The sequence below is a fragment of the Labilibaculum sp. K2S genome (genome assembly GCF_030372765.1).
Classification (GTDB): Bacteria; Bacteroidota; Bacteroidia; order Bacteroidales; family Marinifilaceae; genus Labilibaculum.
In genome coordinates this window covers 1-115,343 of the sequence record NZ_JAUCMW010000013.1, presented here as the reverse complement: position 1 = coordinate 115,343, position 115,343 = coordinate 1, and the positions used below count along the sequence as shown (strand labels likewise).

General features: G+C 36.2%; 100 protein-coding genes and 1 tRNA gene (1 of these 101 running past the window's edge). 34 read left to right on the top strand and 67 right to left on the bottom strand.

The window, feature by feature from the left end:
- Positions 1–2,716 carry the 3' portion of a transcription-repair coupling factor gene (gene mfd, locus QUH73_RS14550; RefSeq protein ID WP_289531166.1) on the top strand. Its footprint begins 635 nt before the window's first position, so the window shows 2,716 of its 3,351 coding nt (coding positions 636–3,351); the start codon falls outside the window, past its left edge; it ends in the stop codon at positions 2,714–2,716.
- A 40-nt stretch (positions 2,717–2,756) separates the two neighbouring features.
- Here the strand turns inward: mfd and QUH73_RS14545 are convergent, their stop codons facing one another.
- Positions 2,757–3,863: a PAS domain S-box protein gene (locus tag QUH73_RS14545; RefSeq protein ID WP_289531165.1), complete on the bottom strand. Its 1,107-nt coding sequence runs from the start codon at positions 3,861–3,863 to the stop codon at positions 2,757–2,759.
- Between the two features lie 205 nt (positions 3,864–4,068).
- Here QUH73_RS14545 and QUH73_RS14540 point away from each other — a divergent pair, with 205 nt between their 5' ends.
- From QUH73_RS14540 to QUH73_RS14520, 5 genes are all read left to right on the top strand, one after another.
- Positions 4,069–4,806, top strand: a complete 738-nt coding sequence (locus tag QUH73_RS14540) for a type III pantothenate kinase (protein ID WP_289531163.1) — start codon at positions 4,069–4,071, stop codon at positions 4,804–4,806.
- 250 nt (positions 4,807–5,056) lie between these two features.
- Complete coding sequence (locus tag QUH73_RS14535) at positions 5,057–6,394, top strand: tetratricopeptide repeat protein (protein WP_289531162.1); 1,338 nt, start codon at positions 5,057–5,059, stop codon at positions 6,392–6,394.
- A 4-nt stretch (positions 6,395–6,398) separates the two neighbouring features.
- Positions 6,399–6,968, top strand: coding sequence for an LPS export ABC transporter periplasmic protein LptC (lptC, locus tag QUH73_RS14530; protein WP_289531160.1), 570 nt, complete (start codon positions 6,399–6,401; stop codon positions 6,966–6,968).
- A 41-nt stretch (positions 6,969–7,009) separates the two neighbouring features.
- Positions 7,010–7,213 (top strand): hypothetical protein, encoded by a 204-nt coding sequence (locus QUH73_RS14525; RefSeq protein ID WP_289531159.1) that lies wholly within the window; start codon positions 7,010–7,012, stop codon positions 7,211–7,213.
- Positions 7,214–8,470 (top strand): hemolysin family protein, encoded by a 1,257-nt coding sequence (locus tag QUH73_RS14520; RefSeq protein WP_289531158.1) that lies wholly within the window; start codon positions 7,214–7,216, stop codon positions 8,468–8,470. It abuts the gene before it with no gap.
- Between the two features lie 48 nt (positions 8,471–8,518).
- Here QUH73_RS14520 and QUH73_RS14515 read toward each other — a convergent pair whose 3' ends face one another.
- On the bottom strand, positions 8,519–8,668 hold the full coding sequence (locus QUH73_RS14515) for a hypothetical protein (protein WP_289531157.1): 150 nt from the start codon (positions 8,666–8,668) through the stop codon (positions 8,519–8,521).
- A 54-nt stretch (positions 8,669–8,722) separates the two neighbouring features.
- Here QUH73_RS14515 and QUH73_RS14510 point away from each other — a divergent pair, with 54 nt between their 5' ends.
- Positions 8,723–10,846 carry a peptidylprolyl isomerase gene (locus QUH73_RS14510; RefSeq protein ID WP_289531156.1) on the top strand — a complete coding sequence of 708 codons (2,124 nt, stop codon included), beginning with the start codon at positions 8,723–8,725 and terminating at the stop codon, positions 10,844–10,846.
- Positions 10,847–10,967: 121 nt separating this feature from the next.
- On the opposite strand, the gene QUH73_RS14505 is transcribed toward QUH73_RS14510, so the two are convergent.
- From QUH73_RS14505 to QUH73_RS14435, 15 genes are read right to left on the bottom strand one after another with little or no spacing between them, the layout of a single operon-like run.
- Positions 10,968–11,414, bottom strand: coding sequence for a GatB/YqeY domain-containing protein (locus QUH73_RS14505; RefSeq protein ID WP_289531155.1), 447 nt, complete (start codon positions 11,412–11,414; stop codon positions 10,968–10,970).
- Between the two features lie 42 nt (positions 11,415–11,456).
- Positions 11,457–12,695, bottom strand: a complete 1,239-nt coding sequence (ftsZ, locus tag QUH73_RS14500; protein WP_289531154.1) for a cell division protein FtsZ — start codon at positions 12,693–12,695, stop codon at positions 11,457–11,459.
- A 45-nt stretch (positions 12,696–12,740) separates the two neighbouring features.
- Positions 12,741–14,051 (bottom strand): cell division protein FtsZ, encoded by a 1,311-nt coding sequence (gene ftsZ / locus QUH73_RS14495; RefSeq protein WP_289531153.1) that lies wholly within the window; start codon positions 14,049–14,051, stop codon positions 12,741–12,743.
- A gap of 33 nt (positions 14,052–14,084) precedes the next feature.
- Positions 14,085–15,347 carry a cell division protein FtsA gene (gene ftsA / locus QUH73_RS14490; protein ID WP_289531152.1) on the bottom strand — a complete coding sequence of 421 codons (1,263 nt, stop codon included), beginning with the start codon at positions 15,345–15,347 and terminating at the stop codon, positions 14,085–14,087.
- The gene (locus QUH73_RS14485; protein WP_289531151.1) at positions 15,340–16,080 is read right to left on the bottom strand and encodes a cell division protein FtsQ/DivIB; all 741 of its coding nucleotides are present in this window, start codon (positions 16,078–16,080) and stop codon (positions 15,340–15,342) included. The genes ftsA and QUH73_RS14485 overlap by 8 nt, the downstream gene beginning before the upstream one ends.
- Positions 16,074–17,447 (bottom strand): UDP-N-acetylmuramate--L-alanine ligase, encoded by a 1,374-nt coding sequence (gene murC, locus QUH73_RS14480; RefSeq protein ID WP_289531150.1) that lies wholly within the window; start codon positions 17,445–17,447, stop codon positions 16,074–16,076. The genes QUH73_RS14485 and murC overlap by 7 nt, the downstream gene beginning before the upstream one ends.
- Positions 17,448–17,450: 3 nt before the next feature.
- Entirely contained in the window at positions 17,451–18,551 is a 1,101-nt protein-coding gene (gene murG / locus QUH73_RS14475) for an undecaprenyldiphospho-muramoylpentapeptide beta-N-acetylglucosaminyltransferase (protein ID WP_289531149.1), read from the bottom strand.
- Positions 18,535–19,722, bottom strand: a complete 1,188-nt coding sequence (locus QUH73_RS14470; protein ID WP_289531148.1) for an FtsW/RodA/SpoVE family cell cycle protein — start codon at positions 19,720–19,722, stop codon at positions 18,535–18,537. Before QUH73_RS14470 ends, murG begins: the two co-directional genes overlap by 17 nt.
- A gap of 9 nt (positions 19,723–19,731) precedes the next feature.
- A complete protein-coding gene (murD, locus tag QUH73_RS14465; protein ID WP_289531147.1) occupies positions 19,732–21,069 on the bottom strand; it encodes a UDP-N-acetylmuramoyl-L-alanine--D-glutamate ligase in 1,338 nt (445 codons plus the stop codon).
- A 6-nt stretch (positions 21,070–21,075) separates the two neighbouring features.
- Entirely contained in the window at positions 21,076–22,329 is a 1,254-nt protein-coding gene (mraY, locus tag QUH73_RS14460; protein WP_289531146.1) for a phospho-N-acetylmuramoyl-pentapeptide-transferase, read from the bottom strand.
- A gap of 2 nt (positions 22,330–22,331) precedes the next feature.
- Positions 22,332–23,789 carry a UDP-N-acetylmuramoyl-L-alanyl-D-glutamate--2,6-diaminopimelate ligase gene (locus QUH73_RS14455; RefSeq protein WP_289531145.1) on the bottom strand — a complete coding sequence of 486 codons (1,458 nt, stop codon included), beginning with the start codon at positions 23,787–23,789 and terminating at the stop codon, positions 22,332–22,334.
- Positions 23,790–23,799: 10 nt separating this feature from the next.
- Positions 23,800–25,917 carry a penicillin-binding protein gene (locus QUH73_RS14450; protein WP_289531144.1) on the bottom strand — a complete coding sequence of 706 codons (2,118 nt, stop codon included), beginning with the start codon at positions 25,915–25,917 and terminating at the stop codon, positions 23,800–23,802.
- On the bottom strand, positions 25,917–26,297 hold the full coding sequence (locus QUH73_RS14445) for an FtsL-like putative cell division protein (RefSeq protein ID WP_289531143.1): 381 nt from the start codon (positions 26,295–26,297) through the stop codon (positions 25,917–25,919). The genes QUH73_RS14450 and QUH73_RS14445 overlap by 1 nt, the downstream gene beginning before the upstream one ends.
- Positions 26,298–26,299: 2 nt before the next feature.
- Positions 26,300–27,205, bottom strand: a complete 906-nt coding sequence (rsmH, locus tag QUH73_RS14440) for a 16S rRNA (cytosine(1402)-N(4))-methyltransferase RsmH (RefSeq protein ID WP_289531142.1) — start codon at positions 27,203–27,205, stop codon at positions 26,300–26,302.
- 56 nt (positions 27,206–27,261) lie between these two features.
- The gene (locus tag QUH73_RS14435; RefSeq protein WP_289531141.1) at positions 27,262–27,723 is read right to left on the bottom strand and encodes a division/cell wall cluster transcriptional repressor MraZ; all 462 of its coding nucleotides are present in this window, start codon (positions 27,721–27,723) and stop codon (positions 27,262–27,264) included.
- Between the two features lie 207 nt (positions 27,724–27,930).
- Between QUH73_RS14435 and QUH73_RS14430 the strand changes: the two genes are divergently transcribed.
- Both QUH73_RS14430 and QUH73_RS14425 read left to right on the top strand, forming a co-directional pair.
- Entirely contained in the window at positions 27,931–28,767 is an 837-nt protein-coding gene (locus QUH73_RS14430; RefSeq protein ID WP_289531140.1) for a 1-acyl-sn-glycerol-3-phosphate acyltransferase, read from the top strand.
- Between the two features lie 148 nt (positions 28,768–28,915).
- Positions 28,916–29,893 (top strand): GNAT family N-acetyltransferase, encoded by a 978-nt coding sequence (locus QUH73_RS14425; protein WP_289531139.1) that lies wholly within the window; start codon positions 28,916–28,918, stop codon positions 29,891–29,893.
- A gap of 103 nt (positions 29,894–29,996) precedes the next feature.
- On the opposite strand, the gene QUH73_RS14420 is transcribed toward QUH73_RS14425, so the two are convergent.
- From QUH73_RS14420 to QUH73_RS14410, 3 genes are all read right to left on the bottom strand, one after another.
- Positions 29,997–31,898 (bottom strand): amidophosphoribosyltransferase, encoded by a 1,902-nt coding sequence (locus QUH73_RS14420; protein WP_289531138.1) that lies wholly within the window; start codon positions 31,896–31,898, stop codon positions 29,997–29,999.
- A gap of 22 nt (positions 31,899–31,920) precedes the next feature.
- Entirely contained in the window at positions 31,921–32,433 is a 513-nt protein-coding gene (locus QUH73_RS14415; protein ID WP_289531137.1) for a hypothetical protein, read from the bottom strand.
- A 74-nt stretch (positions 32,434–32,507) separates the two neighbouring features.
- Complete coding sequence (locus QUH73_RS14410) at positions 32,508–33,341, bottom strand: universal stress protein (RefSeq protein ID WP_289531136.1); 834 nt, start codon at positions 33,339–33,341, stop codon at positions 32,508–32,510.
- 429 nt (positions 33,342–33,770) lie between these two features.
- Between QUH73_RS14410 and miaB the strand changes: the two genes are divergently transcribed.
- The 6 genes from miaB to QUH73_RS14380 all read left to right on the top strand — a co-directional run bounded on the left by miaB (position 33,771) and on the right by QUH73_RS14380 (position 46,500).
- Positions 33,771–35,102, top strand: coding sequence for a tRNA (N6-isopentenyl adenosine(37)-C2)-methylthiotransferase MiaB (gene miaB, locus QUH73_RS14405; RefSeq protein ID WP_289531135.1), 1,332 nt, complete (start codon positions 33,771–33,773; stop codon positions 35,100–35,102).
- Between the two features lie 102 nt (positions 35,103–35,204).
- The gene (locus QUH73_RS14400) at positions 35,205–35,723 is read left to right on the top strand and encodes a GNAT family N-acetyltransferase (protein WP_289531134.1); all 519 of its coding nucleotides are present in this window, start codon (positions 35,205–35,207) and stop codon (positions 35,721–35,723) included.
- Positions 35,724–35,959: 236 nt separating this feature from the next.
- Positions 35,960–39,205 carry a S41 family peptidase gene (locus QUH73_RS14395; protein WP_289531133.1) on the top strand — a complete coding sequence of 1,082 codons (3,246 nt, stop codon included), beginning with the start codon at positions 35,960–35,962 and terminating at the stop codon, positions 39,203–39,205.
- Between the two features lie 464 nt (positions 39,206–39,669).
- Positions 39,670–40,263: a HutD/Ves family protein gene (locus tag QUH73_RS14390; protein ID WP_289531132.1), complete on the top strand. Its 594-nt coding sequence runs from the start codon at positions 39,670–39,672 to the stop codon at positions 40,261–40,263.
- 803 nt (positions 40,264–41,066) lie between these two features.
- Positions 41,067–45,686 carry a T9SS type A sorting domain-containing protein gene (locus tag QUH73_RS14385; protein ID WP_289531131.1) on the top strand — a complete coding sequence of 1,540 codons (4,620 nt, stop codon included), beginning with the start codon at positions 41,067–41,069 and terminating at the stop codon, positions 45,684–45,686.
- A 154-nt stretch (positions 45,687–45,840) separates the two neighbouring features.
- Positions 45,841–46,500 carry a transposase gene (locus QUH73_RS14380; RefSeq protein ID WP_289531130.1) on the top strand — a complete coding sequence of 220 codons (660 nt, stop codon included), beginning with the start codon at positions 45,841–45,843 and terminating at the stop codon, positions 46,498–46,500.
- A 122-nt stretch (positions 46,501–46,622) separates the two neighbouring features.
- On the opposite strand, the gene QUH73_RS14375 is transcribed toward QUH73_RS14380, so the two are convergent.
- The 16 genes from QUH73_RS14375 to QUH73_RS14300 all read right to left on the bottom strand — a co-directional run bounded on the left by QUH73_RS14375 (position 46,623) and on the right by QUH73_RS14300 (position 63,127).
- Positions 46,623–47,621 (bottom strand): electron transfer flavoprotein subunit alpha/FixB family protein, encoded by a 999-nt coding sequence (locus QUH73_RS14375; RefSeq protein ID WP_289531129.1) that lies wholly within the window; start codon positions 47,619–47,621, stop codon positions 46,623–46,625.
- A 141-nt stretch (positions 47,622–47,762) separates the two neighbouring features.
- Positions 47,763–48,548, bottom strand: a complete 786-nt coding sequence (locus tag QUH73_RS14370; protein WP_101309418.1) for an electron transfer flavoprotein subunit beta/FixA family protein — start codon at positions 48,546–48,548, stop codon at positions 47,763–47,765.
- Between the two features lie 121 nt (positions 48,549–48,669).
- Positions 48,670–49,809: an acyl-CoA dehydrogenase gene (locus tag QUH73_RS14365; RefSeq protein ID WP_289531128.1), complete on the bottom strand. Its 1,140-nt coding sequence runs from the start codon at positions 49,807–49,809 to the stop codon at positions 48,670–48,672.
- 235 nt (positions 49,810–50,044) lie between these two features.
- Positions 50,045–51,250 (bottom strand): acetyl-CoA C-acetyltransferase, encoded by a 1,206-nt coding sequence (locus tag QUH73_RS14360; protein ID WP_289531127.1) that lies wholly within the window; start codon positions 51,248–51,250, stop codon positions 50,045–50,047.
- A 2-nt stretch (positions 51,251–51,252) separates the two neighbouring features.
- Positions 51,253–51,915: a 3-oxoacid CoA-transferase subunit B gene (locus tag QUH73_RS14355; protein WP_289531126.1), complete on the bottom strand. Its 663-nt coding sequence runs from the start codon at positions 51,913–51,915 to the stop codon at positions 51,253–51,255.
- 92 nt (positions 51,916–52,007) lie between these two features.
- On the bottom strand, positions 52,008–52,796 hold the full coding sequence (locus QUH73_RS14350; RefSeq protein WP_289531125.1) for an OAM dimerization domain-containing protein: 789 nt from the start codon (positions 52,794–52,796) through the stop codon (positions 52,008–52,010).
- Positions 52,797–52,944: 148 nt separating this feature from the next.
- Positions 52,945–54,498 (bottom strand): lysine 5,6-aminomutase subunit alpha, encoded by a 1,554-nt coding sequence (locus QUH73_RS14345; RefSeq protein ID WP_289531124.1) that lies wholly within the window; start codon positions 54,496–54,498, stop codon positions 52,945–52,947.
- Between the two features lie 81 nt (positions 54,499–54,579).
- A complete protein-coding gene (locus QUH73_RS14340) occupies positions 54,580–55,977 on the bottom strand; it encodes a MutS-related protein (protein ID WP_289531123.1) in 1,398 nt (465 codons plus the stop codon).
- 2 nt (positions 55,978–55,979) lie between these two features.
- Positions 55,980–56,987, bottom strand: coding sequence for a hypothetical protein (locus QUH73_RS14335; protein ID WP_289531122.1), 1,008 nt, complete (start codon positions 56,985–56,987; stop codon positions 55,980–55,982).
- The gene (gene ablA / locus QUH73_RS14330) at positions 56,974–58,236 is read right to left on the bottom strand and encodes a lysine 2,3-aminomutase (protein ID WP_289531121.1); all 1,263 of its coding nucleotides are present in this window, start codon (positions 58,234–58,236) and stop codon (positions 56,974–56,976) included. Before ablA ends, QUH73_RS14335 begins: the two co-directional genes overlap by 14 nt.
- Positions 58,236–59,270 carry a zinc-binding dehydrogenase gene (locus tag QUH73_RS14325; protein WP_289531120.1) on the bottom strand — a complete coding sequence of 345 codons (1,035 nt, stop codon included), beginning with the start codon at positions 59,268–59,270 and terminating at the stop codon, positions 58,236–58,238. The genes ablA and QUH73_RS14325 overlap by 1 nt, the downstream gene beginning before the upstream one ends.
- A 57-nt stretch (positions 59,271–59,327) precedes the next feature.
- Positions 59,328–60,152 (bottom strand): 3-keto-5-aminohexanoate cleavage protein, encoded by an 825-nt coding sequence (locus QUH73_RS14320; protein WP_289531119.1) that lies wholly within the window; start codon positions 60,150–60,152, stop codon positions 59,328–59,330.
- Positions 60,153–60,162: 10 nt separating this feature from the next.
- Positions 60,163–60,546, bottom strand: coding sequence for a hotdog domain-containing protein (locus QUH73_RS14315; RefSeq protein ID WP_101309429.1), 384 nt, complete (start codon positions 60,544–60,546; stop codon positions 60,163–60,165).
- A 13-nt stretch (positions 60,547–60,559) separates the two neighbouring features.
- On the bottom strand, positions 60,560–61,207 hold the full coding sequence (locus QUH73_RS14310; RefSeq protein WP_289531118.1) for a CoA transferase subunit A: 648 nt from the start codon (positions 61,205–61,207) through the stop codon (positions 60,560–60,562).
- Positions 61,208–61,806: 599 nt separating this feature from the next.
- Positions 61,807–62,244, bottom strand: coding sequence for a hypothetical protein (locus QUH73_RS14305; protein ID WP_289531117.1), 438 nt, complete (start codon positions 62,242–62,244; stop codon positions 61,807–61,809).
- Between the two features lie 202 nt (positions 62,245–62,446).
- The gene (locus QUH73_RS14300; RefSeq protein ID WP_289531116.1) at positions 62,447–63,127 is read right to left on the bottom strand and encodes a zinc metallopeptidase; all 681 of its coding nucleotides are present in this window, start codon (positions 63,125–63,127) and stop codon (positions 62,447–62,449) included.
- A gap of 285 nt (positions 63,128–63,412) precedes the next feature.
- Between QUH73_RS14300 and QUH73_RS14295 the strand changes: the two genes are divergently transcribed.
- From QUH73_RS14295 to QUH73_RS14280, 4 genes are all read left to right on the top strand, one after another.
- A complete protein-coding gene (locus QUH73_RS14295) occupies positions 63,413–64,576 on the top strand; it encodes a 1-acyl-sn-glycerol-3-phosphate acyltransferase (protein ID WP_289531115.1) in 1,164 nt (387 codons plus the stop codon).
- Positions 64,577–64,709: 133 nt separating this feature from the next.
- Positions 64,710–64,925, top strand: a complete 216-nt coding sequence (locus tag QUH73_RS14290) for a hypothetical protein (RefSeq protein WP_124993950.1) — start codon at positions 64,710–64,712, stop codon at positions 64,923–64,925.
- 163 nt (positions 64,926–65,088) lie between these two features.
- Entirely contained in the window at positions 65,089–65,283 is a 195-nt protein-coding gene (locus tag QUH73_RS14285) for a hypothetical protein (RefSeq protein WP_289531114.1), read from the top strand.
- Positions 65,284–65,409: 126 nt separating this feature from the next.
- Positions 65,410–65,715, top strand: a complete 306-nt coding sequence (locus QUH73_RS14280) for a hypothetical protein (protein WP_289531113.1) — start codon at positions 65,410–65,412, stop codon at positions 65,713–65,715.
- Positions 65,716–65,772: 57 nt separating this feature from the next.
- Here QUH73_RS14280 and rprY read toward each other — a convergent pair whose 3' ends face one another.
- The 5 genes from rprY to QUH73_RS14255 form a co-directional block, all read right to left on the bottom strand.
- Positions 65,773–66,459, bottom strand: coding sequence for a response regulator transcription factor RprY (gene rprY / locus QUH73_RS14275; protein ID WP_101309436.1), 687 nt, complete (start codon positions 66,457–66,459; stop codon positions 65,773–65,775).
- A 6-nt stretch (positions 66,460–66,465) separates the two neighbouring features.
- Entirely contained in the window at positions 66,466–67,959 is a 1,494-nt protein-coding gene (locus QUH73_RS14270; RefSeq protein ID WP_289531112.1) for a sensor histidine kinase, read from the bottom strand.
- Between the two features lie 408 nt (positions 67,960–68,367).
- Positions 68,368–69,108 (bottom strand): ribonuclease III, encoded by a 741-nt coding sequence (gene rnc / locus QUH73_RS14265; protein ID WP_289531111.1) that lies wholly within the window; start codon positions 69,106–69,108, stop codon positions 68,368–68,370.
- 3 nt (positions 69,109–69,111) lie between these two features.
- Positions 69,112–70,365 (bottom strand): beta-ketoacyl-ACP synthase II, encoded by a 1,254-nt coding sequence (gene fabF / locus QUH73_RS14260; RefSeq protein WP_289531110.1) that lies wholly within the window; start codon positions 70,363–70,365, stop codon positions 69,112–69,114.
- Positions 70,366–70,386: 21 nt separating this feature from the next.
- Positions 70,387–70,623: an acyl carrier protein gene (locus QUH73_RS14255; RefSeq protein ID WP_096429419.1), complete on the bottom strand. Its 237-nt coding sequence runs from the start codon at positions 70,621–70,623 to the stop codon at positions 70,387–70,389.
- Positions 70,624–70,824: 201 nt separating this feature from the next.
- On the opposite strand from QUH73_RS14255, the gene purN reads away from it, so the two are divergent.
- Positions 70,825–71,385, top strand: coding sequence for a phosphoribosylglycinamide formyltransferase (gene purN / locus QUH73_RS14250; RefSeq protein ID WP_289531109.1), 561 nt, complete (start codon positions 70,825–70,827; stop codon positions 71,383–71,385).
- Here purN and QUH73_RS14245 read toward each other — a convergent pair.
- The 4 genes from QUH73_RS14245 to leuS form a co-directional block, all read right to left on the bottom strand.
- Positions 71,377–72,648 carry a M23 family metallopeptidase gene (locus QUH73_RS14245; protein ID WP_289531108.1) on the bottom strand — a complete coding sequence of 424 codons (1,272 nt, stop codon included), beginning with the start codon at positions 72,646–72,648 and terminating at the stop codon, positions 71,377–71,379. The genes purN and QUH73_RS14245 overlap by 9 nt on opposite strands.
- Before the next feature lie 102 nt (positions 72,649–72,750).
- On the bottom strand, positions 72,751–73,620 hold the full coding sequence (locus QUH73_RS14240; protein WP_289531107.1) for a YitT family protein: 870 nt from the start codon (positions 73,618–73,620) through the stop codon (positions 72,751–72,753).
- Between the two features lie 5 nt (positions 73,621–73,625).
- On the bottom strand, positions 73,626–74,486 hold the full coding sequence (locus QUH73_RS14235) for a YitT family protein (RefSeq protein WP_289531106.1): 861 nt from the start codon (positions 74,484–74,486) through the stop codon (positions 73,626–73,628).
- 82 nt (positions 74,487–74,568) lie between these two features.
- Positions 74,569–77,331: a leucine--tRNA ligase gene (gene leuS, locus QUH73_RS14230; RefSeq protein ID WP_289531105.1), complete on the bottom strand. Its 2,763-nt coding sequence runs from the start codon at positions 77,329–77,331 to the stop codon at positions 74,569–74,571.
- Between the two features lie 222 nt (positions 77,332–77,553).
- Between leuS and QUH73_RS14225 the strand changes: the two genes are divergently transcribed.
- Positions 77,554–77,627 (top strand) — tRNA-Arg (locus QUH73_RS14225).
- Positions 77,628–77,859: 232 nt separating this feature from the next.
- Here QUH73_RS14225 and QUH73_RS14220 read toward each other — a convergent pair.
- The 10 genes from QUH73_RS14220 to QUH73_RS14175 all read right to left on the bottom strand — a co-directional run bounded on the left by QUH73_RS14220 (position 77,860) and on the right by QUH73_RS14175 (position 86,220).
- Positions 77,860–78,327, bottom strand: a complete 468-nt coding sequence (locus QUH73_RS14220) for an ExbD/TolR family protein (protein WP_289531104.1) — start codon at positions 78,325–78,327, stop codon at positions 77,860–77,862.
- On the bottom strand, positions 78,327–78,902 hold the full coding sequence (locus tag QUH73_RS14215; protein WP_289531103.1) for an ExbD/TolR family protein: 576 nt from the start codon (positions 78,900–78,902) through the stop codon (positions 78,327–78,329). Before QUH73_RS14215 ends, QUH73_RS14220 begins: the two co-directional genes overlap by 1 nt.
- Before the next feature lie 53 nt (positions 78,903–78,955).
- Complete coding sequence (locus QUH73_RS14210; protein WP_289531102.1) at positions 78,956–79,405, bottom strand: hypothetical protein; 450 nt, start codon at positions 79,403–79,405, stop codon at positions 78,956–78,958.
- A 9-nt stretch (positions 79,406–79,414) separates the two neighbouring features.
- Complete coding sequence (locus QUH73_RS14205) at positions 79,415–80,236, bottom strand: MotA/TolQ/ExbB proton channel family protein (protein ID WP_124993962.1); 822 nt, start codon at positions 80,234–80,236, stop codon at positions 79,415–79,417.
- A 215-nt stretch (positions 80,237–80,451) separates the two neighbouring features.
- Positions 80,452–81,486 carry an asparaginase gene (locus tag QUH73_RS14200; RefSeq protein WP_289531100.1) on the bottom strand — a complete coding sequence of 345 codons (1,035 nt, stop codon included), beginning with the start codon at positions 81,484–81,486 and terminating at the stop codon, positions 80,452–80,454.
- A gap of 15 nt (positions 81,487–81,501) precedes the next feature.
- Complete coding sequence (locus tag QUH73_RS14195; protein ID WP_289531099.1) at positions 81,502–82,269, bottom strand: TatD family hydrolase; 768 nt, start codon at positions 82,267–82,269, stop codon at positions 81,502–81,504.
- Positions 82,270–82,389: 120 nt separating this feature from the next.
- Positions 82,390–83,724 carry an NADP-specific glutamate dehydrogenase gene (gene gdhA / locus QUH73_RS14190; RefSeq protein WP_289531098.1) on the bottom strand — a complete coding sequence of 445 codons (1,335 nt, stop codon included), beginning with the start codon at positions 83,722–83,724 and terminating at the stop codon, positions 82,390–82,392.
- 203 nt (positions 83,725–83,927) lie between these two features.
- Complete coding sequence (gene dprA / locus QUH73_RS14185; RefSeq protein ID WP_289531097.1) at positions 83,928–85,031, bottom strand: DNA-processing protein DprA; 1,104 nt, start codon at positions 85,029–85,031, stop codon at positions 83,928–83,930.
- Between the two features lie 43 nt (positions 85,032–85,074).
- Positions 85,075–85,671: an outer membrane beta-barrel protein gene (locus tag QUH73_RS14180; RefSeq protein WP_289531095.1), complete on the bottom strand. Its 597-nt coding sequence runs from the start codon at positions 85,669–85,671 to the stop codon at positions 85,075–85,077.
- A gap of 84 nt (positions 85,672–85,755) precedes the next feature.
- Positions 85,756–86,220, bottom strand: a complete 465-nt coding sequence (locus QUH73_RS14175) for a hypothetical protein (RefSeq protein ID WP_289531094.1) — start codon at positions 86,218–86,220, stop codon at positions 85,756–85,758.
- Positions 86,221–86,534: 314 nt separating this feature from the next.
- On the opposite strand from QUH73_RS14175, the gene QUH73_RS14170 reads away from it, so the two are divergent.
- From QUH73_RS14170 to QUH73_RS14155, 4 genes are all read left to right on the top strand, one after another.
- Positions 86,535–87,065, top strand: coding sequence for an adenine phosphoribosyltransferase (locus QUH73_RS14170; protein WP_289531093.1), 531 nt, complete (start codon positions 86,535–86,537; stop codon positions 87,063–87,065).
- Between the two features lie 99 nt (positions 87,066–87,164).
- On the top strand, positions 87,165–88,388 hold the full coding sequence (gene aroA / locus QUH73_RS14165) for a 3-phosphoshikimate 1-carboxyvinyltransferase (protein ID WP_289531092.1): 1,224 nt from the start codon (positions 87,165–87,167) through the stop codon (positions 88,386–88,388).
- Positions 88,389–88,821: 433 nt separating this feature from the next.
- Complete coding sequence (locus QUH73_RS14160) at positions 88,822–89,217, top strand: carboxypeptidase-like regulatory domain-containing protein (protein WP_289531091.1); 396 nt, start codon at positions 88,822–88,824, stop codon at positions 89,215–89,217.
- 43 nt (positions 89,218–89,260) lie between these two features.
- Entirely contained in the window at positions 89,261–89,563 is a 303-nt protein-coding gene (locus QUH73_RS14155; RefSeq protein WP_289531090.1) for a hypothetical protein, read from the top strand.
- 393 nt (positions 89,564–89,956) lie between these two features.
- On the opposite strand, the gene deoD is transcribed toward QUH73_RS14155, so the two are convergent.
- Positions 89,957–90,673: a purine-nucleoside phosphorylase gene (deoD, locus tag QUH73_RS14150; RefSeq protein WP_289531089.1), complete on the bottom strand. Its 717-nt coding sequence runs from the start codon at positions 90,671–90,673 to the stop codon at positions 89,957–89,959.
- A 266-nt stretch (positions 90,674–90,939) separates the two neighbouring features.
- Complete coding sequence (locus QUH73_RS14145) at positions 90,940–91,407, bottom strand: nucleoside deaminase (protein ID WP_289531088.1); 468 nt, start codon at positions 91,405–91,407, stop codon at positions 90,940–90,942.
- Between the two features lie 383 nt (positions 91,408–91,790).
- On the opposite strand from QUH73_RS14145, the gene aspS reads away from it, so the two are divergent.
- From aspS to QUH73_RS14130, 3 genes are all read left to right on the top strand, one after another.
- Entirely contained in the window at positions 91,791–93,548 is a 1,758-nt protein-coding gene (aspS, locus tag QUH73_RS14140) for an aspartate--tRNA ligase (RefSeq protein ID WP_289531087.1), read from the top strand.
- Between the two features lie 321 nt (positions 93,549–93,869).
- Entirely contained in the window at positions 93,870–96,026 is a 2,157-nt protein-coding gene (locus tag QUH73_RS14135) for a TonB-dependent receptor (protein WP_289531086.1), read from the top strand.
- Between the two features lie 57 nt (positions 96,027–96,083).
- Positions 96,084–96,761, top strand: coding sequence for a hypothetical protein (locus QUH73_RS14130; RefSeq protein ID WP_289531085.1), 678 nt, complete (start codon positions 96,084–96,086; stop codon positions 96,759–96,761).
- Positions 96,762–96,817: 56 nt separating this feature from the next.
- Here QUH73_RS14130 and QUH73_RS14125 read toward each other — a convergent pair whose 3' ends face one another.
- The 7 genes from QUH73_RS14125 to QUH73_RS14095 all read right to left on the bottom strand — a co-directional run bounded on the left by QUH73_RS14125 (position 96,818) and on the right by QUH73_RS14095 (position 105,301).
- Positions 96,818–97,663, bottom strand: coding sequence for a LytR/AlgR family response regulator transcription factor (locus tag QUH73_RS14125; RefSeq protein ID WP_289531084.1), 846 nt, complete (start codon positions 97,661–97,663; stop codon positions 96,818–96,820).
- Between the two features lie 254 nt (positions 97,664–97,917).
- Positions 97,918–99,705, bottom strand: coding sequence for a translation elongation factor 4 (gene lepA, locus QUH73_RS14120; RefSeq protein ID WP_289531083.1), 1,788 nt, complete (start codon positions 99,703–99,705; stop codon positions 97,918–97,920).
- Positions 99,706–100,035: 330 nt separating this feature from the next.
- Entirely contained in the window at positions 100,036–100,713 is a 678-nt protein-coding gene (locus tag QUH73_RS14115; protein ID WP_289531082.1) for a CPBP family glutamic-type intramembrane protease, read from the bottom strand.
- Positions 100,714–100,963: 250 nt separating this feature from the next.
- A complete protein-coding gene (locus QUH73_RS14110; protein WP_289531081.1) occupies positions 100,964–101,140 on the bottom strand; it encodes a bacteriocin in 177 nt (58 codons plus the stop codon).
- Between the two features lie 215 nt (positions 101,141–101,355).
- Positions 101,356–103,518: a peptidase domain-containing ABC transporter gene (locus tag QUH73_RS14105; protein WP_289531080.1), complete on the bottom strand. Its 2,163-nt coding sequence runs from the start codon at positions 103,516–103,518 to the stop codon at positions 101,356–101,358.
- Between the two features lie 242 nt (positions 103,519–103,760).
- On the bottom strand, positions 103,761–104,903 hold the full coding sequence (locus QUH73_RS14100; RefSeq protein WP_289531079.1) for an HlyD family secretion protein: 1,143 nt from the start codon (positions 104,901–104,903) through the stop codon (positions 103,761–103,763).
- A gap of 62 nt (positions 104,904–104,965) precedes the next feature.
- Complete coding sequence (locus tag QUH73_RS14095) at positions 104,966–105,301, bottom strand: hypothetical protein (protein ID WP_289531078.1); 336 nt, start codon at positions 105,299–105,301, stop codon at positions 104,966–104,968.
- A gap of 275 nt (positions 105,302–105,576) precedes the next feature.
- Here QUH73_RS14095 and QUH73_RS14090 point away from each other — a divergent pair, with 275 nt between their 5' ends.
- The 4 genes from QUH73_RS14090 to QUH73_RS14075 all read left to right on the top strand — a co-directional run bounded on the left by QUH73_RS14090 (position 105,577) and on the right by QUH73_RS14075 (position 110,487).
- The gene (locus QUH73_RS14090; RefSeq protein WP_289531077.1) at positions 105,577–106,524 is read left to right on the top strand and encodes a hypothetical protein; all 948 of its coding nucleotides are present in this window, start codon (positions 105,577–105,579) and stop codon (positions 106,522–106,524) included.
- A 105-nt stretch (positions 106,525–106,629) separates the two neighbouring features.
- Complete coding sequence (locus QUH73_RS14085; RefSeq protein ID WP_289531076.1) at positions 106,630–107,115, top strand: RNA polymerase sigma factor; 486 nt, start codon at positions 106,630–106,632, stop codon at positions 107,113–107,115.
- On the top strand, positions 107,116–107,985 hold the full coding sequence (locus tag QUH73_RS14080) for a FecR family protein (RefSeq protein WP_289531075.1): 870 nt from the start codon (positions 107,116–107,118) through the stop codon (positions 107,983–107,985).
- Complete coding sequence (locus tag QUH73_RS14075) at positions 107,986–110,487, top strand: TonB-dependent receptor (RefSeq protein WP_289531074.1); 2,502 nt, start codon at positions 107,986–107,988, stop codon at positions 110,485–110,487.
- Positions 110,488–110,871: 384 nt separating this feature from the next.
- Here the strand turns inward: QUH73_RS14075 and QUH73_RS14070 are convergent, their stop codons facing one another.
- Positions 110,872–111,234, bottom strand: coding sequence for a hypothetical protein (locus QUH73_RS14070; RefSeq protein WP_289531073.1), 363 nt, complete (start codon positions 111,232–111,234; stop codon positions 110,872–110,874).
- Between the two features lie 171 nt (positions 111,235–111,405).
- Here QUH73_RS14070 and QUH73_RS14065 point away from each other — a divergent pair, with 171 nt between their 5' ends.
- A complete protein-coding gene (locus QUH73_RS14065; protein ID WP_289531072.1) occupies positions 111,406–112,953 on the top strand; it encodes a hypothetical protein in 1,548 nt (515 codons plus the stop codon).
- Between the two features lie 31 nt (positions 112,954–112,984).
- Here QUH73_RS14065 and QUH73_RS14060 read toward each other — a convergent pair whose 3' ends face one another.
- Together QUH73_RS14060 and QUH73_RS14055 are read right to left on the bottom strand one after the other, a co-directional pair.
- Entirely contained in the window at positions 112,985–114,340 is a 1,356-nt protein-coding gene (locus tag QUH73_RS14060; protein WP_289531071.1) for a M23/M56 family metallopeptidase, read from the bottom strand.
- Positions 114,333–114,713, bottom strand: a complete 381-nt coding sequence (locus tag QUH73_RS14055; protein ID WP_289531070.1) for a BlaI/MecI/CopY family transcriptional regulator — start codon at positions 114,711–114,713, stop codon at positions 114,333–114,335. Before QUH73_RS14055 ends, QUH73_RS14060 begins: the two co-directional genes overlap by 8 nt.
- Positions 114,714–114,858: 145 nt before the next feature.
- Between QUH73_RS14055 and QUH73_RS14050 the strand changes: the two genes are divergently transcribed.
- Complete coding sequence (locus QUH73_RS14050) at positions 114,859–115,326, top strand: hypothetical protein (RefSeq protein ID WP_289531069.1); 468 nt, start codon at positions 114,859–114,861, stop codon at positions 115,324–115,326.
- Positions 115,327–115,343 lie beyond the last annotated feature (17 nt).

Here is a 115,343-nt window from a genome sequence, read left to right as displayed (position 1 = left end):
GGAAAATCAACTATCCATAGAAAAACTAAATTCCGTTGATATCATTCCCAACATTCAGGAAAATCTGCTGAAGGATTCCCGGATATCCTTTCTTTCCTTTGTACCCGGTAATGCGATTTTTTGGTGCAGGAATTTACAGTTTTCCTGCGATCGAATTCAATCCATTTATGAAAGTACCATCGAGAAGGTTCCTTTTATGCAAATAGGTGAAGATTCGGTATCTACTAAAGATTACCTGATAAACAGCAAAGAATTTTTGAATCAGTTAAGTGATTTCCCGACATTGGAATTCGGGCAAAAATTCTTTTTTGCAGCTCATGAAGAGATTCAGTTCAATCAAAGTCCGCAACCAGCCTTCAATAAAAACTTCGAATTGCTTGGTCAGCATTTGTTAAATAACAATGCCAAAGCAGAATCGAATTACATTCTTTCCGACAATCCAAAACAGATTGAACGAATCCATACTATTTTTGAAGATCAGGGAATTGAAGTTGAATTTCAGGATGTAAGTCACACACTTCACGAGGGATTTTCGGATAAGGATCTGAGAATATCCATCTTCACCGATCATCAGATCTTCGATCGTTACCACAAATTCCAGCTTAAAAACTCAACGGTTCACAAAGCCAAAGAGGTAGTAACTCTTAAAGAAATTAACCGCCTTCACCCTGGTGATTACATCGTTCATTCCGATCATGGAATTGGTCGTTTCGGAGGTTTGCAGCTAATCGATACAAACGGCAAACCACAAGAAGTAATTCGCCTGGTTTATAAAGACAATGATATTCTATATGTGAGTTTACACTCGCTTCATAAAATTTCAAAATACAAAGGCAAAGACGGGTCTGCGCCTAAAATATACAAGCTGGGAAACGGCACATGGCAAAAGCTAAAGGAAAAAACCAAAGGCAAAGTAAAAGACATTGCCAAGGATTTGATTGCCCTTTATGCCAAACGAAAATCAGAAAAAGGCTTTTCGTTCAGTCCCGACACGTACATGCAGCAAGAATTGGAGGCTTCCTTTATTTATGAAGATACTCCCGATCAGGTGAAAGCAACAATCGCAACCAAAGAAGGCATGGAATCGCCTTATCCAATGGACAGATTGGTATGTGGTGATGTTGGTTTCGGAAAAACCGAAATTGCAATTCGTGCCGCTTTTAAAGCAGTTGCCGATAACAAACAGGTCGCTATTCTGGTTCCGACCACAATCCTGGCCTTTCAGCATTTCAAAACGTTTAACGATCGATTGAAAAATTTTCCCTGCACAGTAGATTATATCAGTCGAATGAGAACCTCGAAAGATCAGAAACAGATTCTTAAAAATTTAAAAGCCGGACAAACTGATATTATAATCGGGACACACCGAATTATTGGAAAAGATGTTGAGTTTAAAGATTTGGGTTTACTCATCATTGATGAAGAGCAGAAATTTGGCGTATCGGTAAAAGAGAAACTGAAACAATTTAAAGTAAATGTTGATACCTTAACATTAACGGCTACACCAATTCCAAGAACATTACAATTTTCATTGCTGGGAGCCAGGGATTTGTCCATCATCAATACCCCGCCTCCAAATCGTTATCCGATTGTAACCGAAATTCATAATTTTAATGAAGACATCATTCGCGAAGCAATTACCTACGAAGTGGAACGAAACGGACAGGTTTTCTTTATTCACAACAGGGTTCAAAACATCAAAGATGTTGAGGTGATGATTCAGCGAACCGTTCCAGGCGTTTCAACCGTGGTTGCTCACGGACAAATGGAAGGCCCTAAGCTGGAGAAAATCATGCTCGACTTTATCCGTGGCGATTTTGATGTTCTGATTGCAACAACCATTATTGAATCTGGATTGGACATTCCGAATGCCAATACCATCATCATTAATAACGGACAGAATTTTGGTTTGAGCGAACTGCACCAGTTAAGAGGCCGCGTTGGCCGGTCGAACAAAAAAGCATTTTGCTACTTGTTAACTCCTCCGCATGATTCCATGACTCAGGAGGCAAGACAAAGATTAACGGCTATTGAAAACTTCTCGGAACTGGGAAGTGGTTTTAATATTGCCATGCAGGATTTGGATATTCGTGGCGCCGGTAATTTGCTGGGTGGCGAACAAAGCGGTTTTATTGCTGATATCGGTTACGAAACCTATCACAAAATTCTGAATGAAGCACTTCTTGAACTAAAAGAGAATGAATTCAAAGATGTTTTTGAAGATGAAAAGAAAGATGAAGGGAAAAATGTTCTTCGATTTATAAGCGAATGCCAAATAGATACCGATTTGGAAATTCTTTTTCCTGAGAAATATGTTGAAAGCATTTCAGAACGAATTCGTTTGTACCGCGAATTGGATAACATTCAGACCGAAGAGGAAATCGGAAAATTTGAATCGCAGTTAAAAGATCGTTTTGGAGACTTACCCGAACCATGTCTTGAACTGTTAAACGTTGTTCGTTTGCGTTGGATTTCTTTAGATTTGGGAATTGAAAAACTCATTCTTAAAAATGGAAAACTGGTTCTGTATTTTATTTCTGATCAGGATTCAGCTTTTTATAAATCAGCACAGTTTAACAAAGTCCTGCAATTTCTGCAAACGCAAGTTGTTCCCTGCAAAATGAAAGAATCAAAACACAGATTAAGTCTTAGTTTCGAGAAAATTAAGAACATTAAAAAAGCCAGCGAAATACTGGCTCTAATTAATGAGATATAATATAATTACTCCGATCGATAAATTGATCGGAGTTTATTTTTTAAGAACACGAATGATCCCGAATGTAGCAAACCACTCCGGTTTCCTCTCCTTTTTCATTTCGAAGTAAATTAGCAATCAGTTTAATGTCCCGCTTTTTCTCATTTATCTCTAAAGCAAAATTCACTTCATGTTTTCCATTCTCCTCAACTGGAATTAAAATATCTTCGGTAAACGATTTTTGTTCCTCGTAAAGAAACAAACTACAGTATGCTTTACCAATAATATTGGTTTCGGAGACACCAAAAATCCGTTCACATGCACGATTCCACGATTTTACCTTTCCCTCAAGGTCGAAAGTCACAACCCCATCAACAAAATTATTAATGATATTCGCTTTTTCAGCTAACAATTGACGATAGGCAAATTCTTGCGTAATATCACGAACAATTAATTGCAAATTTTTCTTCCCATTAAATTCAATTTGAGCTCCGGTTAAACCTACATCAATCAATTCGCCATGTATAGTTTTTAATTTCAGATGAGTATAGGAAATTCCTGTTTCCATAGTCAACGAATTTTCCAATCTCTCTTTAAAAATCGCACTGTATTCTTCCGAAATGAATGACAGTAAGGGTAAACCCATTAAATCCTCAATGTAAGCTGTTTTGAATAGCTTCAATCCCAAACAGTTTAAATATTCAATTAAACCATTTTCATTGATCACAATAATGGCTTCAGGAGAATCGGTAATGAAATTTCGAAAACGCTGTTCGCGCATTTTTTGATCCAAATCAAATTGATGTTTATAAAATGCCAACTCTATTGAAATACCAAGTTCCTTCTTGTCAATTGGTTTCACCAAATATCCATAAGAATGAATATTAATTACTCTCTGAATTGTACTTTCTTCAGTATCACTGGAAAGGAAGATAACCGGAATGTCAAATTTGGTTTTTATTAATTCTGTAGTTTGAATTCCATCCAAACCTCCACCCAAATGAACATCCATCAGAATAATATCCGGCTTTATTGTTTCACACAAACGAATAGCCTCTTTTCCATCTTCTACAATTCCGATAAGATCGTAACCCAGTTCTTTTAAAAACATCCGAAAGATGGTCGATATTAAACTGTCATCTTCTACAATTAAAATTTTTTTCTTCATCAATCTAAAATTGAATGTGTAATCGATTTCAATCTAAAAAAAGGCTAAGCAACCATTTAAACCGTATTTTCTGAATAATTAAACACCATCTAATTTAAAATGATTATAAAAAACCTAAGTGTCACTAGATTAATATGCCTAAAGTTTACTAATTTTATGCGATTTTACAAGACATTTATAATAATTTACCTTCATTCCGGCTCTTTTGAATTTAATCGTAGACATAGGAAACACACAAATAAAGTCAGGCTTCTTTGAAAACAATCAATTAGTTGGACTTGAAAACTCAACATTAGGGGAAACTGAATTCGTTTCCGGCCTTTTATCGAAATGTGAAAATGCACCTAATGTTATTATTTCTTCTGTTAGAAAATATCCTAAAGAATTAATCTCCCAATTAAAATTGGCATGCAAAGTAGTTCTGTTTTTTAATTCCGAAATAGACACGCCACTGGAAAACTTATATGAATCGAAAAGCACACTCGGCTACGATCGATTAGCCGCTTGCGCAGGTGCCCATGGTTTATATAAAGGAAAAGATGTATTGGTAATAGATGCCGGAACCGCTATCACGTTTGATTTTGTTACTGCTAAAGCCCAATATTTAGGTGGCTGTATATCTCCCGGTTTAAAAATGCGGTTTAAAGCTTTACACGAATTTACTCAAAACCTACCCGAACTGTCGAAAAATGAAGATTTCAATTTAATTGGCAAAAACACCAATGATGCAATAGTATCAGGCGTTCAAAATGGTCTGATCTTCGAAATAGATTCATACATTAATAAATTAAAAGCGATACATCCGGAATTACGTGTAGTAATTACCGGAGGAGATGCCCATTTTTTAAATAAATCAATAGATCACAACGTTGCTTATCATCCCGAAATCGTATTGGAAGGTTTAAATAAGATATTGGAATTTAATTTATTGATTCACTCTTAATAAGAAGTATTTTTTGCAGCTTTATATTTTATTTATAGTTTTGCAAAAGGCTCTTAAATATAGATGTTCCAACCAGTTTCGAAGCTTGTACTAATTTTTGGTATGAGTTTTGCAGTTTTAGTTCTGACAAAACTAAAACTTTCGTTATATTTAGACCCTGGTTTATAATAACGAGGTTTTACTGGTAAATTTAAATGTCATTTTTGTTTTTGAAATAAAAAGTAACTTGATTATAAAAAAAAATAGTAATATGAAGACAAGACTTTTAATCGTAACAATTGTTCTTTTGTTTTCGGGTCTGTTTAAAGCGGAAGCACAGACTTTGGAATCAAAATATGGGTTGGATAGTGCTAAAACAATTTTGAACGCATCTCTTTACATCGAGATGGTAAAGCAGGGAAATTACAAAGAAGCACTTACAGGATGGAGATACGTTTATAAAAATGCACCTGCTTACCAAAAATCCACTTATATTAATGGTGTGAAAATAATGGAAGGATTGTATCGCGCTACTAAGAATGACAAATATGTGGACACACTGATGATGGTTTACGATAACCGAATTAAATATTTTGGTAAAGATCGTAAATATTCTACAGGTTGGATTCTTGGACGTAAAGGTGGTGATTTGTTCCAATACCGGGAGAAAGACATTCCTTCGGTAAAAGAAGCTTATGCCCTGATGAAAAAATCCATTGAAATGCAAGGACTGGATGCTGAAGCGAAAGTTATTGCCAACACAATGGAAGCTTCGAAAGTTCTGGTTCAAAACAATCAAATAGAAGCAGAAGAAGTGATCGACAATTACCTTCTTTTTATGGACATGGCTAAGAAGCAAATGGATGCCGAGAGTGACCCAGCTAAAAAGGATAACATCAACAACGCAAGATTGAATGTAGAACAAATTTTCTTTGCTGCCGGAGTTGCTGATTGTGAAACTTTAAGCAATATCTTTACTCCTAAATTTCATGCAAACCATGATGATCTGGTTTTGATCAATAAGATCTTAAGAATGCTAAATCGTCAGGAATGTGAAGACGGAGCTTTGTATGCTGAAGTTGCTGAAAGAAAATACGAATTGGATCCGAATGCTGATGCAGCACACAACCTGGCAAAAATGTTTATCAAGAAAAAAGAATTTGACAAGAGTAAAGAGTACTTGGTTAAGTCTATCGAATTGGAAACAGATGCTGATGTTAAAGCTGACCTTCATTTTAAATTAGCTACAATCCTTTTAATGCAGGGTAAATATAGTGATGCTAAATCTAACGCTTTAAAGGCAGCTGGTTATAGAACTACTTGGGGACAACCTTATTTGTTGATTGGAAAAGCTTATGCAGCCTACAGCAAAAATTACGGATCAAGTCCACTTGAAAAACAATCGGTTTATTGGGTAGCTGTTGATAAATTTGCAAAAGCCAAAGCTTTAGATCCTGATTGTGCAGAAGAAGCCCGTGAATTAATTAATACCTACTCTAAATATTTTCCCCGCAAAGAGGAGGCTTTCTTTGAAGGAATTAAAGAAGGTGATACTTATAAAGTTGGAGATTGGATTAACGAATCAACCAAAGCAAGATTAACAGAATAAAACATTGAAAAATATCAATAATATTATCAAAAGCATTGTGATCCTTTCCGGGATTGCAATGCTTTTGTCTTGTGAGAACAGTATTAAAGAAGTACAAAGTATTACAAACAACGAAAAAGCCCCAGAGCGATCCGGCAAAGATGTTGAATTCATTTTCACCGATTCAACACGAATTAAATATCGTGCATTTGCGGTTGAATTTATTGAGGTAAAAACCGAGGATGCGGAGTATCAGGATTTCCCAAAAGGAGGAAAAATTACTTCCTATGATGACGATGGAACTGTTGCCGGACAAATTGAAGCAAATTATGCCAAGCATTTTACCTCAGATCAATTGTGGGAACTAAGAAATAAAGTTGTTGCTATTAGTGATGACGGGAAAACCATAAATACCGAATTAATGTACTGGGATCAAGGTAAAGGTCTCATTTATTCGGACCAATATGTTAGAATTACCACAGATGATGGTCAGGTTTTGGAAGGAATCGGTTTTTCTTCTGATGATAAAATGAATAAAATTACCCTCAAAAAAGTTACTGGTGAAGTATATTTAAATGATGAAACAGAACAATAAGAATTAAATCGTATTATATTGCATCTAAAATCATTTAACACATGAAACAAAAACTCCCTTTTATTTTAGAAATCATCTGGTTAATCGTAATGATTGTTGGCTTGGTTGCTGCTATAAACAAAACAATTAATTACGGATTTGCTGAAAGTATTATGCTGTATGTTATCGCTGGCATTGCTGGTTTGATGTATGTATGGAGAAGATACATGCGAAAATTACAAGAGAAAAATAAAGCCCGGAAGTAAATGAACGAGCTGATCATCATTTTTATCATGTTGGCCTTATCTGCATTTTTCTCAGGAATGGAAATTGCTTTTATTGTTGCGAACAAGTTGCGAATGGAACTTGACCGAAATAAAAATACGATTTCAGCTAAAGTTCTTTCTATTTTTTCTCAAAACCCAGGATATTATATTAGTACCATGCTCGTTGGCAACAACATTGCCCTTGTAATATATGGTATTCTTATGGCTAAGTTATTGGAACCTTCTATAGCCATATGGATTGATTCAGAATCAATAATATTGGCTGTTCAGACATTTATTTCCACCATATTAATTCTGGTTACAGCAGAGTTTATACCCAAAACCCTTTTTAGGATCAATCCAAACATGGCTTTAAACCTGTTTGCCCTTCCGGTGATGTTTTTTTACATTATATTCTATCCAATAACATCGTTCACCATATTCTTATCAAAGAACATTATCCGAAAAATTTTTAAAACTAATATTACTGAAGAAGAAGAAACACAAGCTTTTGGGAAAGTTGATCTGGATCATCTGGTACAGGAAGGCCATGATGCCCAAACCATATCTGAGGACGATCTGCATGATATAAAAATATTTAGAAATGCACTCGATTTTTCGAAAGTGAAATTGCGCGAATGCATTGTGCCCCGTAATGAAATTGAGGCAATGGAAATTAATGGTGATATTTCATACCTGACGCAACGTTTTATAGAAACCGGATACTCCAGAATTTTAATCTATAAAGACTCAATAGACAATATTGTTGGTTACATACATTCTTCGGTAATTTTTAAAAATCCACAAAGTATAAAGGCTGGCTTAAGCAATATTATTATTGTACCCGAAACAATGCCTGCTCATAAATTACTAAATCTTTTTACACGCGAACATAAAAGTGTTGCCGTAGTGGTTGATGAATTTGGAGGAACAGCGGGGATGGTTACCATTGAAGACATCATGGAAGAGATATTTGGTGAAATTGAAGATGAACATGATGATGTTGATTTGGAAGAACAGAAAATATCAGATACAGAATACATTTTCGCCGGCCGTTTGGAAATAGATTACCTGAATGATAAATATGAACTTAACCTACCTGTATCAGAAGACTTTGAAACCTTAAATGGCTTTCTTATTTTCAATCATGAAAGTATTCCCATGTATAATGAAACGATTCGCATTGAAAATTTCAGTTTTAAAATTTTAGAAGTAAGCAATACCCGTGTTATTAAAATACGCTTAACAATTCTTTAGAATATCCTTCATTCCCGATCTTCTTATCCACATTAAATTCAGCTCTATTTATATCGAAAATAAATATCCGGGCATACCCGAATCCTCAATTGGAAGTAGGATAAGGTCAATATTCTTCACGATAGAAATAACTACTGCCAAGTCTCTTTTTATTTTACTATAAAAGCGAGTAATCCAATTGCAATAAAAAGTGATCATTTCCCATTTTTTTGTATATTCGTAGCCTAATTAAGAATATTTAAATCTTTTTCGATGGCAACATTACAAAAAATAAGAAATCGTGGTGTTTTTATAGGGATCATTATTGGTGGTGCTCTTCTTGCATTTATTGCTGGAGATGCTCTAAAATCAGGTGGTTCGTTATTAGCAAACTCACGAAATGAGATGGCAGAAATTGCAGGGGAATCAGTAAACATTCGTGATTTCCAAAACCGATTCAATCATAGTCTTGAGATTAACAAACTCATGTCCGGACAGAACTCAATTCCATCGGAACAGATTGAGCGTTTAAGAGAGCAAGTTTGGCAACAGATGGTTCAGGAATTTGTAATGAACCGTGAATATGATGAGTTGGGAATTTCTATTTCGTCTGAGGAATTATTTGATATGGTTCAAGGTCGAAATATTGATCCTGCTATTCGTCAGTTATTTCAAAATGAAAACGGATTGGTTGATAAGGATCAGGTAGTTGCAACTCTTAAGAAATTAATTGCAGCTCCTAACGGAACTCCTCAAAAAGCTTACTGGTTAAACATCGAAGAATCAATTATTACGCAAAGAAATCTTGCCAAGTACAATACCTTAGTTCAAAAGGGTCTCTACATGCCAAATGTATTGGTTAAGGACATGGCAACTAAAGGAAGTAAAAAAGTAGATTTCAATTACATAGTGAAAAGTTACAATCTAATTCCTGACAGTACTGTTAATGTAACTGAATCTGAAATCAGAGATTACTATAGCAAGCACGAGGATCTGTTCAAACAAACAGAATCAAGAAAGATTGATTACGTATCATTTGACGTTGTACCTTCTACTGAAGATTACAAAGCAACTGAAAAATGGATTGTTGACTTGAAAGAAGACTTCACAAATGAAAACAATGACGTTCAATTTGTAGAATTGAATGGCGACAGCGATTTTAACACTTACTATTTCAAGCAAGACGAAATCACCAATACTGAACTTAACTCATTCGCGTTCTCTGCAAATAAAGGTGATGTATTTGGCCCTTACTTCGAAAATGAAATGTATAAGATGGCAAAGTTGCATGAAGTAAAAATGCTTCCTGATTCAGTAAAAGCCCGTCACATTCTAATCCGTCCGATTAATGGAGATTACAAAGGTGCTGAAGCAAAAGCTGACAGTTTGAAAGTTTTACTTGCTAAAGGAGCTGACTTTGCTGGTTTAGCAAAAGAAAATTCATCAGATCAAGGTTCTGCCGTTAATGGTGGTGACCTAGGATGGTTTACTCAAGGAAAAATGGTTCAGCCATTCAACGATGCCGCTTTCTCTTCGAAAAAGGATGAAGTAAAAGTTGTTTTAACTCAATTTGGAGCTCATGTTATTCAGGTTACCAATATGAGTAAAGCAGTGAAGAAAGTTCAACTTGCTATTGTTGACCGTAAGGTTGAAGCCAGTCAGAAAACAATTCAGGTGGCTTATGCTAAGGCTCGTACTTTTGCAGGAAACAATCTTAACAAAGATGCATTCGAGAAAGCAATTACTGCTGAAGGTTTGAGTCGTAGAACAGCAAATCTTAAAAGAGAAACTAAATTGATCCCCGGACTGGAAAATTCAAGAGATCTTGTTAGAGCTGCCTACAACACCGATAATATGGAGAGTATTTTATTGAATAATGATAACTCTGCAGTTTTCGAATTTGGGAACAAGTTTGTTGTTGCTATCCTTTCTGATATAAAAGAAGAAGGAATTGCATCTATTCAAGAAAAGGTTTCAGAAATTAAGAGAGCGATCAGAAAAGATAAAAAAGCTGAACTAATTATTGCTGAGATGACAAAGAGCAGTGCAGGATCTCAAAGTTTGCTTTCTGTAGCACAAAAGGAAAACTTAGAAGTTAAAACTGCAACAGGTATCAGCTTCCAATCGTTCCAGATTCCTGGTGCAGGAATTGAGCCTAAAGTAATAAGTACAGCTTCAATGCTCGATAAAGGTGAAATTTCATCTCCTATAAAAGGCAATCAAGGTGTTTACATGCTTGCTATTACTAACGAAAACAGCGATGAAGTTTCTGATGTTACCGTTCAAGCTTTTAAATCAAGATTAGAGCAAGGATATCAATACAGAACAAACTATCAGGCATTTCAGGCATTGAAAGAAAATGCAAATGTTCTTGATAAAAGATACAAGTTTTATTAGAGAGTAAAACTCATTAAAAAGCGGGATGATAAATTATCATCCCGCTTTTTTGTGCATTCAAGTTTACCCATAAAAAAAGAGATGCTGCAAATGCAGCACCTCTTAAATTCCTTATTGAAAGCTAGGATAAAAGCTCTTTAACTTTATCAGCAATGGCTTTACCATCAGCTTTACCGGTTAATTCTTTGGAAGCTAATCCCATTATTTTCCCCATATCTTTCATAGAAGATGCTCCTGTTTTAGTGATAATTCCCTGAACAGCAACGGTCAAATCTTCATCAGACAATTGAGCAGGAAGATAAACCTCTAAGTAACTTAATTCCAGAAGTTCCTTTCCGGCTAAATCTTCACGTCCTCCAGCAGAGAAAGTACTGGCTGAATCTTTACGTTGTTTCACCAACCGCTGAATGATTTTAAGCGCAGAATCATTATCGATATCAGCAGCTCCTGTTTTTGTCATTTCCATGGTAAAGGCTGTTTTTACAGCTCGAAGAGCTTCTAATCTGTCTCTTTCCTTCGCCTTCATGGCAGTTTTTATATCTGAATTAATCTGTTCTAATAAACCCATTGTTCTGTATTTTTTAGTTTTTATAAGATTCTAACAGTAGAACTACTCTTCGTCTAAAGTAAAGCGAATAACCTTACCCGATTGAAATTTCTGGTTGTCTATATTCTTCAGTTTTCGCTTGTAAGCAGGAATATTTTCAATTTCATCAATTTCGGCATCTCTCAAATCGGTCAAAATTAACTTATTTTCCTCCGATTTTTCATTCGCTTCTTCTTCCAAAATATTTTTTATCTGATCGGCAGCACTGGTACGTCCTCTGCCAGCCTGAAAAGATGCAACTTTTGGAATTGCCTTCTCCTCTGGTATTAAGCCGTTGTCGAAACCCGTTGCTATGATTGTAACCGATACCTTGTTTCCCAATGCCAGATCCTGACCTGTTCCCCAAATAATGGTAGCACTATCGCCAACAGCTTCCTGAACGTAGTCGGTTATTTGTCCCACCTCATCCATGGTTACTTCTTCCTGACCGGAACTAATATTTAAGAGAATATTTCGAGCGCCTCTTACATCATTGCTGTTCAACAATGGTGACGTAAGAGCCTCTCGAATGGCAGTAACAGCACGATCCTCACCCTCGGCCGAAGCAGATCCCATTACTGCCACCCCACTGTTTGTCATTACTGTTTTTACATCTTCAAAATCTACATTGATATAACCGTGAAGCGTTATAATTTCTGCAATTCCTTTAGCCGCGGTAGCCAACACATCATCTGCCTTCGAAAAGGCTGTTGACAGCTTTAAATCACCATAAATTTCGCTTAGCTTTTCATTGTTTATCACCAAAAGCGAATCAACATTCTCTTTTAATTTATTGATTCCTTCAATGGCTTGATGCAAGCGCTGGCGTCCTTCAAAACGAAATGGAATCGTAACAATACCCACTGTTAAAATCCCCATTTCTTTGGCTGCTTTCGCGATAACAGGAGCTGCACCTGTACCGGTTCCGCCCCCCATACCAGCAGTTATAAAAACCATTTTGGTATTATCAGCCAGCACCTCAATTATATCTTCTAAATTCTCAATCGCGGATTGCTCACCCCGTTCGGGTTTATTCCCTGCACCACGACCTTCAGTCAATGATTCACCCAACTGAATTTTTACAGGAATTTCACTCGTTTCAAGAGCTTGGGCATCAGTATTGCAAATGACAAAATCCACATCTTTTATGCCTTGCTTATACATATAATTTACAGCGTTACCGCCACCACCACCAACACCAATTACTTTTATAATCGATGATTCAGTTTCCTGTAAACTAAAATCAATTAAATCCTCAGTCATTAATATCTAAAATTATCTCTTTATAATTTCACGTTACATAAAACGCTACATCGAAGAATCATTATTATCAAAAATCTGTGTAAACTTATCTTTAAACCAATTGTCAAGGCTGCCTTTCTTATGTTCCTCTTCTCCTATTTCTTCCTCAACTTCGACAGGTTCCTTGCTTTTAGTTACAGGCGCTTTTTTCTCTTCTGCTACCTCATACTCCTCACTGTCTTCATCCGAGCGTTTTCTCATTAACTCTTCTCTTCGTTGCCTCTCCTCCCGTTTCTTCATTGCAGCAATCTCCTCAGCTTCGGCTGGATTCTCAATAATCAGCTCCAATTTAGGAACTTCATTTTGAACTGATTTCCGAGGTTCTATACTCAATTCAGGAATTGGACTTTCGGAAAACCCGGTAGCAATAATTGTAACGCTTAACTCATCATCCAATCTATCACTATTACCATTTCCCCAGATAATACACACTTCATCGCCCACTACATCGTGAACGTAATCGGTAATCACACTAACCTCCTGCATGGTCACCTCATCTTTACCCGAGATAATATTTAATAAGATATTTCTTGCTCCGCAAATATTATTACTATTCAATAACGGAGATGTAAGCGCCTCCTCAATAGCACGAAGTGCTCTGTCTTCCCCTGAAGCAGAAGCCGATCCCATTACGGCTACACCACTATCCCTCATCACAGTTTCCACATCGGCAAAATCAACATTCACATAACCATGAACAGTAATTATTTCGGCAATACTTTTGGCTGCAATAGATAAAACATCATCAGCCTTTGCAAAAGCATCCGATAGTTTTAAATCACCATACATCATCCTCAACTTTTCGTTATTGATGATTAGAAGTGCATCCACATGTTTTTCCAGATTGGCAATTCCTTCCATCGCCTGCTCAATTCTTCGTTTCCCTTCAAATCGAAATGGGATCGTAACAATACCAACAGTTAAGACTCCTTGTTTTCTGGCTGTTTCTGCAATAATAGGAGCTGCACCTGTACCGGTTCCACCTCCCATGCCGGCAGTCACAAATATCATTTTGGTCTTCTCACTTAAAACTTTATTGATATCATCAATACTTTCAAGTGCAGATTCCCGGCCTCTTTCCGGTTTGTTTCCAGCCCCTCTACCCTCGGTAAGTGATTTACCAAGCTGTACCTTAATCGGCACTTGACTGTTTTCCAAAGCCTGAGAATCAGTATTACATATTACAAAATCGACCCCAGTGATTCCTTCTTTTAACATGTGATTAACAGCGTTACTTCCACCGCCACCCACACCAATCACTTTTATAATCGATTTCTCTTTAGGTTCAAAATCAACCGGTAACAATTCGTCAATCATGATGTCACAAGTATTAGGGTTACAATATTTTATTTACATTTTTAAATCATCAGTATCAAACAAAGCACTAAAAAATTTCTGTAATCCTTTCTTTTTGCCTGTTTTACTTTTGTCTGTGCTCTGATTTGGAGTTTTCTTACCAGGTTTATTCAAACCTTTTAGCATCAATCCGATTCCAGTTGCATAAATTGGCTGATTTAAGGTTTCATCCAAAATAATTTTAGATGATGCTCCGGGATAGCCTATGCGAACATCTATTCCGGTTTGTTTTTGTGTCAGCACATCAAGATTCGTCAGCAATGCGCCTCCACCAGTCAATACGATTCCAGCACCAATTTTATCGTGCAGTCCTGTAATTTCAATTTGGAATTTAACACTGTCTATAATCTCCTCCATTCGGCATTGAATGATATGAGCCAAGGTTTTAAAAGAAATTTCCTTTGGATCCCAACCTCCAACACTTGGTATGGTAACAACTTTTTCTTCATCTACCAAATCAGCAACAGCTTCTCCAAACTGAATTTTTAAGGCTTCGGCTTGTTTTATAAGTACCGAGCAACCTTCCTTTATGTCGCGGGTAACAATATCGCCGCCAAAAGGAATTACTGCTGTATGCCTTAGTATGCCATCAAAATAAACTGTAATATCCGTAGTTCCTCCACCAATATCAACCAAAACGACTCCAGCCTCTTTTTCTTCATCGCTTAATACTGCCAACGAAGAAGCTAAAGGTTCCAAAACCAATTCCTCAATCTCCAATCCAACTTCCTTCACGCATTTCTCAATATTACGTGCAGATGCAGTTCTTCCAATTATAATATTGAAATTCCCATCTAACCTTCGTCCGGCCATTCCTATTGGATTCCGAATGCCTGCCTCCTTGTCAACAACGTAATCCTGCGGAATCACATGCAGTATTTGTTCGCCAACTTCGATTGGAATCCTAAAATTCTCATTTATTATTTCTTCAACATCCAATTTAGTGATTTCACCAATTCCATTTTGAATGTATTTAAACTGTCGGTTCTTTATGCTCCGTATATGTTGTCCCGCAATACCTACATAAACTGTATAAATATCTTTGTTTGTTTTCTCCGTCAATCGATCAACTACCTCACGTATAGCACCAATTGTATCTTCAATACTATGAATCACTCCCCTCTTAACCCCTCTCGATACGGTTTTTTCCATACCGATAATCCGCAACCTTCCATCGGAGTCTACTTCCCCCATTATGGCCACAATTTTAGTTGTGCCAATGTCGATAGCTGCGATGATATTATTCTTACTAGTCATTTAAATTCTTTTTTGTGCAAACTACCTGATTCTTATACTTCAAATTGATTTTACTATATGTATTCCAACCTTTTTTTGAAAATCCTTTGGTATACAAAGCACTCAATTTTTGAAATTTCTGTTCGTAGTTTTCAATACTCCCCAATTCAATTTTATGAGCTCCAACACGAGGAATTAAAGTATACTCCTTGTTTCTGTCTACATCAATTTGCGTGATCTGCGATTTCCAAAATTCATCATTTGTAATAAATTTTACCAACTCAAACAGTTCTTCTTTTATCAACTGATCATTTACTGCCCCTGAAACCACCAAAACCCTTGATGTAAAATTTGCAGACAAGGGCATTTTCTCTCCATCAGCATCAATATAATATCCATTCCCCGATAAAATCCGCACAATTGGATTGCGTTGTTTAATCTCAACAATTAATTTTCCGGAAAGTGAATTGTACACTTCCGATTTTTTCACATAAGGAATCTTGTCTATAAGTTCCTCCAATACTTCCTTATTAACTTCGGAAATAGTAGTCCCTACCACTCCCGGATATTTTTTCTTAATGATTCTTTCAACATCAGAATTGCTTACAAAACCTCTTTTCACACTATCAACCACATTTACCAGTGTACCAGAAAACACCAGTTTATCCACTTTGCCATTAGCAAAGGAAAAAACTACAATTAAGTATCCTAATAAGAATACCCAAATTAATGTGTTTGCAATTTTTTTTAGCATTCCAATCGCCCGCTAATTAAATTTTTAATCGGCTCGACCAACTTGTCGATATCGCCTGCACCTAAAGTTAGTAAAACTTCAAAGTCTTTCTCTCTAAGTAACTCTATCAAATCGCCTTTACTACATAATTTAGCTGGCACCTTCAGGTTTTTCAAAATAATTTCAGAACTAACCCCTTCCATTGGCAATTCTCTGGCTGGATAAATATCCAAAAGAATGACTTCATCTAAAAGATTTAAACTTGCAGCAAAACCTTCTGCAAAATCTCTTGTTCGTGAATATAAATGAGGTTGAAATATTCCTGTTATTTTCTTTTCAGGATACAATTCCCTTACTGATGATATACTCTCCCACAACTCTTTTGGGTGATGTGCATAATCATCAATAAAAACAATTTTTTCATTTCTGATTTGATAATCAAACCTTCTTCTAACACCTTTAAAAGTTGAAAGAGCTTTTCTCAACTCATCAGCTTCAACACCGCAAAGCAGAGCCATAGCTGATGCTGCAATTGCATTTTCAACATTAATTTTCCCTGGATAGGAAAACAATAAATCTTTAATTTTCCCCTCCGGATACACCAAATCAAATTGGTAAAATCCTTCCACTAATTTGATGTTCTCAGCATAAAAATCTGCTTTCCCGTGCAATGAATAAGTATAAGCCGAAAGTTTCTCATGAGTGAGAACCAATCCTTTTTTATGAACAAGAATTCCCCCCTCCTTTATTTGATGAACAAAAGCCTGAAAGCTCTTTTCCAATTCATTTTTATCGCCGTAAATATCCAAATGATCAGCATCCATTGAGGTAATTACTGCCAACTGTGGATGCAATTGAAGAAATGAACGATCAAACTCATCAGCCTCAAGAATCATCCAAGGACTGATTTTTGACAGTAAAAGATTAGACTGATAGTTGCGGGAAATTCCTCCTAAAAAAGCATTACAATCTAAAGCTGATGTTTTAAAAATATGCGCTGTGATCGTTGAAACCGTAGTTTTACCGTGGGTTCCCGCAATGCCTATACCATTCAAATTATCAGAAAGCAAACCCAGAACCTGCGATCGCTTCATAATTTTAAATTGTTGCTGCTGAAAATAAATCAATTGAGGATGATTTTCAGGAATGGCAGGCGTGTATACAACTAAAGTATCCTTCTGAGATTGATAACTTGTTGGAATTTGATCGACACCTTCCTGAAAAGCAATACCAATACCTTCCGCAGTTAATTCGGCAGTAAGCTGAGTGGGCATTCGATCATACCCAAACACATTCTTACCAATGGAATTAAAATAGCGGGCTATAGCACTCATTCCAATTCCACCAATCCCAATAAAGTAAATATTTTTATAATCCTTAATCCGCATAATCTATGTTAACGCTATTATTTGATCTGCAATTTCATCAGCAGCATTGGGCTTTGCCAAAGCCTTGCAATTCGCCGAAAGTTCAGATAATTTATCCGTATCATTTATCAGTTTTAAGGCCACCACAACCAATTCCTTTTCCGCGTCAATATCTTTCACCATTATCGCAGCATTCTTATTTACCAGTGCCATGGCATTCTTGGTTTGGTGATCTTCTGAAACATTAGGTGAAGGCACCAAAATACATGGTTTTTCCACCAGACATAGTTCTGATATTGTACCCGCTCCAGCCCTGGAAATAACCATATCGGCAGCAGCATAAGCCAAGTCCATTCTCCCCAGAAAATCAAAAACCTTTAATCCGGGGATATCCCAATTTTTCAATTCTTCACGAACCTTTTCAATATAAAACTTTCCTGTTTGCCAGATTACCTGAACTTCAGAATCTGAAATTGCTGAAAGTGAACTCAACATACTATTATTGATGGTTCTTGCCCCCAGACTTCCCCCTACAACTAAAATGGTTTTCTTTTCAGGATCTAACTCAAAATGAACCATTGCCTCCTGCTTTTTCGAAGCAATATCCAACAAATCTTTTCGAACAGGATTTCCAGTTAATAATATTTTATCAGCAGGAAAAAAACGTTCCATTCCTTCGTAAGCAACACAAATCTTTTTTGCTTTTTTTGCCAGAAGTTTGTTTGTTATTCCAGCATACGAATTCTGTTCCTGAATTACGGTAGGAACTCCCATTTTAGCTGCAGCATGTAAAAGCGGACCACTGGCATATCCGCCAACACCAACAACTGCATCGGGCTGAAAATCTTTAACAATTGCCTTTGCTTTTCTCAAACTTTTAAAAAGCCGCGAAAAGAATTTCAAATTCTCCATCGAGAAATTTCGTTGGAGTCCGCGTATTGGCAATCCAACTATTTTATATCCTGCAGAAGGAACTTTTTCCATTTCCATTTTTCCCTCGGCTCCGACAAATAAAATTTCACAATCGCTATGCTTTTGTTTTAAAGCATTTGCAATTGAAATAGCCGGAAATATATGTCCTCCTGTTCCGCCTCCGCTAACAATTATTTTAATTTTCTGCTTCATTTACTTTTGCTTCTTCATTCAATTTCTCTTCCTCATTTACCCAATTACTCACACTTAGTATCATTCCAAATGCCGCACTTGTAAAAATTAAAGACGTACCTCCCATACTCACTAAGGGCAAAGGTTGTCCCGTTACCGGGATTAAATTAACCGATACTGCCATATTGGTTAATGCCTGAAAAACAATACTCAAGGTTAGTCCTATTACCAAAAATGCAGGAAAAGTCCGATTGCATTTCCGAACAATCAAGCCGGCCCGATATAGCAATATGAGGTAAAAAGCCAGTATGACAAAACCTCCGATCCACCCCATCTCTTCCAAAATAATGGCATAAATAAAATCGGAATACGGATGTGGTAAAAAATTCCGTTGTGTGCTATTCCCTGGAAATTTTCCGAAAATTCCTCCGGAAACAACAGCAATTTTTGCTTGTTCTACCTGATAATTCTGATTATTATTTACATTCGCCTCGTCTTTATCAAAAAAGTTGACGATTCGACTGCGCACGGTTTGAACACGTCCGATGCTGGGAAGCAGAGGTGCCATTACAATCAGGATAACCACCAGACCCAAAACAACCCCCACCGATCCGAACAAATATTTTTTTGCGATTCTACCAACAAACATCAGCAAATAGCATACTCCTCCCAACAATACGGAGGTAGAAAAGTCATCCAAAAAAATCAACAGACACACAATTCCTACAGGAATAACAATGTGCCAAAACGCCTCTTTTTTACAGGAATCTTCAGCCTGATATCGTGACAAAGTTCTGGAAACATGCAATATTAATGCAAGTTTAGCGAGCTCCGACGGTTGAAAGTTGAACCCTATCCCAGGAATTGTAATCCACCTTGAGGCATCATTTAAGTTTGTACCAACGAGTTTTGCCAATATGAGAAATCCAATTGAAATAATCAGAACCAGATTGGCCGAACTGGAATACACCTTAAAATGAACCCGATGAACTACATAAATGATCATGTAGCAACCGCCCAAAAGAATCAGTTGCTTAATGAAAAAATAGGATGTATTCCCTCCTTTCACTTTATAGGCAAGTGTTCCGGTTGAACTGTAAACAACCAACAAAGAAATCATTGACAGAAAGAAGATAATGATCCAAATGGTCTTATCCCCCTTTAAGCTTAAATTCTTAAAAAAACCCGCCATATCTTCAATTTATAAATTTCTGACTTCTTCCTTGAACTGATTTCCGCGGTCTTCATAATTCTTGAACAAATCGAAACTTGCACAAGCAGGAGACAACAAAACGATCTCTTCCTTATTGGCTATTTGATATGCTTGAGTCACCGCCTCTTTCATAGATCCGGCATCAACTATAAAATCCACTTTACCATCAAAAGCAGCATGAATTTTAGAATTATCAACACCCAAACACACAATCCCTTTCACCTTTTCTTTCACCAAATCGGCCAAAACCGAATAATCGTTTCCTTTATCAACTCCACCAACAATCCAAACTACCGGATCTTCCATACTTTCCAAAGCGTACCATGTAGAGTTAATATTCGTAGCTTTTGAATCATTAATAAACTGAATTCCTCTCACACAGACCACCTTTTCCAACCGATGATCGACACCTTGAAAATCACTTAAACTTTCGCGAATTACTTCTTTCCGAATTTGCAACACACTTCCGGCAATTCCTGATGCCAATGAATTATATACGTTGTGAATTCCAGGTAAAGACAAATCTTTTTTATCCATAGAAAAGAGATTTTCGTTGTATTGAATTTTTAAAAGTTCATTCTCAATCCATCCGCACATTTCTTTTACTTCCCGAACAGAAAACGGCAATAATTGAGCAAGAGTATCACAATTCATTAATTCCTTTCTGATGATATCATCATCGGTGCAAAACACGAAAGAATCCGCAGATTTCATATTTTGCAATATTCTGAATTTTGAATTGATGTAATTTTCCATTTTATAATCGTACCGATCCAAATGATCCGGCGTAATATTTAATAGTATGGCGATATTCGCCCTAAAATCATACATCCCATCCAACTGAAAGCTACTCAACTCAACCACATAATGCGTATAATCTTTTTCGGCAACCTGCCAAGCCAGACTATCTCCTACATTTCCGGCTAAACCAACATGCAATCCTGCCTTCTTTAGCATATGATACAAAAGCAATGTTGTTGTTGTTTTCCCGTTGCTTCCGGTTATACATATCATTTTAGCACTGGAGAATCTTCCCGCAAATTCAATTTCAGAAATTACTGGAATATTTTTTCCTTTCAGCTTAACAATTATAGGCGCTGTATCTGGAATCCCAGGACTTTTCACAACTTCATCTGCCGATAATATAAGAGATTCTGTATGTTGCTTTTCCTCAAAATCAAGCTGATATTTTTTCAGCGCAAGCTTGTACTTAGGACTTATTTCTCCTAAGTCTGAAACAAACACATCAAAGCCTTTTGATTTGGCCAACACAGCCGCACCAACACCACTTTCTCCTGCTCCTAATATGACGATTCGTTTTGCCATTTGTATTTATCTGATTTTTAGAGTTACAATTGTTATGATGGCCAGAAAAATTCCAATGATCCAAAATCGGGTAACAATCTTTGGTTCTGGATATCCTTTCATCTGATAATGATGATGAAGAGGTGCCATTTTAAAGATTCTTCTCCCTTCACCATATTTTTTCCTGGTGTATTTAAACCACGAAACCTGCATCATCACCGAAATATTCTCAACGAGAAAAATCCCGCATAAAACAGGAATCAACAATTCTTTGTGAATAATAATGGCAAAAACGGCTATAATTCCTCCCAAAGACAGACTGCCTGTATCACCCATAAAGACTTGTGCCGGGTAAGAGTTGTACCACATAAAGCCAATGGTTGCTCCAATAAAAGCAGCAATAAAAATCACCAGTTCGCCTGAGTTTGGAATGTACATGATATTCAGGTAATCTGCATACACCACGTGACCGGATACATAGGCCAATATTCCCAAAGTTGCACCAATAATCGCTGACGAACCTGTCGCCAGACCATCTAAACCATCGGTAATATTTGCACCATTTGAAACGGCTGTAACAATAAATATGGTAATGATTATAAAAACCAGCCAAGCCAACATAGGTGCATATTCTCCACCAAAAGCGACTAACGATTCGTAATCAAATTCATTATTCTTAAAAAAAGGTATCGTTGTTTTTGTAGATTTTTCATCAGTTGTTAAGCGAGTTGTTCCAGGCGCCTGGGATATAAATCCTTCGTCAACCAATTCGGTTTGAATTCCTATTTCAGACATACTCGTTTTTTCACGAACAACTACATCATCATTTATATAAAGGGTTAACCCAACAATTAGACCTAAACCAATTTGACCCGCTACTTTAAGCTTTCCGCTTAAACCGGCCTTGTCCTTTTTAAAGACTTTAATATAATCATCGATAAATCCAATGAATCCTAACCAGATAGTTGTAATGATCATTAGTAAAATGTAGACATTATCGAGTTTGGCAAATAGTAAGACCGGAATTAAAATGGAGATAATGATAATGATTCCCCCCATGGTTGGTGTTCCTTTTTTCTCCATTTGACCAGCTAAGCCCAAGTCTCGAACAATCTCGCCAATTTGCTGCTTTTGCAATAAAAGAATGATCTTTTTCCCAAATACAGTCGCAATAAATAACGAAGTCATAATGGCTAATGCCGACCGAAATGAGATATATTCAAACATCCCGGCTCCCGGAAAATCCAATTGATTTAAATACCTAAATAAATAGTATAACATAACTACAGCTTAAAAATTTCCTTGATTATTTCCTTATCATCAAAATGATGCTTAACTCCTTTTATTTCCTGATAATCTTCGTGACCTTTCCCCGCGACCAAAATAATATCATCCCTTTTCGCTAACATACAGGCTGTTCGTATAGCTTCTTTTCTGTCTGTGATCGCTAATACTTTTCGAGTATTGTTCGCGGTCACTCCTTCTTTCATATCTTTGATAATCTGATCAGGATCTTCCGATCGTGGATTATCCGATGTCAGAATTACCTTATCGCTTAATTCGGCACTAATTTTTGCCATCAATGGTCTTTTGGTTTTATCTCTATCGCCACCGGCACCAACAACTGTAATTACCTGTTCGTTCCCTGTCCGTAAAGCTTCGATTGTTTCCAAGACATTTTTCAAGGCATCCGGAGTATGAGCATAATCTACAATAGCCATAATGCCATCTGTAGAAATGATACTTTCAAACCTTCCATCAACAGATTTCAGCTTACTTATTCCTCTTAACACCTCATCTTTGTCTTGATTCAGCAGACGAGCCGTACCATAAACGGCCAATAAATTATGAGCATTAAAATCACCAATAAAATTGGTCCATATCTCTGTGCCATCCATTTCTAAAAGCATTCCTGTAAAGTGCTTTTCTAAAATCTGACAGCGATAATCAGCAAAAGAACGAGTTGAATAGGTAAATTTATGCCCTTTCATATTTTGGAGCATCAGCTTTCCATTTTTATCATCGGCATTTGTAATGGCAAATGATTTCTTCCCCAGCTGATCAAAAAAAGCTTTTTTCACCTTTAAATAAGCATCGAATGTTTTGTGATAATCGAGATGATCGTGAGTGATATTTGTAAAAATCCCTCCCTTATAATTCAACGCACCAACCCGTTTTTGATCGATGGCATGCGAGCTAACTTCCATAAAACAATATTCACATCCAGCCTCAACCATTTCAGCCAACAAAGCATTTAACTGCAATGCGTCCGGGGTAGTATGAGTTGCCTTAATTTCTTTTTCATCCACATAATTGCAAACTGTTGACAACAAACCAACTTTATAGCCAAGTGTTCGAAACAAATCATAAAGAAGTGTTGCGATTGTAGTCTTCCCATTTGTTCCGGTAACACCAACCAATTGTATATTCTCTGTTGGTTTGTTGTGAAAATTATGCGCTATCTGCGAAAGCGTGGCCGAAGAGTCTTCAACCACAATAAAGGTTGTTTCAGAAGTACTGGTATCAGGTAATTCTTCGCATACAATCACCTTTGCTCCCTTTTCAACTGCCGTATCTATAAAATTATGACCATCCGACATGGTTCCCCGGCACGCAACGAACAAATCGCCGTGTTTCACCTTTCGGGAATCAAAATGAATCTCATTCACTTCAACATCCCTGTTTCCCTTTATGCTTTGTATGTTTACCGAACCAAACAGTTCATTTATATTTATTCCCATCTGTCACATTTTAAGATAAATCGATTGTAATATGATCTCCTTTATTAAAATAAGCTCCTGGTTGTATGGATTGTCTGGACACAGATCCCAAACCCGTTACCCGAACCTTCAGTCCTGCATTTTCCAATATATACAGTGCATCCTGAACGCCCATCCCTTTTACATTCGGAACCATAAATTTCTTAATTGTTCTGTATTTGTATTCAATAATCGAGTCTTTCCGGGAAGTCATCACCCATTCCGACTGAATATCTTTATTCGCTATTTCAATATTTAATTCATCAAACACTTTGTCCAGATCATTTTTATATCCATTCAATGAAACCGGTACCTTTGGTTCCAAACTTGCATCATCCGGTTTTATTGGATGCATCGAATAGCTCATCGCATACACTTTATCAGCTATTGTTTTAAAAACCGGACCGGCAACCTGGTTTCCATAGAACCCTTTGGTTTTATTTGGTCGGTTAATCACAACAATACACGAATACATCGGATCATCAGCAGGAAAATACCCAACAAATGAAGCTTGATACACTTTAACTTTATAGCCTTTATTTTTATCTGCTATTTGTGCTGTTCCAGTCTTTCCTGCAATGGTATAATTCGCGTTCCGCAGGTTTCTGGCCGTTCCTCTTAAAACAACACCTTCCAACATATTTTTCACATTTTTAAGTGTTTCGCCGGAACAGATTTTAGATTTCAAGACTTCTTTATCAAAAGTTTGAATCACATCGCCATGATACCTTAATTCCTTTACAAATTGAGGCTTCATCATCTTACCATTATTAGCTACTGCATTATAAAATGTAAGAGTCTGCAAAGGTGTTTGCTGAACCGCATACCCTATCGACATCCAAGGCAAAGAAACTCCCGACCATGATGGATCATCAGGATATTTGATACTTGGAATCCCTTCTCCTTTAATAGCAAGCCCCAATGGTTCATTCAACCGAAACTCGTAAAGACGATTAATAAAAGACCTCGGCTTATTCTTGTAATGATCGTTTACCAATTTCGAAATCCCCACGTTCGATGATTTTTCAAAAGCTTCCTGAACCGTTATTTTTCCAAATCCGCCTTCATGAGAATCGCGCATTTTTTCTTTGTAATAGCTAAACACGCCATTCCCTGTATCCACAGAGTCCATAGGGCCAACGTATCCATCCTCAAACAAAGCCATTATTGATGCCAATTTAAATGTTGATCCAGGTTCTGTTGCCTCACCAATAGCATAGTTATAATCTTCCTTATATGATTGTGATTTTTCATCGAAACCCAAATTGGCAATTGCTTTAACAGCTCCGGTTTTCACTTCCATCAAAACCACAGATCCATGATGTGCGTTGTATTTTATAAGCTGTTGCTCTAAAGCCGACTCAGCAACATCCTGATAATTCACATCAATGGTAGTGATCAAGTCATTCCCATCCTTAGGCTCGACCATATTTACAGGCAACCATCTGCCCGACATTTTTTGAATGATACTAATACCATCAACTCCTTTTAAATCACTTTCAAAAGCACCTTCAATACCAACCTTACCAATTTGCTGATTTTGTTCACCCTCCAGCAAATATCCTATTGTTCTGTTGGCCAGATTTAAGTGAGGCTGTATGCGTCTGTTTTCCTGTTCACAGATTAATCCACCTTTGTTCTGCCCCAAACGAAAAATAGGAAAGGTCTTGATCTTTTTAAGTCCGTTGTAATTAATTTTCTTTCGGTGAATTAAAAAATACCGGTTCGACTTGGTCCGGTACTTCGCTTTCCAAAGCATATTTCTATAATCCTTTGCAGATTTATCCTGAAAAAAACGCGATAAGCAAAGCGCCAAAGAATCAACATCGGCACGAAAAAGAGAATCTGTCAATCCGGAAGCACGGAAATCCATTCGCAGTTGATAGTAAGGCAATGAACTTGCTAAAAGCCGTCCGTCAGCAGCACAAATATCTCCCCGATTGGCCGACACGATCACATCTCGCTGCGAAAGAGACTGAGCTTTACTTCGCCATTTATCTCCTTCGAACAATTGCAAGGCTACCACTCTTCCAACAATGAGTATTGCAAAAATAATCACCAAAGTGTAGATCGCCCCTACCCGCCATATGATATCCTTTTTTATCGGCACTACTTCTCTAAATATATTTTAATAGGAGGTTCGGTTGCTTCAATCAACTCAAGACCTTCATTTTCCACTCTTTTTACAACTTCCGATTGCTTGCTCATATACATCAGATCGGAAGCTGTTGTTATCGACTCAAACCTTAACTCCTTTAACTCTTGTTCCAAGCTGACCATATCGCGATAAACTCTTTCAGAACGATACCTGTTACTGATATAAAAAATCCCTAAAACGACTAAGAAAATGATAAAAGGCAACTGCTGTACCACTTCCGTTTTCGTCAAAATACTTCCATCAATAAAATCCTTGACCGAACCTGAAGATGTCTCTTTCAGTTCCTCACTAGGCTTAATGAAATCGTTGTATTTTTTTCGAAATTTAAACATCCCTATAATGATTTAGGCTGAGCAATCCGAAGTTTTGCACTTCGCGCTCTTCCATTTAGCTCAATCTCTTTTTCACCCGGAAGAATTACCTTTCGGTTAATAGCAGCTAACGGCGTTTGCACATTCCCAAAAAAATCTTTTTCTGCATTGCCTTCAAATTTTCCATCCCGAATAAAATTCTTCACTAATCTATCTTCCAGCGAGTGATAAGTGATCACCACCAATCTTCCATCCGGCTTTAACATTTCCGCAGACTGCAATAACATTTCCTTCAAAACATCCATCTCCTGATTCACCTCTATCCGAATAGCCTGGAATACCTGAGCTAAATATTTATGCTCTTTAAACTTAGGCGTACAAGGTGCAATCACTTCCTTAAAATGCTGAATCGTGGAAAACGGCGTTTCTTTTCTTTGATTATCAATTAACCGCGCAAGCTTTCCTGGATTTTTAACCTCTCCGTAAAACTTGAAGATTCGAAACAAATCCTCAACACTATACTCATTCAATAAATCAGCAGCAGTAAAATTTGAATCCTGATTCATTCTCATATCAAGATCGCCATCGAAACGAAAAGAAAAACCACGTTCCGCTACATCAAATTCGTGAGAAGAAACACCCAAATCGGCTAAAATTCCATCCACTTTAGGGTAACCCAAATATTTCATGAAATTCTTGAAGTACCTAAAATTGTGACGGACAAATATAAACCGATCGTCCTTTGGCACATTTTCTTCTGCATCCACATCCTGATCAAAGCCAATCAATTTGCCTGTAGTAAGATACTTTAAAATCTCTCTTGAATGACCTCCGCCACCAAAAGTAAGATCCACATAGATTCCATCTGGCTTTATATCCAGCCCTTCAATACTCTCTCCTAGTAAAACTGGAATATGATATGTACTCATTTTTTATCTTTTAATTGAAACACAAAGGAACAACACTAAATGCTCATACTCAACGATTACTCGTTATTTAAATCACCTCCTAAAATCTCATCAGCCAAAGTGCTGAATCCATCCTGTCCCAGAGCCGATTTTTCGTAAGTTTCAGTATCCCATATTTCGATTTTCCCATCTTGTCCGGCTAAGGTTACATCTTTTGAAAATCCGGCAAAGTCAAAGAATTTCTTAGGAATTAAAATCCGTCCATTCCCATCAATTAAAACCTCTGCAGTACCTCTAAAAAACTCCCGCAAAAATCCTGCATGCTTCTTATTAAAAGGATTCACCTTTGCCCGTACCATCTCGGTTTGCTTCTCCCACTCCGAAATAGAATACAGATCTAAACATTTTTCGTAAAGGTTTTTCCTTAGAACGCAACGATTTTCAGAACCTCCGTTCAGGAGCTTCCGAAAAGCAGAAGGCAGCAAAACACGACCTTTTGAGTCCAATCTACAAGGATAATCGCCTATAAATGTTACCATTGGGAAAAATAATTTACAATTGTAAAATTAGAGAAAAATTTACCCACTTTCAACCACATACTCCCACTTTTATGGTTTTGTTAATAACTTTTAACAGACAGCCCAACTAATTATCACTCAATTATATTGAGATTGTTATAAATCTTTGAAAAACAAAGCAAGAAAATTACGATATTTGCTAACCATATTAAACTATTTAAGATTTTTATGCAAAAAGAAAACACTCCCGAGAGCTATTTAAAAATTGATATAGAGAAGGTTTTTGCGAGCAAAAGTGAAAGAATTTCAAAACTACTCCCTAAGTTTATAATTCGCTACCTTAAAAGAATCATCCATCAAGATGAGCTCAATAATTTCTTATCCAGGAACTATCAAAAACAAGGCATTGAATTTGCGGATAGTGTTTTAGAAGAACTTCAAATTACTTTTGAGATTAAAGGTCTTGAAAATATCAATAAAGACGGCAGATACATTTTCGCTTCCAATCATCCATTAGGTGGTCCTGACGGGATTATTTTAATCAGCATATTTGGCAAACATTTTCCAAAAATCAAATTCCTGGTTAACGACATCCTGATGAATATCAAAAACTTATCGGATGTTTTTGTACCGATAAACAAACATGGCGGGCAAGCCAAAGAAGCCGCAAGAACAATAGTGGAAGCCTACCAATCGGAAGCAACAGTACTCACCTTTCCGGCAGGTTTAGTTTCCCGAAAACAAAAAGGGAAAATTGAAGATTTAGAGTGGAAAAAAAGTTTTATTTCGAAGGCGAAAAAATACAAACGCGATATAGTACCTATTCACATTAGCGGAAGAAATTCTAATTTCTTCTATAACCTTGCCAATCTTAGGAAGTTCCTAAGATTAAAATCTAATTTGGAAATGTTATATTTGCCAAACGAACTTTTTAAGCAAAGAGGTAAAAAATTCACTATTTGCATAGGTAAGCCTGTTTCATACCAAACCTTTGACAAAAGTATGTCGTATGACAAGTGGGCTGAAAAAATGAAAAAGGAAACATACAATTTAGCAAATCAATAAATCCTTATCCCTAAAATTCTATTTGTTTTATCAAATATTAGCCACGGTACTATTCATTATTATCGATAATGTAAGTATTTTTGAAAATCATTTTTAAAAGAAAACCAAAATAATAATTATCCTTACAAAGGAATCAATACACTTACTGATGAAAGAAATTATTCCCCCTGTATCACGAGAGGAGCTTGAGAAAGAACTGACTGAAGAAAGATTTGTACGCAAGACCAACAAGGGATCGAATGAAATCTATTGCTTCACTCATCATGATTCTCCTAATTTGATGAAAGAAGTTGGACGTTTGCGTGAAATTACTTTCCGTAAAGCCGGAGGAGGTACAGGTAAAGATATTGATATTGATGATTTTGATTTGGATGAAAAACCATATCATCAATTAATTGTTTGGGATCCTAAAGCAAAAGAAATTCTTGGCGGATACCGTTATATTTTGTGCAGCGAGGCTCCTATAGATGAAAATGGGGAAATCTATCTTGCAACTTCAAGATTGTTTAATTTTTCGGATGAATTTAAAAAGAACTACATGCCTCACATGATTGAACTGGGGCGGTCGTTCGTGCAACCGGAATATCAATCGATCCGAAAAGGCCGTAAAAGTTTATATGCGCTTGATAATTTATGGGATGGCTTGGGTGCTTTAATTGTTGACTATCCTGAAATTAAATATTTCTTTGGTAAAGTAACGATGTATCCTGATTACAACAGAGATGCGCGTAATCATATCCTTTATTTCATGAACAAGATGTTCCATGATCCGGACAAACTAGCCACTCCAACAACTCCTTTGGAAACCAATATGGACGTAAAGCAATTAAGCAAGGATTTTTGCAAAGATACTTTTGAGGAAAACTACAAAGTTCTATCGCAAAATGTTCGCAAGAATGGAGAAAATGTTCCTCCACTTATCAATGCTTACATGGGACTATCCCCTACAATGAAATGCTTTGGTACAGCAATCAACACACATTTTGGAGACGTTGAAGAAACAGGTATCATGATTACAATTGCCGATGTTTACGAGAACAAGAAAGACCGTCACACGGCGTCTTACCTTTCTTTACTGCACATCAGACTTCCAAAAACAAAACTGAATATTTTTAAAAAGAAATAATATCAAAAAAAGCATTCTAAAAAGAATGCTTTTTTTATAACATATCCGAACAAAAAAACCCGCCTTTCGCAAGACGGGTTTTTTATTCTATATCGAACTTATTTTAGTAAGCCCGTCTATCATTTCCTTCACAATAGTTAATAAAAGAAGTATTCACCACTTTATTTCCTCCTGGAGTAGGATAATTTCCTGTAAAGTACCAATCACCTGTATGCTCAGGACAAGCAACATGAAGATTTTCAACTGTCTGATAAACAATCTTCACCTCTGCATCCATCACTTCCGGAGTTAACAATACCGCAATTTTATCAGATATTTCTTCCGCAGTAAAAGGCTTGTAAATTTCTTTCACAAAGTTAACCACCTCTTCTTTAGGCAGGTTTTCCTGAGCTTTACACTTCTTATATGTTTCATCAATAACAGCTTCCAAACCGCGCTCTTTCAGCATTGCAATTGCAGCATTAAAAGCAATAAATTCACCCATCCGAGTCATATCTATTCCATAACAATCCGGATAACGAATTTGAGGAGCTGAAGAAACAATTACAATCTTTTTTGGATGAAGACGATCTAAAATACGAAGGATACTTTGCTTTAAAGTTGTTCCTCTTACAATAGAGTCATCAATAACAACCAGATTATCCTCATGGTTCTTAACAATCCCATAAGTAACATCATAAACATGTCCTACCAAATCGTCACGCCCTTCATCATTAGATATGAAGGTTCTCATTTTCGCATCCTTAATGGCAATCTTCTCCACTCTAGGCTCAACAGAAATAATCTCTTGAAGTTTTTCTTCAGTCCAACTACCATTTAAATCATGAATCTGTTGTTTTTTCTGCTCCATCAAATGACGCCGAACACCTTCCATCATGCCATAAAATGCCGTTTCAGCAGTATTTGGAATAAAAGAAAAGACTGTATTTTTAATATCATGATTAACTGATTCTAAGATAGCAGGAGTCAACAATTGCCCCAATCTCTTTCTTTCCTTATAAATATCCTTATCGCTTCCCCTGGAAAAATAGATTCTTTCGAAAGAACAAGATCTTCTTTTTTGAGCAACACGCACAGGAACCTCGGCAACATCACCATTCTTACGAACAATAACCGCATTTCCAGGAGCAATTTCTTTAATCGAATTTGCTCTAACATTTAATGCTGTTTGAATAACCGGTCTTTCCGAAGCAACTACAACAATCTCATCATCATGATAATAAAATGCCGGACGAATACCCCAAGGATCTCTCATCACAAAAGAATCACCATGGCCAAACATACCAGCAATTGCGTATCCTCCATCCCAATCTCTGCTTGCACCCGAAAGCACCTTTTGTATATCTATATTCCTTTCTATCTCAGGGGATATCTCCTGATTCGATAAACCATCATTTTTATACTGACGGAATAACATTTGATTTTCTTCGTCTAGATAATGCCCAACTTTCTCAAGAATTGTTACAGTATCAGTATAATTCTTAGGATGTTGACCCAATCCAACCAACAAATCAAAAAGTTCATCAACATTAGTCAGATTAAAGTTTCCGGCCAACACCAGATTTCTCGACTTCCAGTTATTTTCTCTCATTACCGGATGAACAAAATCAATACTGTTTCGTCCAAAAGTTCCATATCGTAAATGTCCCAAATACACTTCACCGGCGAAGGGTAAGTTTGCTTTGGCCCAAACAGGGTCATTAAATTTCTCAGGATATTTTATCTCTGCGGCCGCCAGCTCTTTGTAAACACCATCAAAAACATCTTTTATTGGCTGATCACTGCAGGAACGCTCACGATGAATGTATTTGTTCCCTGGAGGCATGTCCAATTTCAACCCAACAGCTCCAGCACCTTCCTGGCCTCTGTTGTGTTGTTTTTCCATCAACAGATAGAGTTTTTGAATACCATATCTCCACGATCCGTATTTTTCCTGATAGTACTCAAGAGGTTTTAGCAATCGAATCATTGCTATCCCGCACTCGTGCTTTAGTTGGTCACTCATTATTAACTTCTTAAATGGTTATTTAGTTTGCATTTTGTTGTTTATCCTCTTCATCAAGAATAAGCTCTTCAAGATCCTGCTCATTTGGTACTAATTCTGAAAATAAAATATAAGTCTTAACCGGATAACAATTCGGAAAGAATTTTAAACAAGCTTTATAAAGCTCAATTGATTCTATTTTACTACGAAAATTACCGACACTAACTCTGAAGTCAGGAGCCTTATATACTACATAAGCTCTTTCTTCAGGAAACAGCTCTTTAAATTCTTTCTTAATATTAAATGCTTTTTCCCGATCGATACTTCTACCTGAAAAAATCTGAATTCTATATCCTGAAAATCCCGGATCTTTTGAGTTAATCATTTTATCCGTGTCGAGCAACTCTTTAATCCGATCATCTTGAATGAGCTTAACACTCCCCAGCGAATCTACCCTTTGTTCATCACCAAATTTTACATCTTCAACAAATTGTGCATTTGATGAGACACCTAACAAAATAAAGATAGATAGGAATATTATTTTAACGTACTGCATTTTTCTTTGTTTATCAACACCTAATAAAAACAGAAGTCGAATCATCTGTTAAACCAGCTGCCAGATTCATTAATTTAATCGTTAGGAACAGATAATATTGGAATTTCAGAACGATTTATCATTTGTTGAGCATAGGATCCAAAAAACATATTAATCGAACTTTCAGCTTGTTCTGTCATAATTGCAATTAAATCCGCGTCTACTTCACGAGCATAATCAAGAGAAGAGAAAGTATTATTATCTCCTTTACGAATGCTCTTCACATAATCAATATTCCCATCCTTAAAGTAGTCTTCAGCCTGTCTCATATAATGTTCAATCTTCCCAATCACATTGGTGTCGGAAGTTTCATGAACTCCCAAAATATGAACCTTCGCATTACATCGCGAAGCAATTTCAGACACAAATGGAATTTTCTTTCTTGTATCTGTGCTTGCATCAATAGGCATTACAATTGTTTTCAACTGCCCCTTAGTAAATTCTTTTTGTACCGTTACAACAGGACATGTGGCATTTGTAACAACTTTAACAGCATTGCTTCCAATAAAAAATTCTTCAAAACCGGAAGCTCCGTAAGCTCCCATAAGAATCATGTACGCATCGCCGTATTTTGCTTGATTTACAATTTCACGATAAACACTTCCTGTTCTTATTTTAAAATCAAAAACTCCATTCCTGACACAATAGTCAGCAGAATGAAGCTCAGTCAATTTCTCAAAATATTCTTGTACGGTATGAATGATTTCATTTTTCAATTCCTCGAAATGAAAAGGAATTTCGAACTTCTCAGATTTCTGCACATGAATCATCCTAAGATGACAATCCAATTTATTTGACAAATAAATGCCAAACCTCAATGCCTTGAGAGAATCACCAGAAAAATCAACTGGAACTAAAATACGTTTCATGATGTCTACTTTTACATTAACACTTTATAACCGTAACACAAGAACTATTCCTAAATTTGAACGACACACCATCCAAACAGGTTTTAAAAGAGATTAATTTTTCACAAACCCACTCTAAATCAAGTTCTTCCCGAACCCCTGATTTGCGGGATAAAAATACACAAAAATATTTAGCAACAAACACAATTACCAAGCCAATATAAACTTAAATCCCCATTACTTAAATATTGATAAAAATCGTTTTGATCTCTTACTAAAAGTACAAATTAATCAACTAAAAACCATCCAATTAATAATCATAAGCTTACATCCCGAATTCTGAAACGCAATCCAGTATTCTTTACCCATTCTAAATCACTTCTCCTTTTCTTGTCATTCAGTTGAGATAATATAACTTTGCACAAAATTTATAATAAGGGAAATACAAAAATGAGCAATAACAACAAAAAATTATTTTTGGAAACTTACGGTTGCCAAATGAATGTTGCTGATAGTGAAGTTGTAGCTTCGATAATGGAACATGATGGTTTTATCATTACAAAAAACCGCGAAGAAGCTGATGTAATTTTAGTGAATACCTGCTCGGTTCGTGAAAACGCAGAAACCAGAGTTCGGGGAAGAGTTCAAGGTTTTAGCGAGTTAAAGAAAAAGAACCCAAAACTATTAGTTGGGGTAATTGGCTGCATGGCTGAACGACTCGGAGAAAAACTTTTTGATCAGGAAAAAAATGTAAATATTGTTGTAGGACCTGATGCATATATGGACCTCCCTCTTCTGGTAAAAAAAGCAGAAAATGGAGAAAAAGCAATCAACATAGAACTTTCCCTTACCGAAACATACAAAGACATTTGTCCATCGAGAATTGATGAAACCTCCATATCTGGTTTTGTTTCTATCATGAGAGGCTGCAATAATTTCTGCACCTACTGCATTGTTCCCTACACAAGAGGACGTGAACGCAGCCGAAATCCGGAAAGCATATTAAAAGAAGTTAAGGATTTGTCCGAAAAAGGATACAAAGAAGTTACTCTATTAGGCCAAAATGTAAATTCATTTGCCTTCAGGAATTCTGTTTCCGAAGTTAGCTTTCCTGAACTTTTAGGGATGGTTGCTGTTTCTGTTCCTGAAATGAGAATCAGGTTTGCAACATCACATCCTAAAGACATGAGTGATGACACATTAAAAGTCATTGCCAAGCATGATAACATCTGTAAGTTTATTCACCTGCCGGTGCAATCAGGAAGTGATTCTGTTTTGAAAGACATGCGCAGAAAATATACTCAGGAATGGTACAAAGACAGAATTGAAGCCATCCGAAGAATTATACCGGAATGCGGGATTTCCTCCGATATTTTTTGTGGTTTCCATAATGAAAGCGAAGAAGATTTCAATCAAACCATTGAATTAATGAAATGGGCGAAATTTGACTTAGCCTACATGTTCAAATATTCAGAACGTCCGGGCACATTTGCTTACAAGAATTTAGAAGACAATGTTCCCGAAGAGGTAAAGCAAAGAAGACTAGAAGAGATGATTGTTCTGCAAAACCAAATATCTTTAGAAAACAATCAGGGTGACATTGGAAAAATTTTCGAAGTTTTGATTGAAGGAATTTCAAAAAGATCTGAACAGGATGTATATGGAAGAACTTCACAAAATAAAGTGGTTGTATTTCCCAAAAAGAACTACCAAGTTGGTGATTTCGCAAATGTAATTGTTAACGAATGCACCAAAGCAACTCTTGTGGGAGAAGCAGTTTAATTTGAAAAAACACATTAAAATCCGGCAAGGCTGCATGATTCAGTTGTGTTGGATTTTTTTTTGGTATTTTTACCCACTAACTGACATCAAAACCTTACTCCTATGAAAATTCAGATTCGACCGGAAAACAAAAATGATTACAAAACTATATCCATGATTAACGACATGGCTTTTGGTCAGGAATCTGAAGGATTATTAGTTGGAAAGCTTCGAAAAAACAAAAAGTTTATCAAAGATCTTTCGTTAGTTGCTTGTATGGGAAATGAAATAATTGGTCATATTCTATTCTTTCCTATTGAAATCAAATCTGAAAATAACACATTTGATTCTTTAGCCTTAGCACCCATGTCGGTAATCCCTGAGTTACAAGGGCTAGGAATTGGTTCTCAATTGATAGAGAATGGATTGGCAAAAGCAAAAAAAATGGGGCACCAATCTGTAATTGTATTAGGGCACGATAAATATTACCCTAAATTTGGCTTTACTCCAGCTTCTAAATTCAATATCATATGTCCTTTTGAAGTGTCAAACGAAGTTTTTATGGCACTTGAATTGGAAAAAGATGCTCTAAAAACCGTTTCCGGATGTGTTGAATACCCAAAGGAGTTTAACGACCTGTAAATCTCAGAATTTTGATTGTAATTATTTGCCGCAATTGCAAAGATACAGTCCGAAAACGAACAGTATTTTGTTCACATCCGAACAATAATAATTATCTGCAACACAAGACTTTCAACACAACTACACACACAATCAATAGCTTATTAGCTTTGGTACAAATTATGATACTACCATCGAATTAATATTATTGTTCATGGAAAACCTATGTCCTAATTTTTAACACAATTCGACAAAACATGATTAAAAAGTTGTTTTTCATCACCACGTTTTTAATTGCTCTGGCACAAAGTCTTCTTGGTATGGATAATCCTCAATGGTTGAGGTATCCGTCAATCTCTCCGGATGGTCAAACTGTCGTTTTTGAATATGGCGGCGATTTATTCACTATTTCTTCGGAAGGTGGTAATGCCACAGCACTAACCAGCAACCAGTCCTACGACTACCAACCTGTTTGGTCTCCCGACAGCAAAACTATCGCATTTGCTTCTGACCGATATGGGAATTTTGACATCTTCACAATACCTGTTGAAGGAGGAGTTCCAAACAGAATTACGTTTAATTCAAAAGGAGAAATACCATCTAGTTTTACTCCAGACGGACAAAACATACTATTTTCTTCAACAATTAGTGATGATTTCAAAAATGCGATGTTTCCGTCAGGCGTACTTCCTGAATTGTACAGTGTATCTGTAAATGGCGGCAAAGTTTCACAAATACTTACTTCGCCGGCATTGGATGCAAAGTACAGTAAAAATATGGAGTATATATTGTACCGCGACAGTAAAGGATATGAAGATCATTGGAGAAAGCATCATACCTCGGCAGTTACCAGAGACATTTGGTTGTATGATGTTGCAAATAAAAAACACAGTATGTTCTCAACATTTGAAGGTGAGGATTTGTATCCTGTATTTAATTCGTCCAATGATGAGATCTACTATTTAACAGAAAAATCAGGCAGTTTTAATGTATGGAAAGCTCCTGTAAAAAATAAAACTCAACTGACTCAAATCAGTACATTTGAAAAACACCCGGTTCGGTTCTTAAGTATTTCTGACAGCAACAAGCTTTGTTATTCCTGGAATGGTGAAATTTATACTCAGGAAGAGGGAAAAGCTCCTGTAAAACTCGAAGTAGCCATCGCTATTGATAGTAAAGAAAATGAAGTGAGTTTTGAAAAACTAAGCAGTGGCGCTACCGAAATGAGCGTTTCTCCAAACGGAAAAGAAGTTGCTTTCATTGTACGTGGAGAAGTTTTTGTGACCTCTGTTGAATACGGAACTACGAAACGAATTACCAACACTCCGGAACAGGAACGCTCGGTAAGCTTTAGTCCTGATGGGAAAGCTATACTATATGCTTCGGAAAGAAATGGCAACTGGAATTTGTACCAAACCAAAATGACCCGGGAAGATGAAACTCAGTTTGCCAACTCTACCATTTTAAAAGAAGAGGCAGTTTTGGAAATTGATGCAGAAACCTTTCAACCAAAATATTCTCCTGATGGCAAAGAAGTTGCTTTTCTTGAAGATCGTGTTATTCTAAAGGTAATCAACTTAGAATCGAAAAAAGTTAGAACGATACTAGGCAAAAAATGGAACTATTCTTATTCCGACGGAGATCAGCATTATGACTGGTCGCCTGACGGCAAATGGTTTTTGGTTAATATTTATCCTCACACTATTTTTATGCCTGATGCAGCAATGGTTGATGCTCAGGGAAATCAGAAAGTGATTAACCTTACTGAAAGCGGCTACAGCGATTCCGATGCCAAATGGTCATTAAAAGGAAATGCAATGATCTGGTTTACCGACAAACGTGGATACCGCAGTCATGGAAGCTGGGGCTCACAATCGGATGTTTACATTCAATTCTTCAACCAGAAGGCATTTGATGATTTCAACCTTTCGAAAGAAGAAAAAGAACTAAAAGAAGAGGCTGAAAAAGCAAAGAAAGAGGAAGAAAAGGACGGAGATAAAGACAAGAAAAAAGATAAGAAGGACAAAGAGGAAGACAAAGTAAAAGATCTAAACATTGAATTTTCAGGAATGGAAGATCGTCAGATTTGTTTAACCATCAATCCTTCCAGACTTTCTGATGCAATTCTGACCCCTGATGGGAAAAAATTATTTTACCTAAGTAAATTCGAAGATGGATATGATCTTTGGGTGAATGATCTGGAAGAAAAAGAAACAAAAAAAGTTCTTGCCCTAAAAGGCGGCGGTGGCGCTATGCAGTTCGACAAGGATGCAAAAAATCTGTTTTTAATGTCTGGCAAGAGTATTATTAAAGTTGATGTTGCTACAAACAAACGAAAAGACATTAGTTATACTGCCGAGATGTATTTGGACAAAGCCAAAGAAAGAGAATATCTTTTTGAGCACGTTTGGCGTACCATGCTAAGAAAATTCTATGATCCTGAAATGCATCAGATTGACTGGGATTTTTACAAAAGTGAGTACAAACGCTTTTTACCGTACATCAATAACAATTACGATTTTGCAGAAATGCTAAGTGAGTTGTTGGGCGAATTAAATGCTTCGCATACAGGCTCTGGGTATCGGGCAGAATACGAGAATGCAGACAAAACAGCCGAATTAGGTGCATTCTTCGATTGGAATTTTGAAGGTGACGGTTTGCGAATTGCCGAAGTACTGGAAAAAGGGCCACTAAATCAAGCTGATTCAAAAATTAAAGCCGGGACTATCGTTGAAAAAATTGATGGAAATGTAATTTCGAAAAACGAAAGTTATTACCCATTATTAAACCACAAGGCAGGCAAAAAAGTATTACTAAGCCTATACAATCCATACACAAAGGAACGATGGGAAGAAACTGTAAAACCTGTTTCGAGCATTAACACACTTCTATACGAACGTTGGGTAAAAAAACGTCAGGAAGAATGCGAGCGCCTGTCGAACGGAAGAATTGGATATGTTCATGTAAAAGGAATGGATTCACCAAGCTACCGAAAAGTATACTCTGAAATGTTGGGCAAATATGGTACTTACGAAGCTATTGTTGTAGATACCAGATTTAACGGCGGAGGCTGGCTGCACGACGATTTAGCAACGCTACTTAGTGGTGAAGTCTACTCGACCCTTTCGCCCCGAGGACAGGATTTTGGAACAGAACCTATGAATAAATGGAAAAAGCCATCGGCTGTTCTGATTAGCGAAAGTAATTATTCTGATGCTTGCGCATTTCCATACGTATATCAGACATTAAAACTTGGTAAACTGGTTGGAATGCCTGTTCCCGGTACCATGACTGCCGTATGGTGGGAAACTCTTCAGGATCCGACTTTGTATTTTGGAATGCCAATGGTTGGAGTAAAAGATACCAAAGGGAAATACATCGAAAATCAGCAAATAGAACCGGATATTAAAGTTAGAAATGACTACGAGGTGGTAACCAAAGGTGATGATCAGCAACTTAAAAAAGCTGTTGAATCCTTATTAAAAGAAATTGATAACAAATAGTCTGTGAAATCAATGAACCTGCAATCAAACACTTCTTCCAAATGGAAGAAGTGTTCTGCAGGCAAAAGACATCTCGCAAACGAACAAGCAGTTCACAAATGGAATCAGGTTTAAAATGTATTAAATACGATTAACAACTAAGAACTACATATTCTGAATAAACTGAACCATTAAGTGTAAATGAGACGAAGCTCATCCCTCCTTTTATCACCTCAAATGAACTGGGCTTCGATCTCATTTTACTGGTATGGTTTTTGTCAACAAACAATGTAAAATTAAATTTCAAGAGATATTCCTGACCGCTTTTATTAACCTACTGGCAAACGGAATTATAGGGGTCTGTTCTCCTACTTTTTTCAAAACCTGAACAGACATAATCTGCCGAAAATTACACGGAATAGGGGCCGTTGTTATTTTCGGCTTTTTATTTCTATTTTTGATTTCCAAACACAACAATCCACAACATGAATTTCGAAATTACTACATCTGAAGATTTCAAGACAATTAACTGGTCGGGCGGAACCAGTACTCAGCTTTATATTTATCCGCCAACATCAGATTATCAGAAAAGAGATTTTGCTTTTAGACTAAGCACGGCTACGGTAGAAGTTGAGAAATCAGATTTCACTTCCCTGCCCGGCATATCACGAAAAATAATGATTTTAGATGGAGCAATAGAAATCATTCATGAAAATCGTTACAGCAAAAAGCTTGGCAAATTCGATACAGACAGCTTTAAAGGAGATTGGAAAACCTCATCGGTTGGAAAATGCATTGACTTTAATTTGATGACACGTGGCACGGCATCAGGAGAGATATTGGCACTCTCTATTAAAAAGAACAAAGCAACAACTATCAGCATTGACAGGAAAGCAGATTATCTCATTTTATATGTTTTCTCAGGAGAAATTAGTCTAACTATCAATCAAGAAACTCATCAGCTGCAACAAGGAAATCTGCTGGTGATCACTCAATTTGACAGCTCAAACCTGAAGCTAACCGGAAGTAAAGATAGTGAGGTGATCCTCTCGGAAATCACCAGTCAAGATTCTATTTAATCAAAGCATTACAGCAAAGAAACCCTATCAAATGATTGATGGGGTTTTATTTTGCAGTTAATACCGATTAAATAAGTTAGTAGGCTATTTGAATTGGCGTTAGACCGATTTTTTTCGCTTGCCACGGCACACAATGTTCTCAGCTTAATAATTATCTTATACTACTGATGAATTAAATTACTCTGCTAAATAATTACAAGTTCATTTTATTAAATCGCATCATCAGCTAATAAAATATCATCTTCCGATGATCAAAATCAGTACTCAGATGTCATCTGACAGTATTATTTATGCAACGGACAATATTAGATTGTTCGCAAACAATATCATTTATTAAGCTTACGATACAATATTATTCGCAGAATAAATCATTCATTCAGCTGACCATACCATCTATTACGCAAATACTCTCATTTATTCTTCTGATGTAGTAATAATATCAGCACAATGGTATAAAACCTTGTAGCAACAAGATCTGGCACCACCCTACAAAACCAAACCAGAAGCAATTATTACGAATTCTAAATCTAAATAAGAGCAAACATAAAATATTTCTCATTATCAAAACCATTGCTTATCCCCTAATGAATCGGAAATACAGAACAGGTAATTTCATCCTGCCAATTCAATGCATTATAATCAGCAAAATCTCATTCTATTTTTTTATACATTTACACTTTGTTTAATATATGGTAAACAAAATTACTTAAAACAGTAGCGTATATAGACATACAGCATTCAATTAAGTTATTTACAACAAACATCAATCGAACATTCTTATTTTTAATATGAAAATCAACACTATGATTAAAAACTTTACTCTTTTCTTCTTCTTGTTTGCGTCCCTTACACTAAGCGCTCAAAACATAAACATTCCCGATGCCAATTTTAAAAAAGCATTGGTCGATAATACCAAAATTAATACCGATGGTGATGGGGAGATTTCGGAAAGTGAGGCGGTGGCTTTTACGGGAGGTATATATGTTAATGGCTTAGAGATATCCGATTTAACGGGAATTGAATATTTCACTAACATTAAATCTATCAGTTGCTATGATAATAATCTCAAATCAATTAACATAGACAACAATACAAAACTCACACAGTTAATCTGTAGTGGCAACCAACTTACATCTTTAAGTACAAATAACAATAAATTATTAAAGCAAATCGATTGCTACGGTAATAAGATAAAAACCCTTGATTTAAAATCAAACACAAATCTTACCAGTTTAGATTGCGCTTTTAATGACATTTCCACATTAGAAATAATTACAAACACTGAAATCACATCAATAAGATGTGCTTACAACAACCTAATAAACCTAGATGTAAGCAACAATACAAAGCTTGAATCTTTAAAGTGCCATAACAATCAAATTTCAATCCTAAACTTAAAACATAATAAACTAATTAATAACTTAACATGTGAGAACAATAATCTCAGTGATGTTATCTTAGACAATAGCATTATTGTAGATAAAATAATATGTTCCAATAATAGATTGCCATTTTCGATATTATTGTCTTTGAAGAATCAAAGTACAGTTTTCACCTGTGAATCATCAAAAAGAGTCTTTTCCTTTATCGAAGACAAAAGTAAATTCCAAATTGATTATTCTAAAGAATTATTATCTGAAAAAGAGCCAACTATTTTTAATTGGTACTATAATAATGTAAAACTTAATGATGGTGATAATACTATAAAAACAATAGGCAATGGTATTTTTGAATTTCAAAATGAAGGAGTATTTTATTGTAAAATGACTAACGAACAATTTGCTGACTTAACAATAACAACAGAACGAATTCTTATTAACGACAACAATAAAATTGTTGCAATTACCGATCAAAATTTCAAACAATATCTAATTAGCCATTCAAATATAAATTTAAATGGTGATAACGAAATTCAAGAAGCAGAAGCTATATCCTTTAAAGGTAGTATTATTGTTTCAAATAAGGATATTTCAGATTTAACAGGAATTGAATCCTTCATTAATTTAACCAAATTGGATTGCTCACGAAACAACCTTTCTTCCTTAAACATTGCTTCAAACAAAAAAATAACAGAATTAAATTGTACCAGTAATAAATTACAAGAATTAGATATCTCAAATAATATCGATCTTAAAATTTTAAGGTGTGGTACGAATCAAATTAAAAATCTAGAAACAAATTATCTTATCAATTTAGAAAATTTAAATTGTATTTCTAATCGACTAACTAGTCTAGAGTTAGACAACAACTCAAAGCTTAATTTTCTAGATTGTTCTAATAATGAAATCAACTCATTAAACATTTCTACAAACACACTCCTATATCACATAAGTTGCAGATCAAATAATTTAAATTCATTAGATATTCAAACAAATACTAAGATAGTAGTACTTGATTGTTCAGGAAATCGTATTCCATTCTCTGAATTAATTAAAATAAAAAATATCTTTTCTTCAGCAATTTTTAAAAATCAAACTGAAGTTTTTGAGATTGACAATGCAGATGCAGGAGTAATTATAGATTATTCATCAGAATATAAATTTGGAGAACACGTTACAAATTTTAAATGGCAATACATCTTAGGTAATTCGTACCATTATTCCAACTTGCCTATTGAAGAAACCGAACATTGTAAATTTAAACTCCTAAAACCTGGTAAATATTCTTGCGAAATGACCAATTCCGAATTTCCAGAGGCGAAAGTATACACAAAAGAGATAACAATAAATAAATTCGAACAACAAATCACATTAGAAAATTTACAACAATCGGCATATGTAAAAAACACTATTGATTTTAAAGCTAACGTTAGCTCTGAACTTCCTCTAAAACAAGAAATTTTGCATGGAGAGGCAATAATAAATGATAACAAGAGTATTACTTTTACAAAATCTGGCTTAACAAAAATAAAATTTTACCAGGAAGGTGACCTTACATATAAACCTACTGAAAAAATTATTGATGTAAATGTTTTTAAAAAAGAACAAAATATTAGTGGCCTAAATTTACCTTCTAATATTAAGGTAAATGATATTATAGAATTAAATGCTTCTGCAAGCTCCGGACTATCAGTAAGTTTATCGATCGTTTCAGGCGATGCCAAACTTGATGGAAATACTCTAACTGTAAATAATTCAGGAAAAGTAATTATTAAAGCAAGCCAAAGTGGCAACTTCGAATTTTTAGAAGCAGAGACAACGAAGGAGATTGTTGTTGAGAAGAGGAGTCAAACTTTCAATTTTATTGATATACCAGCCTCTGCAAAAGTAAGTGATATATTAACTCTTAATGTAACCGCTTCATCTAATCTACCTGTCAGTTTTGAAATCATTTCAGGAGAAGGAGTGCTTACGCAGAATAAACTTACATGCACTAAAGCAGGCACCGTTAAAATAAAAACTATTCAGATAGGAAACTATGAGTTCGAAGCTCTGGAAACAACGTTCGAAATTGTCGTTAGTAAAAAAACACAAACAATTAGCTTTACAAGCCCTCCTTCCTCAGCAAAAGTAAATGATGTATTAAGCTTAAAAGCAAATGCCAGCTCTACGCTACCAGTTAGTTTTGAAATCGTTTCAGGAGAAGCTAACCTTAACGGAAACCAGCTGACTTGCACAAAATCAGGAATACTAAAAGTTAAGGCCAAACAAGTTGGAAACGATGAATATGAAGCTGCTGAAGCAACAGTAGAGATCGCGGTAAGTAAAAAGGATCAATTTATCACTTTTAATGATGTGCCATCTGAAGTTGAGGCTACCGATCAATTAGATCTGGATGTGACTATTAGTTCCGGTCTTGAAGTAAGCTATATCATTGTAAAAGGCAACGCTAGTATTAGTGGCAATACAATTACTTTTAATGAATTGGGCAATGTAATTATCAAAGCTATAAACTCAGGGAATGACGAATACAACGAAACGGAACAATCTTACTTGTTTATCGTTCGAAAAAAAGATCAAGAAATTAACACTGAAAATATTCCATCGCAGGTTACAATTAATGAGAATCTGGATTTAAATCTTTCTACAAGTTCAGGATTAGCAATTGATTTGGAAATAATTTCTGGAACTGCTGTGCTATCAGGAACAAACTTAAACTTTACCGAAGCAGGAGAAGTAATCGTGAAAGCAAGCCAAGCAGGTAATTCTATTTACGAGTCTACCGAAACATCTTTCACTATAAGTGTGATCAAAAAAGATCAAACTCTAGATATACAAAATACTTCTGGTTCAGTAATAATAAATGAGACAATGGAGCTTATTGCGACAGCGAGTTCTACTTTACCTGTAAGCTTTTCAATAGCCTCAGGAGATGCAGAACTGTATGGTAATTCAATCACATTTACCAGCGCAGGAGATGTAACAATTAAAGCGAAACAAATCGGGAACAACGAATTTATTGCAGTGGAACAAACATTACAATTCACAGTCAATAAAAAAACTCAAACCGTAAGCTTTGTAAATGCACCAACAACAGCTAAAGTAAATGATGCAATCGTGCTTACTGCGACAGCCAGTTCAAACCTAGAAGTTAGTTTTGAAGTGCTAGAAGGAGAAGCAAACTTAAATAGCAACGAATTAATTTGCTTAAAAGAGGGTATTGTAAAAGTAAAAGCAATACAAGCTGGAAATGATGAGTTTGAGACTTCGGAAGCGATCATTGAAATTACAGTCAATACAAATTCACAAACAGTAAGCTTTGTTGATTCTCCTACCAATGCTAAAGTAAATGATGTAATCACATTGATTGCAAATGCGTCTTCAACGCTTCCTGTTAGCTTTTCTATCGTTTCTGGCACAGCAAATCTTAATGGTGATCGATTGACCTGCACTACCGAGGGAACAATTCAAGTGAAAGCAACACAAGCCGGAAATGATGAATTTGAGGTTGCGGAAGTGATCATTGAAATTACAGTTGAAAAAAGAGATCAAAGCATTGACTTTATAAACGCTCCTACCTCCGTTAAAGCAAATGACGTAATAGAACTAAACGCAAGTGCAACATCAGGATTGGAAGTAACATTTGAATTGGTTTCAGGAGATGCCAGCATTAATGGAAAGGCAATTACTTTTAACAAAGAAGGAACTGTTGAAATTAAAGCCATTCAAGCCGGGAATGATGAATATGAAGCTACCGAAGCCACCATTAAAATTACAGTTGATATTGCAACCGGAATTAGTGATGTTTTAAAAAGTTCAATTCAAGTTTATCCGAATCCGGTAATCACCGATTTGAATATCAGCTTTGACAAGAACGAAGATCGGATGATTTACATTTACGATGTAAAAGGACAAATCAGGTTTCAACAAAAGAGCTATTCAGATTCGGAACAATTGAATCTTTCAGGCTTTAAAAGCGGCATGTACATCCTGAAAATTCAATCGAAAAGTGGCGTAGTGAGCTATAAAATATTGAAGAAATAGGTGAGTTTTAAAACCAAAAACCCGACAGGTTAATTAATCAAGATGTAAATAACCTGTTGGGTTGAATGAAGCAATAAGTAAGTTTTAAAACCAGACAGGTTAAATTTACAAGACGCAAGTAAACCTGTCAGGTTTAATAATTAAACAAAACAGCATGCCGTCAGCAACCATTCCTTTAGAATCCGAATCCTATTATCACATTTATAATCGTGGCATTGATGGGTGTAATTTGTATCGGGTTGAAAATGATTACAAACGCTTTCTTCGTCTGTACGAAAAACATATCGATCCAATTGCAGATACTTTTGCATGGGTTTTGATGCCTAATCATTTTCATTTGCTGGTTAGAATAAAATCGGAAGAAGAAATATTAAAACAGTACACAAAACCAAACAGGTTAACTAATCAAGACGCAAGTAAACCTGTCTGGTTGGATGATGAAGAAAATCTTGTCAAGTTAAAACCCCCACACCAGAATTTCTCTAATTTGTGCAATGCCTATTCCAAGTATATCAATAGTAAATACCAACGAACAGGTAGTTTATTTGAGCGCCCTTTCAAAAGAAAACAAGTACCAGATGATCAGTATTTCAGAAATCTGATAGTATACATTCACAACAATCCTATTCATCACGGATTTACGGATATTGCCGTGGACTATCCGTGGAGCAGCTATCTAACTTGTTTATCGGTTAAACCAACAAAATTGAAACGAAAAGATGTAATTGAATGGTTCGATGATGAAGCTAATTTCAGATTTATGCATCAGCAACACGTCGATTTTATGGAGATGGATGAATGGCTGGAGATTTAATTTATTCTTCAACCAGACAGGTTAAATTTACAAGACGCAAGTAAACCTGTCTGGTTTCCTAAAAAAAAAGACCCGCCCGAAAACAATCGAGCGAGTCTTTCAACTTGTAGTTAATGGCGTGATTAATTTTGTTTTTCCAATCTCTCGGTTAGCTTTTTAATGATTTGTTTGGCATCGCCAACAATACCCAAATCAGAAACCTGAAAAATGGGTGCGTATTTGTCTTTGTTAACGGCGATAATCAAGTCGGAATCTTCCATACCAGCAACGTGCTGAATGGCTCCCGAAATACCAAATGCAAAGTACAAATCAGGACGAACAGTTTTTCCTGTCTGACCCACTTGACGATCGTGACCAATGTAACCGGCATCAACCATGGCGCGCGAAGCCGAAACTTCCGCATTCAATGTGTTTGCCAATGCATCCATTGCTTCAAACCCTTCTTTATTGCCAATTCCCCGTCCGCCTGAAACCAAAATTCTGGCTTCGGTAATATCAATCAAATTGTTGTCTTCCTTCACGGTTTTCAACAATTTCACACGAAACTTAGCTGCATTAAACTTCACCTCGTAGTTCACAATCGCTCCGGTGCGACTTTCGTCAGCATCCATGGCAAACAATACTCCCGGACGAACAGTCCCCATTTGCGGACGATGATTTTTACAAACAATGGTCGCCATCAAATTTCCTCCGAAAGCAGGACGGGTCATTAACATCTCCCCATTTTCGCCCACCTCAATTTTGGTACAATCAGCTGTTAAACCTGTGCCAACTCGGGCCGAAACTCTTGGCCCCAAATCACGACCTAAAGTGGTTGCCCCGATAAATAAAGATTCCGGTTTTCTTTCGTTGATAATTTGGCAAATTGCCTGTGTATATGGTTCTGTAGTATACTCTTTTAATTCAGGAGCATCAACAACAATCACCTCATCGGCACCACGGGCAATTAAGCTCTGTGCCTGATCAGCAATCTGATGTCCCAATAGCATTGCGTACACTTTGTCGTTCAACTCATCAGCCAACTTCCTGGCCTGTCCAAGCAACTCTAAAGCAACATTCTGAATGATACCTTCACGTTGTTCGATGAAGACGTATATGCCTTTGTAATCTTCTAAGTTCATAATCAATTACGAATTATTAATTACGAATTACGATATCCTAAAAGCGAAAATTCAAACTGTAATAAGGAAGAAATATAAATTCAAGATTTTATCTATTTCTGATACAATTTGTAATTGCCAATTCGTAATTCGTAATTAAATCTAGTTTAGAATGAATTTCTCTTTTAATTTTTTGATGATGATTCCTACGGCCTCATCCGTACCAACTTCGTAAAGCTCACCTGCTGGTTTCAAACCGCGGGCAAATGCTTTGTGCACGCTTGTTGGCGATCCTTTTAGTCCCAGATCTTTCTCATCAACTTCAATTTCGTTGAATCCCCAAACCTCAACTTCTTTTTGATAGGCATCAACAATTCCGCCAACATTCATGTAACGGGGAGTATTTGCCGATGAAAGAACAGTGACCACGCAAGGAGCTTCCACCTCCAGCATTTGGTATCCGTCTTCGATATGACGTTTCATTGTGAACGTTTTATCTCCGTCGAATTTTAAATCTTCCAAATAGGATACCTGTGGCAAATCCAAATGCTCAGCAATCTGAGGGCCTACCTGAGCGGTATCGCCATCAATTGCCTGACGGCCTGTGATCAAAAGATCAAAATCGATCTTCCGTAATGCACCTGCTAAAGCATGCGAAGTAGCCAAAGTATCTGCTCCTGCAAATTTTCGATCCGTTAAATGGATGGCACGATCAACTCCCATGGCATAAGCCTCACGAAGAATTAAATCGGCCTGAGGAGGTCCCATAGTGATTACAGTTACGTGAGCTCCTTTTTCATCTTTTAACTGCAATGCCATTTCCAAACCACTCTTATCGTCAGGGTTCATAATACTTGGCACACCGTCACGGATCAAAGTTCCCGTAATCGGATCAATTTTTATTTCGGTTGTATCCGGTACCTGTTTAATACAGACAACTATTTTCATCTCTTTTTAGTTTTTAGTAATTAGTAACTAGTCGTTAGTAACCAGCTATGAGTAATTAGTTTAATTATTGTCCTGAATTCTTTCTTTTATGCACTAACTACTCTGTACTAACTACTATTGTTTACTTAAGCATATTGGCTGAAATCACCATTCTCTGAACTTCTGATGTTCCTTCGTAGATTTCTGTAATTTTTGCATCACGCATCATACGCTCCACCGGATATTCTCTGGTATAACCATATCCTCCGTGAAGTTGAACTGCCTTATTGGTTACTTCCATTGCAGTTTCAGCAGCGAAAAGCTTAGCCATTGCAGCATCAACAGAATAAGGAAGTTTAGCATCTTTTTTGTAAGCCGCCTTGCGAACCAACATGCGCGAAGCTTCCGTTTTGGTATTCATATCAGCCAACTGAAATTGTGTATTCTGAAATGCCGAAATCGGACGACCGAATTGCTTTCTTTCTTTCACATATTTCACTGTTTCGTCGATAGCTCCCTGAGCAATACCCAAAGCCTGAGCGGCGATACCAATACGTCCGCCATCTAAGGTTTTCATAGCAATACCGAAACCTTTACTCAATTTACCCAATAGGTTTTCCTTAGGAACAATACAGTTTTCGAACACCAATTCGCAGGTTGCTGAACCACGGATACCCATTTTCTTTTCTTTTTTCCCGATAGAAAAACCAGGAGTTCCCTTCTCAATGATAAAAGCAGTGATTCCACGTGTACCTTGTGATTTATCAGTCATTGCCAAAATCACATAAACGTGAGCAAATTCAGCATTGGTAATAAATATCTTACTTCCGTTGATGATATAATTGTCGCCATCCTCGATTGCTGTTGTCTGTTGTCCTGCAGCATCGGTACCCGCGTTAGGTTCAGTTAAACCGAAAGCACCAATCCACTCTCCGGATGCAAGCTTAGGAAGGTATTTTTGTTTTTGTGCCTCTGTTCCGTGCTCCAAAATAGGAGCCGCACACAATGATGTATGAGCCGATACAATAACCCCGGTGGTTGCACATACCGCCGACAGTTCTTCAACAGCCATCGAGTACATTACATTACTACCACCTGCACCGCCATATTGCTTTGGGATTGGAATACCCATAATTCCAATTTTGGCCATCTTCTCTACTGTCTCAATCGGAAAACGTTCCAAATCGTCCACTTCAGCAGCCAAAGGTTTCACTTCTTTTTCAGCAAAATCTTTAATCATTTGCTGAAACAATTCCTGTTCTTTTGTTAAGCTAAAATTCATTATTTTTCAGATAATAGTAATTAGTCGTTAGTAACTAGTATCAGACCCACCATTCTATGTTCGGGTAATTTGTCACCCAAACAATGCCCAATATCTGTGGAATTAACGCTGTCAGGAGCTTCGCACTCTGACAGGTTAAACCTATTTTCAGGTTCAACTTGACACTAGTAGTTAGTACTATAAATCAAGCTTTGTCTTGTACCAACTACTATAAACTAATTACTCCGTACTATTTTTACACGTTTTTCAAAATAATTGCAGTTCCCATTCCGCCTCCAATACAAAGTGAGGCCAAACCGTACTCTTTTCCGCTGCGTTTCATTTCGTGAATTAAACTTACGGTGATACGGGTTCCAGATGCTCCAATTGGGTGACCTAAAGCGATAGCTCCACCATTCAAATTACATCTTTCGGCAAAGAAGTCAGCAGTTACAGCGTGATCTTCGCACAATTGTTTTACTACTCCCAATGATTGAGACGCAAAAGCTTCGTTCAACTCCAACACGTCCATTTGCTCCAATTTCATATTCGCTTTCTTCAATGCTCTTGCAATTGCAGGAACAGGTCCCATTCCCATAATTGCAGGATCAACACCACCCTGACCGGTAGCTACAATCTCTGCAAGAGGAGTTAAACCAAACTCTTTAACCGCTTCTTCAGAAGCAACCAATACAAAAGCAGCACCATCATTTATGCCCGATGCATTACCTGCAGTTACCGTTCCATCCTTTTTAAAAGCGGGACGCAGGCCTGCTAATTTTTCTACGCTGGTTCCACGATTAATAAATTCATCAGTATCGAAAATGGTCGTTTCTCTACGGGATTTGATCTCTACAGGAACAATTTCATTTTTAAAATGTCCATTATCCTGAGCTGCCATTGCTTTTTGCTGAGAAGCAAACGAAAAAGCATCCTGCTCTTCGCGGGTTAAGTTGTATTTAGCAGCAATATTTTCTGCTGTAATTCCCATATGATATCCTTCAAAAGCATCTGTTAAACCATCCAAAACCATGTGGTCAACGGCTTTTAAATCCATCATTTTGTGTCCGCCACGAACAGTACCCGGCATCACAAAACCAGCATCCGACATGTTCTCAGTTCCACCGGCAAGAATCAAATTCGCTTCACCGGCTTTAATATTTGCATAAGCCAAATTGATTGTTTTCATCCCCGAACCACAAATCATATTGATTCCGTATGCCGGCACTTCCTGAGGAATACCAGCTTTAATAGAAGCCTGACGGGCAATCCCCTGACCTTGACCAGCCATAAGGATGTTACCCACAACAACCTCATCTATTTTTGCCGCATCAACGCCGGTTTCTTCAATGATGTTCTTGATTACTGTTGCTGCCAAATCAGCAGCTTTTACAGGAGTTAGTGCTCCTAAAAATTTCCCGATTGCAGTTCGCTTGGCTGCAACAATATATACTTTGCTCATATCTAGTTTTTTCTCATTTCAATTAAATCCTCAGCAATAATTAATTTTGCATCGGTAGCTTCCTGAATTTGCTCAATGCTAAATAATGGATTGATCTCTTTTAAAAGAATTCCTTCCGGAACAATATTCATTACACCCATTTCTGTGATAATCATATTAACCTGACCCGCTGCGGTTAATGGGAGATCACAATCTGTCATGATTTTGTGACTTCCCCGGGCAGTATGTTCCATAGCAAGAATCACTCTTTTGGCTCCAACGATCAAGTCCATAGCTCCTCCCATTCCCGGAGTTTTTTTACCTGGAATAATCCAGTTTGCTAAATTTCCTTTTTCGTCTACCTGAAGGGCTCCCAAAATAGTAACATCCACATGACCACCTCTAATGATTCCAAAAGAAACAGAACTATCGAAACTGCTGGCGCCATTTTTACAAGTGATAAATCCGCCTCCGGCATTCACAAAATCAGGGTCTTCTTCTCCTTCAGCAGGAGCAACACCCATCCCCAACAATCCGTTTTCCGATTGTAAAATCACATTCACATCATCAGGAACGTAATTTGGGATAATTGTTGGCAGTCCGATTCCAAGATTTACTACATCACCATCGTGCAGTTCAAGAGCAGCTCTCCTGGCAATTACCTCTCTAATTTCATTTTTATCCATGTCTTTTGAGTAATAAGTAGTTAGATATCAGTAACTAGTTTTTAGATTTTAGTAACTAGTTCGACTAGCTACTAAGTACTAACGACTCGGTACTATTTATTTATTCTTCTGCTCAATTCCTGTGCTGCATATGATGCCACATCATCGGCATATTTGTTCATTCCAAAACCTGCATCGTAACCCAATTCTTTAGCCAACTCATGAGAAATCCGCGGTCCGCCACAAATCAAAATTACTTTCTCGCGCAATCCTTCAGCTTCCATTAGCTCAACCAGTTCCACCAAATTCTTAATGTGAACATCTTTTTGAGTTACTGTTTGCGATACCAAAAGAACATCCGCCTGAAATTCTATTGCTTTTGCGATAAACTCTTCGTTTGGCACCTGACTTCCCATGTTTAAAGCTTCCATCATTTCGTAACGCTCCAAACCGTAATGTCCGGCAAAACCTTTCATATTCATGATTGCATCAATACCTACAGTATGTGCATCGGAACCTGTACTGGCTCCTAGAACCCGAATCGGGCGACCAATGTTTTCTTTAATGAAATCATCAGTTTCGTGCATATCCATAGCCGTTGCTTCCACTTTAGGAACAGTAATTCCTGTAAAATCGACAGTATGAATACAATTTCCATAACAATTGAAAAATGTAAATCCTGCCATCAACTCCTGCACATATACAACCTGAGGATTTTCAAAACCCATTTTCCTCATCATTTGCTTGGCAGCTTCAATAGCCTCGTCACCTTTGACTACCGGCAAAGTAAAACTCACCTGAGTTTTACCATCGTTCATGGTATCACCGTAAGGCTTGATCTTAGTTAGATCAAGTGTTTTATCAAATTCGTTGGAATCAGTTGAATAAAGACCTCCACTCATATTTTTGTCTCCTTATATTTTAAATATCAAATGCAATCGCAGTTGTGTCTTTTAACACCCCCCTAATCCCCCCTGAAAGGGGGGACTTCCCAACTCCAAAAACACAAATCTTTGGACTTGATACTTTGAACTTGTTACTTTATACTTGTTACTTCTTATGCAATAATTCAATAAACGGATTGAAGTAGTTGCTTCCTTTTTCCACAACTCCAGCTAAACCTTTACCGCCGTTTTTCGGGCGTTTGATGTCAGCAAAAATTCCTTTTTCAAGTGCTGTAAACAATCCTTCTTTTTCGATTTTCACAACCAATTCAGTTGCATCATCAAGAACTTTTGCTGCTCGCTGACGAATGATTCCGCCTTCTTTAAATTCCATCTCGTCGCCAATACTCTTCATGTTGTTGAAGATGTATTTAGCATTTTCAATAGAAAGATATCTGTCGGACATGAATGGTGTGTGAATTGCTTCTGTAAGCATTCCCAACAACTGAATTCCCTGTCCGGTCCAAATTGAAATTTGATTGAACAATGCATCCTGAACATGGCCTTTAAATACATTACCGGTCATAAATTTTGTTGGAGGCATATATTTCAAAGGTGCTTTCGGAAAAATCTCTCTGATCATTTGCGCCTGCGCCAACTCATAAAGGAATCCATTTTCCAAATCAGGAGTCATTTCAAACGCATGCCCCAATCCCATTTGCTCTTCAGGAATACCTGCAACCAATGCCAACTGCTCATTAATAAAATCGGAGGCCAGAACTGTGTGAGCCTCATCGAATGCATCAGCAGTTGTTAGGTAGTTATCTTCTCCGGTATTGATAATAACACCGGCAAAACCGTTCAATAATCTAGAGAAGTACTGATCAACAATTGTACGCTGCATGTTGATATCGCGGAAAAGTATGCCGTACAATGCGTCATTCAACATCACGTCCAAACCTTCGATTGCACCCATTGCAGCAATTTCGGGCATACACAAACCAGAACAGTAATTACACAAACGAATGTAACGACCTTCCTCTTCGCCCACCTTATCCAATGCAGTACGCATAATTCGGAAATTCTCCTGTGTTGCAACGGTTCCACCAAATCCTTCGGTGGTTGCTCCGTAAGGAACATAGTCAAGCAAGCTTTGTCCGGTAGTTCTGATTACTGCAATAATATCAGCACCTTGACGAGCGGCAGCCTCTGCCTGAACAACATCTTCGAAAATATTTCCGGTAGCCACAATCACGTACAAATACGGTTTGTTTCCTTCACCAATTGTATTCAGGTAGTTATCTCTTTTCGCTTTGCGATCTCTGATTACCTGAATGCTTTTCATCACAAAAGGTTGAATTGCTTTATGAATTTCTTCGGTTGAGTGAACCGGAATCTTAGTTAGATCCAATTGACCAACAGCAATTTTTTCAGCAATTTCTTGTGGGTTTAATCCTGTTTCGATAACAGCATTTCCCAAAAAGAACATTACACCTTCGCTCAACACCCCTTTTTCCTGCAATTCATCAACAAGAACATTTGGTAACGGCACCTCATTTTTATCAACTCCGTCGATTCCCAAAAGACGACACAAAGTACGCTCAACTGCAACAGTTGAGTAGTTGTCTACGAATTTTTGAACATCGTCTGCAATTCGTTTCGACACCTCTTTGGCGTATCCAACTTTTTCAAAGTCAAGACCTAGTTTACTCCTCTCCATTTCTTCCTAATTATGATTTAAGAATTATGAATTATAAATCAAGAAACTGTATTACACAATTCATCATTTATAACTAATAACTCATAATTTGTTCTTACACGCTAATTGGTTCTGCGCCCGTTCAATTATCTCTTTATCGATTCCCAATAAAGAAGCAATCCGAAGCGCTTCGTGAGGAACTTCCCCTTCCAGATCCTCTACCAATGAATAATCCATATAACTGTTAATATTTTTGTGGGTGATTACATTTGCCCCCAAATCCTTGTCCAGACCTTTCACCCGAAGTTTTCTGAATTTGGATTTTAAACCACTGTAATGTGTAGTGATTACGCTTTTTATTTTTCCATGATAAAAAATAGCTGCTACAGCATTCACAATAGCCAGTCCTTCTACCGGATTTGTTGTCCGAGCCAATTCATCAATCAAAACCAAAACATTGTTATGGCTTTTAGAATCTTTTACCATACGGCTCACATTCAACATTTCCGATGCGAAAGAAGACAAGCCGTTCAATTCTGATTGCTCATCGCCTACTGATATCATAACTTGATCAACAATGCTGATTTGTGCCGATGTTGCCGGAACAAAAAAACCAAATTGAAACAAATACTGACAAAGAGCGAGTGTTTTTAATACCACCGTTTTCCCAGCCATATTTGCTCCTGTAATCAAACAAACCGATTTTTCAAGCTCAATATCAATGGCTTGATATTCTTTATTTTGGTTTGCCAATTCATTTTTAATCATTGGGTTGAACAAGCCCCGGTATATTGTATTTTCTTTAGATACTTCTCCCTTACTCAGGTGTAAACTTTTAGCTTGAACAGCTTTCGCGATCAACAAATCCAAGTGCGCGAGTTGCTGCAATGCATTTGCTAAACCAGCTCCGTGTAAAGAGATTTTAGAACATAGATCCTCACGAACCTTTGCCTCAATTACTTGTGCTTTATTGAATAAAACTTCAATATCCAATTCAGAATCTTCATTTTTACTCTTCGCTAATTTTAACTCTTTACGAGCTTCCGCTAAATCTATTGAGTAATTATCGTAGATGTAAAAAGATGGAATTTTTGTATTCTGAGGATCCAACAAACGAATTAATTGACTCAAATCCTGAATTTCAAGAAAACTCTGCTTTCCTTCTTTTTGAAGCTCAACTATTTCCTGAGCGACCAATGCAAATACCTTAATTTCGAACAACTCAACATCATCGAGCACCAAATTTCCAAGTAAATTATTCACGCTTCCGCGGATATCGCGCAACTGAGCTAATTTGTTCTGAATTTGAGAAATCAAATCTGAATTCAATTCCAAAGCTTTCACTACCCGATCCACCAAATTCAATTCTGCAGTAATTTCCTTTTCGCAGCACATCATTTTCGAATCCAGCAGGTAGCGTCTTCCCATTGGAGATCTTACACCCAGATTCTCCACCAGAAATTGCAATCCGCTTGTATGTGATACTATTTCCCGAAACATTTCTACATTTTTTTTATATCGTAAACCGGTACATTTACCTTATCCTGCAATGCACTTTTCAAGTCATCCGAATTCAATCGGTACCCATCCGGCGAAACCGGATTGATTGTTATCGCTATCAAATTGGTTTTATTCAAAACCTGTACACTTCCACCTCGCTTAACAAAAGCATAATAGGTTTCAGGCTTGGCAAAAACTCTTGTGAAATCCCTTACAATCAATTTGATTTCAGAAATCTGTTTCTGATTTTTCAAAAAATCTAAAAACTGATCAGTTACAGCACCACTCACAAAAAAGCAATTGCCATGCTGAAAAAGCTTGTCTTTTTCTTTCTTGATCAACAAAACAGAACTTATTCCTGTATCCCTTGCATTTCCTTCCGAATCAATTGCCCAAATGCCATTATCAACTTCAGCAAATTGAGTTTTCAAATTCAGTTCAATTTCCGGCAACTGAATCAAGTCATACACATATTTGGTTTTGTAAACCAATTGCGTAATATTTGCCGAAAGTGCTGCTCCTGTTGCCAAAATCATGGCCTCGGTTACAGCTGGCGAACCTATACTTTTTCGGGATAAAGCACCATCAACAATGCACAGCTCTACTCCTTTATTTTTTAAATCAGCAATTAACTCCTTAATGGAATGATTGCTGACAGGTCCCGACAAAAGAACCTTACCCTTACTCAACGCTTTTGCGCTTACCAACCGACCTAAACTGGTTGATTGACGGGAAACATCTATCACTTCAGATATCAGCTTTCGCTGTTTGTAATGCAATTCCGAAGTCACAAAAATCATCCCTTCGCTAAGCTCTATTTCGGGCTTGTTGGTTTGAGTAACCTGATCACGGTTTTCACCATCAATACCAATCGAGGTAAGTGCAATTTGTTTACGGCTATCCCTAAGTCGGGACAGCACGTAGTTCAAACACTCGGTTTTCCCGGTATTTTTTGCAAGTCCTACAATCGAAAGACTTTTATAATTTTCTATGTCGTTAAGAAACGGCATCTTTCTTTTTATTTCTGTCTTTTCTAGCCAAATAATCTGGTTCTATAGATAATTTATCTCCATTTAAAAGAGATGCAACTCCTTCATGTTTCTCATTCGCAGTACAATCAGGACAAGTGCATTTATTATCGTAATGAGCAGGTTCGGTATAGGTTGTAATCACCCCTTCAAAATTTCTCATTACCACTTTTCCAGGACTCTGAGAAATTACATACTGAGGCATCACCGGAGTTTTTCCTCCTCCTCCCGGAGCATCAACTACAAAAGTTGGCACTGCAAAACCAGAAGTATGGCCACGAAGATTCTCAATGATCTCAATTCCTTTTGATACCGGAGTTCTGAAATGCTCCAATCCCATAGAAAGATCGCACTGATAAATGTAGTACGGACGAACTCGGTTCATTACTAAGTTGTGCATTAACTTTTTCATGATATGAACACAATCATTCACCCCTCTTAAAAGAACCGATTGATTTCCTAAAGGAATACCTGCATCTGCCATACGAGCCAATGCATTTTTAGAATCTTCAGTCATCTCATTAGAGTGATTGAAATGAGTATTCACCCAAATTGGATGATATTTCTTCAACATATTCACCAAATTATCGGTGATGCGCTGTGGTAAAACAACAGGAGTACGAGTTCCAATACGAATAATCTCAACATGAGGAATAGCTCGCAAACGGCTAATAATATACTCCAATTTATCATCACTGATCAATAAAGCATCGCCACCGGAAAGTACTACATCTCTCACCTGCGGCGTATTTGCGATGTACTCAATTGCCTTCTCAATATTATCCTGAGGAGTTGAAGTATCGGACTGACCTGCAAAACGACGGCGGGTACAATGACGGCAATACATCGAACACATATCAGTAATCAGAAACAAAACACGATCCGGATAACGGTGAGTTAAACCTGGAACAGGAGAATCCTCATCCTCGTGCAATGGATCCAAAAGATCTGCATTAGAATAATGAACTTCTGCAGCTGTTGGAATTGCCTGCTTACGAATCGGGCAGTTTGGGTTTTCCTGATCAATCAGAGTCATGTAGTATGGAGTAATAGCCATACGCAATGATGCCAATGATCTGCGAACTCCTTCTTCTTCCTCTTCAGTTAAGCTAATGTATTTCTTTAACTGATCCAGTGTTTCAATACGGTTACGTACCTGCCATTTCCAGTCATTCCACTGAATATCGGTTACCTCAGGAAACATTTCTCTACGTCTGTCGTTGTTAGTCATTACACGTATAATTTTTCGAACAATTCTCTAATTCCTTTTGATCTTCTAATGATATCAAGTGTTAGGTCGGCGTGCCCAATTGCATAACCATTCCCTACAATCATATCAACGTCTTTACCAACTCCCTCTGCTCCAAGAGCCGCTTTACTAAATGAAGTAGCCATTGAGAAGAAGTAAACACAACCTCTGTCTTTGGTAATTAAAATAGATGACATTTCGGTAGAAGCAACATTTACATTATTAATAACTACATCACAACCTTCTTCACCTGTAATTTCGGTTACTCTTTTGTAAACATCCATTACATCTGTCGCATCACCAACAAGAACATCTGTAGCTAAACCAAGATCTTTAATCCGTTGTGCGTTTTCTTTCGAATACTCCACAACAATTACTTTTCCCTTTGGTCCAATTTTCTGCATTGCCTGATAGCAGCAAAGCACACCCGATTTTCCACCACCACCGATGATACAAACCGTGTCGCCTTCTTTCACCAAACGATCTACCTGAGCAGGAGCACCGGCAACATCTAAAGCCGCCAAAGCTAATTTCTCAGGCAAGTCAGTTGGAAGAACTGCATATAAACCACTCGCAAAAAGAATAGCCTGCGCATCTACATCAACCTGATCGTTAGAAAGATTAATATTTGTAATCTTTTCGATATTAAGAGGAGTTAATGATAATGAAACCAATGTGGCTATCTTATCACCAACTTTTAAATCCTGATTTGGAAAGTTAGGACCAACAGCCTTAACTGTTCCAATCAACATTCCACCAGAACCCGTTACCGGATTTTGCATTTTACCACGCTCAGCAACAATAGCAAGAATCATTTCTTCCATTTTTGCTTTATCCGCCTCACAAGCACCCTTAATCTGAGTAAAACTTGCCGAATCAATATTCAATGTTTGAACATCAATTAAAACCTCATTGTCGTAAATCGACATGTTGTTATCCAACTTATGAGCTGGTTGTGGAAGAGTACCCTTTGGTTCAAGTACCCTGTGTGTTCCGTATTTATTTCCTTTGTTCATTTCCTTTATCAGATATGAGATGTTAGATTTAAGATCTCTTTTCTTATTTATCTAATCTTACTTTTGTTTTAATCCTAAAATTTCCCGAGCCTCGGCTGGTGTTGCAATTTCGCGACCTAATTCCTTCGCCAAACGAACTACTTTCTCAACCAACTGACCATTCGATTCTGCAACAACACCTCTCGAAATCATTGTATTGTCCTCGAATCCAACACGCACATGACCACCATCAACAATAGCAGCCGTTGCCAATGGAAATTCAAAACGACCAATACCAGCAACGGTATAAGTTGCATCAGCAGGAATACTTTCTCTTAAGAAAACAAAATCGCGCAGTGTACCTGAGATACCACCGTTCACTCCCATTACAAAATCGAAGTGCATCGGCGATTTTATAAATCCTTTCTTATGAAGACGAAGAGCCATATCAATCATCGATTTATCAAACACTTCCAATTCAGGTTTAATCCCTCTCTCGATCATTCTCTCACCGAAATATTTAATGGTATTTTCAGTATTCTCGAAGATCTCATCGCCGCCAAAATTTAAAGTTCCGCAATCTAAAGTTGCCATTTCAGGATTCAATTCTGTTGGCTGTAATCTTTCATCGTTGGTCATACCCACTGCGCCACCTGTTGATGGCTGAATGATTACATCAGGATATTTAGCGTGAATCGCGTCCATCACCATTTTGAAACGATTCTTATCTTGAGTAGGAGTTCCATCATCGGTTCTTACATGAAGATGAATAATACTAGCTCCTGCCTCGTAAGCCAAACCTGCTTCACGCACACATTCTTCGATAGTATAAGGCACATTTGGATTGTGCTCCTTTGTAACCTCTGCGCCACAAATGGCTGCTGTAATGATCAGTTTTTCCATGGCTTAGTTTTTATTTACGTTGAGATTTTTTTGGAGTAACACAAGTTCCAACAGCTCTGCAAACAACTACCGGTTCTTCCAAAAAATCAGCTGCAGATTCAGAAATATCTGTTCTTGGTACAATCACTTTTCGGGCCTCGAAAGTCATTTTACGGCTTGAGTTGCCTTCTTTAATAATTTCGCCAACAGCTTCGATGTAATCACCTGCATAAACAGGAGCCAAAAATTCAACATTTTCGTATCCAGCAAACAATCCTTCATCACCATCACGACGAATTAATAATTCTGTTGCTACATCACCAAATAACTGGAGCATTTTTGCTCCATCAACTAAATTTCCACCATAATGAGCATCATGAGAACTCATGCGCATTCTTATCATTGCCTTTTCCATTTGTCTATATTAGTTAGTTGTTTACAATAAAATCCACAAAAATAGATGGAGTTTTCACCTCTTCCGGTTTCAGTGTTCCAGCCTCTACCATCTGCTTAGCTTCTACAATTACCAAATCGGCTGCAGTAGCCATCAATGGATTAAAATTCTGAGTAGTTCCTCTATAAGTAAGATTGCCCAGAGTGTCAGAAATGCTTGCTCCAATCAAAGCAACATCTGCCCGCAAAGGTTTCTCCAATAAAAACTCTTTTCCATCAACGGTTATAATCTCCTTACCATCGGCCACCATAGTTCCCAAACCTGTTGGAGTAAGAACCCCACCTAAACCTGCTCCGCCAGAACGAACACGCTCGGCTAATGTGCCCTGAGGACTAAACTCTACCGTAATTTCACCATTATTCATCTGCTCAATCGTGGCAGGATTTGTTCCAATATGAGAAGTAATCACCTTAACAACCTGTTTGTTAGCAATCAATTTTCCCAGACCTTTATCTGCGAAAGCCGTATCATTACAAATAATTGTTAAATTTTTAACGTCAGAAGAAACAATCTGATCGATCATATTATTCGCAGTTCCAACCGAAAGAAATCCTCCGATCATGATGGTCATTCCATCCTGCAGTTTAGCAACTGCCTCTTTTATTGAGATTATCTTGTTCATCGAAAAATAGTTTTTACCGTGTTACTAATAAACTTCTTAAATCAACAAAACAGAAGTTTTTAGTCTATTTACGAAACAAAGATAATTTTTTAAAGCATTAATGAAAACGTTTGCACAACTCCGTATCAAGACCCATTCTAAATGGCACAAATATGAAACTATTCAGTCTTTTTATTCATTCTAAACAAGCTTGAAGAAAGGCCCCAAAAGGCATTTTTTGACCATTCTAATGTTATTATTTTAACATTAGTGTTAATTTTAATCGAACTCTTCGCAAACCATCACACCAAAAATATGCCATACAACATGCACATTTTCAATTATCAATACATATGTTTTACAACACCATTTAATGTTTTAGCCGTTTTTTAGAGAAATTCTTCAAATTTTAATGCCTACAACTCTACAATCAATTAAATATAAGAGTAAAATCTACCAATTTAAAGTAACAGCTATTAAAACTATTTTGGGGAAGATCTGAATTTTGCCACAAACTCATTTGTTTGTTTTTTAACAAACACACAAAAAACCATACCTTACGCGGTTTCTATCTGCATTTTAAGAATACAAAACGTTATGAAATTACAATTTCAGGAAAACTATGTCTGCTTAAATATTCGCACTTGTCTGGAACCCAAAACCAACAATGCCACCAATTTCACAACTTCCATAAGCACGTATATGTGATGAATTGAATTTTTCTCAGGCACCATTCCCATAATAATTAACTGTGCATGCTGATTTAATTCAGGAAGTAAATACCCAGACTGAGCAACTACAAAAGTGAAAATCGTTAAACCCGTAAGCACAACAACTTTATCGGTATAATAGATAAATACATAAACCAAAAGTGCAACGGAGAAGATGCGCTCAATCATATTTAAAGCACCGAATACATGAACTCCCACATCCAAGCCTGTTGGAAGGTCGAGCGAAACAGCCCGAAACTTAACCCAAGCTTCCATAAAACTAATCGCCAATAAAAATCCTACCCAAACGAAGGAAAGCACAAATCCGTATTTTGCTATTTTAGTCATATCTCTTTTTCTTATTTTGAAAGATTAAAAATAAGAAAAGGATTCTAAATTCTTTCCTTTTTAGCAGAACAATTACAAATACCTGAAATCAATTGATCTGAAAATAACACGAAGTAAGAATGGAAAAAGTCCTTTTACACCAGACAATAAATCTTCTGGTAATAAAAGGACAATACTTTTCTATTCTTTATTTCTTAGATGCCTAACCTCTTCTTCCCAAATAAATCATTACATAGTAAAGTAATGCAGCCAAGGAAGACAGAGCCGCAATAAAATAAGTATACGCCGCCCATTTCAATGCATCAAAAGCGCTTTTCTGAGTTTCATAAGTAGTAATACCTGATGTTTTCAACCAAACCAATGCTCTCCGACTAGCATCCACCTCAACAGGTAGGGTAACAATGCTAAAAAGAGTAGTACCTGCAAACAATACAATCCCTGCCAAAAGCAACTGAGGGAAAGTATTCACCATAACAATTCCTGCCAAAAGCACCCACTGCACCCACTTAGAACTAAAACTAACAACAGGGACTAAAGCAGATCTCATTTGCAGCCATGCATATGCTTCGGCATGTTGAATTGCATGACCGGTTTCATGCGCGGCTACGGCTGCTGCACCGATACTTCTACCATAATAAACATCCTTACTAAGATTAATGGTTTTATCTTCCGGATTATAATGATCCGACAACTGTCCGTCAACAGAACCAATCTTTACCCCTCTCACACCATGATCCCTTAACATCTGCTCAACCACCTCGCGTCCTGTCATGCCATTCGCAGTAGGTATTTGAGAATACCTTTTAAATCTTGTTTTCAATTGACTACTCACCAGCCAGCTTAACAAGGTAAAAGCAATAAATATGATCCAAATTCCACCCATTATAATTCCTCCAATTAATTTAACAGACCTTTAAGATGTGAAAACTCAAATTCTCTGCCAAGATTGATTCAAATAGCTTTCCTGTCGAATTGACAGTTATTGCAATACTCTAATTAATAGCCATCCTCCCCAAACCCAGCGAGATAGTACACCTATGTACAAATGCAAATATTTGAATTTCAAGGGAGTTAAACATCAATAAAAACAAAAAGCAGGCACCATTTCCTAAACATTCCATATAATTTGCTTATTTTTGCCTTTCCTTAAAACAAAAAGAACCAAGCAATGTTCACTGACTCAGATTTTGATGCTATTCGACCATATAACGATTCCGAGGTTGTAGAAACCATAGGACGTTTAATAAAAGAAGAAGCTTTTATTCGATTCTCGCAACAGTTATTTCCAGGATTCTCGAAAGAGATGATTGTGAAAGCATTGGGAGAAGTAAAAACAATAAAGGAATTTCAGAGCAACTTCATTGTACGACTGGCACAACACATTATTGACCACACCACCAAAGGCATAACCATTGATGGACTGGAAAATCTTGATCCAAAAGAAAGTTATTTATTTATTTCGGATCATAGAGATATCATTTTGGATTCTGCCTTACTTAACGTGATGCTTTACAACAATGGTTTTGAAACAACTGAAATAGCTATCGGCAGTAATCTTCTAATTCAACCGTGGATAGCCGATTTAGTTAAACTAAACAAAAGCTTTGTTGTACAAAGAAACGTAACTGTTCGTCAGATGCTTACCAGCTCAAAGCAATTATCATCTTACATACAGTATGCATTAAACACTAAAAAATCATCTGTTTGGATAGCACAACGAGAAGGGCGAACCAAAGATGGTGATGACAGAACTCAACAAAGTTTGCTGAAAATGCTGCAAATGAGTGGAGATGTTGCTTTCTCGGAGCACTTTAAAAGCTTACGAATTGTTCCTGTTGCTATTTCATATGAATACGAGCCATGCGATGCAATGAAAACCATAGAAGTATACAAAAAAGAAACCGACGAAGGTTTTAAGAAAACTCCTAAGGACGATTTACGAAGCATGATCAAAGGAATGGTTAATGAAAAAGGCCGTGTTAATTTTGTAATCGGAAAACCAATCTCTATAATGCTTGACGTTATTGAAGAAATGGATGACAGCAGAGATAAATTTAAAGCTCTTGCTGATTTGATTGACTACAGAATACACAAGAACTACAAACTTTGGCCTGACAATTACATTGCCCACGATATCGTAAACAAAACGGATGAGTTCGCGGATAAATATACACCTGAAGAAAAGGATCTTTTCTTAAAACACATGGAAAAGAAAATTAATCCGGATGAAGGAAATATTGAAAGATTAAATCAGATATTCCTGGAAATCTATGCGAATCCTGTAAAAAACAGATTGGAATTAAAAAAACCGGATTTTGTCCCGGAAAAATAAAATACTTTGGCTTTCTTAGGAAGGCCATTTTTTTTTGAACTGATTTTTTAATAATTTCATTCTATAAATAAAGTTCATCTGGAACAATTACTCCACAACTTACCTATAAAAGATTGGCTAAAATCAAAAACACATGAAACTAATTAAACTCCTACTAATCATGTCCACCTTTTTAATAATGGTGGCGGCAATATTAAACCTCCTGAACTCTTCGGCAGAAACCCCTGACAGGAGCGGAATCTATATTGAACTGATAGTCATGTTCATCCTTACAATATCGATGGTATTATTGAACAATCAGGAAAAAAAGATTAAAGAGTTGGAAAAGAAACAGAATGAGGAGCTATAACAGCTCCTTTTTTTATGCCTTCAGTTTGGCAATAAAAAATGAATAAGATTTCGTTAATAAAACTGTAAAAAATGTTAAGACTTCTTAATGTATTCTTCAATCCTCAAAGAAAATTGTAGCTTAGTGCAACGAGTTCTGTTAAAAACTATAAACTTGAATAATCATGCTTGAACAAACAAAAATCGTACTCGCTAATGTTAGTTTTGATTTTGCTCTTTTTCGTAAAGAGTTGACAAAAGCCATTCAGTGGCTAACTCCAACCGATTTTGAGAAACTTAAAAATTGGTGTCTGGAAAATTATTCGGGTCGCTATCATGAGATACTTTCTGATGTTACCAACCCTCAGCTTTCATTATAAAAAGTAAATTACTTTATAAATTTTGAGGATCTTTAATTGAAGATCCTCTTTTTTTTACCATCTCAAATTTGAATATCCATCCTTTAAAAAAAATGAAGTATCTTCGCAAAAGAAAAAAAACAGAAGATGATAAAATTTGTACGTCATATTAAAGTAGGAGATCAGGAATTCGAAACCTGGTTCGGAATGGAAATCAAAAAGAAAGGGAACAGACCCAATATCGATATTTTTTATTATACCGATGATCCAAGTGAAGAATTAAGCATGCATCAATTAATCAAATCAAATTTCCAGAGCAAAAAAGACGCTTTACAATTTGGGATTAAATTCATGCGGAGTATGTATCAGGATATGATACAACGCGAAAAAGAAGTCGCTAAAAAAGAAAAGAAAGCAGAACAATTTGATTCTACTGAAAAGGTTTCAGAGTAAATATCTCATAAAAAAAACGCCGGTCAAATAACCGGCGTTTTTTATATCATGTAACTATTACATGATTAGTTTATATCCTCTGCCATGAACATTGATGATCTCAATGCCCGGCTCAGGCTTTAAATGCTTTCTTAGCTTAGTAATATACACATCCATACTTCTGGCATTAAAATAATTATCGTCGGACCAAATCGTTCTAAGAGCTAAATTTCGCTCCAAAACTTTATTCACATTATTACAAAGAAGCTTTAACAATTCTGATTCTTTCGTTGTCAGCTTAATTGTCGATTCGCCATCCTGAAGAAATTGCTTCTTTGAATCGAATAAAAAGCGCCCTAATTTAAACTCCTCCTGGGTATTTTCACTTTTCACCCCTGAAGTTCTTCTTAAAACAGCTTCGATACGAACCAATAGCTCTTCCATACTAAAAGGCTTTGTCATATAATCATCAGCTCCCAACTTGAAACCCTCCAGAACATCTTCTTTCATCGACTTCGCAGTTAGGAAAATGATTGGAATCTCACTATTGATCAAACGAATATCCTTGGCCAAAGTAAAACCATCCCTATGTGGCATCATGATATCAAAAATACACAGATCATATGGATTTTTTAAAAATTCATCGTATGCCTTATCTCCATCTTCACGAAGTGTGGTGTTGTAGCCTTTTGCAACCAAATACTCTTTTAACAGAAGTCCTAGATTAGCATCATCTTCTGCTAATAAAATTTTAACTTGTTCCATATGTATCTATTTTTTTAAGGGAAGATATATTTCAAATTTGGATCCTTTATCAAGTATACTGTCAACACTAACCTGTCCATTGTGGGCATCTACAATTTTTTTAACGTAAGACAATCCCAAACCAAATCCTTTAACATCATGAACATTTCCAGTATGTACTCTAAAAAAGCGTTCAAATACCATTTTTTGATCTTCTTTTGTTATTCCGATACCATTATCGGTAATTGTTATAACGATACCCTTATTTTTATTCCTTGTACTAATACTTATTTCGGGAGCATCTTTACTATATTTAATGGCATTATCCAATAAATTTGCAATCACATTACTCAAATGAACTTCATCAGCCATTACCAAATCATGCTCTGCATCAATATTCTGATACATGTTCCCCTTTCTATCCTCAACTCTTATTGTAAAGTTAGGCAATAAATTTTGAATTATTTTATGAACACTAATTGTCTTCAATTTCAATTTCATTCTAACCTCATTAAAAACAGCCATTTGCAGAACCTTTTCAACCTGATAGGTTAACCTCCGGCTTTCGTCATTAATAATCTTAGCAATATGATCTCTTGTTGATGCTGTTGTGGTAACAGTATTATCCTTCAGCATTTGAGAAGCTAACGAAATAGTTGCAATAGGAGTCTTAAACTCATGAGTCATATTATTAATGAAGTCATTCTTTATATTTGATAACCTTTTCTGACGAAAGATAATGAAAATAGTGAATGCACTGGAAAGAATTAAAACCAGAGTCAATATGAAAGATGGGAGTAACAAAGAATATGATTTGAACATATACCTCTGTTGTCCTGGGAAATAAATATATAAAAAATTTAAATTGGAGAAAAAATCATTGGGAAACAATTGCTTGCTGTATTTTTCAAAAGAAGGATTTCGAAAATAATTCTTTGATCTTTTTTCGAATTTATTGTTTGATTTTACCGCATACTCAAAATTCAGTTTGATTCCATTTTCACGAAGTTTTTCCTGAATAAGCTGTGGTAATTTTTCCATTTTTATCCTTTCACTCAAAGGTAGCCGAGAATTGGCTAATTGACCCGCAATCAAAGCGTACCGGGAGTTTCCCGACTCTAAAGTTTTAGTGAACTGCGACTGCATTTTTGAAAGCCCGGATATTCCTTCCGGATTTAAATACCCCTCTCCAATATTGTATTCCGTATTTTCTGAATAAATACTCAATCTGGCCTTTTCATGAGTGAAGTCCATGGGTATAATAATATTAAACCCTGAACTTTTGGAACTGATAATTGCACCGTTATTAAAGCTGGAAACATCACCTTCCAAAATAATCTGTTCTTTTTCTGCTCTTTCCAATTCCGAGACAACCTGATCTAATGCCTTACTAACAGTAAGAGCTAGTTGTTCTTCTTTAATTTTAGAAGCTGACTGAAAAAAGTTAATCTGAACCAATATCAATCCAGATAAGGAAATACAGAGTACAATTGTTACAAGCCAAATATATTTTTGATTCATAAATACAAATATAAAAAAAACCAGCTGTAGCTATTCCAGCTTAACAATCTTTAACACAAGTTTAAATGGCCGCTATTACTAAAATTCCAGTTGCTAAATTCATTACCACTTTATAGATTTGGATTTAATCTATTTTAGACAAAAATGGCTGATTTTTGATAAATTTTCACAAAATCGACTTTGAAGTTAATAATTTGACACTATATTTGCCAACGGAGAGCGAATCTATTAGAAACAATCTCCTTGATTAAAAATTTTGGTTAATAGTTAGATGAAAGGGCGGTTGTGGTTACCGTCCTTTTTTTATGCCATTTTATGCACAAAATAAGACGCCAAAACACACATTCTACATAACGTAAACCACAAATTTCTTTTTGATAATCAATAACAGGATGTAATTGGAGAGATTTAGCAAGCCAATTCCATTTGACTTATTCGCGTAAGAGCCTCTTGAGCTGCTTTTTGTTGGGCTTCCTTTTTAGATGTTCCCTTTCCTGTACCCATTTTCACTTCTTCCACTTCAACTTCAGAAGTAAACAAAGGCAAGTTCAATGCATCATCAATACCACCTTCGTGTGTATCAAAATAAACATCTTTCTTGTTTTTTTGGGCCCACTCAATCAATTTGCTTTTAAAATTGGTTTCAACAGTAACCACTTCTTCCAAATTAATGTATGTTCTAAAAATTTTATCCTCGATAAATTTTCTTGTTTTGTCATATCCCTGATCGAGGTAAATAGCTCCAATAAAAGCTTCAAATGCATCTCCGTAAATATGCTTGTTGTTACTCAAGTTCACATTGGAGACGACCTGCTTGTCGAGCTCAATTTTAACTGCCAGCTTATTTAAGGATTGTCTGCTGACAATTTTAGATCTGATTTGAGTAAGGAAACCTTCGTCCTTATTAGGAAAGTACTTGTAAAGAATATCGGCGATTACAGCACCTAAAATAGCATCCCCAAGATATTCAAGACGCTCATTATTTAAACCGTAACCTTTTTTTTGGATGGTTGCAGATTTGTGTATGAAAGCGAGCTCATACAAATCCGGATTATTAGGTTTGACTCCCAGTGAATCAAAAAACAATCCATAAAACTCCCTTTCAGGATAGAAAAAAAGTTTTATGGATTGAAATATAGACTTTACCACAAATTATTCAATGAATGATTTGAAAATAACCGAAGCATTATGACCACCAAATCCAAATGTATTACTCAGGGCAGCACGAATTTCGCGCTTTTGAGCTTTATGAAGTGTAAGATTTAGTTTTTCATCAATGTTTGGATCCTGCTCACTAAAGTTAATTGTAGGAGGAACTGTTTGATTGTTTATTGCCAAAATACAGGCAATAGCTTCAACAGCTCCTGCTGCTCCCAGCAAGTGACCTGTCATTGATTTTGTAGCACTAATGTTCAATTTATAGGCATGATCGCCAAACACAGTCTTAACCGCTTTTGTTTCAGGAATATCACCTATTGGTGTTGAAGTTCCATGAACATTGATATAATCAATTTCTTCCGGTTTAAGACAAGCGTCTTCTAGCGCCATTTTCATAGCGTTAATAGCACCTCTTCCTTCCGGATGAGTTGCTGTTAGGTGATAAGCATCACCAGACATTCCACCACCAACAATTTCGGCATAAATTTTTGCTCCTCGTTTTTTGGCGTGCTCGTATTCTTCAAAAATCAAGCAACCACTTCCCTCACCCATAACAAAACCGTCACGGGTATTACAGAACGGACGAGATGCAGTTTTATACTCTTCGTTGTTTGTAGATAATGCCTGCATAGAATTAAATCCACCCAAACCTGCTTCATTGATAGATGCCTCAGAACCTCCTGTAATAAAGATATTAGCTTTACCCAAACGAATGTAATTCATTGCATCAATCATTGCATGTGAAGCCGAAGCGCATGCAGAAACAGTACCATAATTAGGTCCTTGGAATCCATATTTCATAGAAATATGACCGGCGGCAATATCAGAAATCATCTTAGGAATGAAGAAAGGAGAGAAACGAGGAGTTCCATCCCCGTTTGCATATCCTGTTACTTCATCTAAGAAAGTTTTAATTCCGCCAATACCAGAACCCCAGATTACTCCAGCCCTTGTTAAATCCTCCGATTCAAGGTCCAGATTTGAATCTTCAATAGCTTGTTTGGCCGCAACCAAAGCATACTGAGCATACAAATCTAATTTTCTAACTTCCTTGCGGTCGAAATGATCATTAGGCTCGAAATTTTTAACTTCGCAAGCAAACTGAGTTTTGAACTTTGAAGCATCAAAATGAGTAATCAATCCTGATCCACCCACTCCGTTCTCCAAATTATCCCAATATTCAGCAACAGAATTACCAATTGGGTTAATTGTTCCGAGCCCAGTCACTACTACTCTTCTAAATTCCATAAAAAAGGTTCTGGTTAATAATTACTTAGCGTTTTCTCCGATGTAAGAAATAGCGTCACCTACAGTACCAATGTTTTCTGCTTGATCGTCTGGAATAGCGATATTAAATTCTTTTTCGAATTCCATGATAAGCTCAACTGTATCCAATGAATCAGCTCCAAGATCGTTAGTGAAACTAGCCTCAAGTGTTACCTCAGTTTCGTCCACACCCAACTTATCAACTATGATAGCTTTTACTCTAGATGCAATATCAGACATAACTTTAAAATTTTAAGTGATTAAATATTTAAACTAATTAATTTTCAACTGTGCAAAGAAATAAATTTACTCTAAATAATTCAAATTTATTTCACAAAGTTGCGGTCAAAGGTAATTCTTTTTCCTTTTCTGCGAAATTATTTCACTGCGAAATGCCTTTTGCATATATTTGTGTGTTTTAGTTACATTTGAAAACACAACATGAAACGACTAGCTATATTTGCTTCTGGATCAGGGAGTAATGCCGAAAATATCGCAAGGTATTTTAGCGATAAACCCGAATTCGAGATTTCGGCAATTCTTTCCAACAACGCCAATGCCTTTGTACTTTCCAGAGCAAGAAGCCTAAATATTCCAACTTTAGTTTTTTCCCGATCAGAATTTACTGAAACGGATAAAATAATTGACTTTTTGGTTGAAAAAAAGGTCGATTTTGTTGTTTTAGCAGGATTTCTTTGGCTGCTTCCTCTTAATTTACTGCGTAAATATCCCAATTCTATTGTCAATATTCACCCTGCTCTTTTACCAAAATATGGTGGAAAAGGAATGTACGGCATGAAGGTTCATCAGGCAGTTGTCGAAAATAAAGAGACAAATAGTGGCATTACCATTCATATGGTAAATGAGAAATACGATGAAGGAAAAATCATATTTCAAGCCAAATGCAGTATTTCACCAAATGATTCTGCGGAAGATGTTGCTGAAAAAATTCATAAACTTGAACATGAATTCTTCCCAAAAATAATTGAGCAATTACTTTAAAGTCATTACTTCCTTCGGGCCTAATTCCTGCATCAACTTTTCCATTTCCTGTTTGTATCTAAGCTCATTTTCTTCTTTCACAGGCGATACAGGAGGTGATTTCATATTCAATGGATTTATTGGAGTTCCATTTTTATAAACTCTAAAATCTAAATGAGGACCGGTTGCGAGACCGGTTGCTCCAACATATCCGATGGTTTCACCCTGCTTAACTCTAGTCCCTGCATTCATTCTTTTAGCAAACCGGGAAAGATGCATATAAGTTGTTGAGTAAACACTATTGTGCTTAATGGTAAGATAGTTTCCGCCACCATTTGCCTGATATCCTCTTTTGGTAATAACACCATCACCAATTGTGTGAACAGGTGTACCAGTAGGCGCTGCATAATCAACGCCATGATGAGCCCGATACCTTTTCAAAACAGGATGATACCTGTTATTAGAAAACTTAGAGCTAATTCGCGAATATCGCAACGGAGCTTTTAAAAATGCTTTTTGCAGACTTTTCCCCTCCTCATCAAAGTAACCTTCTTTATCACCTTCAACAAAGGCAAAGGCATAATTATTCGAGTTATGATGTACAAAATTCGCAGCGATTACTTTTATTTGATGTATTGGTTTTTCATCAACAAATGATTCTTCGTAAATGATATTGAATTGATCACCTTTTCCTATGCCAAAAAAATCGATCGTCCATGCATAAATATCAGAAAGTTCAATAGATAATAAAGGATCAGAATTGGCTTCAACCATTGCATTCCACAATGACGACTCAATACTCCCTTTTATTTGCTTCCTTTGTTTAATGATTTCCTTTTCACCCCTAAACACATTTAGAGTATCGCGCAAATCGAAAACGATATATTCAACGGGGGTGTTTTCATAAATAAAGTACTCCGGTGTTTTCAAACTATCTTTAGTGAAAAGAACTGAATACTCATGTCCTGACTTAATCCTTCTAACATTAAAAACCTTCTTTGCTTTCTTTGCTATATTATCAATAGTACCAAAACTAATATCATATTGCCGTAATATGGTTGATAAGCTATGATTGCGTTTTACCTCATTAGTTTCGACAGTAAATTCTTCAATGGGAAATCCATATTTTAAATGCACCTGTGCTACCTCTGTGGAGTCAATTACCACTTCTTCCTGATCAATTTGCTCTACTAACTCTTCGTTTGAATACCATTTAAACACAATTAAACCAAATAGAACGGCACCTGCAATTAATAGAAACTTATAGTTCAAGAATTTTTTCATATTGGAAATCAATTTTTAAGAAGCCTAAAGGTATTACTATTATCATACCTCAACAATAGATTTCGCCATATTCACAACGTTTTAAGCTTTTTTAAGAAATTTCTATTTTATCTTATCGAACCCCTTCCCGTAAACACCCATTACACTCCCCAAAGAAATAAACGCATCCGGATCCACCATCTTAATCATATTTAAAATGGTTTGAGACTCTCTTTTCCTGGCCAACAGCATCAATACTTTAACATCTTCCCCACTAAACCCTCCTTTTGCACTAAGAACTGTTATTCCCTGATCAAGAGAATAAACAACCTCTTCTCTAATCTCATCAGGCTTTCTTGTAAAAATAAAGATCTGTACAGACTGTTTGCTTCCCTCAATAATCATATCAACACAATAGGCACTTACTCCCATGGTAACAAATCCATAAACAACCTGTTCGATGGAATGCTCTAATAAATACGAAGAAGAAATAATGACAACATCAATGGTAAGCAACAATTGTCCCGGACTGTAATTCCTATACTTATTAATCATCATGGCCAAAATATCAGTTCCCCCTGTACTCCCCCCACGTGACAATATCATTCCTGCACTGGCTCCGGCCAGTATTCCTCCAATAATTGCACACATGAACCGATCGGAAACAAAAGGTTCTGTTATTAAAGACTGAAACAGCCAAAGAAAAAAGGAAAGAACAGTAATTCCATAAATGGTTTTAACACCAAAACCAAAACCCAATACGCGCAACGCCACAAGTAGAAAAACAGAGTTAATCAGGAAAACACTATATCCAACTTTAAAACCTGTTACATAGTAAATCATGGTTGCAATACCACCAACACCAGAACCTACAATTTCTGCAGGAATAATGAATCCTGTCCACGCAAGTGAACCGACCAACAATCCTATTGTGATGATTAGGTATGATTGGAAATCAAATTTTGATATTCGTATCGAACTGCTTTTTCTCATAATAACTACCCTCTTATTTCCTCAAATCCTAAGCCATAAACCCCCATTACCGATCCCATTGATATAAAGGCATTTCCATCAATTTGTTTTACTAATTTAAATATTGATGGAGCTTCATGCTTTCGAACCACAACCATCAATATTTTTTTATTTTCCTTTGAGTACCATCCTGTTGCATCCATTACAGACACTCCCCTGTTCATAGTTCCTGTAATTTCATTGGCAATCTTCTCAAACTCTGTCGAAATAATAAAAAGCTGAGCAGATTGTTTTGATCCGGAAATCACCATATCAATAGCGTAAGCTGTAATAGACATTACTACGTAACCATACACAATAGTAGGTACATCTTTAAACACGATATAAGATGAAGCAATGATAAAAATATCGAGATACAATATAATACGCCCAGGGCTGATATTTTTGTATTTATTGATAATCATTGCGATAATATCAGTCCCTCCTGAACTACCACCTTGAGATATCGTGATCCCAACTCCAACTCCTGCCAATGCACCACCAATAATTGCAGCCATAAATTTCTCATTCACTAAAGGTTCAGGAATAAGTTTCGGCAAAACCGAAAGTAATACCGACCCCACAATAATTGCAAATACTGTTTTAACACCAAATTTACTACCCAATATTTTTAGAGCTATCAGTATTAAAAAGGCATTAATAATAAAATAAGAATAACCAACAGGAATTGCTTTTGCGCTCGCAAAATAAATTAACGCACCTATACCACTAACCCCTCCTCCGATTATACCGGATGGGATTAAAAAGGCAGCCCAACTAAAGCAATATATTGCCATTCCTATTGCAATAATTACCAAAGATTTTATTTCAGAATAATTTATTTTCATCTCGTATTAAAAAAAAAGCTTTAAGTTTTGTTGTCAAATAGTCAACAAAGCTTAAAGCCTGGAACTTATTTGAATAATTTATTTATACTACTATATTAATGATCTTATTAGGAACGATAATAATTTTCTTTGGCGTTTTTCCATCAATCCATTTTTGAGATTTTTCTAAAGAAAGAACCTCCTTTTCAATTTCATCTCTGCTGAGATTTACTGGTAATTCCAGTATAAATCTCATTTTACCATTAAATGAGACAGGATATTTATGATTATTTTCCTGAACAAAACTTTCGTTGAATTCCGGAAAATCAGCCCTCGTTATACTTGTTGCATTACCACATAAAGCCCATAATTCTTCAGCAATATGAGGTGCGAAAGGAGCAAGAATAACCAAAAGATTTTCAAGAACGGCTTTATTGTTACACCTTAAAGCATACAATTCATTCACACATATCATGAAAGCTGAAACTGAGGTATTGAATGAAAAACGCTCAATATCATCCTGTATTTTCTTAATGGTTTTGTGAAGAACCTTTAATTCGTCTTGTGCAGGCTCACTGCCTGTCAATTCAAATTCACCTGCTTCATTATGAAACAACCGCCACAATTTTTTCAGAAATTTATGAACTCCATCTATTCCGTTTGTATCCCATGGTTTATGCGCTTCCAACGGTCCCAAAAACATTTCATATAAACGTAAAGTATCAGCTCCGTATTCTTCAACAATTACATCAGGGTTTACCACATTAAACATGGACTTAGACATTTTTTCAACAGCCCAGCCACAATGGTATTTTCCATCTTCTAAAATGAATTCAGCATTCTTATATTCAGGCATCCAGTTTTTAAAGGCTTCCAAATCAAGAACATCATTTTTCACAATATTCACATCAACATGAATTGCCGTTGTATCGTATTCTTCTATTAATCCGAGAGAAACATATTTATTGGATTTCTTATCCCGATAAACAAAATTCGATCGTCCCTGAATCATTCCCTGATTAATCAATTTCCTGAAAGGTTCATCCTTGCATACTTCATTGATATCAAAAAGGAATTTATTCCAAAAACGAGAATAGATCAAATGACCGGTAGCATGCTCTGTTCCACCAATATACAAATCAACATCTTGCCAGTATTCATTTGCTTCGGCAGAAACCAATGAATCATTGTTACGAGGATCCATATATCGCAAATAGTAAGCAGATGACCCTGCAAAACCAGGCATTGTATTCAATTCGATGGGATATCCATCTTCAGTAATCCAATCTTTTGCTCGTCCTAAAGGTGGTTCTCCGCTCTCTGTTGGCAAGTATTTATCAATCTCAGGCAATTCTAAAGGCAACTTGTCCAAATCCATCATTTGAGGCATTCCGTCTTTAAAATAAACAGGAAAAGGTTCTCCCCAATATCTTTGACGTGAGAAAATTGCATCTCTCAATCTGTAATTAATTTTTTTCTTTCCTAAACCTCTGGCTTCAACTTCCTCATTTGCTTTCACAATCGCATCTTTTACATCCAATCCGTTCAAAAAATCAGAGTTCATTGATTGTCCTTCTTTGGCATCGTAAGATTCCTCAGAAATATCACCACCTGATACAACCTGAACAATTGGCAAATCGAAATGTTTTGCAAAAGCGTAATCGCGGCTATCGTGAGCGGGAACCGCCATAATTGCACCTGTTCCATATCCGGCAAGCACATAATCACTTATCCAAACAGGTATTTCCTCCCCTGTAAAGGGATGAATGACATAGGCACCTGTAAATGCACCACTTACCGTTTTAACATCGGCTAAACGCTCTCTTTCTGTTCTTTTGCTGGTTGCCTCGATATAAGCATCAATATTTGCCTGACAATCCGGAGTCGTTAATTCCTTCACCAAATCACTTTCCGGCGCTAACACCATAAAAGTAACACCGAAAATAGTGTCAGGACGAGTAGTGAAAATTTCCATTTTAAGGTCAGAACCTTTCACTCCAAAATTAACTTCAGCACCAACAGAACGCCCAATCCAGTTTTTTTGAATCTCTTTTAAAGAATCAGTCCATTCCAAATTATCCAGACCATCCAATAAACGTTTTGCATAGGCAGAAACACGCAATGACCATTGACGCATTTTCTTTTGGTCAACAGGGTGTCCTCCGCGAACCGAAGCACCATCTTTCACTTCATCATTCGCTAAAACGGTTCCTAATTTAGGACACCAGTTTACCATGGTATCGGCTAAATATGCCAATCGGTAGTTTAAAAGAACAGTTTGTTTTTCGATATCAGAAAAAGCTTTCCACTCATCGGCAGTAAACACTTCTGTTTCTGAACAGGCAGCATTCACTTTTCCATTTCCTGAAAGCTCAAATTGTGTAACTAAAGACTCAATTGATTCTGCTTTTTGTGAATCGATATCGAAATAGTGATTGAACATTTGAATAAATGCCCATTGAGTCCACTTATAATACTCAGGCTCGCAAGTACGAACTTCACGATCCCAATCGTATGAAAAGCCAATTTTATTTAATTGCTGACGATATCTGGTAATATTTGTTTCTGTTGTAATAGCAGGATGCTGTCCTGTTTGGATCGCATATTGCTCTGCAGGCAAACCATAGGCATCATATCCCATTGGATGAAGCACATTAAAACCCTTTAAAGTTTTATAGCGGGAATATATATCCGAAGCAATATATCCAAGTGGATGACCAACATGCAAACCAGCCCCTGAAGGATATGGAAACATATCGAGCACATAAAATTTGGGCTTTTCAGAATTCACTTCAACTTTGTAGGTTTTCTCTTCAGTCCAATACTTCTGCCACTTTTGTTCTATTTCTTTAAAGTTGTACTCCATGGTAATGTTGATAAAATATGGTTATTTATTGCGTTTCAAAGCGCAAAATTAGCAAAAGTTTATAAATATTTACCGAGTTTAAGAAGGAAGTATAATTTTATTAATATATGGATTCTAATGGTTTAGGCATGTAAGTTTAAAACAATGAATTATATTTATTTACAGGAATGTATTTAGATGCGATGCAGAACAAAATATTTTTCTAAATTTGCACTCGTAATTGGCTCGTTAGTTCAGTTGAATAGAACGTCAGATTCCGGTTCTGAAGGTCGGCGGTTTGAGTCCGCCACGGGTCACAAAAAAAAGCCGATCAATAATTATTGATTGGCTTTTGTATTTTATTTCATCGGGTACAATCCAAAATCAACACATCCTCAAACAATTATCCTTTTCAACTAAATCGCGTCAAAAGTTTTTACGAAACGCATTGACTTAAAAAAGACTCTTTTCAGGATGGAACAACAATAAAAATTTTAGAAAAAAAAGGAGTCCAAATGGACTCCTTTTTAATATGTTTAACTTGGAATATTATTCCGCTGTTTCACGTGTAGAATAGTTCAATTTTAACGAACTAGCTTTTCTAAGCTCTTGCTTAATGTCAATAATAATACCCATCTTGGTATATTGATCAACTTTAAGAGAAGTAGTTAACTTGTTTCGTAATTCCTCTTTTCTTGCTTCTCTTTCAGCAGCAATAAAAGCTTGAATATCATCAACCGTAGAAAACTGATCGTTCAATTGAATTTGTGGTTCAGTACCCATCGTTTTTGCAAATTTTCTCATTGGAATACCTACATAGATGTTACTAACTAGATCCTTTTTTTCCAATTTTACGATTTCCTTTGCACTTGGAACCATTACATCAACATTCAGTTCCACTTCACGCATGGTTGTACTAACCATGAAGAAAAATAAAAGCATGAATACGATATCAGGAAGAGAGGCTGTTGAAATTTCCGGAAGCTCCTTAGAACCACCTTTTTTAAATTTTCCCATTATTTTTTTCCTCCCACATTTTTAGGTTCAGCTTCAGAAATCTGCATTGGAACATAATCTCTTACAGCATTCTGCTGATCTTCGTCCAAATCTTCATATTTCATGTTCCACTTCTGCATTGCTTTCTCATCTTTTAATTCACGAGATGCTGCAGCAAGTTCGTCCTGTACTTTAATGTACATTTCGTAACTAGTTCCGCGGTCATTTTGCAAAGAAACCAAACCTTTTGAAACCATTACATCTCCAAAATACGGAATTGTAGTAAGTTTTTTTTCAGGTAAATCTGCACTATTTAGCGGGTTCAAGATAAATTCTTTTGTTTTTTCGCGCAATTGCGAAATACTAAGAACTTCTCCATTAACCAATAAGTCATCGTTGCGGTTAACCAAAATAGCTAAAACATTACGTTGTTTAACCTTTGGTGCGTCTATTTCCTCTTCCTCTGGAATTGGAGGTAACTTTTTATAGATACCTGTATCAATGTCCATAGTAGTCGAAACCAAGAAGAAAATTAACAACAAGAATGCAATATCGGCCATCGAACTAGAATTAATCTCTGGTGTCTTTCTTGCCATAATATTATAATCTAAAGGTATATCGATCCGAATTAAAAATCCGAATCATTTACTTAACGTAATTTTCTTAATATTTCGGTTGCAACAATAGCAACAACTGTTCCAACACCTAAAATGTACATAGTGTAAAGTACAGTATCAGCAAATTGTAATGCTCCTGGAGTGTTATCAGCACCAGTATAACCAGGAAGATCTAACAAAGTTGCATCCGATAATGAATAAGCAATAAGGATTATCAAACCCAAACCAACTAATCCACCCAAACCTTTAATAGCTCCCTTAGGGTTAGTTACTAACTGAATGATAGGGAAAACCAAAGACAACCCAGCACAAACAATAAATAATGCTTTGGCCCAATTCAATAAAACATCAGTATAAACCGGAGTTGGATATGGCTGATTTGGCAGCTCTCCACCTAAGTAAAACATGGCAACAAAAATTGCTGTTAGACCAATCATTACATAGGTGAGAATATTTAAATATTTACTCAATGTATTTGACATAGTCTAAAATTATTTTTTCATGTTGTATTTTACAAGGATATCAAGAAGAGAGATAGAAGCATCTTCCATGTTGTTCACAATACTGTCAATTTTTGAAGTACAGTAGTTATAGAATACCTGAAGGATCATAGCAACGATCAAACCAGATACAGTAGTAATCAAAGCAACTTTAATACCACCTGCTACAGCTGCCGGAGAAATAGTACCCATAGATTGAATAGAATCGAAAGCGTCGATCATACCAATTACAGTACCCATAAATCCTAACATAGGAGCCAGACCAATCATTAAACCAATCCAAGAAAGACCTTTCTCCAAAAGACCCATTTGAACAGAACCGTAAGAAACAACTGATTTTTCAACTACTTCAATACCTTCATCGATACGATCAAGACCTTGGTAGAAAATACTGGCGATAGGGCCTCTTGTGTTTCTGCAAACTTCTTTAGCTGCTTCAACGCCACCGTTGTTCAATGCATCTTCAAGATTAGCGAACAATTTTTTAGTATTAGTTGTCGACATATTCAAGTAAATGATTCTTTCGATAGAAAGAGCCAAACCTAAAATAAGTGTTAACAATACAAAACTCATAAACATCGCACCACCTTGGATGAATTGTTTTTTCACAACTTGGTGAAAAGAAGTACTTTCAATAGCTTCTTCTTCCATTACTGGGGTTGCTTTTTCAACAACTTCTTCTGCAACTTCCCCAGCAACTTGCGTTGTATCTACGGTAGCTTGTTCTGCTGTCTCATCCTGAGCAAATACGTTTGTTGACGCTCCTAAGCTTAGCATCCCGATAACTGCTATAAATGCAAATAACTTTTTCATAGTCTGTTTTTCAAATTTTAATTAACGAAATTATTTTTTACAAAATTAAACGATTGCGATCTCTAAAACAACTAATTACTTAGTTGAATATTCCTTTTTATAAGCAAAGTCTTTCTACATCTGTTTTCCATGATAATCATGAATTTAATTTTATGTAATACAGAAGGGACTAAACAGTGCACCAAATTACAAAAAAAATGTGAAAAACAAATAAACTATTGGCTTAATTCGCCTTTCAAAGATTTATTTAAAAGGAATTTGATTTGTTCTGTATTTAAGTTTTTCCCCAACACATACATAAGTTTGGTAACTGCAGCCTCGGTAGTTATATCTTTACCACTAACAACACCAGCACGTAATAACTCCAGACTAGTTTCATACAAACCCATTTCAACACTGCCAGCTGCGCATTGGGTTACATTATATACGATTATCTCCTTCTCGATTGCAGCTTTAATTGAGTCTATAAACCACTTGTCCGTAGGTGCATTTCCGGCTCCATATGTTTCCATTATTACAGCTTTCAATCCTTTACTGTTAAGAATGGAGTCAACCACTGTCTTATTTATACCCGGAAATATCTTTAAGATCGCAATATTGAGATCCAAAGAGGTTGATATTTCTAATTCTCCAGGTTGACTTGGGTAATGAATCGCGGCATAATTATAATTGATATGGATTCCAATCTTTGCCAAATCAGGATAATTATATGAATGAAATGCATTAAAATGCTCTGCATTGTGCTTTGTTGTCCTATTGCCACGGAAAAGCTTGTTCTCAAAAACAACACAAACTTCAGGCACCATGGCTTGTCCGTTTTGATAAGCTGCAGCAATTTCAATAGCTGTAATTAGATTCTCTTTCCCATCTGTTCTTAATGTACCTATTGGCAATTGAGATCCGGTAAGAATAACTGGTTTTTGCAAATTATCCAGCATAAAACTCAAAGCTGAGGCCGTATACGACATCGTATCCGTTCCATGCAACACGACAAAGCCGGCAAATTTCTGATAATTCTCTTTTATTATTTCAACAATCTTTATCCACACCTTAGGATTTAAGTTTGATGAATCGATCAATGGCTCAAAAGCTATTGATTCTAAATTAAACCCAAATCCGTTCAATTCCGGAACCTGTTTTAAGATATGATCAAAATCAAATGGTTTTAACGAACCTGTTTCAGGATCGTTCACCATACCAATTGTTCCTCCGGTGTATATTATTAAAATAGAAGTTTGTTTCTGTTCCATTTTATTTCAATTCAATTAAATGTTGAATAATTTTTCAGCATTTGCACTTGTTGTTTTGGCAACCTCATCCAAGCTAAGCTGATAAATCTCAGAAAGCTTATTGGCAATATGAACTAAGTACGAACTTTCGTTTCTTTTCCCCCGTTTTGGCACAGGCGCCAAATAAGGAGCATCAGTTTCCAGAATCAGATGATCCAATCCAAGAGATTCGATTGTTTTATCAAGTCCGGAATTCTTAAAGGTTACAATTCCATTAATCCCTAACAGAAACCCAAAACCAATTGCTTTTACAGCTTGCTCTGCATTTCCGGTAAAGCTATGAAACACACCTTTTAAATTACTATTGCGATAAGATTCCAATATTTCAAAAATCTCATCGAATGAATCTCTGGCATGAATAACAATTGGAAGCTCTCTTTCAAGTGCCCAATTAATTTGAGTATCGAAAACAATTTGCTGTTCTTTCACAAAGGCTTTGTCCCAATACAAATCCATCCCTATTTCACCAATCGCACAATAACCTCCTTTTGCAAGCCATGCTTTACAATTCTCCAACTCTTCCCTGTAGTTTTCTTTCACTGATGTAGGATGAAGGCCCATCATAGGCACACACATATCAGGAAAACGTTGAACCAAGCGATTCATTTTTGGTATAGATTCCGAATCAATATTAGGGAGCAGGATTTTCCCGATATTTACGTTCCTGCAATTTGAGATAATTTCTTCAATATCATCTTTAAAATCATCTGAATATATATGGGAATGAGTATCAATCAATTTCATCTTTCACAACTTTTCTGCAAACATATATAAACAGCAGTGACTTGCCAAACTAATAATGAGCGAATCTCAATTAAAAAAAGCCGGCAAAGCCGGCTTTTATATAGAAGGCAATATAGTATACTATACGCAGCCTTGAGCCAACATTGCTTCGGCAACTTTTACGAAACCACCAATATTAGCACCTTTAATATAGTTGATGTGTCCATTCTCAGTACCGAATTTAACACAAGTATCGTGAATATCTTTCATGATACGACCCAACTTAGCATCTACCTCTTCGGTAGACCAGTTGAAACGCATAGAGTTTTGTGACATCTCTAAACCAGACACAGCAACACCACCAGCATTAGCCGCTTTACCAGGAGCGAAAGCCATAACATCCACTAAATAGAAAGCTGCATCAGCAGTACAACCCATGTTTGAAGTCTCAACAACATATTTACATCCGTTTGCTTCCAATAATTTAGCATCCTCTAAATTCAATTCATTTTGAATTGCACATGGGAAAGCCAAATCTACTTTAACCTCCCAAGGTTTTTTACCTGGGAAGAATTTAGCACCAAATTTTTCAGCATAAGGAGCAACAACATCATTATTAGAAGCTCTCAAATCCAATAAATAATCGATTTTCTCAGCATTTAAACCTTCTTGATCATATACATATCCATCAGGACCTGAAACGGTAACAACTTTAGCACCTAGCTCTACCAATTTAAGAGCAGCACCCCAGGTAACATTACCAAAACCTGAAAGAGCAACAATTTTACCATTCAAGGTTTCATTGTTTTCAGCCAACATGTGCTGAGCAAAATATACAGCACCAAAACCAGTTGCTTCAGGACGAATTAATGATCCACCAAATTCAAGACCTTTACCAGTCAATACACCAACAAATTCGTTACGAATTCTCTTGTATTGTCCGAATAAATATCCAATCTCGCGACCACCTACTCCGATATCACCGGCAGGAACGTCAGTATTAGGACCGATGTGTCTGCAAAGCTCAGTCATGAAACTTTGACAAAAACGCATAATTTCGTTATCTGATCTTCCTTTAGCGTTGAAATCAGAACCTCCTTTTCCACCACCCATAGGTAATGTTGTTAAAGAGTTTTTGAATGTCTGCTCAAAACCTAAAAATTTTAATGCACTTAAAGTAACCGATGGGTGAAAACGTAATCCACCTTTATAGGGTCCAATTGCACTATTGAATTCAACACGGTATCCGCGATTGATTTCTACTTCACCATTATCATTGATCCATGGCACTCGGAACATGATTGTACGTTCCGGCTCACACATTTTATCAAGAATTTTCGCAGCTTTGTACTTAGGATTTGCATCATAAGTTTCCCAAACTGTTTCTACTACTTCTTGAACTGCCTGATGAAATTCTGCTTCTCCAGGAGTTTTGGCCTTTAGGCCTTCCATGAATTCATTAATCTTTGCTTCCATGCCAAACTATGTTATGAAATTAAATTAGATTGTGTTGTTTTAAATATTAGTTCTTGGTTCAAAAGTATATATTTTTTCATAATCGCAAATTAAATTAATATATTTTTTACAACGTTTTCGTAAACTTTTTTCGACTGATTATCAGTTGATTATAAGATAAGAGATCCTGCTCTACAACATTTATCAAAAAAAAATGATAAAATTCATGTATTCAAAGTGTAGATTTTCCCCGGAAGTGATTTTATTACGCCATCAAATTCCAATTTCAGAAGTAAACTTGACACCTTACTCATCGGAAATGACGTTTTCAGACTAATACTATCTATAGGCATGTTACCTTTCTCCTTAAGTATCTGAACAAGTGACTCCTCTTCGGGAGATAGCTCAATAAATAATTTTGTCTGAACTGTTTTAGGACTCTTATTCTTATTTTCCCATCCTAATATGTATTCCAAATCGGCAACACTCTCTATAAGGTGAGCCTGATTGGTTTTTATTAATTTATTACAACCGGTAGAACTCTTATCAGTTGTTCGGCCTGGAAATGCAAAAACATCTCTATTGTACGAATTGGCAATATCGGCAGTAACCAATGAACCTCCTTTTGATGCCGACTCAATAACAATAGTAGCATCGGCCATTCCTGCGATGATTCTGTTCCTGCGAACGAAATTTTTAGGATCGAATTTACTTTTGGATGTGAATTCACTAATTAATGCCCCTTGGTTAACTATCTCCTCAGCATATCTTTTATGCTGCGAGGGATACATCATATGCAATCCGTGACCTATTGCAGCAACAGTTTGTAATTGGTTTCGCAAAGCTGCCTTATGGGCACAAATATCAACACCATAAGCAAGACCACTTATAATTAAAGGCTTAACCTCCTTTTCGGATAAATCCTGTATCAGCTTATTGCAGATCTCTCGTCCGTAATCACTGGCATTTCTGGTTCCTACGATACTAATAGTACGCGCCGCATTAAAATCAGTATTTCCTTTATAATATAGTGTGCAGGGCGAATCGGCACAATTTAACAGCCTTTGCGGATAATCTTTCTCTAAATAGAAACTAACATTGATATGATTGTCTGATATAAACTTTTGCTCTTCCTCTGCCAATTGGATCGCATTATCACGATCCAACTTATCGATAAAAGATTGGCCGATTCCCGGAATTTTAAGCAGATTTTGCTTTTTCTCTTTAAACAGTCCCTCAATACTTCCGGTATAGGCAATTACTTTCTTTGTATTAACAGGACCTATCCCATTCAAAAAACTAACAGCAATTTTATATGTATCCTCCATATATTCATCGAATTAAATAAAAGGAGTCTAATTTACAAAATATTTATAAGGCAAAGGTTGTTCCTATTGTAAAAAATCCTGCATTCCCCCAACCCAGTTCTGCAAAAATACCAAACTGATTCGAAAAATGATAACGACTTCCCAAGACTACTCCTAGATCAAAAAGCAGATCATTTTTCCGGTTCGTTCTAACGGTAGGAATATTCGAAGCATCCAATTCCGAAACGGTAGATTTCTTATTCTCTAAAGAAAATCCGGTTTTTACACTCGCGTACATTTCAATTCCATTCTCAGGTGAAATATTCATTTCCGAAAGCCAATTATTTAATTCGCAGGTCAATACCGTTCCAAATCGATAATAATTGTATTTCACATCACTAAAACTCCACTCTTGTTTTTGCCCGGCATAACCAACATAAGCACCAATACTTAAATCAGGCTTCCAGTTTTTCTCCAACTGAATAATGAATGATGGCGAGTTGGTTTCATCAGAACCATTAAAATTGTGATCAAACTTCCCATATTTCCCTAAAGGAATTCCAATATTAAGTCTTACATCATTTTCCTGAGCCAATGTAGTGGTTGGCAATACAAGCACCACAATCAATAGTGCTAACTGACTTTTAATTTTTCTAATCATGTTATTATAATCTTCAATAAAGGATTTACAGAACAGATAACGCATACAAATCTGTTTTAGTACGCTCAATCGTAAAAGTAAATCTTATTCCTTTTTTATGGAATTTTTTTGCAATGATTTAATTATTTCTGACTGACTTGATCTTGAAAGAGAAGAGATACTAACTGATGGGTATTTTGCTAATCCTCTCTCTGTTTGCTGATATAGGGTAACTTCAGGCCGTAAACCAAACAGTTTTCTTTTTAAATCGAAATGAGACAATGTTTTTTTGGGAATCTCAATGGATTTGAACTTCTGATGAAAAGGGTGCAGTGGGTAATATCTCAAAATTATTTTTTCTTCTGATTCCTGATAGATAATATAATTCAAATTGAGCGATAAACTAAATACGATGCAGGCAAAAACAAAGCCACTGATTGCTCCAAAAATCGGATAAATCGGCTTCACCTTTAAATAAATTAAAATAATGCTTACCGCCAGATATAAAAATATAAACACGTAGTAGAAAAGCTTAATCCAGGCTGCGCGATTTTGATTGTTTATTGTCATTTTAATTCTCAAATTGAATTTAATCAAAGGTAAAAACTAAAGTGGAGTTCAACAATGAAAATTCAATGATCTGAAAAATAGTTTCTCATTTCAAATCATAATTGCAGTTTTTGCTAATATATAATGAATATTTACTCAGACTTTTTTATTTTTACCCGGAATTATCCCACACTATATCAAGTTAGTAATTGTAGAATAATTAAGTGAGGAGGGGGTGAATGTTCCGCTTCTTCTGCTTTTTCGCGTCTTACAGACTGAGAAAACAGAATGAAATTGGATGTTTTCGTACTCCTGGTTTGGAAAAAGAAAATAAAATGGAAGTAAGACTTCAAGAAGCAAAAGATTCGATAAGAGACGTTATTGATTTTCCTAAAGCAGGAATCGTATTTAAGGATATCACAACAATGTTGAAAGATGATAAACATCTGGCAACTTTAGTTGACACTCTTTACGATCAATATAAAGACAAAGGAATAACAAAGGTTGTTGGTTTAGAAAGCCGTGGTTTTATTTTAGGAACCGTTTTAGCCTATCGTTTAGGTGCTGGTTTTGTTCCGGTAAGAAAACCTGGTAAATTACCATCGCCAACTTTCTCCGAGAAATATTCTTTGGAATACGGAGAAGATGAAATTTTTATCCATCAGGATGCTTTAGATTCTGACGATGTAGTTTTACTGCACGATGATTTATTGGCAACGGGTGGTACAGCAAAAGCTTCTATCGATTTATTGAGTCGATTTAATTTGAAAAATGTTTTCGTGAACTTTTTGATAGAACTTGACTTTTTGAAAGGCCGTGATAAATTGGCTACTCAATACCAAGTTGATTCTGTATTTCACTTTTAAATAAAGCATAAAATTATCATTCAGGTCATCTTAACCCAAATGGTTTTGATGACCTGATTTGCGCTATCCCTGTATTTTATACAGACAAAACTGAGTTCGATGCAACATTCCATTTCGAAAAAAAACAAGCTGCTGGAAGGCAGAATTGTTCTTCCCGCCTCTAAAAGCATATCAAACAGGGTTCAAATTATTAATGCTTTAAGCTACAATTTTGAGCCGATTAAAAATCTTTCGGATTGTGATGATTCCAGAGCAATGCAGAGCATTCTAAATTCCAACACCAATAGTTTTGATGTTGGACATGCCGGAACCACCATGCGCTTTTTAACTGCATACCTCTCTAAAATTGTTGGCGAATGGACCTTAACCGGTTCGCACAGAATGAAGGAAAGACCCATTGGTGTTTTGGTTGATGCGCTCAACTCAATAGGCGCTCAAATTACCTATTTGGAGAAAGATGGTTATCCCCCGCTCAAAATTTTTGGATCGAACCTTACCGGTGAAGTAGTAGAGCTAAAGGGAAATACCAGCTCTCAGTACATTACTGCATTACTATTAATTGCGCCTACGCTTGAAAAGGGTTTGCGAATTAAACTAAGCGGAAAAATTGTTTCGCGTTCGTACATCGAAATGACGCTGAATATTATGGAAGAGTTTGGTGTGAAATCGGAATTTAAGGGACAGGAAATTTTTGTGCCCAATCAGGCTTATCAGCGAATTCCTTATGCGGTTGAGGGCGATTGGTCGGGCGCATCGTACTGGTTTGCTTTTATGGCTTTGGCCGATGACGGAAAACTGTATTTAGACGGATTGAGACGAAATAGTTTTCAGGGCGATTCCGGATTGGTTCCGGTTTTTGAGAAACTAGGCGTTAAAGCTCAATTCTCGAAACGGGGAATGTTCATTGAAAAAATGCCAACCAACTACACAAAACTAAAGTTCGATTTTAATCAGATGCCCGATTTGGCTCAAACATTTGCCGTTTGTGCCTGTTTAAAAAACATTCCTTTCCATTTTACGGGTTTAGAGACTTTGAAGATTAAAGAAACCGATCGTATTTTTGCTCTGATCACCGAATTGGGAAAATTGGGTTACGTTCTTACCGAACCAGCCGAAGGCGAATTGGCCTGGAATGGCGAACGAAAAACAGAGGAGGAAAATATTGTGATCGAAACTTACCACGATCACCGTATGGCCATGGCCTTTGCTCCCATCGCACTGATTCTACCCAATGTGGTAATTGATTCGCCCGATGTGGTGAAAAAATCGTACCCTAACTTTTGGGAACAACTAAAAGAGTTGGGTTTTGAAGTGAAAGAGTAAATCCAAAGTGATAATATTAAAAAAACCCGTTAGAGTCAAAACCAGCGGGTTTTCTTTTTATAAACTCCAGTCTTTTAATTTGAGCTTGGTGCTCTCACAAAACACAATGAGAATCACACTTAAAGTGAGCTCCTCAATATTTTGGTAATCTGAACCGCCTTGTTGTCTATGGTCATATCCTGATGATCTTAAACTGCTGTAAGCACAAGTTGATCATACACTAGTGATAAAATATAAGTTTAATGTACATCAAAAATAAGTTTCATGTACATGAAAACACAACTTGATGTACATCAAAATATATTTTAACAAGGATAAAAGATTTAAAAGATAATGAAGACGATGCCGAAAAGTACTTAGCGGATGATTTACAGATAAGGATGTAACATTATTTCGAGTTAGAGCGTCAAATAAAAAACAAACTCAAAACAACATGACAAAAAAGATTTTATCTGCTCTACTCCTGATTTGCTCTCTGTATTTACATGCAAACGCACAAAAAGATTCTGTAACTATTTCGGGAATTGTAACTGATTTTGAAGGCAATGCCAAAGACAGTGCTTTTGTTGAAATAAAAGGTAGAAACTTTGGAACAGAATCAATGTATGAAACCTATACCAACAGCGATGGAAGATATTCCCTTACCGTGAAAAAAGGAAAATATCTTGCATTGGCATCGATGAAAATGTGTGAGTACCCAAAATCGAATTCTCAATTATTACCGGAGGATATGCGGCTTGAATTTTGGGCATGGAATGTTATTGCTGAAGATGATCTGGTATTGGATTCATTATCACCGCTTAGAGATTTATGGCGTTACCGTTTTTAAAATAGAAGGAGCAAGCCCCGGATATACGATATATTGCAGACCTATGAGTTTATCCAAGTATTATTCGAATCAAGATAAGCCTATTGATGATACTGATCTTTGCACTGATCCTGATTTGCTTGATGTAAAAGTTAACGTAAATGGAGTACCGGTAAAAATTAACATGAAACAGAAAGTGAAAGAGTATATTTCAGATGGAATATGCAATGGCTATTTATTACATGAAGATGCGCCGAAAGAATTGAGTAAAAAAGGATATGATATTTTCAGGATAGAAATGACCGATTTGGAAAATGGAGATAAAGGTGAAGCTGTTTATTTCAAAGAAAAAAACGGATACCTATAATTTCCTTCATGCTATCCCCTAATGATGATCAATAACACATATTGGATCAGGTTATTTTCATATTTGAACAACTTACCTACAATCTGAGAAACAAGTTTATATTCATGAATAATAATATTTACTAGATGAGCTAGCGTGAAGGATTGTAGTGGAAACCCCGCAGTTTGGGTTGGATTTGTGCGTTGGAGCAAGGAGTTGAAACGGAAAGCCTGACCCGAAGAACTGAGGGGCACGCCCTAAAATAAGTAAGAATGGGTAATGCGCAATTTAGTACCCAATCAACATTAAAGCATAATCAAGTCATACCCTGACATGACCGAAAAATTGAAAATAAAGAAGGAGAAACTCCCCAAAGCTTCTCCCTTACTTACAATAAATGTATCTGATCTAAAATTATTGTCTGATTGCTGTCTCCAACCCAATTGTTATCATGGTATGAAGAGTTGTTTGGCGCTCTTCGGCACTTGTCTCCTCGCCGGTTAGGATATGATCGCTAACGGTAAGAATTGCCAAAGCTTTCGCCTTGTTTCGGGCTGCGATTGTGTACAAAGCTGTTGCTTCCATTTCTACCGCTAAAACGCCGTAATCTGCCCAAATTTTGAATGGTTCAGGATTATTTTCTAAATCGTGGTAAAAAATATCGGACGTTAATGTACTGCCCACTTTAATATTTACCCCTTGTTCGGTGGCCGCCTTATGGGCATCGCTCAACAAACCAAAATCGGCACATGGAGAATAATCCATGCCTTTAAATAAATTCTTATTGATGGCTGAATCGGTACAGGATGTCATCGCCAAAATTACGTCGCGAACGTGTACATCTTCGTTAAATGATCCACAGGTTCCGATACGAATCAGGTTTTTAACACCATATTGCGTAATCAGCTCATGAGAATAAATTGAAATTGACGGTACGCCCATTCCCGTTCCCTGCACAGAAATGCGTTTGCCTTTATAAGTTCCTGTGAAACCCAGCATGTTTCTTACTTTATTGTAACAAACCACATCTTCCAGGAAATTATCGGCTATGTATTTTGCCCGTAAAGGATCTCCAGGTAAAAGGATAGTTTCAGCAATATCGCCCATTTTGGCTTCATTGTGTGCACTCATGATATATTGATTTATAGATTTACAAATAAAGATAATGGATTTCCGGCAAGGATCACAAGAACCAAACACAGAAACAGCATTATATACTATTCAGTTTCGAAAAATAATATGGATTACAAATTGGTTGGATGGTAGTTTGGCAAGCAATCGTGCTAAAATGTAGAATTATCCCAACTAAACTTTACGAATCACTTTTTACTTGCTGTCGGCAAAAATAATAATTTTATCGGACTTTGCCCTTTTTACGTTACACTTTTCTCCTTTTTCTACAGAGACATTCTTTTACGTGCGAAGAAATCCCGAATCAATTCAGCACTTTCTTCTTTCATGATGCCCGAAATTACTTCGGTTCTTGGATGCATTGGGTTGGGCGAAAAACGGGTATATCCTCTTTTCTCATCTTTTGCGCCGTATACAATTTTTGAGATTTGTGACCATGCCAATGCTCCTGCACACATATTGCATGGCTCGAGCGTTACATATAGGGTACAATCTATCAAATATTTTCCTCCCAAAAAATTAGCAGCTGCAGTTATCGCCTGCATTTCGGCGTGTGCTGTTACGTCATTCAACCGCTCTGTAAGATTATGCGACCGCGCAATGATTCGATTGTTGCACACCACAACGGCACCCACCGGAATTTCATCGGCCTCGAAAGCTTTATGGGCTTCCTGCATGGCCTGTTTCATAAAATATTCGTCGGAAAATGGAGATATAATTGACTCTTCGTTCATGTTTTTAGATTTGAGGTTTTAGACTTTAGATGTGAGAAAAAAGACTTTATTCGGAACTACTGCTGACAGGTCAACTTGTAATTGCCCGCCAATCGGAGCTGCAAACTACTTCTTTCATACAATTATAAGACCTAATTTCATTTCTTATCGCTAAAATTTAACAATCTATTAATAAAAGCGTATTCTGTTTCGCAAATTGTTAGTAATTTCGCAAAGTTAACAAAACCAATAACAAAGAACGATGTTGATAACGGAAAGCTGTTGGTAATTAGCTTTCGCGATTGATATTGATAATTGTTCGACAGTAAATCTAAAGAAACAAACCTAGATAAATAGGGATCAGCTAATAACTAATAGCTTGTTAAATCATTAAATGGTATAAGATGTACAGGACTCATACTTGTGGAGAATTAAGAATTCAGAATGTAAACGATACGGTAACGCTTAGTGGTTGGGTGCAAAAAGCACGTAACCTGGGGGGAATGACCTTTGTTGATCTTCGTGATCGATATGGCATTACTCAATTTGTTTTCGATATGGAAAGCAATGCTGAACTATGCGAAAAGGCCAGAAAATTAGGCCGCGAATTCGTTGTTGCAATTACCGGTAAGGTTGCTGAAAGACAAAGTAAAAACGACAAAATACCTACAGGAGCTGTTGAGATTATTGCTGATGATATAACTATTTTGAGCAAATCGGCAATTCCTCCTTTTACCATTGAAGACAATACCGATGGTGGTGATGAATTGAGAATGAAATATCGTTACCTTGATTTACGCCGTTCTTGTGTTCGTGAGAATTTAATTTTGCGTCACAAAATGGGTATCGAGGTTCGTAACTATTTGGATCAATTGAATTTTATTGAAACAGAAACTCCTGTATTGATAAAATCGACTCCGGAAGGTGCGCGTGACTTTATTGTTCCTTCGAGAATGAATCAGGGTGAGTTTTACGCATTACCACAGTCACCACAGGTATTCAAACAATTGTTGATGATTTCCGGTTTCGACCGTTACTATCAAATTGTAAAATGTTTCCGCGATGAAGATTTACGTGCCGACCGTCAGCCTGAATTTACGCAGATTGATTGCGAAATGGCCTTTGTTGAGCAGGATGATATTTTAGATACTTTCGAAGGATTGACCAAGCATTTATTCAAGAAATTGAAAGATGTGGATATGAACTTCAAATTCCCAAGATTGGATTACGCTGATGCCATGGAATTTTATGGTAACGATAAGCCTGATATCCGTTTTGATATGAAGTTTGTTGACCTTAGTGTGATTGCTAAAGGAAGTGGTTTTACAATTTTTGATGAAGCAGAATACATCGGAGCAATTTGTGCTTCAGGATGTGCGACCTATACCCGTAAACAATTGGATGCGCTTACCGATTTTGTGAAAAAAGCACAAATTGGAGCCAAAGGATTGGTTTACCTGCGATACAATGAGGATGGTTCATATAAATCATCGGTTGATAAATTTTACGGAGAAGAGCAATTGCAGAAATGGGCGGAAGCTTGTCATGCAAAACCAGGCGATTTGATTTTGATTTTGGTGGGTGAAAAAGCGAAAACTTTGCCTCAACTAAGCGAACTGCGTTTGGAAATGGGTAATCAGTTGGGCTTGCGCGATAAGAATGTTTACGCTCCGCTTTGGGTTGTTGATTTCCCTCTTTTAGAGTGGGATGAAGATTCAGAACGTTTCCACGCCATGCACCATCCATTTACTTCGCCTAAGAAAGAAGATTTGCATATGCTGGAAACTGATCCTGGTAAAGTTCGTGCCAATGCTTACGATTTGGTTATTAATGGTGTTGAAATTGGCGGCGGTTCTATTCGTATTCACGATACAGAACTTCAGGCACGTATGTTCAAGCATCTTGGTTTTACCGATGAAGAGGCACAAGCTCAGTTTGGTTTCTTGATGAATGCATTTAAATATGGTGCACCACCACACGGCGGAATCGCTTTTGGATTTGACCGTTTGACATCTATGTTTGCAGGTATCGAATCAATCAGAGACGTTATTGCATTCCCTAAAAACAATTCGGGTCGTGATGTAATGATTGATTCTCCATCGCCGGTTGCCGAAGCACAAATGATTGAATTGGGTCTTGACTACAGAAAGAAGATGAAGTAAGGATCTTTAAAATATTAGTACAGGCTCCGATCAAATGATCGGGGCTTTTTTGTGCCTTTTTTTCTGTGGTACTTACTTATTTTGATCCTTAAAATGGTTAGAAAAAAGAATTAAACAATGAAATACTTTCTATATCTGAGCGCAATAAATCCCTTTAAAATTAACCTTTCCAGCTTAGCTATTCGTCACAAATTCTATCCACAGATCACGAGCAATAGTCATTAGTCCCTAATCTTAGATATGAATCCCAAACATTTGAAAAGAACCTAATTGAGGATGTATACTTGTATCGAAAACAAAATATTTTTAATGACGATACAAATGAAAAAGACGATTTGCCTTATAGGATTTTTACTACTGAATTTATTTCTGCTGAATGCTCAAACAAAAATATCAGGTAAAGTAACAGATAAAAACAAACAAGCTTTACCTGGTGTGAATGTTTATATAAAAGGAACCGTTGAAGGAGCCTCAACAGATACTGAAGGTTTCTTCCAATTTGAAAGTACATCGAGTGGAGAACAAGTTTTAGTGGTGAGTTGCCTGGGATATCAAACTCATGAAAAGAAGGATCTAATTAGCAATTTAAAAGATCTGATTATTATCATGAAGCAAGAAGAACTTGATTTGGATGAGATTGTGGTTACTGCAAGCACATTTAGTATTGGGAAAAGCCGTACGGTGAAAAAAATGAATGCTTTGGATGTTGTTTTGACAGGAAGTTCGAATGGTGACATTTACGGAGCCTTGCAAACTCTTCCGGGAACTCAAAAAGTAGGTGAAGATGGTAAACTTTATGTTCGCGGAGGAGAAACCAGGGAAAGTCAGACTTTTATTGATGGAATGCATGTTTTGTTTCCATATACCTCAACAGCACAGAACACTCCTGTCCGATCGAGATTTTCTCCCTTCCTGTTCAAAGGCATCAACTTATCGTTAGGAGGATACGACTCTGAATACGGTCAGGCTTTGTCATCCATTTTGCCAATGGAAACAAAAGATGTAGCCTCGAGCACAAAAATTGGCGTAAATGCATCGCCATTGAGCCTTGGTGGTGGTGGTACTTATGCCTGGAAAAAAGCATCTGTTTCGGCCAATGTGAATTACACCAACAAGGGCCTTTACAGCAAAGTATTTCCAGATGACTATCAATGGAAAAAAGATTACAAATCGTTAGCCGGTGAAGTTCAGATTAGATCACAATTGGGACGAAATTCTGTTCATAAATTGTATTTAGGAATTGACAGAACAGCTTTTATTAGAACCATAACTGATGATCTAAATAATTCCCCAACCCGTAATTTTGACTTAGCCCGAAACAATTACTACATCAACTCCACTTTCGTAACCCGAACAAAGAATAATTATCACTTGTTTTTTGGCACAGCTTATTCTTATGCTTCAAACAACTATCAAAATGCAAATTTGGTTGGTGATTTATTTACAGATCACGAAAGTGAACTTCATGCGAAAGCCAAAATTGAAAAAAGCATCTCTAAATTTTATAAACTACGCGGAGGCTTAGAAGCATATTTTAAAAACCATAGTCAAACCTATGAAGACAACTCGTCGGCCATTTTGATGGATAATGATTTACACCGCAATTTGTTTGCAGGTTATATAGACAATCAGTTTAAATTGAAAAAATATTTATACGCAAATGCTTCTGCAAGAGTGGAGTATTCTGAACTACTAAATAGTTGGAATTTAGCTCCCCGACTTTCATTGAACTACATAAATAACGGTTTCCAAGCATCTGCAATTGTTGGGAAATACTTCCAGGAACAAGAAGATGATGTGATGTTCTCAAAAAATGACATTGGAAGACAAGAATCCTGCATGCATTATATTTTAAGCAGTTCGTACGAGCTCGATGGAACCGTTTTAAAAGTAGAATTGTACGAGAAAAAATACGAAGGATTGGGTTTGTTACAAAATGATGCCTATTCCTCATCGGGATATGGCAACAGCAAAGGAATTGATGCGTATTTATCCGGTGAAAGCAATCCGCTTAGAATAAAATATACTTTAGCTTACTCCTATAACGACTCAAAAAGATTGTTCAAAGATTACGCTGTTGAATCAGTTCCTTTATTTTCGACAAAACACAACGCCAGTTTATCATTGAGGTATTCAATCCCTGCTTTAAAAGCTTATGCCGGACTAACTTATTCCTATGCCAGTGGAAGACCTTACAACAACCCAAACAAAGCCGGTTTCATCAATTCGAAAGCTCCTGAATACCATAGTTTAGATTGTAACATGACCTTTCTTTTGAGTAAAAATGTAATTCTATACTCATCGGTCACCAATGTTTTAGGACGGAAAAATGTATATGGATATACTTATTCGAACACAGCAAATACAGAGGGAATTTACAACCGAAAACCAATAATAAACTCCAGAAAGCAATTCTATTACGTGGGCATTTTTATATCGCTAAAAAGCGATTCAGCCTATGATGTATCAAGCTTTTAACAATCATATCAATAAAAAATCAACAAAATAAATTCTAATAATTTAATACTTAAGAATATGAAAAAATTATGCGTAGTACTCGTTTTTATGGTAATGTTATTAAATCAGGCATTGTGCAAAAACCAAATTGCAACCAATGAAAATACAAAATCTGAGTTTTACCAAATTCTGGGAAGCAGTCTTTCCAAATTAAGTACGGCACAAAATGAAGCAGACATTCTCTCTGTTGTGAATGAAATAAAAAGATTGGAAACTATGTTTCCGGATGAATGGCTGACAACTTACTACATCGCCTTTCTTGATTTGAAGGTATCTTTCTCCTCACCAATCGAGAAACAAGAGGTGCTGCTAAAAGAGGCTTTGCTTAAAATTGAAAGATTGAAGCAAAACACATCGGCCAACTTATCGGAAGTTTATACTTTGGAAGGCTACTACTACCTGGGAATAATTGCTCAAAACCCGGCTCAAAACGGGCAAATTTATTACAAAGAAGTAATTTCGGCCTACAGCAAAGCAATTGCTTACAATGGAGAAAATCCAAGACCCGTTCTTTTATTGACTTTGTTTAAAAACAAAATGGCTCAATTTACGGGTGCCAATCAATCTTCTTTTTGCGAAGATTTAAAAAAAATAGAATTGATGTTTTCAGCCTTTACGCCAAAAACCAAATTGGATCCTAATTGGGGAGAACAACAATTGAAAACGGCTCAGCAAAATTGTCCAGGCCAAGAGTAATTTAAACTGATTCGTTCAAACTTAAAGATTGGATGATGGATTCATCATCCAAATCTCTAGTATATTATTTTTTGAAACTCTGGAACATACTTTCTCGAAACGGGTATTGTAGGCTCGTAATTTTTTAAGTGAATTTTATATCCGTTCGAATTTCCTTTTGCAGTCTTTATTTGGTTTAAATTGATTAAGAAAGAGCGATGGCATTGGAAAACAGCATCGTTTTGTACCCGATCGACCAGGTTTGTAAGCGTGTTACGAATACTTGTTGTTTTTACAAGTCCATCGACTAAGTAATAGATATGGACATGGTTTTTAATTGCTTCCAAAAACAGGAAATTATTTATCGCGACAGTAAAATCCGGCTCTGTTTTGTTTGTATTCTCAAAAGTGATCGGGCTGTTGTGCTCCATTGTTTCACCACTCCGTCCTTCTTGAATAATCTGACTCAAATTATTCTTAAGCGTTCTGTTGTACCGAATTAGAACCATTCCGGTAATTGGAAATATGCCAATCGCACTTGTTAGTAATAGTGTATACAGAAAAGACAAGGCATTTACCTGAAAACCATTAATAATCAATGATAAATAATACAGATTCGATAAGGAAATTAAAATCAGAAGGAAAAGGATATACCCTATTTCTCTAAGAACAGTCCACTTTTTACTGAAAATTCGATGAAGCTGTTTTTTGACAAAACTATTCATGAAAAGCAGACACAGAAAAGTGATCATGCCAAATCCCAACGAAGCTATTATTTTGTTATTTTCATAACTGTAAAACCCAAAAGGTTGAAAAATATACAGAATGGAACTTACTGCAATTCCAATAAGAAAAAGATGTTTTGTATCTAAAACAGAAAACGGATACTTTCTATTAATGATTTTAAGTTGCTTACAATTCATTATTTGCGCTCCATACGAATTTATTACCGGACATAAATATAAGAAAATTTCCAGTTTGTTTTTTGAGTCGAAATCAAAGCTTCCCAGCTTTCAGAACTTCACGGAAAGGTTAAAATGAGACGCAGATTATTTATGAAAGAGATGATAAACACAGATAATGAGAGACAAAAAAAGCTGTCCTAAGAGTAGAACAGCTTTTAAAAAATCTATTGGTCAGAATTATTCATCATTTCTAATTCATAACTCATAATTATTTAGTCTAGTTTTAGTACAGCAAGGAAAGCTTTTTGAGGCACTTCCACATTACCAATCTGTTTCATCTTTTTCTTTCCCTTCTTTTGTTTCTCCAAAAGCTTACGCTTACGCGTGATATCACCACCATAACATTTTGCAGTAACATCTTTACGAACAGCTTTTACCGTTTCGCGGGAAATAATTTTGGCTCCGATGGCTCCCTGAATGGCAATATCAAATTGCTGACGAGGAATTAATTCCTTCAATTTCTCACACATGCGCCGGCCAAACGACTGCGCATTATCAAAGTGAATTAAAGTAGACAAAGCATCTACTCCTTCTCCATTCAAAAGAATATCCAACTTCACCAATTTGGCTGGACGAACACCAATTAAGAAATAATCGAAAGAAGCATATCCTTTCGAAATACTTTTTAGTTTGTCATAAAAATCGAACACAATCTCTCCCAATGGCATTTCGTAGGTCAACTCTACTCTATCACTGGTTAAGTATTGCTGATTGGTCATTATTCCCCGTTTGCTCATGCAAAGATTCATAATAGACCCGGTATATTCCGACTTGGTAATAATTTGTGCTCGAATAAATGGCTCTTCGATAAAATCCAATGAATTGGGATCCGGCATATCCGACGGATTGTGCATTTCGAATTTATCGCCTTTTTTGGTGTGGGCAATGTACGAAACGTTGGGAACCGTAGTAATTACGTTCATATCGAATTCACGATCCAAACGCTCCTGAATAATTTCCATGTGCAACATGCCCAAAAATCCGCAACGAAAACCAAAACCAAGAGCCATTGATGATTCCGGCTCAAAAGTAAGAGAAGCATCATTCAACCTTAATTTTTCCATCGACGCACGCAAATCTTCGTAATCCTCTGAATCGATAGGATAAACCCCTGCAAAAACCATTGGCTTTACTTCCGCAAAACCATCGATTCCCTCTTTACATGGATTCTCTTTGTGCGTTATGGTATCTCCAACTTTTACTTCAGTTGAAGTTTTAATACCCGAAATAATATAACCAACATCACCTGTTTTAAGAGATGCTCTTGGTTCTTGTATTAATCTCAAAACACCAATCTCATCAGCCTGATATTCTTTTTTTGTATTTACAAATTTAACCGTGTCGCCTTTCTTTATTTCCCCGTTCATCACACGAATATAAGCAACAATTCCCCGAAACGAGTTGAATTCAGAATCGAAGATAAGAGCCTGCAAAGGGGCTTCAGGATCGCCGGTGGGTGCAGGAACACGTGAAACAATTGCCTCTAATATTTCAGGTACTCCCTCGCCGGTTTTTCCACTTGCCGAAAGAATATCATCCACATCGCAACCTAACAAATCCACAATCTGATCTTTTACATCTTCGGGATTTGCATTGGGTAAATCTATTTTATTTAAAACTGGTATGATCTCCAAGTCATTCTCAATGGCCAAATACAAATTGGAAATGGTTTGGGCCTGAATTCCCTGAGTTGCATCAACAATCAACAAGGCACCTTCGCAGGCAGCTATCGACCGTGAAACTTCATAAGAAAAATCAACATGACCAGGAGTGTCTATTAAATTCAATACGTACTTCTCACCATTTAACTCATAATCCATTTGTATGGCATGACTCTTAATGGTAATTCCACGTTCGCGTTCTAAATCCATATCATCCAATACCTGAGCTTGTTTCTCACGATCGGTAATGGTGTGGGTCACGTCCAGCAAGCGGTCGGCCAAGGTGCTTTTCCCATGGTCGATATGGGCTATGATACAAAAATTACGTATGTTCTTCATCTTATCAATAACGAATTAAGAATTAGTAATTACGAATTGTTAATTACAAATTACGAACGTTTTTTATCTATTCGTAGTTGGCAATTATTAAATTCCTAACTGAATCCGCAAAGATATTCAAATCCTTGGAATAATAAGAATTTGGTATTATGGATTGCAAATATATTCCCTGAAAAAAAATCGTCACTAATCGCAACAAAAAGAAATACTCTTAAACCATAAATGAAACCTGTATTATTATAACTCACTGCCCTTAATAAAATCATTGTGATAAAATTATATCTCATTAGAGATAAAAGAGAAGAGTAAAAAGTAATATTGCTACCTTTTTCATTTAATTGCACTAAGAATAAAAGGTATAAGCGGAATTAAATTATTTAGTGTATGGTATAGAATCGAATATAAAATACCATATCTCATTCTTATATATCCTAAAACTATCCCTGCATACAACTGTGGAAATATAAGAATCGGGAGCATCATATACATCCACAATTCTAGATCTCCATAGTTAAAATTCATTAAGTGAACCAAACCAAATAGTAAAACTATGAAATAATAAATCACAGGATAAAATTTAAAATATTTACGAAGCAATTTTACCCTTGAACTCTTCTTTTCCTTCAAAATAAATCCCGCCAAAGTCCCAGCAATAATCACTATTGTTCCAGTTATAAATGCAGCTTTAAAAAACACATAAACCGATCCCAAAATACTTAAACCAATAAAAAACCGTAAATTTCTATTGGTTGGCCTCAAAAGCAATCTAAACCATATTTCTTCCATGATCGGAGCCCACACAACAGCATGCAATACTAACATTAAATTGTGCTTAGGTACATTATGTTCTATATGTAACTGATCTTTTAAAAAATAAGCAATACTACTTAGGATCATTGTTACAACAGAAGATACAATGAATATTTTGAAGAAATGAAGCCAATTAATCTTCTCGCATTTAATATATCTTGGAAAAAGAAGATAATTTTTAAAGCTTATATTTTTCATGTTTAACCAAGAATAAAATGTAAATCTAATTTCTTACATCCAAACAATACTGATCAGTTAATAAGTTATTTTTGACAACTGAATTTCGCTCTCAAAACTCTATTTATTTTATAAAATATTTTTCAATACTTAACATTCCTATTCTATTACTCTTGAGATTTGCCCTATATTAATATAATATTTTGAAAAAATAGGCTTGCTAGCTTCACTGGAAAGCTATAAACAAACCTATATATTAATACCTACCTATTTAGTACCAATTTGACTCACTTAGTTCCCAAAGATCCCAACGTATCATTTGATACCAACTTAAACTTCCTCTTCCGCCATCTCCTCCAGAAGAGTAACCATCATAAGAAGTTCCAAAAGGTCTATCATTCATGCCACCTTCAATCTCCTTCAACTCTTTCTCATTCAAATTTTTCATTTTCACAAAATTTTAAATTATTAATAAATAAAGTTAATTTTGCGCAGGCTTTGCCTTAGTCCGATTAACAGCTTTGTATTTTTGCGAGTATTTCTGTTTTTCGGGCTTTTTTTTTACTCAGCCTACACATTTTGTATTTACATTGGCCAATATTGAAATACGATTATAAAGATAATCGCAAACAGTCCAATAAACTTGGACTGAACAATATTTTTTTAATTGAGAACTGGTATTTCCGGCATTTGTTTCTGCCACATCTCATAATATTTGCCTTTTTGCTGATACAATTCGCTATGAGCTCCTTCTTCAATCAGCTTTCCTTTCTCCAATACAATAATTTTATCGGATTGCAGAACAGTTCCCAGTCGGTGAGCAATCAAAATTATTGTTTTACCCTGTGCTTTTAAATTGCGAATACATGTCTGTACCTGCTCTTCGGAGATAGAATCGAGAGAAGAAGTGGCTTCATCCAATATCAGCACCTGAGGATCACGATACAAGGCACGTGCAATTGCCAAGCGTTGTTTTTGTCCTCCCGAAAGAGAAGCGCCATTCTCGCCCAACCAGGTTTGAAAACCATTGGGCAATTCTTCTATAAAATTAAGGATTCCTAATTGTTTACAGATATCCAGTATTCGTTCCATATCGGGTTGAAATTCCCCTACCGCAATGTTTTCGACCACATTACCAGCAAACAAATCTAAATTTTGAGGTACAATACCCACATAATTGCGCAAACTATCGTTCGAGGCATATTTTAAATTTACATTCTCGATGTAAATGTTTCCATCGTTTAAAGGATAAAGCTTTTGCAAGAGGGCTGCTATGGTTGTTTTTCCAGAACCACTTTCCCCAATTATCGCAGTAATTTTTCCCTGCGGAATTTGCATGCTAAACTTTTCAAACACGTCAACTCTTGTTCCATAACTAAACGAGACATCCTGAAAAAGAATATCTCCTATAGTTTCTTTTTTTAATTCAATCATGTTCTCCTCTTCTTCGCGCTCCAAATCCATAATCTCGAACAAACGATCGGCAGCAATTAATGCATTCTGTATCGATTTGTTCATTCCTATTAAACTTGCAACCGGTCCGGTAAAATAGCCAATTATGGCATAAAAGGACATCAACTCCCCTGGTGTAATAGTACGATCAATTACCAGATAGCCACCAAACCACAACAAAACAATCGTAAATATCCGGCTTAAAAATTCAGAGGAATTAGTTGAAAAAACAGAATTCAATCCCGATTTATAACCTGTTTGCAGCAAATTGATAAAACGGGTTTCCGTTTTAATATTGGCAAATTCTTCCAGACTTAACTGCTTAATGGTTTTTACCGAGTTTAACGATTCTACCAATTGAGTCTCCAAATCGGCCGCCCGTTCCATTACCTTTCTTTCCTGCTTTTTATTTAGCTTGTTGGTGATTAAATATACCAGAGAATACAAGGGAATAATAAGAGCCATTGCGAGTGCCAGTTTCCATGAATAGATAAACATCAATCCAAAGGAAAAAACCACAATAAAAATATTTACGATTAAACTAATGGCTGTGTCGTTAATAAACGAACGAATTTTTACAGCATCATTTATTCGGGAAATAATTTCCCCTATCCGCATGGTATCAAAAAATCGCTGAGGTAATTTCAACAGGTGTTTGTAATAACCTAAAATCAAGCGCGAATCAATCAACTGTCCGGTTTTTAAGACCATCACTGTTTTCGATGTTCCAATAAAAATTTGAAATATCACCAAAACAACCATGCCCACACTAAGCAGGTTAAGCAAGTTTGTATTTCCATCAACCAAAACAAAATCGGTTAGTTTTTGGATATAGATGGAAGTAGATAATCCTAAAACGGTGTAAATAACAGCTCCAAATAATGCTTGAAACAATGTACTTTTATGCGGTTTCAACAAAAAGAAGAAACGGGATATATTTGATACCTTTTCATTTTTTTGCACAAATTGCTCATTGGGAACCATCAATATCAATACACCAGTCCATTCCTTTTCAAATTCAGCAATGCTCTTTTTATGAATCTGTCCATCTCCGGGATCCATTATTTCAACATGCTTATCGCTTACTTTATAAATAACAACATAATGCTGCAATACCTCTTTTACTACAACATGAGCGATGGCTGGCAAAGGAATTTTAGGAAGACTATCCAATCCTCCCCGGACGCCTTTTGCCGTAAAACCCAATTTCTCAGCTGCTTTTATCAGGCCTAATGCATTGGTCCCCTTCTTATCGGTGCCTGCCAATTGCCTGATTCTGGAAATTGGTAGTTTTAATTTATAATGCGCCGAAATGGAAGCCAGACAAGCCGCCCCGCAATCGGTAATATCATGTTGTTTTATTTTAATACTCATTTGTTAGATTTGAGACGTGAGACGTCAGAATTGAGATTAATAAATCCCAACTAAGTTTAGAAAATTCTTAAGAGTCTTAGAAACTGTTTAAAAATTTATCCTTTAGCTTTTTATAAGCCAAAAACCTCATAATTGTGTTAAATTATCTTTAAATAGAACCACTATTCGCATCAAATTTGCCTTATTCTGAGTCTTTTTTCTTCGATAAAAATTTCTAAAAATAAATTTAAACAGCTTCTTATTTATGATTTTATGCGGGGATTCAGCCAGTCATCAACCTTATCATACAACAATTGGAATAATGTCCGTTCCGTAACCTGAAAGCGAGCCGTTAAACTCATGCCTTTCGTCAAATTGCCTTCGTAACCATTTTTCAATGTCAGGTGCTTCTGATCAATACTGCACCTTACTTTAAAATAAGCATTGTTTTCCATCTGAAAAATATCAGGAGATATTTCAAGCACCCTGCCGTTAGCAAGTCCCCACTGGTTGTAATTAAAAGCATCCATCTGAAAATTTACACTCATGTCTTTTCTAATGTATCCAATATCAGATGGAGACAAATAACATTCAACAATTAATCCACTTGCCGGTGATATTTGGCAAATGGTCTGCCCCGGAGCCAAAAAGTTGCCTGATTGAATTCCTGTAAAATGGGTAATGGATCCTGAAATGGGAGCCGTAATTACATAATTTTGTTTCTCCTTATTATTTTGAATTATGCTCGATTCCAAATCCATATTTTCTCTCACAAGTTCTCTGAGACTGGTTTGCCATTCCAAATTCTTCTGTTTTATATACAGATCTTTGTTTTGACGTGCTTGCTGCAATCCATATTGAATGTTTTCAAAATCAACTTTAGCAACCACCTCTTTTTCATACAAGCTTTTATTCAGGTCGAAATCCTTCTTCTTTTGCTTTATGTCTGCATCTAACTCTACAAGCTTTTGCTTGTACTCCTCCAATTCATTCTGATAAAGGAATGTTTGTAACCTCTTGGCACTGGAACTAATTAGCATTTCCAAATCTTGTCGATACTCATTATTTAAATCCAATCTACTACTTAATGATTTCAATTCATTGTCCAATTTTTGAACATTCAAAATCAAAAGTGTATCACCTTTTATTACTTGTCGGTTTTCATGCAGTCTATTTTCTGCAATTTGTCCGTATATAGCCGAAATCACATTGTTATTTTCATTTAAACTACGAATGGTTCCCCTGCCTTGCTGTGTTATCGGAACATTCACAACAGGTAACGCCAGACCACCAGCAATTAGTAAAACAATAACAAGCAAATAAATAATTTTAATATTGGTATTAAATTTTGCAAAATGAACTTCGGTAGTTTGTGATATAATCTCTTTAGGAAATATTTTCTTCATTCAATCTGATTTTCTTATTTGTAATCCAAGACAATTAAATTAACAATTGCCTCAGCATTTTTTCATTTCAATTCAAAATTAGCCCGAAACAGTCCAGTAAACTTGGACTCTTGCGAAAAACATCCCCCATTGACATTAACTAATTGCTTTTTTCTCTTAATCACCCTTAAAGGATTTTGTATTTCAGGTTCCATTTCTCCTGAATACTCATAAGAACCATTATCTCTATTGTAGCTTACTTCAATACCTAAATCCTTTAATTCCTCAATATGATTAAACAAATGACTTCGGGAAATACCTAATTCCTTCGCAAATTTATTTGCATTCCCAGTTCGTCCATCTTTAATCAAACCATCCATTCTCTTAAATCGTTCCACAACATCAATAACCTTACGCATAATATTTTCAATTTATTAGTCAGAATATTCCTAAGTAGTAGTAATAGTAGTATATGATTCACCATGCACTTCAATATATTAATTCCAGTATTGTTAAAAAGGTAACCCTAAAATATGTTAAAAATTACAATTGAATCAAGATTTCTTTTTATTTAACTAAACATCAAGCAATTAAAAATAAATTATTTTCCCGGTAGGGTAACTTTCTAATTTGTCGGTTCACAAGTAAGCGAGCTCATAAAACTTAAATGTAAAATCATAAAAAAATTAGAATCATGAAAAAGTTTTCTTTTTTACTATTAGTAGGTTTAGCAGTTGTATTTTTCTCTTGCGATAAGAGCGAAGATGTAATTGATGTATTGAACGAAGATCAGGTTGAATTGAACAACACTGTTAAAACAGTGGTTACTTCTGAAGAATTAACCGAAGATGTTATGGTATCGGTTGATTATGAAACTGATTTATTCTCATTTGCTGAAGCTTATTTTGACGAAGCCACAACTTCTACAAAATGTGCCGTTGCTGACCGTTACTGTCAATCCTTTCAACTTTGGAATCGATACAAAACCGATCAATTGCCTGATGTATCCATTGAATTTGGTGAAGAAAGTCGTTTTCCAATGACAATTACTATCAATTATGGCGATTCTACTGTTCTTAACAACGGTCGTGTTATTAGTGGTACCATTGTTATTGTGCTAACAGCAGCTCCTTGTACAGATGGTGCCGTTCGTGAAATTACTCTCGACTTAGTGATTGATGGTATTGCTGTTGATGGATGGAAACGAATTGAGTATACCGGAGAACAAGGCGTATCCAAAAAGTTTGCATGCACAAGCGAATTAACATTCACCTTCCCTGATGAAACAACTTTATTCCGCTCATCAGAAAGAACCAGAGAATGGGTTTCCGGTTTGGATACAAAATGGGATGTCAGCGATGATAAGATTGAAATTAGAGGTTCTGTTACCTGCGTAGATTCGGAGCAAAATGAATATTCAAAAACAATTGATGCAGAAAATCCATTGGTAAGAATTGGAACCTGCCGCGTAATTGTAAGTGGATTGGTCATCTTTACTCAGAATCAAGTTGAATTTGCAAGACTTGATTATGGTTACGGAGAATGTGATAACATTGCAGCTTACACATACGTTAATGATGCTGGTGAAACAGTAACAGAAGAAATTGAAATTGGAGTACACCTAAGACTTAGGGACAAATAATATATTTGAATCAACCAAACTGAAACTGGTGCAGAGTATTGCTTTGGTCCTCTGCACCAAATTCACCGAAAAAGTTTATTTTTACTCTAAACCAATCCCCAAATCTTGACACAGGAAGAATTTAAACTCTTATTTGACAACCATTTCGATTCAATCCGGAACTATATTTACTATCGTTCCCGGGATGAAGAACTGGCCACTGATATTGCGCAGGATAGTTTTATGAAATTGTGGGAGAAGAATTTAGATTTCGATGAGAAACCTTTACGATCTTTACTCTACAAAATTGCAGGCGATCTTTTTATCAGTAAATACAGAAGAGAAAAAGTAGCCCAAAAATACTTGGTGAAATTAGAACCTGCTGTTGACAATCACTCACCTGAAGATCAACTGGCGTATAAAGAACTAACAACAAAATATGAAACGGCACTGGAAGAACTCTCGGAAAAACAACGAACTGTTTTTTTAATGAGCAGAATGGAAGGCTTAAAATACCAGGAAATTGCCGATCGATTAGAACTAAGCGTAAAAGCTGTTGAAAAAAGAATGTCATACGCACTTTCATTTTTAAGAAATGCTTTAGGAAGATAAATGAAAAACGACAACCAACATAACGAACTCAAGCCGGATATGGATTTTCTAAATTCACTTCCGAAAATCGAAGTCACTTATTCAAAATCCAAAGAGGATGTCTGGAAAGAGCTTTCGAAGAAAACCTCTGCTCCCGCCTCTGTAACAAAGATAATAAGGGTGCAATGGATAAAATATGCAGCCGCAGCTTGTATTCTAATTCTGTTAGGATTCACAGGTTTCATAAATCTTTACACTAAAACAATTCATTGTCCAAAGGGGGAACATTTAAGTGTTAACTTACCCGATCAGTCAATAGTCGATTTAAATGCAAACTCAAGCATATCCTACAAACCATACTGGTGGAGATTTTCGAGAAAAGTAAAATTTGAAGGCGAAGCATTCTTTACAATTACAAAAGGAAGTAAATTCGAAATTGCCTCGAACTATGGCAAGACCTATATTTTGGGAACCAGCTTTAATATTTATGCCAGAGGGAGTCAATACAAGGTTACCTGTTATACCGGTAAAGTTAAAGTCGTTTCCAATCTTACATCAGACAAAATTCTTTTGCTGCCAAACGATTATGCCTTTGTTACCCAGAATGGTAAAATAGAGCTTCAAAAATGTAAAAACACTGAGGATAAGATATCATGGCGCAACAATTTGTTTCTATTCACTAAAACACCTTTACCGCTTGTTTTTGAAGAAATTGAACTGCAATACAATATTAATATCGTAGAAAAGGGTAAATTTGATTTAATTTATACCGGGAAGTTTGGCAAAGAAAAATCTGTAGAAATGGTATTACATACCGTATGCATGCCTCTTGGATTAAAATTTGTAAAAGGACCCAACAACAATTACATCATAACCTCTAATGCCCAATAAGTGAGACGAATCATCATCTTTCTACTATTAGGATTGGTTTTTTCAAATATTTCTGCTCAAAAAATTACAGTTAAAGCCAATAAAAAAGCTTTGAGCGAAGTATTGATTGATCTAAGGGATCAATATGATTTTCAACTTTCTTTTAATAATGATTTACTTTCCAACTATATCATAAGTATAGACAAATCTTTTTCTTCGAAAGATAAAACAATAGACTTTCTGCTGCGAAAACTTCCTCTTAATTATCAAAAATCCAATGAGGTATACTTAATTTTTCCGCAAGAAAGAATTACTCAATATCGAATTTTCGGCCAAATACTGGATAGGGAAAGCTTGGAGCCTCTTCCTTTCTCTCATCTAACCATTAACGATTCGCCCATGGCTACCGATGAGCAGGGAAACTTTTCGTTTACTTCGGAAACAGATAGTACCTTTCGAATTTTAGCTTCCTATTTGGGATACTTCATACACGACACCCTTGTGAATCAAGGAGCAAACCAAAATATTCTGCTAAGTGCTGCCAGCACCGATCTACCAGAAATAACAGTTACGGATAAAATTGTTCAGACATTTATTAAAATGGGTAATCAGGCCGGAAACTTAAAACTAAACCATAAAATAGCAGGATTTCTTCCCACCAACAACGACAATTCTGTTTTTGAATTGCTTCGCTTGCAACCGGGAATTCTAGCCGCCGGCGAACAAAAAAACGACCTGATTATTTGGGGGTCATACGAAGGTGAAAGTCAGGTATTATTCGATAACATTACTCTTTGGGGACTAAAAAATGTTTATGAAGATATTGGCGCGGTTAATCCTTTGGTTGTAAAAAATATTGAAGTTTTAAAAGGTGGTTTTGATGCCCGCTACGGCGATCGGGTTGGTGGAATTGTGCACATTACCGGCAAAAACGGCAGTCGTCTTAAGCCTACTCTAAATCTGACTTTAAATAATATCACGGCAAGTGGATCCTACGAACAGCCTATTGGTAAACGATCCTCTATGCTATTGGCCTTCCGGCAAACTTATTACAACCTTTTTAAAGATGAGCAGATCAAGTATGCTTCATCAAACATTGGCAACCTAGGACACGGCCTTGGGCAGGGAAGTGATGTTTCCCCTTTCGGTGATTTGGATGTAGCTCCGGATTATAAATTTCATGATATCAACTTTAAATTCACAAGCAATTGGGAGAACGGAGATAATTTATCACTAAGCCTGATGACAGGAGAAGATAGATATTCATACGATATTACAACAGAATCGTATACAAATGCAAAAAAACACAAATTCGAAGGCAATAATCAATTTGGTGGTTCTATTAACTATGGGAAAGTTTGGAGAAATGGAAATACCAGTTCGCTATCCGTTTCCCGGTCTGAGTTAGATACCAAAACCAGCGATGTGGTGTCTATAACCAGAATTCGTACCAACGAAGAGTTCTTCAGAAGAGATGACAAATCCAAAAACAGCATTTTAGAATACAGGGCAACACTTAAAAATTCATTTGTTTTTGCTGAAGATCAAAATTTCGAGACCGGAATTAATTACATCAACAATGAAGTTAATTTAAAGGAAGACTCTCTCGACATCAATATCCTGCACATAAAATCCAAAGCAGACCGAATTGGCTGCTATTTTCAAAACAATCTGAATATTAGCAGCGGTGTTTCCATTAAAGCCGGATTCCTGGCCAATTATCCAATCAATCTGAAAAAAGTATATTGGGAGCCACGAATTTCTCTTAGTCTAAAACTCTCCGAGAGGGTTGGGATCAATGGTGCCTGGGGCTTGTACAAACAATTCATTACAAAAAGTTCTGTCGTAAGTGAAACTGGAGATTTCCGTTACATCTGGGTAGGCGCCAATGAAAAAGACATTCCCGTATTGGAATCAGTTCATCATGTTGCCGGAGGATCTTATAACTACAATGGATTTACATTTAGCGTTGAGGGGTATTATAAAAAAACAGACGGACATACCCGATATTACAAATACCGACAAGAAGGCAATATATCTTTGGGTAAAAGCAAAAGTTACGGGTTGGATATTTTTGCAAAAAAGGATCTGGGCGATCATGCCATATGGATCTCTTACACCTTAAGCAAAACGCTCGAAAATTTCGATTATTTTAATACCAACGAATATCGCAGAGCACTGCACGATCAGCGTCATGAATTAAAAACAGCAGGTTTACTGGCTTTGAAACCGTTTTATATTTCAGCAAATTATATTTACGGTTCTGGTTTCCCGATCTATTCGAGCCGAAACAAAATAGTAGCTGAACCAGATTACACAAGACTTGATGCAGCTCTTATTTACAAGTTTTATCCTAAAAAAACAAAATGCGAAGTTGGAGTATTATTCCATAATATTCTAGACCGCAACAACATCACCTACGAATCTTACGAAAAAATTCCATTGGATCAGATCAATTCGATCAGTATCTATACAGAAACAGTACCTACTTCAATACGTTTGTATTTTAAAATCACAATTTAATAGTGATTGATTACTCAAAACATTCCATAAAAAAACCGGCGAAGAAAAATCTTGCCGGTTATCACAACTAAATATTAAAACATAATCAAAAAGATGGTCTAAATAATAACAAGAAGAATCTAAGAGATCCGATTAAGCATGGAATGTTTCTCAAAAAAGTATAATCACACCTAACTTACTTTTAAACTACTAATTCTAACGGATTGGATCATTCGTAAATATTTTTACTAACAAGCCAAAAAGAAATCGTTCATTTCCTCACAGAACCATCACAACTTAGTATTCTTCATGTTTGGTTAATAGTTAGATCATTAATAACACAAGGGGGATAGTGTTACCAACTCTCTAAAAAATTGCAATTGAATTAACAACTACAAATGGTTTTTAAAGTACGCTGTCACCAGAAATTTCCTCAAAACTACTCTTTAAAGCAGCCATTCGTTTCTGATGGATTGGAGCTTTCGTTGTATTTGCAACAACAGAATTTAATTTGCCTGACAGTTCATTTCTAAATGCTTCCAATTCTTCAACTGAGACCACTTCTTTAATGGATTCCACCAATCTGGTCAAATTCATTACGCCGGCAAATTTATTAACAATCACATTCCCAATTTCAATAGCCTGATTTCGACTAAGATCTTTGTTAATTTGATCGACTCCAATACATTCAAGAGCTTGATTTAATCCGATAACTGTTTCTAGTTTCTCGGATTTTGTTAATTTTGATAACAGATTTGTTGTATTCATGTTCCGTTTCAAGATTATTTAATTGAATCATTCTCTTGATTTGATGATTCAAATGTAGCTCATGAATTGAGATTACGAAAATCGTTTTTTAATACAAACTACGAAGTTCAAGCAAAATGAAAATTGAAAATTACACTGTTTACCAAACAGTTAACTCACACATCTTTTACAATGCCTAAACAACAAATAGACCCTCTGTTTCAATTAATTAAATCGATTTCGAAATCGGAGAAACGAAATTTCAAGTTGTATGCCAATAGAATTAGCAGTGAAAAGGAGACGAAATTCTTACAACTTTTCGATGTTTTGGATAAAATGGATGACTACAATGAGACCATCATTTTAAAAAAAGCAAAAGAAATAAAGCAATCTCAGCTTCCGAATCTCAAAGCACACTTATACAAACAACTTCTTACCAGCCTGCGATTAACGCAAATTAATCATGATATCAGCATCAGTATCCGTGAACAGATTGATCACGCAAAAGTTTTATACAACAAAGGCTTATATCAGCAAAGTTTAAGAATACTTGATAAAACGAAAGCCCTGGCCCGAAAAAACAAGAAGAATATTTTGGTATTTGAAATTGTTCAATTCGAAAAGTTATTAGAATCGCAATACGTTACTAAAAGTATTGAAAACAGAGCCGAAGAAATTACCCGGGAAGCAACCGAAATCAGTAAAATTATGGATGGAGTTGTATTCTTCTCGAACATGTCGATTCGACTTTATGGTTTATATCTTAAAGTTGGATATGTCCGAAACGAGAAAGATTTATTGATGGTGAAAGAATTTTTTAACACCAACTTACATCCCTATGATATTCAATCCTTAAGTTTCTTTGAGAAATTGTATTTGTTCCAATCCTACGTTTGGTATTATTTAATTGTTCAGGATTTTTTAATGTGCTATAAATATGCACAAAAGTGGGTTGATCTTTTTCAAACAAATCCAGAGATGATTCACATTCATACCGATTTGTATCTGAAAGGACTGAACAATGTTTTGGCAGCTCTCTTTTACACAAATCATGTAACTACATTTAAAAAGAACCTGCGCTTATTAAGAAAATTGGAGAATGAAGAACAATTCCAACACAATTCAAATTTAAATATACTTTTAAATATGTTCCTGTATATGCACCGTATAAACAGGCATTTTATGGATGGGACTTTTAATAAAGGAATACACCTAATTCCAAAAATTGAACATTTTCTTGAAGAGAATAAATTTGGAATGGACAATCACCGCGCGTTGGTTTTCTACTATAAAATTGCGTGTTTGTATTTCGGCAATGGTCAATACAAAGAAGCGATTAAATATTTGAATCGAATTTCCGATGTAAGAGATACCACGCTTCGCGGCGATATTCATTGCTTTGGCAGAATATTAAATCTAATTAGCCACTACGAGTTGGAAAATACAGAACTCTTGGAATACCAAATACGATCGACCTATCGTTTTCTGGCAAAAATGGAAGATTTACAGGAAGTTCAAAAATACATCCTTCGTTTCCTAAGAAAACTTAGCTCAATCAGTCCTGATCAATTGAAGGATGAATTGAAAAAATCAAGAATTGATTTGCAAAAATGGGTTAATGATCCTTTCGAGAAAAGAGCATTTTTATATCTGGATATTATTTCGTGGCTGGATTCAAAAATTGAAAATCGGCCGGTACAGGAAATAATTATGGAAAAAATTGAAAAAAATAAGCGATAGTAGATAAGGGGATCGTTCGATCCCCTTTTTTTTATTTTTGATAAGCAGACAAATCCTTTTCAAAAAAATCAGCCGGATTTACAAGTTTCCCATCCTTTTTAAGCTCAAAATGCAAATGTGGACCCGTTGTCAAGCCTGAAGTTCCAATCGTTCCAACAAGATCTCCTTTCGACACTTTTTGTCCTTCTTTCACTGAGTAAGAATCCATCTGAGAGTACAAACTGGAAAAACCATTCTGATGATCGATAATTACAAAACGACCGTATCCTTTCCCTTGTACAAATTGATTGTTCACCTTGCTAACAATTCCATCAGAAACAGAAAGTACAGGAGTTCCTTTAGGAGCAGCAACATCCATTCCGTTGTGAAATGTTTTCTTTTTAGTAATTGGATGGATTCTTTCTCCGTAACCCGAAGAAATAAAAATTTTTTCTCCCTGTTTCAAAGGAAAACTCAATTGTTCTACAGGGTAGAATTTATCGAAATTGCCTTCTAAAAACTGTGGTGCTGATTCCGAAAAACTAAAACTCAACAAACTGATTAAAAGTACCGGAATAACCAGAATAATTTTAAGATGTGCTAATTGAGATGTATTTATTTTTTTAATCATTTTAATTCTTTTTAAAGTTAAGGATGAATTAAAAGAACTGGTCAAAGCAAACATCATCTGGCTTTCCACATTGCGTAAAAGGGATTTTTGATAATTTACTTTGTCAATTCCTTCATATAAACATTCCCTATCGGCCAAGTATTCATGTATTTCGATCAATGATCGATTTACTAAATAGATGAAAGGATTAAACCATAAAACCGTTTTCACTAACTCAATGAATAATAAATCAAGAGAATGATACTGTCGGGCATGTATGGATTCGTGCAAAAGAACATGTTCTTGTTCCGATTCAGGAAGTAATTGTGGGTTCAAAAAGACATATCCAAAGAAAGAATACGGCGAAGAATTTTCGTTTACGGATACTATTTTTAAACCATTACAAATTCTTATTTCATTGGCTTGTATTAATTTAACGAGATGAAATACATGTCTTACAATTCGGAAAAGTGATAGTAATACTCCTATAAAATACAAAATCAAAAGGAGCGAAATCATTGAAAAAGAAGATACTTTCGAATCAATATCAGTAAATGGAATAAACTCCGTTTGAAATGATTGTTCAAATTCTCCTGTAAATTGATTAAGCATGGAAAAACTTTCAGCTCCCCACGAAAAACTTAACAGTGGGATAATCAATGACAGTAAAGTAATAAGCAACAAATACCATCTATTTCTGGCAACAAAGGTGTCCCCGGCCAAAAGCAATTTATACGCAAGATAAAATCCAGCCAAACAAATGCCGGACTCCAATAGATAGATTCCAAGCTCAAACATTATCCTTCTTATTATTGATTTGCTCTTCAATTAAAGCTCTCATTTCCTCCAATTCCGAAAGTGATAGATCTTGTTCGCGAGCAAAAAAGGAAGTAAATCCTCCAACTGAATCATTAAAGAAACTCTTCATAACTCCTTTCATAAACTCTCGAGTATAAGCATTTTTTGATATTAATGGATAGTACTGATTTACTTTCCCAAAAGTTGTAAAACCGATTATCTCCTTTTTTACCAAAACCCTTACTACTGTTGATATGGTAGTATATGCAGGTCTGGGATGTGGAAATTCTTCAATAATATCTTTTAGGAAAGCTTTTTCAAGCTTCCATAAATATTGCATAATTTGTTCTTCCGCCTTTGTTAATTCTTTCATGGCGCTAATGTATGACTATTTTTATAGTCGTGCAACTATTTAAATAGTCATATTGGAAAAATTTACAATTTGGAATACGTGTATCCCATCATGAAACTGTCATATACACAAAGCATTCTGTTTAGTATACACTTAATATCAAGTCATGAAAAATCTGATAATAGTTTATATATCAATCCTTTTAAGTGGATGTGCGAGTTCGTATGTATCTTTTCAAAACATAGAAAAACCAAAGGAAGAATATCAAAAAATATTTGTAATTACTGTTTTTAATGAAATAAATATTAAAACATTAAATGAAGAAACCTACAATGAATATTTCCGGGATAACATTAATGATTTGAAATCGATGGATCGCAGAAGACTTATGGAGAATGCGCTTAAAAATGAAATATCCAATCCAAGAACACTAATCATTTCATCAAAAGACGAATTCAAGGTAAACATTGATATTAATTACAATGATTTTATATCAACTGTATACAAATATGATACTGAAGCCATTCTTCTTATAAATGAAACAGCTTACTATTATGAGGTAAGCGAAAGAATAAGTACGTGTGGAGAGATTAGAATGTGTATTTCGGTGTATATGTGCCACCCATTTCGGTGATGTTGTGCCACTAAAAA

What these genes read in the sequence shown, in the direction of transcription:
- QUH73_RS14545 (WP_289531165.1), bottom strand. Translation starts at nt 3,863, where the DNA reads ATGAAGAAAAAAATTTTAATTGTAGAAGATGACAGTTTAATATCGACC.
- QUH73_RS14535 (WP_289531162.1), top strand. Translation starts at nt 5,057, where the DNA reads ATGAAGACAAGACTTTTAATCGTAACAATTGTTCTTTTGTTTTCGGGT.
- QUH73_RS14525 (WP_289531159.1), top strand. Translation starts at nt 7,010, where the DNA reads ATGAAACAAAAACTCCCTTTTATTTTAGAAATCATCTGGTTAATCGTA.
- QUH73_RS14520 (WP_289531158.1), top strand. Translation starts at nt 7,214, where the DNA reads ATGAACGAGCTGATCATCATTTTTATCATGTTGGCCTTATCTGCATTT.
- QUH73_RS14515 (WP_289531157.1), bottom strand. Translation starts at nt 8,668, where the DNA reads ATGATCACTTTTTATTGCAATTGGATTACTCGCTTTTATAGTAAAATA.
- QUH73_RS14510 (WP_289531156.1), top strand. Translation starts at nt 8,723, where the DNA reads ATGGCAACATTACAAAAAATAAGAAATCGTGGTGTTTTTATAGGGATC.
- QUH73_RS14505 (WP_289531155.1), bottom strand. Translation starts at nt 11,414, where the DNA reads ATGGGTTTATTAGAACAGATTAATTCAGATATAAAAACTGCCATGAAG.
- ftsZ (WP_289531154.1), bottom strand. Translation starts at nt 12,695, where the DNA reads ATGACTGAGGATTTAATTGATTTTAGTTTACAGGAAACTGAATCATCG.
- ftsZ (WP_289531153.1), bottom strand. Translation starts at nt 14,051, where the DNA reads ATGATTGACGAATTGTTACCGGTTGATTTTGAACCTAAAGAGAAATCG.
- ftsA (WP_289531152.1), bottom strand. Translation starts at nt 15,347, where the DNA reads ATGACTAGTAAGAATAATATCATCGCAGCTATCGACATTGGCACAACT.
- QUH73_RS14485 (WP_289531151.1), bottom strand. Translation starts at nt 16,080, where the DNA reads ATGCTAAAAAAAATTGCAAACACATTAATTTGGGTATTCTTATTAGGA.
- murC (WP_289531150.1), bottom strand. Translation starts at nt 17,447, where the DNA reads ATGCGGATTAAGGATTATAAAAATATTTACTTTATTGGGATTGGTGGA.
- murG (WP_289531149.1), bottom strand. Translation starts at nt 18,551, where the DNA reads ATGAAGCAGAAAATTAAAATAATTGTTAGCGGAGGCGGAACAGGAGGA.
- QUH73_RS14470 (WP_289531148.1), bottom strand. Translation starts at nt 19,722, where the DNA reads ATGGCGGGTTTTTTTAAGAATTTAAGCTTAAAGGGGGATAAGACCATT.
- murD (WP_289531147.1), bottom strand. Translation starts at nt 21,069, where the DNA reads ATGGCAAAACGAATCGTCATATTAGGAGCAGGAGAAAGTGGTGTTGGT.
- mraY (WP_289531146.1), bottom strand. Translation starts at nt 22,329, where the DNA reads ATGTTATACTATTTATTTAGGTATTTAAATCAATTGGATTTTCCGGGA.
- QUH73_RS14455 (WP_289531145.1), bottom strand. Translation starts at nt 23,789, where the DNA reads ATGGGAATAAATATAAATGAACTGTTTGGTTCGGTAAACATACAAAGC.
- QUH73_RS14445 (WP_289531143.1), bottom strand. Translation starts at nt 26,297, where the DNA reads ATGTTTAAATTTCGAAAAAAATACAACGATTTCATTAAGCCTAGTGAG.
- rsmH (WP_289531142.1), bottom strand. Translation starts at nt 27,205, where the DNA reads ATGAGTACATATCATATTCCAGTTTTACTAGGAGAGAGTATTGAAGGG.
- QUH73_RS14435 (WP_289531141.1), bottom strand. Translation starts at nt 27,723, where the DNA reads ATGGTAACATTTATAGGCGATTATCCTTGTAGATTGGACTCAAAAGGT.
- QUH73_RS14430 (WP_289531140.1), top strand. Translation starts at nt 27,931, where the DNA reads ATGCAAAAAGAAAACACTCCCGAGAGCTATTTAAAAATTGATATAGAG.
- QUH73_RS14425 (WP_289531139.1), top strand. Translation starts at nt 28,916, where the DNA reads ATGAAAGAAATTATTCCCCCTGTATCACGAGAGGAGCTTGAGAAAGAA.
- QUH73_RS14420 (WP_289531138.1), bottom strand. Translation starts at nt 31,898, where the DNA reads ATGAGTGACCAACTAAAGCACGAGTGCGGGATAGCAATGATTCGATTG.
- QUH73_RS14415 (WP_289531137.1), bottom strand. Translation starts at nt 32,433, where the DNA reads ATGCAGTACGTTAAAATAATATTCCTATCTATCTTTATTTTGTTAGGT.
- QUH73_RS14410 (WP_289531136.1), bottom strand. Translation starts at nt 33,341, where the DNA reads ATGAAACGTATTTTAGTTCCAGTTGATTTTTCTGGTGATTCTCTCAAG.
- miaB (WP_289531135.1), top strand. Translation starts at nt 33,771, where the DNA reads ATGAGCAATAACAACAAAAAATTATTTTTGGAAACTTACGGTTGCCAA.
- QUH73_RS14400 (WP_289531134.1), top strand. Translation starts at nt 35,205, where the DNA reads ATGAAAATTCAGATTCGACCGGAAAACAAAAATGATTACAAAACTATA.
- QUH73_RS14395 (WP_289531133.1), top strand. Translation starts at nt 35,960, where the DNA reads ATGATTAAAAAGTTGTTTTTCATCACCACGTTTTTAATTGCTCTGGCA.
- QUH73_RS14390 (WP_289531132.1), top strand. Translation starts at nt 39,670, where the DNA reads ATGAATTTCGAAATTACTACATCTGAAGATTTCAAGACAATTAACTGG.
- QUH73_RS14385 (WP_289531131.1), top strand. Translation starts at nt 41,067, where the DNA reads ATGATTAAAAACTTTACTCTTTTCTTCTTCTTGTTTGCGTCCCTTACA.
- QUH73_RS14380 (WP_289531130.1), top strand. Translation starts at nt 45,841, where the DNA reads ATGCCGTCAGCAACCATTCCTTTAGAATCCGAATCCTATTATCACATT.
- QUH73_RS14375 (WP_289531129.1), bottom strand. Translation starts at nt 47,621, where the DNA reads ATGAACTTAGAAGATTACAAAGGCATATACGTCTTCATCGAACAACGT.
- QUH73_RS14370 (WP_101309418.1), bottom strand. Translation starts at nt 48,548, where the DNA reads ATGAAAATAGTTGTCTGTATTAAACAGGTACCGGATACAACCGAAATA.
- QUH73_RS14365 (WP_289531128.1), bottom strand. Translation starts at nt 49,809, where the DNA reads ATGAATTTTAGCTTAACAAAAGAACAGGAATTGTTTCAGCAAATGATT.
- QUH73_RS14360 (WP_289531127.1), bottom strand. Translation starts at nt 51,250, where the DNA reads ATGAGCAAAGTATATATTGTTGCAGCCAAGCGAACTGCAATCGGGAAA.
- QUH73_RS14355 (WP_289531126.1), bottom strand. Translation starts at nt 51,915, where the DNA reads ATGGATAAAAATGAAATTAGAGAGGTAATTGCCAGGAGAGCTGCTCTT.
- QUH73_RS14350 (WP_289531125.1), bottom strand. Translation starts at nt 52,796, where the DNA reads ATGAGTGGAGGTCTTTATTCAACTGATTCCAACGAATTTGATAAAACA.
- QUH73_RS14345 (WP_289531124.1), bottom strand. Translation starts at nt 54,498, where the DNA reads ATGGAGAGGAGTAAACTAGGTCTTGACTTTGAAAAAGTTGGATACGCC.
- QUH73_RS14340 (WP_289531123.1), bottom strand. Translation starts at nt 55,977, where the DNA reads ATGTTTCGGGAAATAGTATCACATACAAGCGGATTGCAATTTCTGGTG.
- QUH73_RS14335 (WP_289531122.1), bottom strand. Translation starts at nt 56,987, where the DNA reads ATGCCGTTTCTTAACGACATAGAAAATTATAAAAGTCTTTCGATTGTA.
- ablA (WP_289531121.1), bottom strand. Translation starts at nt 58,236, where the DNA reads ATGACTAACAACGACAGACGTAGAGAAATGTTTCCTGAGGTAACCGAT.
- QUH73_RS14325 (WP_289531120.1), bottom strand. Translation starts at nt 59,270, where the DNA reads ATGAACAAAGGAAATAAATACGGAACACACAGGGTACTTGAACCAAAG.
- QUH73_RS14320 (WP_289531119.1), bottom strand. Translation starts at nt 60,152, where the DNA reads ATGGAAAAACTGATCATTACAGCAGCCATTTGTGGCGCAGAGGTTACA.
- QUH73_RS14315 (WP_101309429.1), bottom strand. Translation starts at nt 60,546, where the DNA reads ATGGAAAAGGCAATGATAAGAATGCGCATGAGTTCTCATGATGCTCAT.
- QUH73_RS14310 (WP_289531118.1), bottom strand. Translation starts at nt 61,207, where the DNA reads ATGAACAAGATAATCTCAATAAAAGAGGCAGTTGCTAAACTGCAGGAT.
- QUH73_RS14305 (WP_289531117.1), bottom strand. Translation starts at nt 62,244, where the DNA reads ATGACTAAAATAGCAAAATACGGATTTGTGCTTTCCTTCGTTTGGGTA.
- QUH73_RS14300 (WP_289531116.1), bottom strand. Translation starts at nt 63,127, where the DNA reads ATGGGTGGAATTTGGATCATATTTATTGCTTTTACCTTGTTAAGCTGG.
- QUH73_RS14295 (WP_289531115.1), top strand. Translation starts at nt 63,413, where the DNA reads ATGTTCACTGACTCAGATTTTGATGCTATTCGACCATATAACGATTCC.
- QUH73_RS14290 (WP_124993950.1), top strand. Translation starts at nt 64,710, where the DNA reads ATGAAACTAATTAAACTCCTACTAATCATGTCCACCTTTTTAATAATG.
- QUH73_RS14285 (WP_289531114.1), top strand. Translation starts at nt 65,089, where the DNA reads ATGCTTGAACAAACAAAAATCGTACTCGCTAATGTTAGTTTTGATTTT.
- QUH73_RS14280 (WP_289531113.1), top strand. Translation starts at nt 65,410, where the DNA reads ATGATAAAATTTGTACGTCATATTAAAGTAGGAGATCAGGAATTCGAA.
- rprY (WP_101309436.1), bottom strand. Translation starts at nt 66,459, where the DNA reads ATGGAACAAGTTAAAATTTTATTAGCAGAAGATGATGCTAATCTAGGA.
- QUH73_RS14270 (WP_289531112.1), bottom strand. Translation starts at nt 67,959, where the DNA reads ATGAATCAAAAATATATTTGGCTTGTAACAATTGTACTCTGTATTTCC.
- fabF (WP_289531110.1), bottom strand. Translation starts at nt 70,365, where the DNA reads ATGGAATTTAGAAGAGTAGTAGTGACTGGGCTCGGAACAATTAACCCA.
- QUH73_RS14255 (WP_096429419.1), bottom strand. Translation starts at nt 70,623, where the DNA reads ATGTCTGATATTGCATCTAGAGTAAAAGCTATCATAGTTGATAAGTTG.
- purN (WP_289531109.1), top strand. Translation starts at nt 70,825, where the DNA reads ATGAAACGACTAGCTATATTTGCTTCTGGATCAGGGAGTAATGCCGAA.
- QUH73_RS14245 (WP_289531108.1), bottom strand. Translation starts at nt 72,648, where the DNA reads ATGAAAAAATTCTTGAACTATAAGTTTCTATTAATTGCAGGTGCCGTT.
- QUH73_RS14240 (WP_289531107.1), bottom strand. Translation starts at nt 73,620, where the DNA reads ATGAGAAAAAGCAGTTCGATACGAATATCAAAATTTGATTTCCAATCA.
- QUH73_RS14235 (WP_289531106.1), bottom strand. Translation starts at nt 74,486, where the DNA reads ATGAAAATAAATTATTCTGAAATAAAATCTTTGGTAATTATTGCAATA.
- leuS (WP_289531105.1), bottom strand. Translation starts at nt 77,331, where the DNA reads ATGGAGTACAACTTTAAAGAAATAGAACAAAAGTGGCAGAAGTATTGG.
- QUH73_RS14220 (WP_289531104.1), bottom strand. Translation starts at nt 78,327, where the DNA reads ATGGGAAAATTTAAAAAAGGTGGTTCTAAGGAGCTTCCGGAAATTTCA.
- QUH73_RS14215 (WP_289531103.1), bottom strand. Translation starts at nt 78,902, where the DNA reads ATGGCAAGAAAGACACCAGAGATTAATTCTAGTTCGATGGCCGATATT.
- QUH73_RS14210 (WP_289531102.1), bottom strand. Translation starts at nt 79,405, where the DNA reads ATGTCAAATACATTGAGTAAATATTTAAATATTCTCACCTATGTAATG.
- QUH73_RS14205 (WP_124993962.1), bottom strand. Translation starts at nt 80,236, where the DNA reads ATGAAAAAGTTATTTGCATTTATAGCAGTTATCGGGATGCTAAGCTTA.
- QUH73_RS14200 (WP_289531100.1), bottom strand. Translation starts at nt 81,486, where the DNA reads ATGGAACAGAAACAAACTTCTATTTTAATAATATACACCGGAGGAACA.
- QUH73_RS14195 (WP_289531099.1), bottom strand. Translation starts at nt 82,269, where the DNA reads ATGAAATTGATTGATACTCATTCCCATATATATTCAGATGATTTTAAA.
- gdhA (WP_289531098.1), bottom strand. Translation starts at nt 83,724, where the DNA reads ATGGAAGCAAAGATTAATGAATTCATGGAAGGCCTAAAGGCCAAAACT.
- dprA (WP_289531097.1), bottom strand. Translation starts at nt 85,031, where the DNA reads ATGGAGGATACATATAAAATTGCTGTTAGTTTTTTGAATGGGATAGGT.
- QUH73_RS14180 (WP_289531095.1), bottom strand. Translation starts at nt 85,671, where the DNA reads ATGATTAGAAAAATTAAAAGTCAGTTAGCACTATTGATTGTGGTGCTT.
- QUH73_RS14175 (WP_289531094.1), bottom strand. Translation starts at nt 86,220, where the DNA reads ATGACAATAAACAATCAAAATCGCGCAGCCTGGATTAAGCTTTTCTAC.
- QUH73_RS14170 (WP_289531093.1), top strand. Translation starts at nt 86,535, where the DNA reads ATGGAAGTAAGACTTCAAGAAGCAAAAGATTCGATAAGAGACGTTATT.
- aroA (WP_289531092.1), top strand. Translation starts at nt 87,165, where the DNA reads ATGCAACATTCCATTTCGAAAAAAAACAAGCTGCTGGAAGGCAGAATT.
- QUH73_RS14160 (WP_289531091.1), top strand. Translation starts at nt 88,822, where the DNA reads ATGACAAAAAAGATTTTATCTGCTCTACTCCTGATTTGCTCTCTGTAT.
- QUH73_RS14155 (WP_289531090.1), top strand. Translation starts at nt 89,261, where the DNA reads ATGAGTTTATCCAAGTATTATTCGAATCAAGATAAGCCTATTGATGAT.
- deoD (WP_289531089.1), bottom strand. Translation starts at nt 90,673, where the DNA reads ATGAGTGCACACAATGAAGCCAAAATGGGCGATATTGCTGAAACTATC.
- QUH73_RS14145 (WP_289531088.1), bottom strand. Translation starts at nt 91,407, where the DNA reads ATGAACGAAGAGTCAATTATATCTCCATTTTCCGACGAATATTTTATG.
- aspS (WP_289531087.1), top strand. Translation starts at nt 91,791, where the DNA reads ATGTACAGGACTCATACTTGTGGAGAATTAAGAATTCAGAATGTAAAC.
- QUH73_RS14135 (WP_289531086.1), top strand. Translation starts at nt 93,870, where the DNA reads ATGAAAAAGACGATTTGCCTTATAGGATTTTTACTACTGAATTTATTT.
- QUH73_RS14130 (WP_289531085.1), top strand. Translation starts at nt 96,084, where the DNA reads ATGAAAAAATTATGCGTAGTACTCGTTTTTATGGTAATGTTATTAAAT.
- QUH73_RS14125 (WP_289531084.1), bottom strand. Translation starts at nt 97,663, where the DNA reads ATGAATTGTAAGCAACTTAAAATCATTAATAGAAAGTATCCGTTTTCT.
- lepA (WP_289531083.1), bottom strand. Translation starts at nt 99,705, where the DNA reads ATGAAGAACATACGTAATTTTTGTATCATAGCCCATATCGACCATGGG.
- QUH73_RS14115 (WP_289531082.1), bottom strand. Translation starts at nt 100,713, where the DNA reads ATGAAAAATATAAGCTTTAAAAATTATCTTCTTTTTCCAAGATATATT.
- QUH73_RS14110 (WP_289531081.1), bottom strand. Translation starts at nt 101,140, where the DNA reads ATGAAAAATTTGAATGAGAAAGAGTTGAAGGAGATTGAAGGTGGCATG.
- QUH73_RS14105 (WP_289531080.1), bottom strand. Translation starts at nt 103,518, where the DNA reads ATGAGTATTAAAATAAAACAACATGATATTACCGATTGCGGGGCGGCT.
- QUH73_RS14100 (WP_289531079.1), bottom strand. Translation starts at nt 104,903, where the DNA reads ATGAAGAAAATATTTCCTAAAGAGATTATATCACAAACTACCGAAGTT.
- QUH73_RS14095 (WP_289531078.1), bottom strand. Translation starts at nt 105,301, where the DNA reads ATGCGTAAGGTTATTGATGTTGTGGAACGATTTAAGAGAATGGATGGT.
- QUH73_RS14090 (WP_289531077.1), top strand. Translation starts at nt 105,577, where the DNA reads ATGAAAAAGTTTTCTTTTTTACTATTAGTAGGTTTAGCAGTTGTATTT.
- QUH73_RS14080 (WP_289531075.1), top strand. Translation starts at nt 107,116, where the DNA reads ATGAAAAACGACAACCAACATAACGAACTCAAGCCGGATATGGATTTT.
- QUH73_RS14070 (WP_289531073.1), bottom strand. Translation starts at nt 111,234, where the DNA reads ATGAATACAACAAATCTGTTATCAAAATTAACAAAATCCGAGAAACTA.
- QUH73_RS14065 (WP_289531072.1), top strand. Translation starts at nt 111,406, where the DNA reads ATGCCTAAACAACAAATAGACCCTCTGTTTCAATTAATTAAATCGATT.
- QUH73_RS14060 (WP_289531071.1), bottom strand. Translation starts at nt 114,340, where the DNA reads ATGTTTGAGCTTGGAATCTATCTATTGGAGTCCGGCATTTGTTTGGCT.
- QUH73_RS14055 (WP_289531070.1), bottom strand. Translation starts at nt 114,713, where the DNA reads ATGAAAGAATTAACAAAGGCGGAAGAACAAATTATGCAATATTTATGG.
- QUH73_RS14050 (WP_289531069.1), top strand. Translation starts at nt 114,859, where the DNA reads ATGAAAAATCTGATAATAGTTTATATATCAATCCTTTTAAGTGGATGT.